110 protein-coding genes, 1 tRNA gene and 1 pseudogene (2 of these 112 cut by a window edge) are annotated in these 111,479 nt (G+C 61.6%); 77 read left to right on the forward strand and 35 right to left on the reverse strand.

What is annotated here, in order from left to right:
• The 11 genes from pdhA to PYR71_RS16175 form a co-directional block, all read left to right on the forward strand.
• Positions 1–794: the 3' portion of a pyruvate dehydrogenase (acetyl-transferring) E1 component subunit alpha gene (pdhA, locus tag PYR71_RS16125; RefSeq protein ID WP_183915771.1), read on the forward strand. It extends 253 nt beyond the left edge of the window; the window shows 794 of its 1,047 coding nt (coding positions 254–1,047); its start codon lies off the left edge, out of view; it ends in the stop codon at positions 792–794.
• 15 nt (positions 795–809) lie between these two features.
• Positions 810–2,207, forward strand: coding sequence for a pyruvate dehydrogenase complex E1 component subunit beta (locus PYR71_RS16130; protein WP_275620053.1), 1,398 nt, complete (start codon positions 810–812; stop codon positions 2,205–2,207).
• 15 nt (positions 2,208–2,222) lie between these two features.
• On the forward strand, positions 2,223–3,566 hold the full coding sequence (locus PYR71_RS16135) for a pyruvate dehydrogenase complex dihydrolipoamide acetyltransferase (RefSeq protein ID WP_275620054.1): 1,344 nt from the start codon (positions 2,223–2,225) through the stop codon (positions 3,564–3,566).
• Positions 3,567–3,585: 19 nt separating this feature from the next.
• The gene (locus PYR71_RS16140) at positions 3,586–4,227 is read left to right on the forward strand and encodes an SGNH/GDSL hydrolase family protein (RefSeq protein ID WP_038688707.1); all 642 of its coding nucleotides are present in this window, start codon (positions 3,586–3,588) and stop codon (positions 4,225–4,227) included.
• A 4-nt stretch (positions 4,228–4,231) separates the two neighbouring features.
• Positions 4,232–4,813: a GNAT family N-acetyltransferase gene (locus tag PYR71_RS16145; protein WP_275620055.1), complete on the forward strand. Its 582-nt coding sequence runs from the start codon at positions 4,232–4,234 to the stop codon at positions 4,811–4,813.
• 18 nt (positions 4,814–4,831) lie between these two features.
• Positions 4,832–6,277 (forward strand): dihydrolipoyl dehydrogenase, encoded by a 1,446-nt coding sequence (gene lpdA / locus PYR71_RS16150; RefSeq protein WP_275620056.1) that lies wholly within the window; start codon positions 4,832–4,834, stop codon positions 6,275–6,277.
• A gap of 96 nt (positions 6,278–6,373) precedes the next feature.
• Entirely contained in the window at positions 6,374–6,628 is a 255-nt protein-coding gene (locus PYR71_RS16155; RefSeq protein WP_011425215.1) for a GlsB/YeaQ/YmgE family stress response membrane protein, read from the forward strand.
• Between the two features lie 14 nt (positions 6,629–6,642).
• On the forward strand, positions 6,643–6,891 hold the full coding sequence (locus PYR71_RS16160; protein WP_275620057.1) for a GlsB/YeaQ/YmgE family stress response membrane protein: 249 nt from the start codon (positions 6,643–6,645) through the stop codon (positions 6,889–6,891).
• Positions 6,892–6,939: 48 nt separating this feature from the next.
• Positions 6,940–7,911: a lipoyl synthase gene (gene lipA / locus PYR71_RS16165; protein WP_183915761.1), complete on the forward strand. Its 972-nt coding sequence runs from the start codon at positions 6,940–6,942 to the stop codon at positions 7,909–7,911.
• 187 nt (positions 7,912–8,098) lie between these two features.
• Positions 8,099–8,677 carry an AAA family ATPase gene (locus tag PYR71_RS16170; protein ID WP_275620058.1) on the forward strand — a complete coding sequence of 193 codons (579 nt, stop codon included), beginning with the start codon at positions 8,099–8,101 and terminating at the stop codon, positions 8,675–8,677.
• Positions 8,678–8,686: 9 nt separating this feature from the next.
• The gene (locus tag PYR71_RS16175) at positions 8,687–9,139 is read left to right on the forward strand and encodes a type II toxin-antitoxin system RatA family toxin (RefSeq protein WP_275620059.1); all 453 of its coding nucleotides are present in this window, start codon (positions 8,687–8,689) and stop codon (positions 9,137–9,139) included.
• 19 nt (positions 9,140–9,158) lie between these two features.
• Here the strand turns inward: PYR71_RS16175 and PYR71_RS16180 are convergent, their stop codons facing one another.
• Positions 9,159–9,659 (reverse strand): CinA family protein, encoded by a 501-nt coding sequence (locus PYR71_RS16180; protein WP_275620060.1) that lies wholly within the window; start codon positions 9,657–9,659, stop codon positions 9,159–9,161.
• Entirely contained in the window at positions 9,659–10,876 is a 1,218-nt protein-coding gene (locus tag PYR71_RS16185) for a bifunctional 2-C-methyl-D-erythritol 4-phosphate cytidylyltransferase/2-C-methyl-D-erythritol 2,4-cyclodiphosphate synthase (RefSeq protein WP_275620061.1), read from the reverse strand. Before PYR71_RS16185 ends, PYR71_RS16180 begins: the two co-directional genes overlap by 1 nt.
• A gap of 143 nt (positions 10,877–11,019) precedes the next feature.
• Here PYR71_RS16185 and dusB point away from each other — a divergent pair, with 143 nt between their 5' ends.
• From dusB to ntrC, 3 genes are read left to right on the forward strand one after another with little or no spacing between them, the layout of a single operon-like run.
• Positions 11,020–12,039, forward strand: coding sequence for a tRNA dihydrouridine synthase DusB (gene dusB, locus PYR71_RS16190; protein WP_275620062.1), 1,020 nt, complete (start codon positions 11,020–11,022; stop codon positions 12,037–12,039).
• Positions 12,036–13,190 (forward strand): two-component system sensor histidine kinase NtrB, encoded by a 1,155-nt coding sequence (locus tag PYR71_RS16195; RefSeq protein ID WP_183915751.1) that lies wholly within the window; start codon positions 12,036–12,038, stop codon positions 13,188–13,190. Before dusB ends, PYR71_RS16195 begins: the two co-directional genes overlap by 4 nt.
• Entirely contained in the window at positions 13,187–14,638 is a 1,452-nt protein-coding gene (gene ntrC, locus PYR71_RS16200; protein WP_275620063.1) for a nitrogen regulation protein NR(I), read from the forward strand. The genes PYR71_RS16195 and ntrC overlap by 4 nt, the downstream gene beginning before the upstream one ends.
• Before the next feature lie 500 nt (positions 14,639–15,138).
• Here the strand turns inward: ntrC and PYR71_RS16205 are convergent, their stop codons facing one another.
• Both PYR71_RS16205 and PYR71_RS16210 read right to left on the reverse strand, forming a co-directional pair.
• On the reverse strand, positions 15,139–15,816 hold the full coding sequence (locus tag PYR71_RS16205; RefSeq protein ID WP_275620064.1) for a cupin domain-containing protein: 678 nt from the start codon (positions 15,814–15,816) through the stop codon (positions 15,139–15,141).
• 351 nt (positions 15,817–16,167) lie between these two features.
• On the reverse strand, positions 16,168–16,359 hold the full coding sequence (locus PYR71_RS16210) for a hypothetical protein (RefSeq protein WP_275620065.1): 192 nt from the start codon (positions 16,357–16,359) through the stop codon (positions 16,168–16,170).
• On the opposite strand from PYR71_RS16210, the gene PYR71_RS31015 reads away from it, so the two are divergent.
• From PYR71_RS31015 to hflX, 7 genes are all read left to right on the forward strand, one after another.
• Positions 16,316–16,519, forward strand: coding sequence for a DsbA family protein (locus PYR71_RS31015; RefSeq protein ID WP_416340298.1), 204 nt, complete (start codon positions 16,316–16,318; stop codon positions 16,517–16,519). The two genes, PYR71_RS16210 and PYR71_RS31015, sit on opposite strands and share 44 nt — an antisense overlap.
• A gap of 157 nt (positions 16,520–16,676) precedes the next feature.
• On the forward strand, positions 16,677–17,666 hold the full coding sequence (locus tag PYR71_RS16215) for a potassium channel beta subunit family protein (RefSeq protein ID WP_275620066.1): 990 nt from the start codon (positions 16,677–16,679) through the stop codon (positions 17,664–17,666).
• 218 nt (positions 17,667–17,884) lie between these two features.
• Positions 17,885–20,155 (forward strand): sensor histidine kinase NtrY-like, encoded by a 2,271-nt coding sequence (locus PYR71_RS16220; protein ID WP_097579202.1) that lies wholly within the window; start codon positions 17,885–17,887, stop codon positions 20,153–20,155.
• The gene (ntrX, locus tag PYR71_RS16225) at positions 20,145–21,509 is read left to right on the forward strand and encodes a nitrogen assimilation response regulator NtrX (RefSeq protein WP_038688769.1); all 1,365 of its coding nucleotides are present in this window, start codon (positions 20,145–20,147) and stop codon (positions 21,507–21,509) included. The genes PYR71_RS16220 and ntrX overlap by 11 nt, the downstream gene beginning before the upstream one ends.
• 119 nt (positions 21,510–21,628) lie before the next feature.
• Positions 21,629–22,492, forward strand: a complete 864-nt coding sequence (locus tag PYR71_RS16230) for a D-amino-acid transaminase (protein ID WP_275620067.1) — start codon at positions 21,629–21,631, stop codon at positions 22,490–22,492.
• A gap of 109 nt (positions 22,493–22,601) precedes the next feature.
• Positions 22,602–22,844, forward strand: a complete 243-nt coding sequence (hfq, locus tag PYR71_RS16235; protein ID WP_003539403.1) for an RNA chaperone Hfq — start codon at positions 22,602–22,604, stop codon at positions 22,842–22,844.
• Positions 22,845–22,921: 77 nt separating this feature from the next.
• Positions 22,922–24,247, forward strand: coding sequence for a GTPase HflX (gene hflX / locus PYR71_RS16240; protein ID WP_275620068.1), 1,326 nt, complete (start codon positions 22,922–22,924; stop codon positions 24,245–24,247).
• Between the two features lie 185 nt (positions 24,248–24,432).
• On the opposite strand, the gene mazG is transcribed toward hflX, so the two are convergent.
• Entirely contained in the window at positions 24,433–25,278 is an 846-nt protein-coding gene (gene mazG / locus PYR71_RS16245; protein WP_275620069.1) for a nucleoside triphosphate pyrophosphohydrolase, read from the reverse strand.
• A gap of 20 nt (positions 25,279–25,298) precedes the next feature.
• Complete coding sequence (locus PYR71_RS16250; protein ID WP_275620070.1) at positions 25,299–25,886, reverse strand: deaminase; 588 nt, start codon at positions 25,884–25,886, stop codon at positions 25,299–25,301.
• A gap of 266 nt (positions 25,887–26,152) precedes the next feature.
• Between PYR71_RS16250 and cysG the strand changes: the two genes are divergently transcribed.
• Genes cysG through PYR71_RS16275 form a run of 5 tightly spaced genes read left to right on the forward strand, consistent with a single transcriptional unit; the run spans position 26,153 to position 31,357 of the window.
• On the forward strand, positions 26,153–27,589 hold the full coding sequence (gene cysG, locus PYR71_RS16255; RefSeq protein ID WP_275620071.1) for a siroheme synthase CysG: 1,437 nt from the start codon (positions 26,153–26,155) through the stop codon (positions 27,587–27,589).
• Between the two features lie 2 nt (positions 27,590–27,591).
• A complete protein-coding gene (locus PYR71_RS16260) occupies positions 27,592–27,906 on the forward strand; it encodes a DUF2849 domain-containing protein (RefSeq protein ID WP_038688777.1) in 315 nt (104 codons plus the stop codon).
• An 8-nt stretch (positions 27,907–27,914) separates the two neighbouring features.
• Positions 27,915–29,585, forward strand: a complete 1,671-nt coding sequence (locus PYR71_RS16265; protein ID WP_275620072.1) for a nitrite/sulfite reductase — start codon at positions 27,915–27,917, stop codon at positions 29,583–29,585.
• A gap of 10 nt (positions 29,586–29,595) precedes the next feature.
• A complete protein-coding gene (locus tag PYR71_RS16270; protein WP_183915727.1) occupies positions 29,596–30,108 on the forward strand; it encodes a DUF934 domain-containing protein in 513 nt (170 codons plus the stop codon).
• A gap of 37 nt (positions 30,109–30,145) precedes the next feature.
• Positions 30,146–31,357, forward strand: a complete 1,212-nt coding sequence (locus PYR71_RS16275; RefSeq protein ID WP_275620073.1) for a UbiH/UbiF family hydroxylase — start codon at positions 30,146–30,148, stop codon at positions 31,355–31,357.
• Here PYR71_RS16275 and PYR71_RS16280 read toward each other — a convergent pair.
• Both PYR71_RS16280 and PYR71_RS16285 read right to left on the reverse strand, forming a co-directional pair.
• Complete coding sequence (locus PYR71_RS16280; RefSeq protein ID WP_275620074.1) at positions 31,325–32,287, reverse strand: AEC family transporter; 963 nt, start codon at positions 32,285–32,287, stop codon at positions 31,325–31,327. The genes PYR71_RS16275 and PYR71_RS16280 overlap by 33 nt on opposite strands.
• 47 nt (positions 32,288–32,334) lie before the next feature.
• On the reverse strand, positions 32,335–33,084 hold the full coding sequence (locus PYR71_RS16285) for a cytochrome c biogenesis CcdA family protein (protein ID WP_183915721.1): 750 nt from the start codon (positions 33,082–33,084) through the stop codon (positions 32,335–32,337).
• 207 nt (positions 33,085–33,291) lie between these two features.
• Between PYR71_RS16285 and PYR71_RS16290 the strand changes: the two genes are divergently transcribed.
• Positions 33,292–33,367, forward strand: a tRNA-Lys gene (locus PYR71_RS16290).
• An 847-nt stretch (positions 33,368–34,214) separates the two neighbouring features.
• On the opposite strand, the gene PYR71_RS16295 is transcribed toward PYR71_RS16290, so the two are convergent.
• Positions 34,215–34,838: an outer membrane protein gene (locus PYR71_RS16295; RefSeq protein WP_183915719.1), complete on the reverse strand. Its 624-nt coding sequence runs from the start codon at positions 34,836–34,838 to the stop codon at positions 34,215–34,217.
• A gap of 264 nt (positions 34,839–35,102) precedes the next feature.
• Between PYR71_RS16295 and PYR71_RS16300 the strand changes: the two genes are divergently transcribed.
• Together PYR71_RS16300 and PYR71_RS16305 are read left to right on the forward strand one after the other, a co-directional pair.
• Positions 35,103–35,273 carry a hypothetical protein gene (locus tag PYR71_RS16300; RefSeq protein ID WP_183915717.1) on the forward strand — a complete coding sequence of 57 codons (171 nt, stop codon included), beginning with the start codon at positions 35,103–35,105 and terminating at the stop codon, positions 35,271–35,273.
• Between the two features lie 346 nt (positions 35,274–35,619).
• Positions 35,620–37,113 (forward strand): FAD-dependent monooxygenase, encoded by a 1,494-nt coding sequence (locus tag PYR71_RS16305; RefSeq protein ID WP_275620075.1) that lies wholly within the window; start codon positions 35,620–35,622, stop codon positions 37,111–37,113.
• Between the two features lie 15 nt (positions 37,114–37,128).
• On the opposite strand, the gene PYR71_RS16310 is transcribed toward PYR71_RS16305, so the two are convergent.
• Positions 37,129–37,866, reverse strand: a complete 738-nt coding sequence (locus PYR71_RS16310) for a hypothetical protein (RefSeq protein ID WP_275620076.1) — start codon at positions 37,864–37,866, stop codon at positions 37,129–37,131.
• Between the two features lie 280 nt (positions 37,867–38,146).
• Here PYR71_RS16310 and PYR71_RS16315 point away from each other — a divergent pair, with 280 nt between their 5' ends.
• From PYR71_RS16315 to PYR71_RS16325, 3 genes are all read left to right on the forward strand, one after another.
• Positions 38,147–39,553, forward strand: a complete 1,407-nt coding sequence (locus PYR71_RS16315; RefSeq protein ID WP_275620077.1) for an adenylate/guanylate cyclase domain-containing protein — start codon at positions 38,147–38,149, stop codon at positions 39,551–39,553.
• Positions 39,554–39,954: 401 nt separating this feature from the next.
• Positions 39,955–40,950 carry an ornithine cyclodeaminase family protein gene (locus tag PYR71_RS16320; RefSeq protein WP_275620078.1) on the forward strand — a complete coding sequence of 332 codons (996 nt, stop codon included), beginning with the start codon at positions 39,955–39,957 and terminating at the stop codon, positions 40,948–40,950.
• 134 nt (positions 40,951–41,084) lie between these two features.
• Complete coding sequence (locus PYR71_RS16325) at positions 41,085–42,059, forward strand: threonine/serine dehydratase family protein (RefSeq protein ID WP_275620079.1); 975 nt, start codon at positions 41,085–41,087, stop codon at positions 42,057–42,059.
• 128 nt (positions 42,060–42,187) lie between these two features.
• On the opposite strand, the gene PYR71_RS16330 is transcribed toward PYR71_RS16325, so the two are convergent.
• Both PYR71_RS16330 and PYR71_RS16335 read right to left on the reverse strand, forming a co-directional pair.
• The gene (locus PYR71_RS16330; RefSeq protein WP_275620080.1) at positions 42,188–43,978 is read right to left on the reverse strand and encodes an ABC transporter ATP-binding protein; all 1,791 of its coding nucleotides are present in this window, start codon (positions 43,976–43,978) and stop codon (positions 42,188–42,190) included.
• Positions 43,979–44,201: 223 nt separating this feature from the next.
• On the reverse strand, positions 44,202–44,411 hold the full coding sequence (locus PYR71_RS16335) for a hypothetical protein (RefSeq protein WP_275620081.1): 210 nt from the start codon (positions 44,409–44,411) through the stop codon (positions 44,202–44,204).
• Positions 44,412–45,088: 677 nt separating this feature from the next.
• Between PYR71_RS16335 and PYR71_RS16340 the strand changes: the two genes are divergently transcribed.
• From PYR71_RS16340 to PYR71_RS16370, 7 genes are all read left to right on the forward strand, one after another.
• Positions 45,089–46,087: a sugar phosphate isomerase/epimerase family protein gene (locus tag PYR71_RS16340; RefSeq protein WP_275620082.1), complete on the forward strand. Its 999-nt coding sequence runs from the start codon at positions 45,089–45,091 to the stop codon at positions 46,085–46,087.
• Between the two features lie 28 nt (positions 46,088–46,115).
• On the forward strand, positions 46,116–47,162 hold the full coding sequence (locus PYR71_RS16345) for a sugar ABC transporter substrate-binding protein (protein ID WP_275620083.1): 1,047 nt from the start codon (positions 46,116–46,118) through the stop codon (positions 47,160–47,162).
• Between the two features lie 64 nt (positions 47,163–47,226).
• A complete protein-coding gene (locus tag PYR71_RS16350) occupies positions 47,227–48,738 on the forward strand; it encodes a sugar ABC transporter ATP-binding protein (RefSeq protein WP_275620084.1) in 1,512 nt (503 codons plus the stop codon).
• Positions 48,739–48,755: 17 nt separating this feature from the next.
• Positions 48,756–49,730, forward strand: coding sequence for an ABC transporter permease (locus tag PYR71_RS16355; RefSeq protein WP_275620085.1), 975 nt, complete (start codon positions 48,756–48,758; stop codon positions 49,728–49,730).
• On the forward strand, positions 49,727–50,599 hold the full coding sequence (locus PYR71_RS16360; protein WP_183915694.1) for a MurR/RpiR family transcriptional regulator: 873 nt from the start codon (positions 49,727–49,729) through the stop codon (positions 50,597–50,599). Before PYR71_RS16355 ends, PYR71_RS16360 begins: the two co-directional genes overlap by 4 nt.
• A complete protein-coding gene (locus PYR71_RS16365; protein WP_275620086.1) occupies positions 50,596–51,480 on the forward strand; it encodes a ribokinase in 885 nt (294 codons plus the stop codon). Before PYR71_RS16360 ends, PYR71_RS16365 begins: the two co-directional genes overlap by 4 nt.
• A gap of 858 nt (positions 51,481–52,338) precedes the next feature.
• Complete coding sequence (locus PYR71_RS16370) at positions 52,339–52,632, forward strand: DUF982 domain-containing protein (RefSeq protein WP_183915690.1); 294 nt, start codon at positions 52,339–52,341, stop codon at positions 52,630–52,632.
• Positions 52,633–52,759: 127 nt separating this feature from the next.
• Here PYR71_RS16370 and PYR71_RS16375 read toward each other — a convergent pair whose 3' ends face one another.
• A complete protein-coding gene (locus PYR71_RS16375) occupies positions 52,760–53,593 on the reverse strand; it encodes a nickel-binding protein (protein ID WP_275620087.1) in 834 nt (277 codons plus the stop codon).
• A 417-nt stretch (positions 53,594–54,010) separates the two neighbouring features.
• Here PYR71_RS16375 and PYR71_RS16380 point away from each other — a divergent pair, with 417 nt between their 5' ends.
• From PYR71_RS16380 to PYR71_RS16390, 3 genes are all read left to right on the forward strand, one after another.
• Positions 54,011–54,268: a DUF982 domain-containing protein gene (locus PYR71_RS16380; RefSeq protein WP_038688810.1), complete on the forward strand. Its 258-nt coding sequence runs from the start codon at positions 54,011–54,013 to the stop codon at positions 54,266–54,268.
• Positions 54,269–54,384: 116 nt separating this feature from the next.
• Complete coding sequence (locus PYR71_RS16385) at positions 54,385–54,555, forward strand: hypothetical protein (RefSeq protein ID WP_164517744.1); 171 nt, start codon at positions 54,385–54,387, stop codon at positions 54,553–54,555.
• Positions 54,555–54,791 carry a hypothetical protein gene (locus PYR71_RS16390; protein ID WP_239792348.1) on the forward strand — a complete coding sequence of 79 codons (237 nt, stop codon included), beginning with the start codon at positions 54,555–54,557 and terminating at the stop codon, positions 54,789–54,791. Before PYR71_RS16385 ends, PYR71_RS16390 begins: the two co-directional genes overlap by 1 nt.
• A gap of 163 nt (positions 54,792–54,954) precedes the next feature.
• Here the strand turns inward: PYR71_RS16390 and PYR71_RS16395 are convergent, their stop codons facing one another.
• The 11 genes from PYR71_RS16395 to PYR71_RS16445 form a co-directional block, all read right to left on the reverse strand.
• The gene (locus PYR71_RS16395) at positions 54,955–55,503 is read right to left on the reverse strand and encodes a nuclear transport factor 2 family protein (protein ID WP_275620088.1); all 549 of its coding nucleotides are present in this window, start codon (positions 55,501–55,503) and stop codon (positions 54,955–54,957) included.
• Between the two features lie 80 nt (positions 55,504–55,583).
• Positions 55,584–56,387: an SDR family oxidoreductase gene (locus PYR71_RS16400; RefSeq protein ID WP_275620089.1), complete on the reverse strand. Its 804-nt coding sequence runs from the start codon at positions 56,385–56,387 to the stop codon at positions 55,584–55,586.
• Between the two features lie 54 nt (positions 56,388–56,441).
• Positions 56,442–56,840, reverse strand: a complete 399-nt coding sequence (locus tag PYR71_RS16405) for a GlcG/HbpS family heme-binding protein (protein WP_275620090.1) — start codon at positions 56,838–56,840, stop codon at positions 56,442–56,444.
• Between the two features lie 171 nt (positions 56,841–57,011).
• Positions 57,012–57,899, reverse strand: a complete 888-nt coding sequence (locus PYR71_RS16410; protein ID WP_275620091.1) for an AraC family transcriptional regulator — start codon at positions 57,897–57,899, stop codon at positions 57,012–57,014.
• Between the two features lie 451 nt (positions 57,900–58,350).
• Complete coding sequence (locus PYR71_RS16415) at positions 58,351–58,740, reverse strand: RidA family protein (RefSeq protein ID WP_183915676.1); 390 nt, start codon at positions 58,738–58,740, stop codon at positions 58,351–58,353.
• Positions 58,741–59,322, reverse strand: coding sequence for an NAD(P)H-dependent oxidoreductase (locus PYR71_RS16420; RefSeq protein WP_183915674.1), 582 nt, complete (start codon positions 59,320–59,322; stop codon positions 58,741–58,743).
• Entirely contained in the window at positions 59,319–60,728 is a 1,410-nt protein-coding gene (locus tag PYR71_RS16425; RefSeq protein WP_275620092.1) for an FAD-binding oxidoreductase, read from the reverse strand. The genes PYR71_RS16420 and PYR71_RS16425 overlap by 4 nt, the downstream gene beginning before the upstream one ends.
• A 1-nt stretch (position 60,729) precedes the next feature.
• Positions 60,730–62,043, reverse strand: coding sequence for a cytosine deaminase (locus PYR71_RS16430; RefSeq protein WP_275620093.1), 1,314 nt, complete (start codon positions 62,041–62,043; stop codon positions 60,730–60,732).
• Positions 62,043–62,876: an ABC transporter permease gene (locus tag PYR71_RS16435; protein WP_275620094.1), complete on the reverse strand. Its 834-nt coding sequence runs from the start codon at positions 62,874–62,876 to the stop codon at positions 62,043–62,045. The genes PYR71_RS16430 and PYR71_RS16435 overlap by 1 nt, the downstream gene beginning before the upstream one ends.
• The gene (locus PYR71_RS16440) at positions 62,876–63,700 is read right to left on the reverse strand and encodes an ABC transporter ATP-binding protein (protein WP_275620095.1); all 825 of its coding nucleotides are present in this window, start codon (positions 63,698–63,700) and stop codon (positions 62,876–62,878) included. The genes PYR71_RS16435 and PYR71_RS16440 overlap by 1 nt, the downstream gene beginning before the upstream one ends.
• Before the next feature lie 40 nt (positions 63,701–63,740).
• Positions 63,741–64,757 (reverse strand): ABC transporter substrate-binding protein, encoded by a 1,017-nt coding sequence (locus PYR71_RS16445; RefSeq protein ID WP_275620096.1) that lies wholly within the window; start codon positions 64,755–64,757, stop codon positions 63,741–63,743.
• 182 nt (positions 64,758–64,939) lie between these two features.
• On the opposite strand from PYR71_RS16445, the gene PYR71_RS16450 reads away from it, so the two are divergent.
• Positions 64,940–65,890 (forward strand): LysR family transcriptional regulator, encoded by a 951-nt coding sequence (locus tag PYR71_RS16450; RefSeq protein WP_275620097.1) that lies wholly within the window; start codon positions 64,940–64,942, stop codon positions 65,888–65,890.
• A gap of 25 nt (positions 65,891–65,915) precedes the next feature.
• On the opposite strand, the gene PYR71_RS16455 is transcribed toward PYR71_RS16450, so the two are convergent.
• The gene (locus tag PYR71_RS16455; protein WP_275620098.1) at positions 65,916–66,713 is read right to left on the reverse strand and encodes a creatininase family protein; all 798 of its coding nucleotides are present in this window, start codon (positions 66,711–66,713) and stop codon (positions 65,916–65,918) included.
• Between the two features lie 237 nt (positions 66,714–66,950).
• Between PYR71_RS16455 and PYR71_RS16460 the strand changes: the two genes are divergently transcribed.
• Positions 66,951–67,430, forward strand: coding sequence for a DUF2938 domain-containing protein (locus tag PYR71_RS16460; protein WP_275620099.1), 480 nt, complete (start codon positions 66,951–66,953; stop codon positions 67,428–67,430).
• 210 nt (positions 67,431–67,640) lie between these two features.
• Here PYR71_RS16460 and PYR71_RS16465 read toward each other — a convergent pair whose 3' ends face one another.
• From PYR71_RS16465 to PYR71_RS16475, 3 genes are read right to left on the reverse strand one after another with little or no spacing between them, the layout of a single operon-like run.
• On the reverse strand, positions 67,641–68,282 hold the full coding sequence (locus tag PYR71_RS16465) for a ThuA domain-containing protein (protein ID WP_275620100.1): 642 nt from the start codon (positions 68,280–68,282) through the stop codon (positions 67,641–67,643).
• Between the two features lie 18 nt (positions 68,283–68,300).
• Positions 68,301–69,401: a Gfo/Idh/MocA family protein gene (locus tag PYR71_RS16470; protein ID WP_275620101.1), complete on the reverse strand. Its 1,101-nt coding sequence runs from the start codon at positions 69,399–69,401 to the stop codon at positions 68,301–68,303.
• Positions 69,402–69,433: 32 nt separating this feature from the next.
• Complete coding sequence (locus PYR71_RS16475) at positions 69,434–70,633, reverse strand: ROK family transcriptional regulator (RefSeq protein WP_275620102.1); 1,200 nt, start codon at positions 70,631–70,633, stop codon at positions 69,434–69,436.
• Positions 70,634–70,832: 199 nt separating this feature from the next.
• Here PYR71_RS16475 and PYR71_RS16480 point away from each other — a divergent pair, with 199 nt between their 5' ends.
• The 5 genes and pseudogenes from PYR71_RS16480 (at position 70,833) to PYR71_RS16500 (ending at position 75,092) form a co-directional block, all read left to right on the forward strand.
• On the forward strand, positions 70,833–72,137 hold the full coding sequence (locus PYR71_RS16480; protein ID WP_275620103.1) for an extracellular solute-binding protein: 1,305 nt from the start codon (positions 70,833–70,835) through the stop codon (positions 72,135–72,137).
• Between the two features lie 79 nt (positions 72,138–72,216).
• Positions 72,217–73,155, forward strand: coding sequence for a carbohydrate ABC transporter permease (locus PYR71_RS16485; RefSeq protein ID WP_275620104.1), 939 nt, complete (start codon positions 72,217–72,219; stop codon positions 73,153–73,155).
• Positions 73,148–73,996, forward strand: coding sequence for a carbohydrate ABC transporter permease (locus tag PYR71_RS16490; protein WP_275620105.1), 849 nt, complete (start codon positions 73,148–73,150; stop codon positions 73,994–73,996). The genes PYR71_RS16485 and PYR71_RS16490 overlap by 8 nt, the downstream gene beginning before the upstream one ends.
• A gap of 113 nt (positions 73,997–74,109) precedes the next feature.
• Positions 74,110–74,736: pseudogene (locus tag PYR71_RS16495) on the forward strand (ABC transporter ATP-binding protein); the annotation flags it as partial.
• A complete protein-coding gene (locus tag PYR71_RS16500; protein ID WP_275620106.1) occupies positions 74,733–75,092 on the forward strand; it encodes a TOBE domain-containing protein in 360 nt (119 codons plus the stop codon). The pseudogene PYR71_RS16495 and the gene PYR71_RS16500, both read left to right, overlap by 4 nt.
• 283 nt (positions 75,093–75,375) lie before the next feature.
• On the opposite strand, the gene kdgD is transcribed toward PYR71_RS16500, so the two are convergent.
• The 3 genes from kdgD to PYR71_RS16515 form a co-directional block, all read right to left on the reverse strand.
• Positions 75,376–76,302, reverse strand: a complete 927-nt coding sequence (gene kdgD, locus PYR71_RS16505; RefSeq protein WP_275620107.1) for a 5-dehydro-4-deoxyglucarate dehydratase — start codon at positions 76,300–76,302, stop codon at positions 75,376–75,378.
• Between the two features lie 36 nt (positions 76,303–76,338).
• Positions 76,339–77,313, reverse strand: a complete 975-nt coding sequence (locus PYR71_RS16510) for a mannonate dehydratase (protein ID WP_275620108.1) — start codon at positions 77,311–77,313, stop codon at positions 76,339–76,341.
• Between the two features lie 65 nt (positions 77,314–77,378).
• Entirely contained in the window at positions 77,379–78,089 is a 711-nt protein-coding gene (locus PYR71_RS16515) for a FadR/GntR family transcriptional regulator (RefSeq protein ID WP_183915637.1), read from the reverse strand.
• A gap of 131 nt (positions 78,090–78,220) precedes the next feature.
• Between PYR71_RS16515 and PYR71_RS16520 the strand changes: the two genes are divergently transcribed.
• From PYR71_RS16520 to PYR71_RS16540, 5 genes are read left to right on the forward strand one after another with little or no spacing between them, the layout of a single operon-like run.
• Positions 78,221–79,816, forward strand: a complete 1,596-nt coding sequence (locus PYR71_RS16520) for an ABC transporter substrate-binding protein (RefSeq protein WP_275620109.1) — start codon at positions 78,221–78,223, stop codon at positions 79,814–79,816.
• Positions 79,817–79,836: 20 nt separating this feature from the next.
• Entirely contained in the window at positions 79,837–80,865 is a 1,029-nt protein-coding gene (locus PYR71_RS16525; protein ID WP_275620110.1) for an ABC transporter permease, read from the forward strand.
• Positions 80,862–81,764 (forward strand): ABC transporter permease, encoded by a 903-nt coding sequence (locus PYR71_RS16530; RefSeq protein WP_275620111.1) that lies wholly within the window; start codon positions 80,862–80,864, stop codon positions 81,762–81,764. The genes PYR71_RS16525 and PYR71_RS16530 overlap by 4 nt, the downstream gene beginning before the upstream one ends.
• On the forward strand, positions 81,751–82,596 hold the full coding sequence (locus tag PYR71_RS16535) for an ABC transporter ATP-binding protein (protein ID WP_183915629.1): 846 nt from the start codon (positions 81,751–81,753) through the stop codon (positions 82,594–82,596). Before PYR71_RS16530 ends, PYR71_RS16535 begins: the two co-directional genes overlap by 14 nt.
• Positions 82,593–83,336 carry an ABC transporter ATP-binding protein gene (locus PYR71_RS16540; RefSeq protein ID WP_275620112.1) on the forward strand — a complete coding sequence of 248 codons (744 nt, stop codon included), beginning with the start codon at positions 82,593–82,595 and terminating at the stop codon, positions 83,334–83,336. The genes PYR71_RS16535 and PYR71_RS16540 overlap by 4 nt, the downstream gene beginning before the upstream one ends.
• On the opposite strand, the gene PYR71_RS16545 is transcribed toward PYR71_RS16540, so the two are convergent.
• Both PYR71_RS16545 and PYR71_RS16550 read right to left on the reverse strand, forming a co-directional pair.
• Positions 83,323–83,862, reverse strand: coding sequence for an NADPH-dependent FMN reductase (locus PYR71_RS16545; protein WP_275620113.1), 540 nt, complete (start codon positions 83,860–83,862; stop codon positions 83,323–83,325). The two genes, PYR71_RS16540 and PYR71_RS16545, sit on opposite strands and share 14 nt — an antisense overlap.
• A complete protein-coding gene (locus PYR71_RS16550) occupies positions 83,859–84,914 on the reverse strand; it encodes a LacI family DNA-binding transcriptional regulator (RefSeq protein ID WP_275620114.1) in 1,056 nt (351 codons plus the stop codon). Before PYR71_RS16550 ends, PYR71_RS16545 begins: the two co-directional genes overlap by 4 nt.
• Before the next feature lie 189 nt (positions 84,915–85,103).
• Between PYR71_RS16550 and PYR71_RS16555 the strand changes: the two genes are divergently transcribed.
• From PYR71_RS16555 to PYR71_RS16575, 5 genes are all read left to right on the forward strand, one after another.
• Positions 85,104–87,626 carry a hypothetical protein gene (locus tag PYR71_RS16555; protein WP_275620115.1) on the forward strand — a complete coding sequence of 841 codons (2,523 nt, stop codon included), beginning with the start codon at positions 85,104–85,106 and terminating at the stop codon, positions 87,624–87,626.
• 169 nt (positions 87,627–87,795) lie between these two features.
• On the forward strand, positions 87,796–89,055 hold the full coding sequence (locus PYR71_RS16560) for an ABC transporter substrate-binding protein (RefSeq protein ID WP_275620116.1): 1,260 nt from the start codon (positions 87,796–87,798) through the stop codon (positions 89,053–89,055).
• An 11-nt stretch (positions 89,056–89,066) separates the two neighbouring features.
• Positions 89,067–90,104, forward strand: coding sequence for a carbohydrate ABC transporter permease (locus PYR71_RS16565; RefSeq protein ID WP_275620117.1), 1,038 nt, complete (start codon positions 89,067–89,069; stop codon positions 90,102–90,104).
• Entirely contained in the window at positions 90,101–91,150 is a 1,050-nt protein-coding gene (locus tag PYR71_RS16570) for a carbohydrate ABC transporter permease (protein ID WP_275620118.1), read from the forward strand. The genes PYR71_RS16565 and PYR71_RS16570 overlap by 4 nt, the downstream gene beginning before the upstream one ends.
• Positions 91,151–91,168: 18 nt before the next feature.
• Positions 91,169–92,248, forward strand: coding sequence for an ABC transporter ATP-binding protein (locus PYR71_RS16575; protein WP_275620119.1), 1,080 nt, complete (start codon positions 91,169–91,171; stop codon positions 92,246–92,248).
• 61 nt (positions 92,249–92,309) lie between these two features.
• Here PYR71_RS16575 and PYR71_RS16580 read toward each other — a convergent pair whose 3' ends face one another.
• The gene (locus tag PYR71_RS16580; RefSeq protein ID WP_004673791.1) at positions 92,310–92,492 is read right to left on the reverse strand and encodes a hypothetical protein; all 183 of its coding nucleotides are present in this window, start codon (positions 92,490–92,492) and stop codon (positions 92,310–92,312) included.
• Between the two features lie 380 nt (positions 92,493–92,872).
• On the opposite strand from PYR71_RS16580, the gene PYR71_RS16585 reads away from it, so the two are divergent.
• The 6 genes from PYR71_RS16585 (at position 92,873) to PYR71_RS16610 (ending at position 97,764) form a co-directional block, all read left to right on the forward strand.
• Positions 92,873–93,079 (forward strand): hypothetical protein, encoded by a 207-nt coding sequence (locus tag PYR71_RS16585; RefSeq protein ID WP_275620120.1) that lies wholly within the window; start codon positions 92,873–92,875, stop codon positions 93,077–93,079.
• Between the two features lie 8 nt (positions 93,080–93,087).
• Positions 93,088–93,462, forward strand: a complete 375-nt coding sequence (locus PYR71_RS16590) for a GFA family protein (RefSeq protein WP_275620121.1) — start codon at positions 93,088–93,090, stop codon at positions 93,460–93,462.
• A 158-nt stretch (positions 93,463–93,620) separates the two neighbouring features.
• Complete coding sequence (locus tag PYR71_RS16595) at positions 93,621–94,913, forward strand: efflux RND transporter periplasmic adaptor subunit (protein ID WP_275620122.1); 1,293 nt, start codon at positions 93,621–93,623, stop codon at positions 94,911–94,913.
• Between the two features lie 12 nt (positions 94,914–94,925).
• Positions 94,926–95,642, forward strand: coding sequence for an ABC transporter ATP-binding protein (locus PYR71_RS16600; protein ID WP_275620123.1), 717 nt, complete (start codon positions 94,926–94,928; stop codon positions 95,640–95,642).
• Entirely contained in the window at positions 95,632–96,834 is a 1,203-nt protein-coding gene (locus tag PYR71_RS16605; protein WP_275620124.1) for an ABC transporter permease, read from the forward strand. Before PYR71_RS16600 ends, PYR71_RS16605 begins: the two co-directional genes overlap by 11 nt.
• Before the next feature lie 315 nt (positions 96,835–97,149).
• Positions 97,150–97,764, forward strand: a complete 615-nt coding sequence (locus PYR71_RS16610; protein WP_275620125.1) for a GntR family transcriptional regulator — start codon at positions 97,150–97,152, stop codon at positions 97,762–97,764.
• A 48-nt stretch (positions 97,765–97,812) separates the two neighbouring features.
• Here the strand turns inward: PYR71_RS16610 and PYR71_RS16615 are convergent, their stop codons facing one another.
• Positions 97,813–98,625, reverse strand: coding sequence for a ferredoxin--NADP reductase (locus PYR71_RS16615; RefSeq protein ID WP_010060954.1), 813 nt, complete (start codon positions 98,623–98,625; stop codon positions 97,813–97,815).
• A 345-nt stretch (positions 98,626–98,970) separates the two neighbouring features.
• Between PYR71_RS16615 and pcsA the strand changes: the two genes are divergently transcribed.
• The 12 genes from pcsA to glmU form a co-directional block, all read left to right on the forward strand.
• Positions 98,971–99,699 carry a phosphatidylcholine synthase gene (gene pcsA / locus PYR71_RS16620; RefSeq protein WP_183915599.1) on the forward strand — a complete coding sequence of 243 codons (729 nt, stop codon included), beginning with the start codon at positions 98,971–98,973 and terminating at the stop codon, positions 99,697–99,699.
• Between the two features lie 10 nt (positions 99,700–99,709).
• Positions 99,710–100,690, forward strand: coding sequence for a quinone oxidoreductase family protein (locus PYR71_RS16625; RefSeq protein ID WP_275620126.1), 981 nt, complete (start codon positions 99,710–99,712; stop codon positions 100,688–100,690).
• A gap of 39 nt (positions 100,691–100,729) precedes the next feature.
• On the forward strand, positions 100,730–102,298 hold the full coding sequence (locus PYR71_RS16630) for an ABC transporter ATP-binding protein (RefSeq protein ID WP_275620127.1): 1,569 nt from the start codon (positions 100,730–100,732) through the stop codon (positions 102,296–102,298).
• Entirely contained in the window at positions 102,288–103,373 is a 1,086-nt protein-coding gene (locus tag PYR71_RS16635) for an ABC transporter permease (RefSeq protein ID WP_275620128.1), read from the forward strand. The genes PYR71_RS16630 and PYR71_RS16635 overlap by 11 nt, the downstream gene beginning before the upstream one ends.
• Positions 103,370–104,290, forward strand: coding sequence for an ABC transporter permease (locus PYR71_RS16640; RefSeq protein WP_183915591.1), 921 nt, complete (start codon positions 103,370–103,372; stop codon positions 104,288–104,290). Before PYR71_RS16635 ends, PYR71_RS16640 begins: the two co-directional genes overlap by 4 nt.
• A gap of 53 nt (positions 104,291–104,343) precedes the next feature.
• Entirely contained in the window at positions 104,344–105,420 is a 1,077-nt protein-coding gene (locus PYR71_RS16645; RefSeq protein WP_275620129.1) for a BMP family ABC transporter substrate-binding protein, read from the forward strand.
• Positions 105,421–105,564: 144 nt separating this feature from the next.
• Complete coding sequence (gene ytfQ / locus PYR71_RS16650; RefSeq protein ID WP_183915587.1) at positions 105,565–106,527, forward strand: galactofuranose ABC transporter, galactofuranose-binding protein YtfQ; 963 nt, start codon at positions 105,565–105,567, stop codon at positions 106,525–106,527.
• A 120-nt stretch (positions 106,528–106,647) separates the two neighbouring features.
• Positions 106,648–108,171 carry a galactofuranose ABC transporter, ATP-binding protein YtfR gene (ytfR, locus tag PYR71_RS16655; protein WP_183915586.1) on the forward strand — a complete coding sequence of 508 codons (1,524 nt, stop codon included), beginning with the start codon at positions 106,648–106,650 and terminating at the stop codon, positions 108,169–108,171.
• A complete protein-coding gene (locus PYR71_RS16660) occupies positions 108,168–109,172 on the forward strand; it encodes an ABC transporter permease (RefSeq protein WP_275620130.1) in 1,005 nt (334 codons plus the stop codon). The genes ytfR and PYR71_RS16660 overlap by 4 nt, the downstream gene beginning before the upstream one ends.
• Positions 109,173–109,177: 5 nt before the next feature.
• On the forward strand, positions 109,178–110,146 hold the full coding sequence (yjfF, locus tag PYR71_RS16665) for a galactofuranose ABC transporter, permease protein YjfF (protein WP_275620131.1): 969 nt from the start codon (positions 109,178–109,180) through the stop codon (positions 110,144–110,146).
• Positions 110,147–110,162: 16 nt separating this feature from the next.
• Positions 110,163–110,948 (forward strand): FadR/GntR family transcriptional regulator, encoded by a 786-nt coding sequence (locus tag PYR71_RS16670; RefSeq protein WP_275620132.1) that lies wholly within the window; start codon positions 110,163–110,165, stop codon positions 110,946–110,948.
• Between the two features lie 165 nt (positions 110,949–111,113).
• Positions 111,114–111,479, forward strand: partial view of a bifunctional UDP-N-acetylglucosamine diphosphorylase/glucosamine-1-phosphate N-acetyltransferase GlmU gene (gene glmU, locus PYR71_RS16675; protein ID WP_183915579.1) — the 5' portion only. The gene runs 996 nt beyond the window's last position; 366 of the gene's 1,362 nt are visible here — the first part of the coding sequence; it begins with the start codon at positions 111,114–111,116; its stop codon lies off the right edge, out of view.

The following is a 111,479-nucleotide window of genomic DNA, read 5'->3' on the forward strand; positions in this document are numbered from 1 at the left end:
AAGGCGACCAGGTCATCACTGCCTACCGCGACCACGGCCATATGCTCGCAACCGGCATGGAAGCGCGCGGCGTCATGGCTGAGCTGACCGGGCGCCGCAGCGGCTATTCCCACGGGAAGGGCGGCTCGATGCACATGTTCTCGAAAGAAAAGCATTTCTACGGCGGCCACGGCATCGTCGGCGCCCAGGTTTCGCTCGGAACCGGCCTTGCCTTTGCCAATAATTACCGCGGCAACGGCAATGTGGCGATCGCCTATTTCGGCGACGGCGCTGCCAACCAGGGCCAGGTCTATGAGAGCTTCAACATGGCCGCTCTCTGGAAGCTGCCGATCGTCTATATCGTCGAGAACAACCGCTACGCCATGGGCACGTCGACCGCCCGCGCCACCGCGCAGTCGAATTACTCGCTGCGCGGCTCCGGCTTCGGCATCCCCGGCATCCAGGTCGACGGCATGGATGTCCGCGCCGTCAAGGCGGCGGCCGACGAGGCGCTTGAACATTGCCGCTCCGGCAAGGGCCCGATCATTCTCGAAATGCTGACCTATCGTTACCGCGGCCACTCCATGTCGGACCCGGCGAAATATCGCTCCAAGGAAGAAGTGCAGAAGATGCGCTCCGAGCAGGATCCGATCGAGCAGGTCAAGGCGCGCCTCATCGAAAAGGGCTGGGCCTCGGAAGACGATCTGAAGGCGATCGACAAGGATGTCCGCGACATCGTCGCCGACAGCGCCGATTTCGCTCAGGCCGATCCGGAGCCGGATGCATCTGAGCTCTACACCGACATTCTGCTCTAATCGGGGAGGGAACCCATGCCTATCGATATCCTCATGCCCGCCCTTTCTCCGACGATGGAAGAAGGCACGCTGTCCAAATGGCTGAAGCAGGAAGGTGACAAGGTCACCTCTGGCGACATCATTGCCGAAATCGAGACCGACAAGGCGACGATGGAGGTCGAAGCCGTCGACGAGGGCGTCATCGGCAAGCTGCTCGTCGATGCCGGCACCGAAGGCGTCAAGGTCAACACCAAGATCGCCGTGCTGCTGCAGGATGGCGAATCGGCCGACGCGATTTCCACCGCTCCTGCTGCTGCGCAACCGGCTCCGGTCGCTGCTCCGCAGGTTGCCCAGGAAGAAAAGCCGACCAATAGCGGTTCTGCTTCCGCACCGCTTCCGGCCGAGCCGAAGGCTGCCGTTCCGAGTGACCCGGAAATCCCTGCCGGCACCGAAATGGTATCGATGACGGTGCGCGAAGCGCTTCGAGACGCCATGGCCGAAGAAATGCGCGCCAGTGACGACGTCTTCGTCATGGGCGAGGAAGTCGCCGAATATCAGGGCGCCTACAAGGTCACCCAAGGCTTGCTGCAGGAATTCGGCCCCCGCCGCGTCATCGATACGCCGATCACCGAACACGGCTTTGCCGGCGTCGGCGTCGGCGCCGCCATGGCCGGCCTTCGCCCGATCGTCGAATTCATGACTTTCAACTTCGCCATGCAGGCGATCGACCACATCATCAACTCGGCCGCCAAAACGCTTTATATGTCCGGCGGCCAGATGGGCGCTCCGATCGTCTTCCGCGGTCCGAATGGTGCGGCTGCCCGCGTCGGAGCCCAGCACAGCCAGGATTATGCCGCCTGGTACAGCGCCATCCCCGGCCTGAAGGTCGTCATGCCCTACACGGCATCCGACGCCAAGGGCCTGCTGAAGGCTTCGATCCGCGACCCGAACCCGGTCATCTTCCTCGAAAATGAAATTCTCTACGGCCAGCACTTCGACGTGCCGAAGCTCGATAATTTCGTTCTGCCGATCGGCAAGGCCCGCATCCATCGTTCGGGCAAGGACGCCACGGTCGTCTCCTTCGGCATCGGCATGACCTATGCGACGAAGGCGGTTGCCGAACTCGAAAAGATCGGCATCGACGTCGAGCTGATCGACCTTCGCACCATCCGGCCGATGGACCTTCCGACGGTCATCGAATCGGTCAAGAAGACCGGCCGCCTGGTCACCGTCGAGGAAGGCTATCCGCAATCCTCAGTGGGCACCGAAATCGCCACCCGCGTCATGCAGCAGGCCTTCGACTATCTCGATGCGCCGATCCTGACGATTGCGGGCAAGGACGTGCCGATGCCTTACGCCGCCAATCTCGAAAAGCTGGCGCTTCCGAACGTCGGCGAAGTCGTCGATGCGGTGAAGGCTGTTTGCTACAAATAAGGGGAGGGTATCTCGATGCCGATCAATATCACGATGCCCGCCCTCTCTCCGACCATGGAAGAAGGCAATCTTTCCAAGTGGCTGGTCAAGGAAGGCGACAAGGTCAAGTCAGGCGATGTGATCGCCGAGATCGAGACCGACAAGGCGACGATGGAAGTCGAAGCTGTCGATGAAGGCACGGTCGCCAAGCTCGTCGTTGCCGCCGGCACCGAAGGTGTCAAGGTCAACGCGCTGATCGCCGTTCTCGCGGCCGATGGCGAGGATGTCGGTGCTGCTGCAAGCGGCGCGGGTTCGCCCGCTCCCGCCAAGGCTGAAGCCGCTCCGGCGCCGAAGGCCGAGGCTGCCCCGGCGAAGGCTGAGCCCGCTCCGCCTGCTGCGCCCGCCGCCGCACCCGCGGCAGTTTCGGCCGGCAGCAACCGCACCTTCTCTTCGCCGCTCGCTCGCAGGCTTGCCAAGGAAGCCGGCATCGATCTTTCGGCGGTCGCAGGCTCCGGCCCGCATGGCCGCGTCGTCAAGAGCGACATCGAAGCCGCCGTTGCCGGCGGTGGCGCCAAACCTGCCGCCGCGCCGGCTGCTGCTGCTCCGCAGGCTGCTGCGCCGGCCGCCGCAGCGCCGAAGGGCGCCTCCGATGACGCCGTGCTCAAGCTCTTCGAGCCGGGCTCCTACGAGCTCGTGCCGCATGACGGCATGCGCAAGACGATCGCCCGGCGCCTGGTCGAATCCAAACAGACGATCCCGCATTTCTACGTCAGCGTCGATTGCGAGCTCGACGCTCTGATGGCGCTGCGCGCCCAGCTGAACGATGCGGCTCCCCGCAAGGACAACGCTCCGGCCTATAAGCTCTCGGTGAACGACATGGTCATCAAGGCCATGGCGCTGGCGTTGCGCGATGTTCCCGACGCCAACGTGTCGTGGACCGACAGCAACATGGTCAAGCACAAGCACGCCGATGTCGGCGTCGCCGTCTCGATCCCCGGCGGCCTGATCACGCCGATCATCCGCAAGGCCGAGCAGAAGACGCTGTCTGTCATCTCCAACGAGATGCGCGATCTCGGCAAGCGGGCCAAGGACCGCAAGCTGAAGCCCGAGGAATATCAGGGCGGCACCAGCTCGGTCTCCAACATGGGCATGATGGGCGTCAAGAACTTCGCCGCCGTCGTCAACCCGCCGCATGCGACGATCCTCGCGGTCGGCGCCGGCGAGCAGCGGGTCGTCGTCAAGAATGGCGAAATGGCGATCGCCACGGTCATGAGCGTCACGCTGTCGACCGACCATCGCTGCGTCGACGGCGCGCTCGGCGCCGAGCTGCTCCAGGCCTTCAAGGGCTACATCGAAAACCCGATGGGCATGCTTGTCTAAGCGCTAAGCGGAGGCGGAAATGACCAAGACCGTTCTTTGTTATGGCGACTCGCTGACCTGGGGTTATGACGCCGAGACTATCGGCCGTCATGAGTACAAGAATCGCTGGCCGAGCGTGCTTCAGGCAGCGCTGGGCAGCGAGGCGCGTATCATTGCCGAAGGCCTGAACGGTCGCACCACCGCCTTCGACGACCATCTCGCCGATTGCGACCGCAACGGTGCGCGCGTCCTGCCGACCATCCTGCAGACGCATGCGCCGCTCGACCTCGTCATTCTCCTGCTCGGCACCAACGACATGAAGCCGGTTGTGGCTGGTTCGGCCTTTGCCGCCTGCCAGGGCATCAGCCGCCTCGTGCGGCTGATCCGCAATCATGCCTGGCCCTTCGAATTCGACGGGCCGGAGATCCTGATCGTGGCGCCGCCGGCAATCTGCGCGACGGGCAATGTGCCCTTCGCCGCATCCTTTCCCGGCGGCATCGAAGAATCGGCCAAGCTCGCGACGCTCTATCGTGACCTTGCCGACGAACTTGGCTGCGGCTTTTTCGACGGCAACTCCGTCGCCAAGACCACGCCGATCGACGGCATTCATCTCGATGCGGAGAACACCCGTGCGCTCGGTCGCGGCCTGGAATCGATCGTGCGGATGATGCTGGGGATCTGAGCATATGACCGCCTTCATCGCCCTGCGGCAGGCCTCACGGCGCGATGCCTCGGAGCTGGCGATCCTGGCAGATATCGCATCGCATGGCTTTGCTTCCTGGCTCTGGTTTGCCGACGTGGCGAATGGTGTGAGCGACACACCTTTGGAGCGAGGGCGGCTGAAGATGAGCGAGGAGGAGGCCGTCGGCGGTTGGCGGGATGCCGTTATCGCCGAGGCTTATGGTGAAGTTGCTGGCGTGGCGATTGGCCATGTGCTGGATGAAGCCATAGAGGATGTCGAGGCGACGATCGCGGCGACCGAGCCGATGCTCGCCTTGCAGAAGACGGTGGTGGGAAGCTGGTTCATCGGCAGTCTCTGCGTCTATCGCCATCTGCGCGGAATCGGGATCGGGCGAAGGTTGCTAGAGGATCAGATCGACAGGGCCGATCGCCGGCCTGTCAGTCTCATTACCGCAAGTGATAACGAGGCGGCTCTGTCGCTTTATGGAAGAAACGGATTCTCGGAGGCTGCGCGCGCTGATGCCGTGCCGCCCTTCGAAAACAGCAAGAGACACGCGTGGGTGTTCATGACCCGCAGCGCAGCGTAAACAAAGGGCAGGACACATATGGCGGAATCCTACGACGTTATCATCATCGGCTCCGGTCCCGGCGGCTATGTCGCCGCCATCCGCGCGGCCCAGCTCGGCCTGAAGACGGCGATCGTCGAGCGCGAGCATATGGGTGGCATCTGCCTGAACTGGGGCTGCATCCCGACCAAGGCGCTGCTGCGCTCGGCCGAAGTGCTGGATCACGCCAACCACTTCAAGGACTTCGGTCTCGTTCTCGAAGGTACCGTCAAACCGGACGCCAAGGCCGTCGTCGGCCGCTCGCGCGCCGTTTCCGCCCGTCTCAACGCCGGCGTCGGCTTCCTGATGAAGAAGAACAAGATCGACATCATCTGGGGCGAGGCCAAGCTGACGAAGCCCGGCGAAATCGTCGTCGGCAAGTCGTCGAAGCCGGTCGTCGAGCCGCAGCATCCGCTGCCGAAAAACGTCAAGGGCGAGGGCACCTATACCGCCAAGCATATCATCATCGCGACCGGCGCCCGCCCGCGCGCGCTGCCGGGTATCGAGCCGGACGGCAAGCTGATCTGGACCTATTTCGAGGCGCTGAAGCCCGACGCGCTGCCGAAGTCGCTGATCGTCATGGGCTCGGGCGCGATCGGCATCGAATTCGCCAGCTTCTACCGCTCGATGGGCGTCGATGTGACGGTTGTTGAAGTCATGCCGACCATCATGCCGGTCGAAGATGCCGAAATCACCGCCATCGCCCGCAAGCAGCTGGAAAAGCGCGGCCTTAAGATCTTCACCAGCGCCAAGGTCACGAAGGTCGAGAAAGGTGCGGGCAGCATCACCGCCCATGTCGAGACGTCAGATGGCAAGGTCCAGCAGATCACTGCCGATCGGATGATCTCCGCCGTCGGCGTTCAGGGCAATATCGAATATCTTGGCCTGGAAGCGCTCGGCATCAAGACCGACCGCGGCTGCGTCGTCGCCGACGGTTACGGCAAGACCAATGTCGCCGGCATCTATGCGATCGGCGACGTCGCCGGCCCGCCGATGCTGGCGCACAAGGCCGAGCATGAAGGTGTGGTCTGCGTCGAGAAGATCGCCGGCCTGCCGAATGTGCATCCGACCGACAAGGGCAAGGTTCCCGGCTGCACCTATTGCAACCCGCAGGTCGCTTCCGTCGGTCTCACCGAAGCCAAGGCCAAGGAGCTGGGCCGCGACATCCGCGTCGGCCGCTTCTCCTTCGCGGCAAACGGCAAGGCGATCGCACTCGGCGAAGATCAGGGCATGGTCAAGGTGATCTTCGACAAGAAGACCGGCGAACTGCTCGGCGCCCATATGGTCGGCGCCGAAGTCACCGAGCTCATCCAGGGCTTCGTCGTCGCGATGAACCTCGAGACGACGGAAGAAGAGCTGATGCACACGATCTTCCCGCATCCGACCGTCTCCGAAACGATGAAGGAAGCGGTGCTGGATGCCTATGGCCGCGTGCTGAACGCTTGATAATTTCCAAGGCCGCCCTCTATCCCGAGGCGACGAAGCTGTCCTCCCGTGATGGCTTAAGCCGCTCCGGGGTAGTAAAAACGAAAGGAAATCCTCATGTCTATGGAGACGCAGGCGTTGCTGGTGTTTTTGCTGATCGGCCTTGTGGCGGGCTTCCTCGCAAGTCTGGTCGTCGGTGGCGGCGGCCTGATCAGATGTCTTCTCAGCGGCATCATCGGCGCCTTCGTCGGCGGCTATCTGTTCAGTGCGCTGGGCATTTCGCTGGGCATTGAAAACGCGCTGGTCGTGCAGATCATCCACGCCACCGTCGGCGCGATCATCGTGGTGCTGGTTGCCAGGGCAGTCGCTTAGGGGGAAGGGCAGGGATGGAGGGCGTGGGCTGGATTTCGGCAATCATCATCGGTGGACTTGCGGGCTGGCTCGCCGGCAAGCTGATGGATGCACGATACGGGATTTTCCTGAACATCGTGCTCGGCATCGTCGGCTCGGTCGTCGCCACCGCCATCCTCGCCCAGTTTCATGTCCAACTTGCCGGTGGACGCCTCGGTTCCTTCGTCACGGGTTTCCTTGGCGCCTGCCTGCTGATATTCCTTGCGCGGCTGGTGCGGCGCTAGATCGAAGAGATGATGCCGCTTTAAGTGCGGCGGAAAGCTGAAACTGCAATGGTGACCATTCTCGATACGATCAATCCCGACGCCAAGCGCGTGCGCCATCCCGAGAAGGCGCATCGGCCGGATACGGAAGTCATGCGCAAGCCGGACTGGATCCGCGTCAAGGCGCCGACCTCCAAGGGCTATGCTGAGACGCGGGCGATCGTGAAGGAGCACAAGCTCGTCACCGTCTGCGAGGAGGCCGGCTGCCCGAATATCGGCGAGTGCTGGGACAAGAAGCACGCCACCTTCATGATCATGGGCGAGATCTGCACCCGCGCCTGCGCCTTCTGCAACGTCGCCACCGGCAAGCCGAATGCGCTCGATATGGCCGAGCCGGAGAATGTCGCCAAAGCCGTCCGGGAAATGGGCCTTAGCCACGTCGTCATCACCTCGGTCGACCGCGACGATCTGGAGGACGGCGGCGCCGAACACTTCGAAAAGGTGATCTGGGCGATCCGTGCAGCTTCACCGGCAACGACGATCGAGATCCTGACGCCCGACTTCCTGAAGAAGCCGGGTGCGCTGGAGCGCGTCGTCGCTGCCAAGCCCGACGTTTTCAATCACAACATGGAAACGGTTGCCGGCAATTATCTGACGGTTCGCCCCGGCGCCCGCTATTTCCATTCCATCCGCCTGCTGCAGCGGGTGAAGGAGCTCGATCCCACCATGTTCACCAAGTCGGGCATCATGGTCGGCCTCGGCGAGGAGCGTAACGAAGTGCTGCAGCTGATGGACGACCTGCGCACCGCCGATGTCGACTTCCTGACGATCGGCCAATACCTGCAGCCGACCCGCAAGCACCACAAGGTCGAAAGCTTCGTCACGCCCGAAGAGTTCAAGTCCTACGAGACGGTCGCCTACAGCAAAGGCTTCCTGATGGTCGCCTCCAGCCCGCTGACCCGCTCGTCACACCATGCTGGAGATGATTTTGCGCGGCTGAAGGCGGCGCGGGAAAAGAAGCTGTTGGTGGCGGCTGAGTAAGGTTTGGGGTCCTGCCAACCTCTCTTTCGTCATGCTCGGGCTTGTCCCGAGCATCTGCAACCGATCGATAGGGCAGCAGATCCTCGGCACAAGGCGCACAAGGCCGAGGATGATGCCGAGTAGGGGGCGCGGCTAGGCAACAAACTGACCGCGGTGATTATTGCCATGGTTTTTCTTTGGGCAGCCAATGAACGTCACTTCCGGTTTGAAATTGGCGCTGGCCGCGGCCGACCGTATCCTGGTGATCGGTTGCCCCGGCAGCGGCAAGAGCACGTTCGCAAAGCGGCTTTCGCAAGTGCTCGACCTCGATTACATCTCCATGGATCGCGACTTCTATTGGCTTCCCGGCTGGAGAAAGAGGCCGCGTGACGAGATCGATCGTCTTATCACCGACGCCGTAGCGGGAAAGCGCTGGATCATGGATGGAACCGGCCTCAATTCCTTCCATCTTCGCCTGCCGCGCGCCCAGGCGGTCATTTGGCTTCGCCCGCCAAGATATGCCTGCCTGTACGGTGCCATCTCAAGAGCATTGCGTCATTTCGGGCGTAACCGCCCCGAACTGCCTGCCGGCTGCCCTGAAAACCTCTCGCTGGATGCGCTTTTCTATATCTGGAATTTCGAGCGCGATGCCGTCCCCTTAATCGAGGCCGCACTTCGGGATCATGCCGCCGGGATCGCCGAGCGCGGCTCTGAAATGCCGATTCTCCAATTAAAATCCCATCGCCAGATGCGCCAGCTTCTTGATCTTCTCGGCCGGCCCGCTTAATTGCCGCCTATGCCGCACTTCGAAACGCACCGTTCCGTCCCGCATACGCCCGACCAGATGTTCGATCTAGTTGCCGATGTCGAACACTATCCCGAGTTTCTGCCGCTTTGCGAGGCGCTGTCGGTCAGAAGCCGCAAGGAGCGTGACGGCAAGATCCTGCTCGTGGCCGACATGACCGTCGGCTACAAGGCGATCCGCGAGACCTTCACGACCCAGGTGCTCTTGAACCGGGCCGAGCGCGTCATCGAGGTCAAATATATCGACGGCCCCTTCAAATATCTCGACAATCGCTGGCATTTCGCCGAGACGCCGGCTGGCGGCTGCACCATCAATTTCTTCATCGATTACGAATTCAAAAGCCGCATTCTCGGCGCCTTGATGGGCTCGATGTTCGACCGCGCCTTCCGCATGTTCACCGAAGCCTTCGAAACGCGCGCAAGCAGGATCTACGCTCCAGCCTGACGGCCGGTTGCAGGCATTCTCAAACCGTGAGCAGCAAACGCACCATCTCCAGCGCCGTCCTGACCGTTGCCAGCCGAACTTCACTGCGGCCGATGTCGCCATAGAGCATTTTGCGGTGGATGAGCGCGCCGGTGCGCGATTTCGCGGCAAGATGCACGAGGCCGACCGGTTTTTCGGCCGAACCGCCGCCGGGGCCGGCAATGCCGGTGACGGCGACGGCGATGTCGGCGCGCGAGCGGAAGAGGGCGCCATGCGCCATCTGCCGGGCGGCCTCCTCGGAGACTGCGCCGAACCGCAGGAGCGTTTGCGCCTGCACCCCGAGCAGCTCGGTCTTGGCGGTATTCGTATAGGTAACGAAGCCGCGATCGACGACGGCGGATGAGCCGGAAATCTCCGTCAGCGCGCCTGAGATCAGCCCGCCGGTGCAGGATTCGGCGGTTGAAATCATCAGCCCTGCCGCGGTGAAGTCACGGATGATCGCCTCTGCCGCCGAAAGGATATCCGGAGGAAAAAGGCCCATCATTTCCTCCCGCGATAGACGACGGTCGCCGTGGCGATCGCCGCGATGCCTTCGCGCCTGCCGACGAAGCCGATCGTCTCGTTGGTCGTCGCCTTGACCGAGCAGCGCTCGAGATCGATGCCGAGATATTCCGATAGATTCGCCCGCATGGCCTCCCGATGGGGGCCGACCCTCGGCGCCTCGGCGATCAGCGAGACATCGGCATTCATGATCGTGCCGCCGCGTTCGCGCACGATCCGCGCGGCATGCTCGATGAAGATCCGCGAAGCCGCTCCCTTCCATTGCGGGTCGGATGGCGGGAAATGATCGCCGATATCCCCCGCACCGCAGGTGGCGAGCAGCGCGTCGGTCAGCGCATGCAGCGCCACATCGGCATCCGAATGGCCTTTCAGCTTCTGGTCGTGCGGAATGAATACGCCGCACAGCGTCACGCCGTCGCCCGCTTCGAGCTGGTGCACGTCATAGCCATTGCCGGTGCGCACGTCGGGAAGCAGCGACGCCGACAGCCGGTCGTCGGCGAGTGCGATATCGCTCTTGACCGTCAGCTTGACATTGTCGGCCGTGCCTTCGACGATCGTCACCGGAATGCCCAGCCATTCGGCGATCGAGGCATCGTCGGTGAAATCGCTGCGCCCGCTCGCCGCCGCCTTCTCATGCGCATCGAGAATCGTTTCGAAGGGGAACGATTGTGGCGTCTGCGCCGCGTAGAGCTGCTCGCGTGAAACCGTCGTCAGCACCGTGCCGGCGCCGTCGGCGCGTTTCAGCGTATCTGTCACCGGCATGGCCGGCAGCACCGCCGCCGCGCCAGTGCCAAGGCTTTCGGCAATGCGGTCGAGAAGCGCGTGGTCGAAGAAGGGCCGCACCGCATCGTGAATCAGCACGTGGCTGACGTGCTTGTCCTTGAGGTACCGGAGGCCGGCCAGCACCGATTGCTGCCGGGTCGGGCCGCCATGCACTGTTTCGATCGGCGTTGCCGAAATGATATGGCGGAAGGCCTTGGCAAACAGCGCCTCGTCATCGGGATGAATGACGACGACGATCGCAGTCGCCGGCTCCCATGTCATGAAGTTTTCAAGCGTATGGACGATAACCGGCTTGCCGCCGATCGGGCGATACTGCTTGGGGCCTTCCTTGGGGGATCCGGCACGCTCGCCGCGGCCGGCGGCAACGATGACAATTCCAGCCGATATCGGTTGCTTGGACGGCATTTGCAGCATAAATCCCCTAAAATATGCGGAATTAACCGGAGTGCTCTAACCTCTTGCTTGGGTCTTTTCCAGCATCTGCCCGAAAAATATCGAATCCGATCCAAGCCCTCTTGGCAAAGCCATGGATCTATGGCTAAAAATAATGCAGTTACATGGTGTGCCTGAAAGATAATCATTTGATTTCCAAGGACCTCGCAGCGCCTTTCCGAATCGGATCCGTATCCGTGCGGAACCGCGTTGTGCTGGCGCCGATGTCCGGCGTCACGGACATGCCCTTCCGCGAGCTGGCGTGGCGTTTCGGCGCCGGCCTCGTCGTCACCGAAATGGTGGCGAGCCGCGAGCTGGTCAACGACACGGCCGAATCCTGGTCGCGGCTCAAGGCCGCAGGTTTCCGGCCGCACATGGTGCAGCTTGCCGGCCGGGAGGCGCACTGGATGGCGGAGGCGGCGAAGATCGCCGCCGATCATGGCGCCGATATCATCGACATCAATATGGGTTGTCCGGCCAAGAAGGTGATCGGCGGTTATTCCGGCTCGGCGCTGATGCGCGATCCCGATCACGCGCTCGGCCTGATCGAGGCGACGGTCGAGGCCGTCGACATTCCGGTGACGCTCAAAATGCGCCTCGGCTGGGACGAGAATTCCATCAACGCGCCCGACATTGCGCGCCGCGCCGAAGCCGCCGGTATTCAGCTCGTCACTATTCATGGGCGCACCCGCATGCAGTTTTACGAAGGCCGCGCCGATTGGGATGCGATCTGTGCCGTCCGCGACGTCATCTCCATCCCGCTGATCGCCAATGGCGACGTCGAAACCGCCGCCGATGCGCAGGAAATATTGCGCCGCTCCGGCGCCGACGCCGTCATGATCGGCAGGGGCTGCCAGGGCAGGCCGTGGCATGCCGGCGTGCTTGCCGGTGCGGCTGAGCCGCGACGTGAAGACATTGCCGATATCGCCGTCGAACATTACCGGATGATGCTCGATTTCTACGGCGAGGCGGTGGCGGTCCGCCATGCCCGCAAGCATCTCGGCTGGTATCTCGAGCGTTTTGCCCCCGCACTTGCCGGCGGCGAGAAGGCTGCGATCATGACCTCGCGCGATCCGAGCGAGGTGGCCGCGCGCCTTTACGAGGCGCTTGACGCAGCTCTTGTCGACAGCCGGGAGGCGGCATGACGAAGGATACCATATCTCCGCCCGACCAGGCCGGCGGAACCGTCGCCATGGCCGTGCTGAACGCCATCCAGAACCCGGTCGTCATGGTCGACGAATCCGGCTTCGTCGCCTTTGCCAATTGGGAGGCGGAGGCCTTTTTTGGCGCCAGCGCCTCGCATCTGGCGCGATACCGGATCTCGACCTTCATTCCCTTCGGCAGTCCGCTGCTTGCCCTGATCGATCAGGTGCGCGAGCGCAAGGCACCGGTCAACGAATATCGCGTCGATCTGAGTTCGCCCCGCCTCGGTCAGGACAAGCTCGTCGACCTCTATGTCGCGCCTGTGCTGAGCGAGCCCGGCGCCGTCGTCATCGTCTTCCAGGAGCGCTCGATGGCCGACAAAATCGACCGGCAGCTGACGCATCGCGCCGCTGCCCGCTCGGTCACCGGTCTCGCTTCGATGCTGGCGCATGAGATCAAGAACCCGCTCTCCGGCATCCGCGGCGCCGCGCAACTGCTCGAACAGTCCGCGATCGACGACGACCGGGCATTGACCCGGCTGATCTGCGACGAAACCGACCGTATCGTCTCGCTGGTCGATCGCATGGAAGTCTTTTCCGACGAACGTCCGGTCGACCGCATGCCGGTCAATATCCATTCCGTGCTCGATCACGTTAAGGCCGTCGCCAAGGCGGGTTTTGCTCGCAACATCCGCGTCACCGAGAGTTATGACCCGTCGCTGCCTGCCGTCTATGCCAATCGCGACCAGCTCGTCCAGGTCTTCCTCAATCTGGTGAAGAACGCCGCCGAAGCAGTCGGTGACCGGCCGGACGGCGAGATAATGCTGACGACGGCCTATCGCCCGGGCATCCGTCTTTCCGTCGCTGGCACCCGTGAAAAGATCTCGCTGCCCTTGGAATTCTGCGTTCACGACAACGGCCCCGGCGTTCCCGCCGATCTGCTGCCGCATCTCTTCGATCCCTTCATCACCACCAAGACGAACGGCAGCGGTCTCGGCCTGGCGCTGGTCGCCAAGATCATCGGTGATCACGGCGGCATCATCGAATGCGACAGCCAGAACAGCCGCACGACTTTCCGCGTTCTCATGCCGGCGTCGAAGGACGTTTCGCTCGAGGATGCTTCTTCCGTAAGCTCGACAGGACATTCTCGATGACAGCCACGATCCTCGTTGCAGATGATGATGCGGCGATCCGCACCGTGCTCAACCAGGCTTTGAGCCGCGCCGGCTATGATGTACGCATCACTTCCAACGCCGCTACCCTCTGGCGCTGGATTTCGGCGGGCGAGGGCGATCTTGTCGTCACCGACGTGGTGATGCCTGACGAAAACGCTTTCGACCTGCTGCCGCGCATCAAGAAGGCGCGTCCCGATCTGCCCGTTCTCGTCATGAGCGCGCAGAACACCTTCATGACCGCCATCAAGGCTTCCGAGAAGGGCGCCTACGACTATCTGCCGAAGCCTTTTGACCTGACCGAGCTGATCGGCATCATCGGCCGCGCGCTCGCCGAGCCGAAACGCAAGCCTGCCAAGCTCGAAGAGGATATGCAGGACGGCATGCCGCTCGTCGGCCGGTCGGCGGCGATGCAGGAAATCTACCGCGTGCTCGCCCGCCTGATGCAGACGGACCTGACGCTGATGATCACCGGCGAATCCGGCACCGGCAAGGAGCTTGTTGCCCGTGCGCTGCATGATTACGGCAAGCGCCGCAACGGCCCGTTCGTCGCGATCAACATGGCGGCCATCCCGCGCGACCTGATCGAATCCGAGCTCTTCGGCCATGAGAAGGGCGCCTTCACCGGCGCGCAGACACGCTCGACCGGCCGTTTCGAGCAGGCCGAAGGCGGCACGCTGTTCCTCGACGAAATCGGCGACATGCCGATGGACGCCCAGACGCGGCTGCTGCGCGTGTTGCAGCAAGGCGAATACACCACCGTCGGCGGCCGCACGCCGATCCGCACCGACGTGCGCATCGTCGCCGCCACCAACAAGGATCTGAAACAGGCGATCAATCAGGGCCTCTTCCGCGAGGACCTCTACTACCGGCTGAATGTCGTGCCGCTGCGCCTGCCGCCGTTGCGCGACCGCGCCGAGGACATTCCCGATCTCGTGCGCCATTTCATCCAGCAGGCCGAAAAGGAAGGTCTCGGCTCCAAGCGCTTCGATCAGGAGGCGCTGGAACTGATGAAGGCCTATGCCTGGCCGGGCAATGTGCGCGAACTGGAAAATCTCATCCGCCGTCTGATGGCGCTCTATCCGCAGGATGTCATCACCCGCGAGATCATCGATGCCGAGCTGCGCTCCGACGTTCCCGACAGCCCGATCGACAAGGGGCCGATCCGCAACGGCTCGATGACGATCTCGCAAGCGGTCGAGGAGAACATGCGCACCTATTTCGCCAGCTTCGGCGAAAACCTGCCGCCGCCCGGTCTCTATGATCGTGTGCTGACCGAAATGGAATATCCGCTGATCCTGGCCGCGCTCACGGCAACGCGCGGCAACCAGATCAAGGCGGCCGATCTTCTCGGCCTCAACCGCAACACCTTGCGCAAGAAGATCAGGGAACTCGGCGTCTCTGTTTATAGAAGCTCCCGCACCGCCTGAAAAAAGGCGGTGAGCCCCTCGCTGGCCCACCGCCTCCTCCTCCCAGTATCCGCCGCCACGGTCGGGAACAAGATTAAATCTATCCTGGCCCCGTCACGGTTTGTATCTGCGCCGGCAAACAAAAGCGCAGTGTCATTTGATGGTCACATAGTATTTGCGAGCTATTGATCGCCGCCGGGCAAATGTCATTGAAGTTGCTACGGTCGCAGCCACCGTGCCTGTGGATAAGCTGTGGATAACAGGTGGATGGCATGGCTGGTCAGCGGACGTTAAGGTTTTCGATTTCGCCCGAATGTTGCTCATCCGTTCCGCGTGTCGCCATCGCCGTTGCGCCCCGAATGAGGTTCGGGGCGGTGAGGGCAGTTCCATCAGATCAGCGTGTGAACGACTGCTGACACCACCCATGTGGCAGCGGCATGGCCCCGACAAGGAAAGCAGATTCAGTCGCGCTCGTCTCGCTGCCCGCCGTCAGTCAAAGACGCCGAGCACTAGGTGACCGGCTACGATGGCAGTTTCAGAACATCGGCATGCTGCAACGGTGCGTCTTTGATCCAGGCATAGGCACCCTGTGGTCCGGCGCTTGCCATCAGATTTTCGCCTTCGGGCAACCGCATCCAGCTCTGGGATCGAAGTCGCTCCGTTCCAACGGACAACTCGCCTTCGAGAACCAGCAGCTCCAATCCACGATGATTCGAAAGTTTGGTCGAGGCGCTGCGACCCCACCTTTGAAGATAGACCTGCTCGTGACCGTCATCGAACAGGATCGTTGCGCTGACGGCATCGTTTTGAAGTCCAGGCTCTCCTTCACCCGGTCTGCGCACGATTTGCGCCTCGTCACCCTCGCGAAACTGCCAGAGCTTGACGAAGATGGTGCACCCATCAGCAGATGCGGGCGCATGCGACGTACCCGGCGGATTGCGGAAGTATGATCCGGCCGGGAAACGACCGTGTTCGTCCTCGAATATCCCATCGAGCACCAATATTTCCTCACCGCCCGTGTGGGTATGAGAGGGAAATACGCTGCCTGCGGCATAGCGGACAATCGATGTCGCCCGGGCCACTTCCTCGCCGACGCGATAAAGCATCCGGCGATCGACCCCGCGAGCCGGACTGGCAACCCAATCCAGTTTCGCGGCATGCACGACTGTCGGCTTGGTGAAATCATCATTCAGACGCATCGTTCTTCTCCATCGTCAGCACCACCCGAAACCTGACGCCGCCGGACTTCTTCTATTCGAAAGGACGACAAGCCGGCCTTGAGCCGCGGTACCCGGCGTGAGTGCCGAAACCACCTGGAGGTCTCCGATGGTGGAAATAACAGCCTTCGCACTACCAAGGCCCTGCGGACATTCTACTGCGTTTTCCCTGGCTATATGGATACAATCATGGGCCGCGAACGAATCTGGCTTCGTCAGCAATCTCGTCGCCCCGTCCAATGGCAATCGCCTTGAAACCAATTGGGACCGAGACCGCCTATGCCGACAGTGGCCACGACGTCGACGGCGTCCGCGCCGCATTTCTTCAGCGCGTTAAAGGTCGCCAGACCCGCACAGGATCGGCGCGGTTTCCTCCTTCGTGAGTTTGTCGGTCATCGCGACAAGCCCGGTATTGCGGGCCATCATCATCTCGGCATAGCCGCAGTCACAGGAGAAGACGATCCGCGATATCGCCGCATCGGTGGTTTCGATAGGCCCGCTTTCGACCTGTTGGTTTCTGATCAATCAAATCCTCGATGGATTGAATAAATTCACGTTTCAGGCCCGTGAAGACTTCAACGTCGAGGGTACGCCGACATTCTTCGTCAATGGCAAGAAGTTTACCGGCGCACAATCGGTCGAGGTAATGAGAGCCACTATCGAGGAGGCATCAAAAGCGCATTGAACGTCTTTCTCGGGGCTGGTTTAAGGCAAGCTTGTTGCGCCGAGGCTCGCATATCGTTGTTCATGCGATAGATTAAGCCGGTCAGTCGTTGATCGATTGTGTGGTGTCGAGGCCGGTCACCGGCCGGCACATGTTCATAAATTGCGGGAGCTACATGATGGAATATCGTCGTTTGGGAAAGTCGGGCTTGCAGGTGAGCGAGTTCTCCTTTGGCTCATGGGTCACTTTCGGCAAGCAGGTAAACGGCGGCGACGCCGTCGACCTCATGCGGCTTGCCTACGATAACGGGGTGAACTTCTTCGACAATGCCGAAGGCTATGAAAGCGGCAAGTCCGAGATCGTCATGGGCGAGGCGCTCAGGTCGCTCGGTTGGAGCCGCGACAGCTTCGTCGTCTCCAGCAAGGTCTTCTGGGGAGGCCAGAAGCCGACGCAGCGCGGGCTGTCGCGCAAGCATGTGACCGACGCCTGCCATGCCGCGCTGAAGCGGCTTCAAGTCGACTATCTCGACCTCTATTTCTGCCATCGCCCTGACATCGACACACCGATCGAGGAAACGGTCCGGGCGATGCACGATCTCGTCGCTCAGGGCAAGGTGCTCTATTGGGGGACATCGGAATGGTCGGCGCAGCAATTGACGGAAGCCTACGCCGTGGCCCGGGACCTGCGCATCACGCCGCCGACGATGGAGCAGCCGCAGTACAACATCTTCGAGCGCCAGAAGGTCGAATCCGATTATCTCCCGCTCTACGACCTAATCGGCCTCGGCACCACCATCTGGTCGCCGCTCGCCTCGGGCGTTCTGACCGGCAAATACAATAACGGCGTCCCGGCCGACAGCCGCATGAACCTGCCGGGCTACGAATGGCTGAAGGAGAAGTGGTCCAGCGACGCCGGCCGCGCCCAGCTCCAACAGGTCGGCCAGCTCGCAAAACTCGCCGATGAGGTCGGCCTGTCGATCACCCATCTCGCCCTTCTGTGGTGCCTCGCCAATCCCAACGTCTCTACTGTCATTCTCGGCGCCTCACGCGCCAGCCAGCTGCAGGACAACCTTGCGGCCCTCTCGCACCGGCACAAGATGACGCCTGAGGTGATGGAGCGGATCGATGCGATTGCCGGAAATAAGCCGGAAGGTCCACGACGTTTCTGACGCATGTAGCGCAAGAGTGTCCGAGGCGGGACTCTGCCGGAGCTTGACAACGTGACGGCGCGCGTTGCATTTTCGCCACAATGCGTTGCTTAAAGGTCACGCAAGGGTTTTGGACATTTCGCTCCCGATCGAGTCGTTCCGGCGCTGGCTTTCTCAAGCCGGCGTTGTCTGGTTTCGATCGAAGGGCAGGGCGGCAGGGCCGTCTGAAGAGAGGCCGAATGACGCAGGATGGGGTAGCGCCGGCGGCGGCGGGCGAGGCGGTGACGACGGTGACCGATCGCCGCGCCCTTTTTGCCGTGCCCGGCCTCGTGCTCGCCGGCGGCGCGCTTCTCTGCGCCACGATCACGCTTTTCATACTTCTCGGCCTGACGCCGATTGCGCCGACCTCGCACGTCGTCATCACCTCGGTGATCGTCAACTCCTTCTTCGTGCTGACGCTGCTGGCGCTGATCGGCCGCGAGGTGGCAAGGCTGCTTAAAGCCCGCACCAGGGGCAGAGCGGCCGCGCGGCTGCACATCCGCATCGTCGTGCTCTTCTCCATCGTTGCGATCACGCCGGCGATCCTTGTCGCCATCTTTGCCAGCATCACGCTGAATGCCGGCCTCGACCGCTGGTTTGCCCTGCGCACCCAGTCGATCGTCAGCTCGTCGCGCAATATCGGCCAGGCCTATATGATGGAGAACGCCAGCTACCTGCAGGGGCAGACGGTTTCCATGGCCAACGACCTGGAGCGCAACCGCGCCCTCTACAGTCTGGACCGGACGGGGTTCGCCGAGTTGATGACGCGCCAGGCGAGAGGGCGCGGCCTGCTCGGCGCCTTCCTTGTCGAAAGCGACGGTTCAGTGGTCGTCCAAGCCGATATCACCACGGAAAAACCGTTGCCGGCCATTCCACAGGACGCGCTGCAAAAGGCCGCGGCCGGCCAGCCGACGCTGATCCCGCCCGGTGTCACCAACCTCGTCGGCGCCATCATCAAGCTCGATGCCATCCAAGGCACCTTCCTCTACACGGTGCGCGCCGTCGATCCCAAGGTCATGGGCGCCATGCGCATGATGGAGGAGAACGCCACCGAATACCGCTCGATGGAGGCCAACCGTTTCTCGCTGCAGATCGCCTTTGCAGTGCTTTACATCGGCTTTGCGCTGATCGTGCTCTTGGCAGCGATCTGGACGGCGATCGCCGTTGCCGACCGCATCGTCCGGCCGATCCGGCTGCTGATCACCGCAGCCGACAGCGTCGCCTCGGGCAATATGGATATCGTGGTGCCCGTGCATGCCGTTGACGGCGACGTCGCCAATCTGTCGCGCACCTTCAACAAGATGATCTCGGAAATCCGCACCCAACGCGACGAGATCCTTGAGGCCAAGGACGAGGTGGACGACCGGCGGCGCTTCATCGAGGCGGTGCTATCAGGTGTCACCGCCGCCGTCATCGGCGTCGAGCAGGACCGACGCATCGCCATCGTCAACAGTTCGGCCGAGACGCTGATGTCATTGTCGGCCGACGCGATGCTCGGCAAGCAGCTGGCAGACATTGCGCCGGAGGTCGATCAGGTGCTGACCGAGGCGGCGGTGCGCCATCGCGGCGATTTCCGCAAGCAGATCGCGCTGGTGCGCGGCGGCACGGTCAGGACGCTGAGCGTCCAGGTCACTCGTGAGGAAGTACGTGACATGAGCGAATCCTACGTGATTACGCTCGACGACATCACCGACCTCGTCATCGCTCAGCGCTCGACCGCCTGGGGCGATGTAGCACGGCGCATCGCCCATGAGATCAAGAACCCGCTGACGCCGATCCAACTTTCGGCCGAGCGCATCCAGCGCCGCTACGGAAAGCAGATCGACCAGGACGACCGCACGGTGTTCGACCAGTGCACCGATACGATCATCCGCCAGGTCGGCGATATCGGCCGCATGGTCGACGAATTCTCCGCCTTCGCCCGCATGCCGAAGCCGACCAAGGAGCCGAGCGACCTGCGCGATATCCTGCGCGACGCGATCTTCTTGCGCGAGATGGGCAACCAGCATGTCGCCTTCCAGCAGGATTTCGGGGACCAGCCGCTGGAGGGCCTGTTCGACAGCCGCATGCTCGGCCAGGCCTTCGGAAATCTCATCAAGAATGCCGTAGAGGCGATCGAGGCGGTTCCGAGCGACGAACGTGACGAGCGCAAGATTCTCGTCCGCGCCGCTCTCGATGCCGCCCGCGACCGCTTCACTGTCGACGTGATCGACAACGGCCGCGGCCTTCCGGTCGAGAACCGTCACAGCATTCTGGAGCCCTATATGACGATGCGCGAGAAGGGCACCGGCCTTGGCCTCGCCATCGTCAAGAAGATCATCGAGGAACATGGCGGGCAGCTTGAGTTGCACGATGCGCCCGCCGATTTTGACCGGGGAAGAGGGGCCATGATCCGCGTGCATCTGCCACGCCTGGATCCGACGCCTGCCGCTCCCGCAGCCAATGACAAGGAAAGCGTTTATGGCCTCTGATATTCTCGTCGTCGATGACGAGCATGATATTCGCGAGATCGTTTCCGGCATTCTCTCGGACGAGGGACACGAGACCCGCACGGCCCATGACAGCGACAGCGCGCTGGCGGCGATCTCCGACCGCGTGCCGCGGCTGATCTTCCTCGATATCTGGATGCAGGGCAGCAAGCTCGACGGCCTGTCGCTGCTCGACGAGATCAAGACCCGCCATCCCGATCTGCCGGTGGTGATGATCTCGGGCCATGGCAACATCGAGACCGCCGTCTCGGCGATCAAGCGCGGCGCCTTCGATTTCATCGAGAAGCCGTTCAAGGCCGACCGGCTGATCCTGATTGCCGAACGGGCGCTCGAAAATTCCAAGCTCAAGCGCGAGGTTTCCGAGCTGAAGCGCCGCACCGGCGATGCCCTGGAGCTGATCGGCACCTCGGTCGCCGTTTCGCAGTTGCGCCAGACGATCGAGAAGGTCTCGCCGACCAACAGCCGCATCATGATTCTTGGGGCCTCCGGCTCCGGCAAGGAGCTGGTGGCGCGGATGATCCACAAGAAGTCGGCCCGAGCCAACGGCCCCTTCGTGGCGATCAACGCTGCCAACATCACGCCCGATCGTATGGAAGTGGCGCTGTTCGGAACCGAGGGCACGCCCGGCCAGGCCCGCAAGATCGGCGCGCTCGAGGAAGCCCATCGCGGCATCCTCTATCTCGACGAGGTCGGCGAGATGCCGCGCGAGACGCAGAACAAGATCCTGCGCGTGCTGGTCGACCAGCAGTTCGAACGCGTCGGCGGTTCCAAGCGCGTCAAGGTCGATGTCCGCATCATTTCCTCCACCGCCTATAATCTCGAGAGCCGCATCGCCGAAGGCTGGTTCCGCGAGGATCTCTATCATCGCCTCGCCGTCGTCCCGGTGCGTGTGCCGGCGTTGGCCGAGCGGCGCGAGGACATTCCCTTCCTCGTCGATCAGCTGATGCGGCAGATTTCCGAACAGGCCGGCATTCGTCCGCGCCGCATCGGCGACGACGCCATGGCCGTGCTGCAGGCGCATGACTGGCCGGGCAATATCCGCCAACTGCGCAATAATATCGAGCGGCTGATGATCCTTGCCCGCACCGACGGGCCGGACGCGCCGATCACCGCCGACATGTTGCCGACCGATCTCGGCGACATGCTGCCGAAGGTTTCGGCCAAGAACGACTATCACATCATGACGCTGCCGCTGCGCGAAGCCCGCGAGATGTTCGAGAAGGATTATCTGATCGCCCAGATCAACCGCTTCGGCGGCAATATTTCGCGCACCGCCGAATTCGTTGGCATGGAGCGCTCGGCACTGCACCGCAAGCTGAAGTCGCTCGGCGTCTAAAGCATGATGCCGAAAAGTGTGAGCGGTTTTCGGACAACATCATGCTCCACTTTTTGATCTAACAGGCGCGGCCGCCGCCGCGCCACCCCCTATATTGCCCCCGGAAGATCAGGTTTCCCATGCCGAGAATTGCCTATGTGAACGGCCGTTACGTCAAGCATTCCGATGCCACCGTGCATATCGAGGATCGAGGCTACCAGTTCGCCGACGGCGTCTATGAGGTTTGCGAGGTCCGACACGGCTATATCGTCGACCTCACGCGTCATCTGAACCGTCTCGACCGGTCGCTCGGTGAGCTCCGCATCGCCTGGCCGATGGGCCGGGCGGCGCTGACGCAGGTCATTCGCGAGACTTTGCGCCGCAACCATGTCCGCAACGGGCTTTTCTACCTGCAGGTGACGCGCGGTGTCGCCCGCCGCGATCATGTCTTCCCGGCCGAGGGCACGCCGCCGTCGCTTGTCATCACCGCCAAGAGCACCGACCCGAAGATCATAGCCGCCAAGAACACTAACGGCATCAAGGCGATCACCGTTGCCGACAACCGCTGGGACCGCGTCGACATCAAGTCCGTCGGCCTGCTGCCGAACGCCATGGCCCGCCAGCAGGCCAAGGAAGTCGGCGCCCAGGAGGCGATCTATGTCGACGCCGACGGCATGGTGAAGGAAGGGGCGGCGACCAATGTCTGGATCGTTGACCGGGACGGAACGCTGGTGACGCGGCCCGCCGAACACGGCATTCTGCGCGGCATTACCCGTACCACCTTGATGGATGTCGCAACGAAGTTGAGCCTGAAGGTCGCCGAGCGGAATTTCTCCGTTTCAGAGATGCTCGCGGCCCGCGAGGTTTTCCTGACGGCAGCCACAAGTATCTGTTTTCCGGTGGTTTCCGTCGATGGCCAGGCCATTGCCAACGGTCATCCCGGCAGCGTCTCGCAGAAAGTCCGCGAAGCCTTTTTCGACGTTGCGGAAAAGATTGCGATTTGATACCAAGATTTGCTGGACCGGTGGAATGAGGGTGCTTCCGGTCTTGCATGGTGAGGTGATTGATATTCTACCGGCCAATCAGGTCGGCAATAAAGAAAGAAGCGGCGCGATGGCGGAACGTTCTCAGAATTTGCAGGACTTATTTCTCAATACTGTTCGCAAGCAAAAGATTTCCCTGACAATCTTTTTGATCAACGGCGTGAAACTCACGGGCGTTGTTACCTCTTTCGACAATTTCTGTGTTCTTCTTCGTCGTGACGGCCACTCGCAGCTGGTGTATAAGCATGCGATTTCGACGATCATGCCGGGTCAGCCGATGCAGATGTTCGAGAGTGAAGAAGCCGCGTCCTAACAGGATCAGCCGTTATTTCGACACGCGATACCAAGAACGATTCGATCATCCCTGAGGCAGCGAAGCACAGGGATGACATGCGCGCGACCGTCGTCGTGCCGGTTTTGAAATCACGCAGCCGCGGCGGCCAGACCGAATCGGCCTCGACCCGCACGCCGGAAAGCCGGCTGGAAGAGGCGACGGGCCTTGCCCAGGCGATCGACCTCGATGTCGTCAACGGCCAGGTCGTGCCGGTCAATGATCCGCGACCGGCGACACTGCTCGGCACCGGCAAGATTGAGGAGATCAAGGCGCTACTCGACGAGCGCGATTCCGGTCTGGTCATCGTCGATCATCCGCTGACGCCGGTGCAGCAGCGCAATCTCGAAAAGGAATGGAACGCCAAGGTCATCGACCGCACCGGCCTCATCCTCGAAATCTTCGGCCGCCGCGCCTCCACCAAGGAGGGCACGCTGCAGGTCGATCTGGCGCATCTGAATTATCAGAAGGGCCGGCTGGTTCGCAGCTGGACCCACCTTGAACGCCAGCGCGGTGGCGGCGGCTTCATGGGCGGCCCCGGCGAAACCCAGATCGAAGCCGACCGGCGGCTGCTGCAGGACCGCATCATCAAGCTCGAACGTGAGCTGGAGCAGGTCGTGCGCACCCGCCAGCTGCATAGGGCCAAGCGACGCAAGGTGCCGCACCCGATCGTGGCGCTCGTCGGTTATACCAATGCCGGCAAGTCGACGCTGTTCAACCGCATCACCGGCGCCGGCGTGCTGGCCGAAGACATGCTCTTTGCCACGCTCGACCCGACGCTTCGCCGCATGAAGCTGCCGCATGGCCGCACCGTCATCCTGTCCGACACTGTCGGCTTCATCTCCGACCTGCCGACCCATCTCGTCGCCGCCTTCCGGGCGACGCTGGAAGAGGTGCTCGAAGCCGATCTCATCCTGCATGTCCGCGATATGTCGGATGACGACAACCAAGTGCAGAGCTCCGATGTGATGCGCATCCTCGGCGATCTCGGAATCGATGAGGCTGAAGCGGAGAAGCGGCTGATCGAGGTCTGGAACAAGATCGACCGGCTGGAGCCCGAGGTGCATGGCGCCATGGTGCAGAGGGCTGCCGGCGCCAGCAACGTCGTCGCCGTCTCCGCCGTCAGCGGCGAGGGCGTCGACACGCTGATGGACGAGATCAGCCGCAGGCTCTCCGGCGTCATGACCGAAACGACGATCCGCCTTCCGGTCGACAAGCTGGCGCTGCTGCCCTGGCTCTACGGCCACGCAATCGTCGATGCCCGCGAGGACAACGAGGACGGCTCGATCACCCTCGACCTGCGCCTGTCCGAAACCGAAGCCGCCGAACTCGAACGCCGCATCGGCAATGGGCCGAAGCCGCCGCGCGAGGATTGGGAGCGGTGACGCATTCCCTTCTCCCCAGCGGGGAGAAGGTGGCCCGAAGGGTCGGATGAGGGGGCCACACGGTACGCCCTTCATGCTCCCTTCGCTTGCGCTTCGTGCATTCGCTCCTGCCGTCGCTCACCCCCTCATCTGCCTGCCGGCATCTTCTCCCCGCTAGGGAGAAGGGAGATGTGGCTACGTTGTGCTCACTCAACCTCAGCCACGAGCGCTCTTTCAATCGCCTTCGCCGACTGCCAGATCTCCTCCATCCGCTCCAGGCTGGCCGCTTCCAGCGTCTCGCCTTCCGCTTCAAGAACATTCTCGATGTGATTGAATCGACGTCTGAATTTCATATTCGTTCCCCGAAGCGCCTGCTCCGGATCGGTCTTCACATGCCGGCCGATATTGACGACGGCGAAGATCAAGTCGCCGAGCTCGTCGCTGACCTTGGCCCGGTCGCCGTCGCGCAGCGCCACCCGCAATTCGCCGATCTCCTCCTCGATCTTGTCGAGGATCGGCTCCGGCGCCGACCAGTCGAAGCCGACTTTGGCGGCGCGTTCCTGCAGCTTCAGCGCTTCCGTCAAAGCCGGGAAGCTGCGCTGCACCGAGCCGAGGAAGCCGCCCTTGAAATCCTCGGTAATCCCCCGCCTTGCCCGGCGCTCGGCGCGCTCGCGTTTTTCCGCCTGCTTGATCTCGTCCCACTGGATCTTCACCGCGTCGGGTGTATCCGCCTCTGAGCGGGCAAAGACATGCGGATGGCGGCGGATCATCTTGGTGGTGATGGCGTTGACCACGTCTCCGAAGGAGAATTCGCCGGCCTCCTCGGCCATGCGGGCATGGAAGACCACCTGCAGCAGCAGGTCGCCGAGCTCGTCGCAGAGATCGTCCATATCGCCGCGCTCGATTGCGTCCGAAACCTCATAGGCCTCTTCGATCGTATAGGACTTGATCGTGTGAAAATTCTGTTCGATGTCCCAGGGGCAGCCAGTCTCGGGATGGCGCAATGCCGCCATGATTTCGATCAGTCGCGAAATGTCTTTTGAAGGTTCCATGGTGCCTCGGTTCAGCATCCTCAGTTGAGGGGAATATCGTTGGCGCTCTTTGACGACTGGTAGCTGGCCGACAATGCGTCGTAGCGCGCCTTGATCCGGGCGGTCTGCGCCTTGAGCGCCGTCTTCAGCGAAGGCTCTTCGGTCTCGACGAGATCGGCGACCGCAAAGCTGTTCCAGAAGGTGTTCTGCCTGCGATAGCCGCCGGGTTCAAGCCCGAAGACTTCCTTGAGGATCTTCAGGTCGTGCGGAATGGCGAAGGCATCGCGAGAATCCTCATGACTGAAGAAATAGTAGAAATTGTCGAAGCCCGCCCAGGTGATCGCCGACATGCACATGGTGCAAGGTTCGTGAGTCGACAGGAAGATCAAATCCTTGGTCGCCGGCTTGTCGCCAAGTTCGTAGAAGCGCTTCAGCGTATGCACCTCGCCGTGCCAGAGCGGGTTCTCCAACTCGTTGTTGGTCTCGGCGACGACGAGCGACAGATCGGATTTGCGCAGGATCGCCGCGCCGAACACCTTGTTGCCAAGCGAAACGCCTCGTTCGGTGAGCGGCAGGATATCGTCCTCGATCACCGAAAGCAGGCGGGCGGCGATGGTCTTGTCAGGCATTGGCGTCTCCGGTTTTTCCCAGTCTATCGCCTTGGAGGCACGAACGAAATGCGCCATACGCCGGTGGACGCCGTTTACCACAGGCTTTATACTGCACCGCAACAAAGAGAGTGGGAACAGGTAGTTTTCATCAGCACGGTTGACTTTTCTCAAATCGCCGATGGTGCGAGCAAAACAATACGCGCTTGCTGGGGCTTTGGAATTTCTGTTCCTTCAATCACTTGCCGATCACGGGCATATTCTGGCAACTTCGAAGTGGATTGATGATGTCTCCCAAGACTGAGCAGCTTTCGGTATTTCCAGCCTTCTTTCGCGTGGAGGGCCAGAAAACGGCTGTCTTTGGCAATGGCGACGAAGCCTTCGCCAAGGTGCGGCTGCTGCTCAATACGCGCGCGCGGATCGTCGCCTATGCCGAGAAGCCAGAAGCCGATTATCATGCCTTCCTGATCGCCAATCGCATCGAGACCGTGCGTGCGGGCTTTTCCGCCGAGCAGGTCAAGGGTTCGGCGCTCGTCTTCGCCGCCACCGGCGATGAAGCTGATGACCGCGAGATCGTCGATGCGGCCCGCGCCGCCAGCATCCCGGCCAATGCCGTCGATCAGCCCGATTACTGCGATTTCTTCACCCCGGCGCTGGTCAATCGCGCCCCGGTCGCGGTTGCGATCGGCACGGAAGGGGCGGGACCGGTTCTGGCGCAGATGATCCGTGCGCAGATCGATCAGCTTCTTTCTCCATCGCTTGGGCGTCTGGCTGCGCTGGCGACGAGCTACCGCAAGGCCGTCGAACAGCTCGTGCCCCGCGGCGTTTCCCGCCGTGTCTTCTGGCGCCGCTTCTTTTCCGGCGCCGTTGCCGATGCAGTTGCCAACGGCAACCTGCCGCAAGCCCGCCAAGCCGCCGACCGGCTGCTGGGGTCTATGGACAGGGTCGCGGGCCATGTCTGGCTGGTCGGCGCCGGTCCGGGGGCTGAGGATCTGCTGACGCTACGCGCACATCGCGTAATGATGGAAGCCGACGTCATCGTTTTTGACGCGCTCGTGCCGCAGGCGATCGTCGATATGGGCCGCCGTGACGCCGAGCGCCTTTCGGTCGGCAAGCGCAAGGGCTGCCATTCGAAATCGCAGGAGGAGATCAACGAGCTGCTGGTCGAGCTCGGCCGTCAGGGGAAACGTGTCGTTCGGCTCAAGTCCGGCGACCCGCTGGTCTATGGCCGGGCAGGGGAAGAGATGGCGGCGCTGCGCGCTGCCGGCATCACCTATGAGGTCGTGCCCGGCATCACTTCGGCCTTCGCCGCCGCTGCCGATTTCGAGTTGCCGCTGACGCTGCGCGGAGTCGCTTCGTCACTGGTCTTCACCACGGGCCATGATCTCACCGGCGATGTGCTGCCCGATTGGGCGAGCCTTGCCGTCTCCGGCGCGACGATCGCGGTCTATATGGGCCGCACGGTTGCCGCCTCCGTCGCCGAGCGGCTGATGCAGGCGGGCATTCCCGCCGAAACGACAGTCGCCGTCATCGAAAACGCCAGCCGCGCGGAGCGCCGCCTGCTGCATGGCACGCTTGCCGATCTGCCGGATCTGCAGCACCGCGACGAGTTGACCGGCCCTGTCATGGTCATTATCGGCGATGCGGTCGCCGGCGCCAATTTCGAACTGTCCGAGCCGCTGGTGCGTGCGAACGCCCGGCTCGAGGAACTTGCAAGGAGCTGAATATGGTAGACAAGGTTCTGACGGCCAACCGGCTGACGGACGGCATCGCCGTCTGGCTGGATGCGAACGGAAAATGGTCCACCTCGCTGCAGGAGGCGCTTGTCGCTCGTCACAACGAAGCCGTCGAAGCGCTGGAGGCGATCGGCAAGAAATCCTATGCCGACAACGAAGTCGTTGACGTCGCCGTCGTCGACGTTCAGGAAACCAATGGCATTCTCTGGCCGCTGCGGCTTCGTGAGCGCATCCGCGCGCAGGGGCCGACCATGGAATACGCACCGGGCTACGCTCCTGCCGATCCCGAATTCATTGCAGTCTGAGGAAGACGATGTACCGTTACGACGAATTTGACCATGCCTTTGTCAGCGAGCGTGTCGAGCAGTTCCGCGATCAGGTTCAGCGCCGCCTTTCCGGCGAGCTTGCCGAGGACGCTTTCAAGCCGCTGCGCCTGATGAACGGCGTATACCTGCAGCTTCATGCCTATATGCTGCGCATTGCCATTCCCTACGGCACGCTGAGCGCGCGCCAGATGCGCATGCTCGCCCATATCGCCCGCACCTATGACCGCGGCTATGGCCACTTCACCACGCGCCAGAATCTGCAGTTCAACTGGCCTAAGCTGTCGGAAATCCCCGATGCGCTCGCCGACCTCGCCAGCGTCGAGATGCATGCGCTGCAGACCTCGGGCAACTGCATCAGAAACGTGACGGCCGATCACTTCGCCGGTGCTGCCGCCGACGAGGTCGCCGATCCGCGTCCTTATGCCGAAATCCTGCGCCAATGGTCTTCGGTCCACCCGGAATTCTCCTTCCTGCCGCGCAAATTCAAGATCGCCGTCACCGGCGCCGAGCGCGACCGCGCCGCCATTCAGGTCCATGATATCGGCCTGCACCTGAAGAAGAACGACAAGGGCGAGATCGGTTTTGCCGTCTATGTCGGCGGTGGCCAGGGCCGCACGCCGATGATCGCCAAGCTGATCCGCGACTTCCTGCCCGAGGAGGATCTGCTCTCCTACACCACGGCGATCGTGCGTGTGTACAATCTGCACGGCCGCCGCGACAACAAGTACAAGGCCCGCATCAAGATCCTGGTGCACGAAACCGGCACCGAGGAGCTGACGCGCCAGGTGGAAGCCGAATTCGCGGCGCTCAAGAATAGCGAACTGAAGCTGCCCGAACAGGATGTCGAGGCGATCGCCGCCTATTTCGCGCTGCCTGATCTGCCTGAGCGCGCCGAAGGCTGGGAAAACCTCGCCCGCTGGAAGAAGGCCGATCCGGCTTTCGCCCGCTGGGTCCAGCAGAATGTGCAGCCGCACAAGAACCCTGATTACGGCATGGTGACGATTTCGCTGAAACCGATCGGCGGCATTCCGGGCGACGCCACCGACGCGCAGATGGATGCAATCGCCGATCTCGCCGAGGAATATGCATTCGACGAAATCCGCGTCAGCCACGAACAGAACCTGATCCTGCCGCATGTGGCGCTGGCCGATCTCGAAGCCATCTATCGCGGCCTCGTCGCCATCGATCTCGCCGAAGCCAATGCCGGCCTGATCACCGATATTATTGCCTGTCCGGGGCTGGACTATTGCGCGCTCGCCAATGCGCGCTCCATTCCGGTGGCGCAGGAAATCTCCCGCCGCTTCGGCAATCCCGAACGCCAGGCTGAGATCGGCGAGCTGAAGATCAAGATCTCCGGCTGCATCAATGCCTGCGGCCACCACCATGTCGGCCATATCGGCCTGCTTGGTGTGGAGAAGAAGGGCGCCGAACTCTATCAGATCACGCTCGGCGGCTCCGGCGACGAACATACCTCGATCGGCGAAATCATCGGCCGCGGCTTCGAGCCGGACCGGGTGACGGATGCGATCGAGACGATCGTCGACACCTATCTCGGCTTGCGCCTCGATCCGTCCGAGACCTTCCTCGCCGCCTACCGCCGTGTCGGTCCGCAGCCCTTCAAGACTGCGCTCTACGGCTCGGCTGCCGAAGCGGCATAAGGAGGGGATGATGACGAAGATCTGGAAAGAAACCGGTTTTGTCGAGAACGATCCTTGGGTGATCGAGACCGACGAAGTGAAGGCGAGTGGCGAGCAGAAGCCGCTGCTCGGCCTCGACGAGCTGATCGCCAAGGCCGACGAAAGCAACGATATCGGCCTTGGCGTGCTGATCAAGCCGGCTGACGACGTGCGCCGGCTGGAGCCCTATCTCTCTCGCCTTGACATCATCGCCGTCGCCTTCCCGGCCTTCAACGACGGCCGTGCCTTCAGCCATGCCTCGCTGCTGCGCCAGCGCTTGGGCTACACCAACGAGCTGCGCGCCGTCGGCGACGTGCTGATCGACCAGGTGCCGCTGATGCTGCGCGTCGGCATCGACAGTTTCTCGGTCAGCAACGCCACAGCACTGAAGCGGCTTTCCGAAAACCGTCTTCCCGCCATTCCCCATCATTATCAGCCGGCGGTGCGTGACGCCGAAGCCGGCAAGGGCTATAGTTGGCGCCGTCAGGCGAAGCCGGCCGCATAAGCGGCCGGTCCGCCTCTTGCGATGGCGGAACAATAGCATGAAGACATTTGAAATCGCGGTGATCGGTGGCGGTCTCGCCGGCATGATCGCGGCAATCGCGCTGGCGCGCGGCGGCCGCAGCGTGGCGCTGGTTGCATCGGTTGCCGCTAAGGAGGACCGGCGCACGACGGCGCTGATGGATCAATCCATCCGCTTCCTCGATCGGCTGACGCTCTGGGACAAGCTGCGCCCGGCGGCAGCACCTCTGACCAGCATGCGCATCATCGACGGCACCGACCGGCTGCTGCGCGCGCCGACGACGACATTCCGCGCCGCCGAAGTCGGCCTCGATGCCTTCGGATATAATTTCCCCAACAAAGCGCTGACCGACATCCTCGAACAGGCCACGGCCGGCGAGGGCAATATCAGCCGCTTCACCGATATGGCCGAATCGATCGAGATCTCGGCCGAGAGCGTGTCGATCACGGTTGCCGGCGGTGATACCTTCGCGGCCGATTTTGCCGTCGGTGCCGACGGCCGCGGTTCGAAGCTGCGCGAGACATCCGGGATCGGCGTGCGCAACTGGTCCTATCCGCAATCGGCCATGGTGATGAATTTCGCCCATTCCCTGCCGCACCAGAACATCTCGAGCGAATTCCACACCAAACACGGCCCCTTCACCCAGGTGCCGCTGCCGGGAAGCCGCTCCAGCCTCGTCTGGGTGCAGGATCCCGCTGAGGCGGCCGCCCGCATCGAATTGCCGCTGGCCGAACTCGGCCGCCTTGTCGAGGCGCAGATGCAGTCCATGCTCGGCAAGGTCGATGTGGAGGAGGGCGTCCAGCTCTGGCCGCTGTCGGGCATGATGGCGCATTGCTTCGGCAAGGGGCGTATCGCGCTGATCGGCGAGGCCGCCCACGTTTTCCCCCCGATCGGGGCGCAAGGGCTGAACCTTAGCCTCCGCGATATCATGGCGCTTGTCGACATCCTCTGCGACAGGGCGGAATTGCCGGTGCCGGCCGATGCCGGCGACAGCTTCGACCGCAAACGCCGCGGCGACATCATGACGCGCACCGCCAGTGTCGATCTTCTCAACCGCTCGCTGCTTTCGGATTTCCTGCCGGTGCAGATGCTGCGGGCTGCCAGCCTGCATATCCTCTCGGCCATTCCGCCGCTGCGCAACCTCGTCATGCGCGAGGGCATCGAGCCCGGCCGGGGCTTCCGTGACATTCCCGATTCCTTAAAGGAAAAGCTGAAGCGGAAGAAGGCCTGAGCGGATCGCGATCAGCCAGAGCGAAACGCTTGCCACCGAAAGCACCGTCGTGATCAGGATCGTCGCCGAGGCGCGCTCCTGCCACACCCCATATTGCTGCCCGATGACGAAGACGTTGGTCGCCGTCGGCAATGAGGCGAGCAGGACCGCGGCCTGGATCCAGACCGGCTCAAAACCGCCGACGGCCGTCAGCGCCAGGAAAACCGCGATGGGATGCAGGACCAGTTTGGCCGGCACGATGTAGCCGATCTCCGCGGGAACCCGTTTCAGCGGCCGCAGCGCCAGGGTCACGCCCATGGCAAACAGCGCGCAGGGCGCCGCTGCCTGGGCGAGGTAATCCACCAGGCGCTGAAACGCCGGCGGCTGGTCGAGATGCAGGGCAGCCACCGAAAAGCCTGCCGCTGTCGACAGGATGAAGGGATGCAGCGCCACCTTGCGGGCAATATCGGCGGCAAGCCGGCCCGCTGAACGCTTGTCGTCGCCGGCCGCCGCCATCAACGCCGGCGCGACGATGAAATGCAGCGCGTTCTCGAAACAGATGATCAGCGCCACCGGCACGGCGGCACCTTCGCCGAGCGCCAGCAGCGCCAGGCCCGGCCCCATATAGCCGATATTGCCATAGGCGCCGGCAAAGGACTGGATGGTGCAATCATCAAGCGGATTGCCGCGGACGAAACGGCCGATGGCAAAGAGCAGGACGAACACCGCATAGGTCGCGGCAATATCGGTGACGATGAAGTCGACCCGCGTCAGCTCTTCGATCGGCGTGCGCGAAACGAGCTTGAAGAACAAAGCGGGCAGGGCGGCATAGATGATGAAGGTATTCAGCCAGCCGAGCGCCTCGGCCGGCTGCTTCGTCGCCTTGGCGGCGATGTAACCGATCAGGATCAGGCCGAAGAACGGCAGGAGCAGGCTGACGATATCGGCCAAAGGTCTTCCAGTACGCGAGGATGAGCGGCGGGGTAGGGAGAACCGGTTTAGCCGATTTGCATCAGGATCGGAAAGGTCTGCTGGAACCAGATCGCCACATCGCTGACCCAGCCGAACAGGAAGGCGAGGCCGGTGAGGATGAGGAAGACGCCCATCACCTTTTCCACCGTGCCGAGATGGCGGCGGAAGCGCGACAGGAAGCGCATGAAGGCGCCGGAAAAGCCGGCGGCGATCCAGAAGGGAATTGCGAGACCGAGCGAATAGACGGCGAGCAACCCGGCGCCGGAGCCGACCGTCTCGCGCGAGGCGGCGACACCGAGGATCGCGCCGAGCACCGGGCCGATGCAGGGCGTCCAGCCAAAGGCGAAGGCCAGGCCCATGACATAGGCGCCCGTCAGTGTCGCCGGCTTGCCACCGCTCTGGAAGCGCGCCTCGCGGGCGAGCAGCCCGATTCGGAAGAGACCGAGGAAATTCAACCCCATGACGATGATGATCAGCCCGCCGATCTTGGAGAGCAGGTCGAGATGCTGGCGCAGGGCCATGCCGATGCTGGACGCCCCGGCGCCGAGCGTCACGAAGACGGTGGCAAAGCCGAGCGTGAAGAGCAGCGCCGAGAACAGCACGCCGCGCCTGATATCGGGCGCCACCGCAACCGCCGAGCCGCCGCGGAACTGCTCGACGGATATTCCCGCCATATAGCAGAGATAGGGCGGGACGAGGGGAAGCACGCAGGGCGAAAGAAAGGAAAGCGCCCCGGCTATCAACGCGCTCCACAGGGAAATATCGGCAATCGACACGCATTCTCTCCGGCTGCAATCTGCGCCCTGTTCCTAGCTTTGCGAGGCCGCGATTGCCAATCACCTTTTTGCGCTTGGCACCGATGTGTCGCGCATGCGCAAGAAATGTGCCGATCACTGGAAAAAGCAGAATTTTTCGGTTGACCGCAATGGGTCGCCTGCCTATGTTCCGCCCACTTCCAGCCGGGGTGCTTACCTGCGGAAAGGGAGAGCGTAGCTCAGCCGGTAGAGCAACTGACTTTTAATCAGTAGGTCTCGGGTTCGAACCCCGACGCTCTCACCATAAATCAAAGACTTACAAGAAAATATGTAACTTTTGCGACCCTCGTAGGGTCACAGGCGTCACACGCCTAATCCGTCGTACGCTTCTGCATCGTCGCATTCATCGGCGCGATGATTGACCCATCATTTGATGACGAGGGATGGCGGGAGCCCTATCTAGCCAGGTTTGGACGCGTAGGCCTGCGGAGAAAACGAGTAACTGCATTCTTGGCCGAGATCTGAATCGGGGGTGTAATCACGCCTGTTCCAAGGTACTGTCGCTCTTTATTCGTCAGGGAGAGTGTTTCGGTGAAGCCAAAGCCGCCGCCATTAGTCTCCCTTGTGATCAAACCAAGCAACTCCGCCTCTGTATCACAGGGAGAATATTGATCTTCCAAGACCTCGACACTGCCACCTTTGTCAGCGATCTCGCCAAGGTCTTGATATCCACGCGAAGCCCTTACCCAAATAGCCGACAGCCAAACGTGAGAGCATTACCCCATCGCGTCTAAGAGTGAATATTACAATTTCTCGGTATGAAAATTTTCACTTGTATCAAGCCGCCCTCGCAACAAGAGCAGGACCGATGATGCCCCGCGATCTCAGGCGAGACATGTGGCAAAGACAGCCACCGAGAATCGATGCCCGAGAAATCCGGCGAAATCGGATCTGCAAAGTGGCGCCGAGCGGGACAGTCGCCTCAGGGCAGCGGGAGGTGAGAGTAATCACTTCTTTTCGATCGGCGCGCGGCTCACCGTTAAACGGTCTGGCCCCATATGGCGCGCGTGAACCGCGACGTGACTCGGAGGAATAAAAAAGCCCCGCCGAAAACGGCGAGGCTCTGATGCTACCGATCCGAGGAAGTCTTATTAGAACTTCACACCGATACCGAACTTCAGTTCGTGCTGATCGAGGTCGACATCAACGCCCAGGATGTCTTTTTCGCCGTAGTCGTTGAAGCGATATTCGCCGCGGGCGAAGATGTTGTTGGTGATGGCAAAGTCGACGCCGGCACCGACGGTGTAACCGTTGAACGTCTCGGTTTCCTTGTCGAGACCGGGCGCATCGACGTAACCGCGGGTGGCGGCCCAGCCGGCTGCGCCGTAAATCAGAGCCCTATCAAAGGCGTAGCCAACACGACCGCGAACGGCTCCAGCCCAATCCGTCCCGATTTCTGCGCCGAGCGCGTCCTCTTCATTCCAATTGTATTCGAGGTTTCCTTCGATGCCCACGACAAAGTTATCGAACTGGAAGTTGTAACCTGCGAACCCGCCGAAGACGCCGCCGTTAAAATCCTCAGAGGCAGAGGCACCGCCGGCGCTGAAATCACCGTTCAACCAAGCGGCGCCGCCATCGATACCGAAATACGGACCCGACCAGGTGAAAACAGGTGCTGCCGCAACCGGGGCGGTCGGGGCCTCCTGAACGACATCGGCCGCGAACGCAGTGGTAGCGACAAGTGCGAGAAAGGTAGTGGCGATAGTTAACTTCATTTTCGTACCCCATGGAGCTAAATTAGCACCATAAGATATAGCAGCCGTTCAACAGAAGGCTGTAGCGGTAATGACACACTCGCCAAATTGTGCGCTATCGCACGAGTTATTTTATCGCCGAGAGAGAGCGGGCCGAAGCCGGCGTCGTCAGAAATTGTCCTGATGCGGGCACACGGATCGTCGATTTCCTTTCCGAAACATCCAACCCCGGAACCAAACGCGCTCGCATTCGCTTTGACGATTGAGCAATTTTGGAGATCCCACATGGAAAAGACACCCAAAACCGCAATCCGCGGAATGATGTTATACGTGCTCGCTCTCATCGTCTTGGGCGTTCTGGCGGGCGCTGTCTACACGATCTATGGCCATCCCGCAGATCCCTCGGAGCGGCCGGCGGCTGAGACCATTCCGCAAAAGGCCACAGCTCCACAGTGAGCGGCACACCATGCCAGCGTCCTTGGTCGCCCTTCGAGAAGGAATGGTGAAACGGAAGGCGTTTTGCCAAAGCCGGCGCTGACCCGGTCTGGTCGTGTAGAAGCGCCTGGGTTCTGCGACGGGAAGCCGCAAAAGCGGCAACGAAAAGGGCTTTGGAAGGCAAGGCGGAAATCCTGACGCAAGTCCTTCCCACCAGTAGGAAGCTTATATTTATAGGGGGAACAACCTGCGACAGGGGAATTCGGCACCTTGGCAGACCCGATCAAACTGCAGGAACACCCACCCGGGCAGCTCGACCCGGAACGCCGAGACGTTATCTAGACAGTCGCAGCAGAGGAGTTTGCGGATGAGGGAACATGCGGTCGTGATTGCTGGAGGCGGGCCGACGGGGCTGATGCTGGCCGGCGAACTGGCCTTGGCGGGCATCGATGTCGCCATTGTCGAGCGTCGCTTGAACCAGGAGGTCGTCGGTTCGCGTGCTGGCGGCCTGAGTGCGCGCACGCTCGAGGTTTTGGATCAGCGGGGCATCGTCGAGCGGTTTCTGGCGGAAGGGCAGATCGCCCAGGTCACCGGTTTCGCGGTCACGCGGCTGGATATCAGCGATTTTCCAACGCGGCACAATTACGGGCTGGCGCTGCGGCAGAAGCATATCGAGCGCATTCTCGCCGGCTGGGTCGACGAGCTGCCGGTTGTGATCTATCGCGGTTGCGAACTGACGGGCTTCGTGCAGGACGCTTCCGGTCTGACCATCGAACTCTCCGACGCTTCGGAAATCCGGGCAAGCTATCTCGTCGGCTGCGATGGCGGCCGCAGCCTGGTTCGCAAGATGGCCGGCATTGATTTTCCCGGATGGGACGCGACGACCAGCAATATTCTCGCCGAGGCCGAGATGGAGGAGGAGCCGCCGCTCGGCGTCCATCGCACGGCGCTCGGCATGCATGCCTTCGGCCGCGAGGATTATGAAATTCGCGACGGCAAGGTCGTGTTTGCCAGCGAAGGCCCGATCAATGTCATGGTGACGGAAAAGAATGCCGGCGCGGCAGGCGAGCCGACGCTCGGCGATCTCAGGCAAGCGCTGATCGCCGCCTGCGGAACGGATTATGGAATCCATGGTCTCAAGTGGATTTCCAGGTTCACCGACATGTCGCGGCAGGCGGCAGCCTATCGCAAGGGCCGGGTTTTCCTGGCGGGTGACGCCGCGCATGTGCATTCGCCGGTGGGCGGGCAGGGGCTCAACACCGGCGTGCAGGACGCCGTCAATCTCGGCTGGAAGCTTGCCCAGGTGGTGAAGGGACTATCGCCTGAGTCCCTGCTCGATACTTATCATGCCGAGCGACATCCGGTCGCCGCCCGCGTGTTGCGCACGACAATGGCCCAGGTCGCCCTGCAGCGCACTGATGACCGCACCGAAGCCCTCAGAGATATCGTGCTGGAGCTGCTTGGGCTGGAGGAGGCCCGCAAGACGATCGCCGGCGAAATGTCCGGACTTGCCCTCCGCTACGATCTCGGCGAAGGGCACCCGCTGCTCGGCCGCCGCATGCCCGACTTCGACCTCGCCACGCCTGACGGGTCCATCCGTGTCTTTGCGCTGCTTAGAGACGCGCGGCCGGTGCTGTTGAATCTCGGCGCAGCCGGCGGCCTCGACATCGCGCCATGGTCAGGCCGCGTTCGACTGGTTCAGGCGAGCTACGGCGGTCCGTGGGAGCTGCCGGTGCTCGGGGCGGTCTCGGCGCCGAGCGCGGTGCTGATCCGACCCGACGGATATGTGGCATGGGTCGGCCAGGGGACGCAGGATGGTCTTCACGACGCGATGATCGCCTGGTTCGGACTACCCGGCTGAGATGCTCAGAGCCGGTCAAGCGGCGAGCTGGACCGAGCCGCCGTCCAGTATCGCCTCGCGTTCCGGCATCGGCCGCCCGCGGCGCTCCCACGTCCGGCGGCTGATGCCGAAGGCCTCCCAGGGGCGGGACTGGCTCAGCGAGTTGGCGAGATAGTCGGCCCTGGCAACGGCGCCGGCGGCGCGGCGTTGCTTCTCTTTCCGGCTCTGCTCGCGCTGGCGCCGCTTTGCCTTTTGCAGTTTTGCCCTTTTCGCCTTCGGCACGTCGAAGGCGCCGATGGTGCGGATATCGAGCGCGCAGCGTTCGGCGTAGCTCAGATGCAGGGCATGGCCGAGCGCGTCGGCGGAAAGCGGGGAAAAGCGCACCTTCGTCCGCTCATAGATGATTTCCTCGATCGCGGTCTTCCCGGCCCAGGGGACCCACCGGGCCGCCCAGCCGAGCACCACCTCGACAAACTCTTCCTTGAACTCGACGAAAGCGAGGCTTCCGATCACCTCGACATAGATCAGGGCGTCATCCGCCTCCGGCACGATCTCTCCATGGCGGTGCCGAACCAATTTCTCGATCTCGCGTATGCGGCCGCGGAAATAGTTCCAGCGACCGCCCCGCATCCGGCGCTGCACGGCCTTGTAGCCCAGCAGACAGTCGCCGATTTTGATCGCCGTGATATCCCGTGCAACTGCGTCCGCACGGCCGGATTTTTCGGCCCGCTGCGCCAATGGAGCCCCTTCATCCGCGCCGACGAGACGATCCATCGTTTCTCCTTTGTGAACCGCCCCACGGGGGCGAAACGACTGATTGTAGCGGAAGTCGAGGGGGTGACGTTCACCTTTTGTGCACTATTCACATCAATTTTCACAGCCGTGATGTAATCGAGTAACGGCTGATCCTTTGGCCGGATTTCACGGTGGCGACGGCCTGGTCGGCCGGAAAACAAGCGGCATCCGGGGCTGTTGATTTCTATTGGGAGGCTCCCGTGTTATGATGCCGGAACCGGCCTCGTTCGCCGATGTTGTCTGCACAGAGACTTGTCTAATGAGCGAAGTGGACGTGCTTTTTGCCACCCTGCGACAGGCGGCTGACCCGCAGACGGTCGAGTGCATCGAAAAGGTTGTCAGGCATGGCGCCGATCGCGATCTCAATCGCATCAACGCCCTTGCTTTCGCCGAAAAACACCATCTCAACGAAGAGAAAACCATCGCCGCCTTTCTCCACGCCGCCCGTATAGGCGCGTTCGAAATGACCTGGAATGTGCTCTGCCCGGGATGCGGCGGCGTCCTTGACAGCGGCGCGACCCTGAAAGGCGTCGTCCAGGACACCTATCATTGCGCGCTCTGTGCCGCCGGATATGAACCGACCCTCGACGAGATGGTCGAGGTCACCTTCACGGTCAGTCCACGGGTGCGCAGGATTGCCGCCCACGAGCCAGACCGGCTGCCGCCGCTCGAATATTATCGCCAGATCTTCTTCAGCTCCGGCGTCGACCTGCCGGAGGATCTGGAAGCCAAGTTCGCAAGCATCCTTCTGGAGATGATCGAGCTGGCGCCCGGCGAGAAAGCATTCGTGTCGCTGCAGCTGCCGTCGCAATTCGTCATCATCTTCGATGCCGTGACACATTCGGCGCAGTTCATTGATGTGCAGGGCGAACCCACCAACGAACGCCAGAACCTCTCGATGGTCATCAGCCGCGGGCATGCGCTGAACGAGACCGTCACGATGCGTCCCGGCCTGCTGCGGCTGACCCTTGAGAACCATACCGATCGCAGGGTGGTGCCGAACGTCTGTGTTGCCGGAGATGATCTACATGATCTGCTGGGCCGCCGCCGGGCCTTTCTGACGGCCAAGCGCCTGCTGACGAACCAGAGCTTTCGCGACATTTACCGGACCGATACGCTCGACGTCGACCAGCGTCTGAAGATCACCAGTCTGACGTTCCTCTTCACCGATCTCAGGGGCTCGACCGCGCTTTACGAGCGCGTCGGAGATCTTGCCGCTTTTGACCTTGTGCGGGCGCATTTCCGCGTGCTTCACGAGATCGTCGCCACCGAGGCCGGTGCGGTCGTCAAGACGATCGGCGATGCAGTCATGGCGACCTTCCCGAGCCCGGATCGCGCGGTGGCGGCCGCACTCAGAATGCGCGAGGCGATGCGCCGGTTGAATGCCGAACACGGCAGCGAAGACCTGCTCCTGAAAATCGGCATCCACGAAGGACCCTGCCTTGCCGTCAACCTGAACGACCGGCAGGACTATTTCGGCCAGACCGTCAATATCGCCTCCCGCGTCCAGGGCCTTGCCGATCCCAACGTAATTATGACGACGGAAGCCATCGTTGAAAATGCCCATGTCTCGGAGATCCTGCGTGACAGCGGCGTAACATCAGCTTCCCGGATGGCGGAACTTCAAGGCATCGGCAGAGAGGTCAGGATCTTCGCCTTGTCGTGAGCGTCGTTCCGCTGACGCAGGTATAGAGGCGCAAGCGCGTGCGACCTGAACGCGGCGCATCGGCGTCACCTCGTCTGGTTTGCTGATCACGGCCGCGAAATGACGACGATCATTCTAACAGAGGCGCCACCAGCGAGTGTTTTTGCAGGTGGAGGCAGACGCGGCCGGAATATCTGAACTTCCCCAAAATCCCACATCTTATGCCGTCTTGTCGATGCAATGATGATCGCACGCAGATCCCGGCAATAGATTCCGGAGGAGTGCATGAACAAGAGCATCCATAGCCGGCCTTCTCGCCTGAATATGCTCGGTGCGACGTTCGAACGAGCGGCGCCGTGGATCCTGTCTGGCGGGTGTGGGGACGCGCCTGTGCCTGAAACTTGAGAACAGGGAGGCAATGGATGCAAACGCTGCTGCTTAATAAGGAGGACGTAGGAAGGCTGATCTGCATGCGCGACGTCATCGCTGCAGTGGAAGAAGCCTACAAAGCCTACAACAGCGATCAGGTGGTGCAGCCCGATTATATAGGGATACATCTCCCGTCACCTCGTGGGGAAGTGGATTTCAAGCTTGGCTACAACAAAGCCAATGAAGTGATTTCCATGAAGGCATCGTCCGGAGGTTTTATCGATAACCCGGCGGCGCATGGGGTGCCGAGCGGCATGGGCACGATCCTTCTCTTCGATGCGAGAAGCTGCGCCCTGACCTGCGTCATGGACGGAAGCCTGATCACCGGCCTCAGAACCGGAGCCGCCGGAGCTGTCTCGGTGAAAGCACTGGCGCGGAAAGATGCCAGGAAAGTCGCTTCGATCGGGACGGGAAACCAAGCGAGAATGCAGATCCGCGCGATCAACGAGATCATGACGATCGAAGAGATCCATGCCTGGGACAGCCATCCGGAGACGCTTGCGAGGTACAAGGCGGATATCGAGAGCGAGTTCGGCATTTCCGTCGTCACGGCGAATTCCAAACGGGTAGCCGTTGAGCAGGCCGACATCCTGGTTACGACCACCTGTGGGAAGGGGTCGGTTGTGGAAGCGGATTGGGTCAAGGCCGGCACGCACATCGTTGCCATCGGCACCGATCAGAGGGGCAAACAGGAACTGGATCCTGAGATATTCAGGAACGCCAAGGTGGTGGTGGATTCAATGGCGCAGTGTGTCGAGAAGGGTGAGACCTGGCATCCGTTGGACAGAAATATCATCGCCAGAGACGATATTCATGGAGAGATCGGCGAGATTTTGCTGGGTCGAAAGCCGGGCAGAGAAAATGATGACGAGGTCACCATTTTCGACTCCACGGGAATGGCTATCCAAGACAATGTCACAGCGAACAGAATTTACCGCAACGCAATAGACGGGGGCGCCGGAACGTTCTTTGAATTCTTCAAATCCTGACGGAGGCCGTGCGCTCTTCCGACCGGCTTGCGAGAAAATCCAAGGCTTGGCCCTCAAATCAAAACAACCGTCGATGAGCGCTCTGCGCCAATATTCGCAAGAATGTCGGCCGGAAGCGGAAGGCGAGGAGCATCATGCGCAACTACCCGACTATTCAGGACATACGCGAAGCCCGAGAAAGGCTTAAGCCCCATATCAGGCACACGCCGCTGCTACGTGCGGAAAAAATAGAGAAAGACGTTGGCTGCCAGCTCTATCTCAAGCCTGAGACGCTGCAGATCACCGGCGCATTCAAAATCCGCGGCGCTCTCAACAAGGCGCTTTCGCTTCCGCGACAGGAGCTTGCAAACGGCGTCATCGCCAGTTCGTCGGGCAACCACGCCCAGGGGCTTTCTTACGCGGCGAGGATGCTCGGCATAAAAGTGATCCTGGTGCTCCCGGTTACCACGCCGGCAATCAAAATCGCCAACACGCGGGCTCTCGGCGCCGAAGTCATTCTGTTCGACGGTGATACTGCTGCCAGATGGAAAAAGGTCTATGAAATCGCCGAGCAAAACAACTACGCGACCATTCACGGGTTCGAGGATCCCGTTGTCATGGCAGGGCAGGGCACGATCGGATGTGAGATACTGGATGATTTGGACGATGTGGATACGGTCATCGTGCCCGTCGGTGGCGGAGGGCTTATCTCAGGCATTGCCACTGCCATCAAGGAAACAAAACCCTCGGTGCGGGTCATAGGCGCTGAGCCCGCTTTGACGCCGAAGTATTTTCACAGCCGAATCAATAAGGAACGCACCTCGTTTCCGCTGAAGAACACCATCGCGGACGGCTTGAGGATAAGCGTTCCGGGGCAGAACCCGTATCCGATCATCGAAAAATATGTCGACGAGATCGTCCTTGTTGATGATGAACATATCATCGCAGGCATGCGTAGCCTTGCGAGGGATGCGAAGCTGATCGCTGAACCGGCCGCATCGATCGGTATCGGAGCTCTGCTCGCCGGCTCGATAGAAGTCAGGCCGGATGAAAAGGTCTGTGCGGTTTTGACTGGCGGTAACTGGGATTTGTGCGACCTGGCCGAGATATACCGGGCTGCCGAGAAGTAGGGCGCAGGGTTGCCGTGGGAGAACGAAATCGCGCCAGCCGACGCCCACCGCGGCCTCCGCCTGGAGAAGCTCGACTGCAGCGCCATTGTCGTTATCAAAAGCCGGGGCTTCAGCCCCGGCATTCCAGTTTAGGCCACCAAGCCCTTGGTGAGTTCCAGCGCCTGCCGTTCGAACAGCCGGCGGTAAATGCCGCCATTGAGCCGGATCAAGGCCTGGTGGTCGCCTTCTTCGACGATCTTGCCCTTGTCGAAGACCAGCAGCCGGTCGAGCGCCCGCACCGTCGACAGGCGGTGGGCGATGACAAGGGTCGTGCGGCCGTCCATCAGCCGTTCCATGGCCTGCTGGATCTGCACTTCGCTTTCGCTGTCGAGGCTCGACGTCGCCTCGTCCAGGATGAGGATTGGTGCGTCAGCCAGGAAGGCGCGAGCGATGGCCACGCGCTGCCGTTCGCCGCCCGACAGCTTGACTCCGCGTTCACCGACCATCGTTTCATAGCCCTTGGGAAGGCCTATGATGAAGCTGTGCGCATTGGCCTGTTTCGCCGCCTGCTCGATCTCGCGCCGCGAGGCGTTCGGCCGGCCGTAGGCGATGTTTTCCGCCAGCGTGCGATGGAACAGGATCGGCTCCTGCTGCACGATGGCGATCTGGCCGCGCAGGTCCGATTGCCGGACGTCGGCGATATCCTGTCCGTCAATGCGGATGGCGCCCGAATTCACGTCATAGAGGCGCTGGATGAGCTTGACGAAGGTCGTTTTGCCCGAGCCCGAATGCCCAACCAGGCCGACACGCTCGCCCGCTTTGATGGTGACGGAAAAGTCCTGATAAAGCGGATCGGGATGAGCACCATACTGGAAGGTGACGCGATCGAAGACGATCTCGCCCGTGTCGATGGCGATCGGCCTGGCGTCCGGCTTGTCCTCGACACCAAGCGGCATCTGGTCGAGCAGCACCAGCTCTTCCATGTCGTTGACGGCGCGCTGCAGGTTGCGGATGTCCTGGCCGACATTGCGCAGATAGCCCTGCAGAACGAAGAACATGGCGAGCACGAAGGTGATGTCCCCGGGCGTCGCCAGCCCACGCTGCCACATGACCAGGCCCGTTCCCAGGATGCCGGCCTGCATGGAAACCATCATGAAGCCCTGGATCGTGCCGCTCAACGTGCCGCGTTTCCAAGTTCGCCGGGTTCGCCTGTCCCATTTGGCAAGCACGTGGCGCAGGCGCGCCTCCTCACGGCTTTCAGCGCCAAAGGCCTTGACCACCGAGTTGCAGCTGATGGCATCGGCCAGCGCGCCGCCAAGCTTGGTGTCCCAGGCATTGGCAAGCCTTGCCGCCGGCGACACGAAACCCATCGAAAGCGCCACTGTCGCGCCGATATAGATCAGCGATCCTGTTGCGACGAACAGGCCCATGACCGGCCAGTAGCTGCCGAGCACAAGACTGGCTCCAATGAGCATGACGATGGAGGGCAACAGCGCGACCAGCAACAGGTCGTTGAGGGAATCTAGCGCCCACATGCCGCGGGTGATCTTGCGCACCGTCGAACCGGCAAAGCTGTTTGCGTGCCAGTCGGTCGAGAACCGCTGCACCTTGTGGAAGCCGCTATTGACCACATCAGCCATGATGCGCAGCGTCAGTCGGATGATCCCGTTGAAGATGAACCAGCGCAATGCGACGCTGGTGAGGCCAAGAACCACCACGACGGCAAAGGCGCTGAGCGCGCCATTGGCCGCATTGCCGCCGGCAATGGCATCGACGATCCGGCCGGAAAACACCGGCACCATGACCTCGGCCAGCGTGCTTGATATGACCAGCACGATGATGGCGCCGACCAGAGCGCGCTGATGGCTCCAGTGACGAAAAACAAAGCCAAGCACCTGGCGATAGGCGTCGGCGCGGAAATCGAGCTTCTTGCGCGTCATTTTAATCTGCCCGGCCCGTATTCCGGCAACCGGCCTCAAATCGAGAGTTGAATGACACAGCCCGGGCGGGAGACGAAATGATCCCGTCAGATCAATCGGGCCATGAAAAATGAAAAACCGCATGTCGGGCGCGCTCGGGGCGGGCCGCGAATGGCAATGACCTACTGTCGTCGCATGCCATGCGGGAAGCTGTCGATGAATGCTGCTGTCATGCAACGCCTCCCTATGTTCGATCTGAAGCGGTAAGCGCTTTGTAGCGAAGCTCTTCGCCATTGCCAAGTGGGAAATTACAACCCTGCGGAAAGTGATGCGAAAACCACACAATCCAGAGGCTGGGAAAGCTCGTGGTGGTGCTGAGGATAGCAAGTTCGGCCGCCTGCTCGCGGCCATTGAACACAGCAACGGCTGACTGACAGTCGCCCTTCTTGATCAAACACGCTGCCTCCGCAATTCGCCAAGGACCCGTCAACTGCCTCTTCCAGCGTCAGATTTGACGTATCGAGAATTTCGCATCCAAATGCGGCCGCTTCATCCCGCAGAAAGCCGGCCCAGTTCATTATCTCCGGGTTTGCCAAATCCGGCTGACCTCGGTCGATCGAAAGTCGACTGGTCCTGGTCTCGTCGCAATCGAGGAGGATGCAAGCGTAGGACTTGATTCCTGCATGTCCCGCAGGTTCGGTTAGGAAGGAAAGGCGCGACTGACCCACGAACAGGATACTTCGTCCTTCCGTCAGGAGTGGAGATAGTCCGAGTCATCCATTCGAAGGTGGCTGCTTTCTGCCATTCGTCGACAGAGCCGAATTCATGGATCATATCTTGGATTGTCGGTACGCCGATGCTGTCCTTGTGAAACACGTCTCTCTCTTGGCCGTGCTGGCGGCCAATCCCGGCGGCGATCGTTGTCTTCCCGGCGCCAGATGCGCCCGTGAGAATGACGAGTCGCATGACTTCCCTTAATGGCAACCGAGAAGCCTGGCGCAGACCTATATCGCAGGCCGTCATTTCGCCAACTGCTTTTGTGGGACACTGCATTAATGCTGCGCTGCAGCATAGCTTTCGCTTTACAAAAACAAAATAAACTGTGAAGTAGTGTGCAACTTCACAGATGGGATGAATGCCTTGAGCCAGACGCGTTTTGCCACACGACTGAATTCCTTCGCCTCCGGCGCACACCTCGTTTGGCCGGGACAATCTGGCAAGCCGTCCGTCATGCAGATGGCGGAGCGTGCGGCCCGCGTCCAAGGATTGACCGACCTCGATCTCAACTACCCCGATCACGTGAACGACAATCCGGCTGAACTGTCGCGCATGCTTGGCAATCTAGGCCTGCAGATCAATGGCTTCGCCATGCGGTACTACACGAATCCGGATTTCAAGCTCGGCGCGTTCACCCATCCCGAAGAAGCAGTTCGCCGCGAGGCGATCGAGCTGACGAAGAAAGGCATCGATGCCGCGCGCGAGGCCGGCGCAAATCTGATGACCATCTGGCTCGGTCAGGATGGCTTCGATTACGCTTTCCAGGCCGATTATGCGAGGTTGTGGCAACACGAAATCGACGGAATCCGTGAAGTTTGTCAGCACGATCCGGATTGCCTGATCTCCATCGAATACAAGCCGAACGAGCCGCGCTCCTACAGCCTGCTGCCTGATGCAGCGACAACGCTGCTCGCCATCAAGCAGGTCGGCGCCGAGAATCTCGGGGTAACGCTTGATTTCGCCCATGTCCTCTATGCCGACGAGCAGCCCGCCTTCGCGGCGGCCCTGATCGCACGTCACAGCCGGGTTCTCGGCGTCCATCTGAACGATGGCTACGCCAAGCGCGACGACGGGTTGATGGTCGGCGCTGTTCACACGCTGCAGACCGTCGAACTGCTCCGCCAGGTTCGCCGGGACGGCTATGACGGTGCGATCTACTTCGACACGTTCCCCGATATGACCGGTCTCGACCCGGTCCGCGAATGCGAGGTCAACATCAAGACGGTCCAACGGATGTTGAGGGTGGTCGACCGCCTCGAGCAGGACAATCGCCTTTCGAGCGCGATTGACCGACAGGACGCCGTTTCCACGCAGGCCATCGTACAGGAGTTGATGCTCGGCGCGGACCACTGAACCGACTTAACCCTCCGGGAGGAATTCCATGAACAGATTTTTTGCCGCGGCTCTCGCCGCCACCCTTTGTGCTGGCATCGCGACAGCGCAGGACCTGAAGCCGCTCAACTCGGACTCCGAGCCGGACCGCATGGACTGGGCCGATCTTGACGCCAAGCTCGGCCCGCTGCCGAAACTGCCGGATGGTCTCAAGGTCGGCGGTGTCTCCAAGACGCTGACCAATGAATACTGGCGCTCCCTCGGCGAGGGCTATCAGAAGTTCGCGGACAAGCTCGGTGTAACCGTCGCCTATCAGGCAGCTCAGAGCGAAGGTGACCAGTTGGGTCAGCTGACGATCGCCGAAGGCATGGTCACGCAGGGCTACAATGTTCTGCTCGTCTCGCCGCAGACCGATGCCAATCTTCAGCCGGTCATGGAACAGGCCAAGGCGGCCAATGTGCCGGTCGTGAACGTCAACGACGCGGTGATCCCGCAGGCAGAGCATTATGTCGGCAATGTCCAGCGCGACAATGGCGTCCGCGTCGCCAAGTGGTTCGTCGAGAACCGCCCGAACGGCGGCAAGGTCGCGATCATCGAAGGTCAGGCGGGCGTCTACGCTGCCGTGCAGCGCACCAGCGGCTTCAAGAGCACGATCGAGGAAGGCGGCAAGTTCACCGTTGTCGCAAGCGTTCCCGGCAACTGGGATCGGCAGATGTCCTACGACGCGGCGACCACCATCCTGCAGCAGCATCCGGATCTCGTCGGCTTCTACTGCAACAATGACGGCATGGCTCTTGGCGTCGTCGAAGCCGTGAAGGCGGCGGGCCTGCAGGACAAGGTCGTGGTCTTCGGCACCGACGGTATCTCGGACGCCTACAAGTCGATCGAAGCCGGTGAGCTCACGGGCACCGTCGACAGCTTCCCCGTTCTGACGGGCGAGGTCGCGATGGAAGTCGCTCTTCGCCTCGTCGCGGGCCAGAAGCTGCCGCGCGTTGTGGCGACGCCACAGGCGCTGATTACCAAGGACAACGTCAAGGACTTCCAGGGCAAGGGTGTCGACATACGCACGGTGCTGATGAAGGCCGCAGGCAAGTAAGCCTCCCAAGGCGGGACGGCCGTCGCTCGGCCGGTCGTCCTCACTCTCAAAAGGGTTCAGTTCCGTGGCTCCTTCCAGACTGGCATTCGAAGACATTTCCAAGGTCTTTCCCGGCGTCAAGGCGCTCTCGGAAGTCTCCTTCGAGGTCGCGCCAGGTGAAATTCACGCGCTTCTCGGTGAGAATGGGGCGGGAAAATCGACGCTCCTGCGCATCCTCTCCGGCGTCTTTCGGCCGACGCAGGGCGAGGTGAAGGTCGATGGCACGGTCCATCATTTCCGCAAGCCGGAGAGCGCCCGCCAGGCGGGGATCGCCATGATCCATCAGGAACTGCAGCAGGTTCCCCATCTCACCGTCGCCCAGAACATGTTTCTCGGTCATTCCCTCACCAGGCTCGGCGGCCTCATCGTTGACCGCCGCGAGCAGGAGCGCCGGGCGGCTGAAGCCCTGGCGATGATCGACCCGTCGATCGACCCCTCGGCGCCGATTTCCTCGTTGAAGGTGGCCCAACGGCAGGTCGTCGAGATCGCCCGCGCCCTCCTCGACAGAGCCAGGATCGTTGCCATGGACGAGCCGACGTCGAGCCTGACGCCCAGTGAGTTCGACCGGCTGGCCGGGATCATCGAACGGCTTGCCGCCGGCGGCGTGTCGATCATCTATGTGTCCCACAAGATGGACGAGGTCTTCCGGGTTTGCCGCAGGGCGACGGTGATGCGTGACGGAAAGGTCGTCCGCACAGGCATCGATCTCAGGGCGAGCGCGCCGGACGAAGTCATCGGCATGATGGTCGGCCGCGAACTGCTGGCCGAAGCGCACCATTCGCACGCGACCCGCACCGTGAGTGTCGAAGTCCGCAATCTTTCAACGCACCGTATCCGCGACGTTTCGTTCGACCTCCACAAGGGCGAGGTTCTAGGCGTGGCCGGTCTGGTTGGCTCAGGCCGGACGGAGCTTCTGCGCGCAATATCCGGCGCCGACAGGTTGGCTGCAGGCACGGTCAAAGTCGATGGGACGACCCTGGCGCTATCCAATCCTCGCGCGGCGATTGCCGCCGGCATCGGTCTGCTCCCTGAGGAGCGTAAGCGGGAAGGGATCATTCCCGGACGGTCGGTCACCTCGAACATGGCGCTGCCTTCGATGGCGCGTTTCTCCAAGGCAGGCATCATCAATCACCGCAAGCTCAAGCGGACCGCCGAAGACCTTCTCAGGCGCGTAAAACTGCGGCCATTTCAGCTCGACCGCCAAATCAAGCTTTTCAGCGGCGGCAATCAGCAGAAGGCCATCATTGCGCGGTGGCTGGCGGCCGGCTCGCGCATCCTGCTTTTCGATGAGCCGACCCGAGGCATCGACGTCGGCGCGAAATCAGAAATCTACCGTCTGATCGAAGACCTCGCCGCCGGGGGGCACGGCGTGATCGTCGTGTCCTCCGAGCTCCCGGAGGTGCTGAGGGTGTCCGATCGTGTGCTCGTGATGCGCGACGGTGCTGTCGCGGCTGAACTCGGCCGCGATCAGATGAGTGAAGAAACCATCGTCTCCCATGCCGTCGGCACGACCGCAAGCCGCATCGGCACGGCGTGACCAACAGGGAAAAAGCCATGTCTGACACCATCGAGAATACCGCAGCGCCAGCAACCAGATTTGTCGGATCCTTATCGGTCCGCGATGCCGGCACGCTGATCGGCCTCGTCGCCATTGTGATCATCTTCGGCCTTTTGGCTCCCGACTTTCTCTCGCAGAGAAATCTCTTGAACATTCTCCAACAGTCCAGCATCAACGCCTGCCTGGCGCTCGGCATGACCCTGGTGATCATCTCCGGCGGCATCGACCTCTCCGTCGGTCCGACGGCGGCGATTGCTGCCGTCATCTCGGCAACGCTGCTTGTGGCCGGTATTCCGGTTCCTCTCGCCATCCTTGCCGGACTCGGCATCGGCGTCCTCTGTGGCCTCGTCAATGGCGTGCTTGTTGCCTATGCCGGGCTGCAGCCCTTCATTGTGACGCTCGGCACGCTCAGCACCTATCGAGCCATTGCGCTCATCTATACCGGCGGCAACCCTGTGCTCGGTGTCCCGCAAGGCTTCCGGACGCTGTTCAACGGCAGCATCGCCGGCATTCCGAATTCTGTCGTGATGGTTGCTGTCGTCGCCCTCTTGGCTTGGGTGCTTCTCAAGAAGACTCCCCTGGGTGAATACCTGCTTGCGGTCGGCGGCAATGAGGAAGCGGCTTACGTCGCCGGTGTCCCGATCGCCATGACCAAGATCACGGCCTATGTGATCTCCGGCGTCCTGGCGGCGCTCGCCTCGATGATCCTCATCGGCCGGCTTGGTGCCGCCGAGCCGATCCTCGGCAATCTGTGGGAGCTAGATGCGATCGCCGCAGCGGCAATCGGCGGGGCGTCGTTGATGGGCGGCAAGGGCAGCGTCATCGGCACGTTGCTCGGGGCGATCATTCTGGGCGCGATGCGCAACGGATTGACGTTGATGAACGTGCAGGCCTTCTACCAACTTCTTGCCACTGGCCTTATTATCCTTGTCGCGATGATGATAGATCGCGTCACAAGGGGACGGGGATGAATTCTGCAAATGATCTCAAGGCGGTGGGCCCGCGCATCCGGATGATGATGCCTCAGCTCACCCCCTTGGAGGCGCGTGTTGTCGAGACGGTTTTCGGACTGAGGGACTTCTCTGAAGACACCGCGCTCAAGGACTTGGCAGCCGAGGCGGGGGTTTCCGAGGCGATGGTCGTGAAGATCGCCAAGAAACTGGGATTTAGCGGCTTTCGTGACTTTCGCACCGCCGTCTCGAACTACAACAAGCTGCCGACAGCGGAGATGCATCAGGAACTTTCCGCGGAAGACAGTTCCGCCGAAATTATCCAGAAGGTCTTCCGTACATCGATCAACGCGCTGGAGGAAACCCTGGCGATCCTTGATGTCGATGCCTTCGATCGCGCCGCCGACTTATTGGCGAAACCGGGACAGCGCGATTTTTATGGTGTCGGAGGTTCGGCGCAAATCGCCCGCGATGTCGCTCACAAATTCCTGAGGATCGGTGTTCGCTGCAGCGTCCAGGACGACTCGCACATGATGCTGATGTCGGCTTCCCTGCTGGGGGCTGACGACGTGGCTATAGGATTTTCCCATTCGGGCAACACCACGGCAGTAATCGAAGCGATACAGCTCGCGCGGAAGTCCGGCGCCCGGACGATCGCCATCACCAATTACGGCGGATCGGCTTTGGCTCAGATCGCCGATATCGTTCTGTGTTCGACGGCGCAAGGATCGCCCCTGATGGGCGAGAACGCGGCGGCGCGGATTGCCCAACTCAACATTCTCGACGCACTTTTCATGGCCGTCGCCAAGAGAAACTATCAGGCGGCGGAGAGAAATCTCGAACGAACGATGTCCGCCGTGACATCCAAACGCAAGGACAAGCTTCCATGACCACTGCTTCGCCCTCGGTCGTCGTCTTCGGCAGCCTGCACTACGACATCATGGTGTACGGCCCGGCGCGTCCGCGGAAGGGTGAAACGGTCACGGGAAGCAGCTGGCATCCCAAATGCGGCGGCAAGGGCGGCAATCAGGCGCTGTCGGCTGCCAGAGCCGGCGTGTCGTCTCATATGATCGGCGCTGTCGCCGACGATGATTTCGGACGCGCTTTGATCGACAACCTTGGGCTTGGCAACGTGGATAACCGCTTCGTCAAGACGGTGGCCGGCGTCGGCAGCGGCATGAGCGTCGCAATCTTCGATGGGCAGGGCGATTACGGCGCAGTGATCGTATCGGGCAGCAACCTTGCGCTCGGCCAGTCGGATGTCGACGCCGCCAAGGAGGTGTTTGCTGGCGGCGGCATTCTGGTGTTGCAGAACGAGGTTCCCGATCTTGCCAACGTCGCGGCGGCACGAGCGATGAAGGAGGCCGGCGGGCAGGTGGTGCTCAATGCGGCGCCGGCGCGGCCCTTGTCAGACGACCTCGCGCAGCTTGTCGATATTGTCGTCGTGAATGCGATCGAGGCGGAGCAGTTGGCGCAGGGTTCGGTCGTCGACAGCTTGGCCGGGGCGCTGGATGCGGCAACGCGACTGGCTGAACGTTTTGCCGTTGTTGTGGTCACGGCGGGTGGGGAAGGGGTAGCCTGCGCGACGAAGAACGGCGAAGCCTTCTCGATTGCGGCGGTCAAGGTTGAACTGGTGAGCACGCACGGCGCCGGTGACGAGTTCACGGGGGTGCTCGCTGCCGAACTCGCCCGCGGGCGTGAAATCCGCGCGGCGGTGGATTCGGCGAACCGCGCCGCCGCTGTGCTGGTTAGCACGCGCCGCACCAGGTAGAGCATTTCCTGGTTAGCTTGAATCATTCTGTTGGCTTAAACGGAGTCGGATGATCGACCGGCCGACGCTTCTCATAGCCAAGCTCTACGGCGAAATCCGGCCGGTCGAGCAGCCGGCCCGTTTCAGCCAACCTTCCCGCAGATCGCCAGGCAAATCCGCAAGTCTTGAGTATCGCCGGACGCACCGATCGCTTCGCCATGGCGGAGGGGTGCGGCTGGTGGGCCGGGCATCTCTAGCCAAGATCAGAGGCAACCGGCCCGGACGTACCTTGTGGTATGCCTGTCGCCAACCGCCTCTGCGCTGACGAAAACCTGCTCCGGCAGAATGCTTCAATCTAATCAGGAGATGCTCTAGGCGCCGCGCGCTTCGAGCAGTGCCCCCTGGCGAAGTTGGTGCTCGGGAAATTCCCGATGCATTTTAGTAGCTGCACGAGCGAGCGTTGCCGGGTCTGAATCCACCTGCGCAAGCCGGGTTCCTCGATGTATCCAGCTGATACTGATAATCCTCCCTGTCGTGTTTCGCAGGTGAGGTGCAGGCGGACGCCAGGGCGGAAAGGCCGATCAGGACGCCGGCTACGGCCAATCTCACAATCCGGTTCATCTGCATCTCCTTCCGCTCGATCCTGGCCTGCAATCTATCATGGCAGGGTATGGATTCGCGAGCAGGGATGGACGTGATGACATGCGCGGCAACGGCTGTAATTGCACATTTTATGTCCAGCTGATCCGCTGGTTATTCTGTCGTTATGGAAGTAGTTACAATGTCTTTATCGACAGAACATAGTCGTTTTATGTTGAAATATTCGAGCTTTTTCCTTAATATAAAACCATAAAAAAGTAATATAAATGGGAGGATACTATGCCAGAAGCTCGGTTCGAGCCGGTTTTTCTTCGCCGTCAGCATTTCGTCGCAGAGATCACGAGTCTCGACGAAATTATGGATTTTCTGGACGAATGGCCGCAGGACAAGCGAGGTTTGGCATATGAAACGCTGTTAAAGGCGTGCAGGGATACGGCGAACGGCCGTTTCCCGCTGAACGCGGCGCGGGAGAATTTCCGGCGGTTTCTGAAGATGTCGGGCGTGCTGGCGAAGGCCGAGGGCGCGGCGAAATTCGAGCAGCTGATGAGCGATCATCCAATCGGCAATGCCTGATCACAAGCGCACGGCCGCGGCCGAAACGAGGCGGGTTCGGCCGCCGCGAGAAAATCGGCGGTGCGCTAATGCGTGTCGCCCGGAAATGTGCAGCGGTTCCGGGCGACACGCATAAAAATAAAGGGCTTTAGCTCAGTTGCCGGCTGGCGTTGGTCCAGTCGCATTGGAAAACCAGCATCGGCTTGGAAAATCCCTTGAGCCGCCGGCGCGTCGCGTGGGCGAAGACATCGGTCGCGCCATATTCCCGGAAAATATTCTCCGACACCAGGATCTGGTCGCTGGCGGCTGCCGCGCAGAGGCGGGCCGCCAGTTGCACGGTCGAGCCGAAGAGGTCGTTGCTGTCCTCGACCGGCTCGCCGCAATCGAGCCCGATGCGGATATGGAGCGGCTGGGAATTGTTGCCGCCGTTGTAATGTTGGAATTCCTGCTGGATCGCCATGGCGCATTCAACGGCTGCCGTTGTCGCCGCGAAGGCCGCCATGATGCCGTCGCCGGTGTGCTTGACTTCGCGGCCTGAATTTTTGCCGAGGCATCGGCGCACGATTGCGTCATGGGCCCGGACCAACTCTGTTCCCATGCGGTCGCCGAGGCGCGCCGTCATCTCGGTCGAGCCGACGATATCGGTAAAGAGGATCGCCCGGTGGCCTGGATCCATTTGCGGCGACTGGCCGGGCGCTGGATCAGGGTCATTGATGCGGCCGAGAAAGGCCTCGACCGCCGAGAGAGCCACCTCGACGATCTCGTTGGCGACAAAGCCGTGCGCCTCGCGATGAACGCATTGGACGGCTGCCATATCGGGCGCATCCACTAGGCAGAAGGCCGTCCCGCGCCGCTCGTCGAACCAGTAAGTGAGAAACTTGACGCCGTATCGATCCTGAATGTCGATATCCATGCGATGTGCCTGGGCGACCTCGGCGGCCGAAGTTCCTTCGAGATAGTGCCGGTCCATGAAGATGGGCATCGCGCGTTCTCCCAGATCCGCCGCATGCAAGAAACGGCATTGTACGATCTGGATGCCTCCCCGTCCACCTTCGGGACAATCAACGATGCATCGTCGCGCTGCATTGCTTCCGGAAAAGGAACGCGTTGCTGCATCTTCGATAGAATATGTAAGAAAATAGCCAGTTTTAACGAGTAGGCTCGGTGCGCTAAGTCTGATATTTACCATAATCTGTCATTTAATGACTGATTGCAGGGTTTCCGGACCCCCTCGAGAGGCTTCAGGCGTATCCCGTTCTCAGGCCTCGCCCGCCGGATCCTGGTTGGAGAGACATGTCTGTCGCGGCTATGATTGGCCAAGATCGAAAAGCCGCCGCCAACGGCACGCAAATTGCATTTCATCGATTAGCTCGCCGAAATCAGGAAAAGCTGTAACAAAGTGAGACAGAGGGCACATTTTCGACCGGTCGGCCTGGCCTCGATGGGGCTCGGGCACTATGCCGTTATCAACTCGGTGTGGGATGCCGCGCGCACGCTCCTCCATGACTGGCCGGTGGATGACGGCGAAGAATATTTCGAAGCCGTCAAAGCCTGCCTGGATGCGATCATCGGCGATCTTCCGCCGGATCATGTCCGGGCCGCCTTCGTCAGGGCTGCGCAGGAGGCGGGTATCGCCGTCATAGAAGCCGCCGACTGAACAGCGGCCGCATTTCGATCTCCGTTTTCTCCCGTTTCCAGGTGAAGGTCCCGCGGTGCTTGACTTCTGCGGGCAAGGGTCTAAATTGGAACAAAACAGGAACACAGGAGATGGTCATGACACATACGGAACAGGTGATCGCCAACGCCCTGGCCCTCGTCGAAGCCTCCCGCGCGGCCCGCGAACGGGATCAGCAGCGTCGCGCGGCCTGGCAGAAAAAGGTCGAACTCAGCCGGCCGCTGCCGCCCTTGCCGCGGCCGGTCCAATTGCCGCTGGCGTTGAACTGATGCAGCCGGCAAAGACGTTCAGACCCGATCCGGTTTGCTCCACCCCGGCTTGGCCTGATCGCGCATGGGAGGTGGAGGCCGTGCTCGCCTGGCATGACGACGATGCCAAGGCGGCGATCCGCACGCTGCTCGACGACTGCAGACATCTGCGCCGGCAACTGGCGCTGGCGGAAAGCGTGATGAGCCGCGGAATGGCCCGCGGCTGGACACCGCGATACGAGCGCGACGCACTCTGAAACAGGCCTGCCCGAGATACCAGTGACGTATCGATAGTGGCGCCGAGAAACCGCAGGAAGAGGGCGGCTGATCGATCGCGCAGAGGCGGGCATCCGAGTGATGTGGTGCAGAATGTCCGCCGCGCCATCTGGGAACGGCAAGTTTGGTTCGACCTGGAAGACTCTAGTCGACCGGCGTCACACGGGTCCACAAGGCGTTGAACACGATCGAATCAAAGAAGGCCGAGGCACGGACGATACGGCCGTCGCGCATGTCGAGAAACCAGGCATAGGTGTTCGCGTAGGGCTCTCCGTCGCGGGCGATGCCGCGGGCGTCGAAAAAGACGATCACAGTGTCGCCGTCGACATACAAGTTGCGGATCGCCGGCTTCAGCGGTGCCTTCATTCGAGCATTAAACGGGCGGATCACCTCACGCAGGAATGCCTCGCGGCTTGGATAGGTCTTCGATGCCAGCGAATAGCCCTCGATTGTCCAGCGGGCGTCGTCGGCGAGGAGATCATAAGGACTGCCTGTGCCGGCCGCCCAGGCTTCGAAGCCAGCCTCGATGGCTGCCTTGTTGCGGCGTTCGGTTTCAGTGAGAGACTGCGCTGTGGCGTGCGCTTCGAGCCCGCCCAGAGCAAGGATGGCGGCAGCGATGCCGAGGGTCGCGTTGAAGATGCGCCTGGCCCGGGATTGCGGGCGGCAGACGGCTGCCGTTGCAGTGTAGGACATGGTTTTCTCCGGAGGGTAAACGAGTGGGGCGACACCCGCTGGTCGGGTGCCGCTTGCGGCGCTCGCCGCCAGAAATCTGCTTAGATCTGGTTTTCCCAGGCTCTCAGCTGATGCTCCTTCAGCATGTCCTCGATGACCTTCGGAACGACGTTGCGGAACCTGCCGGTGTCGGCCGGAACGACTTCGATCATCCGGTCGATCATTTCCTTCGGGTCCATCTTACCTTCGGGCGTTGCGAAGAAATCGTCGAAGCCCTTTCGCAGATCTGCGCGCTTCGTGAAGTTCTTGCTGTCATCCAGCCAGCGGAACGGATTGTCCGCCATCGTCTCGTTGTAGCCGGTGTAGTAGGCGCCGGGGTTGATTGTCTGGATCTTGATGCCGTAAGGGGCGAGTTCCTGCTGCAGCGCTTCGGCGATCGATTCCAACGCGTGCTTGGTGGAGACATAGGTGCCCCAGTTGGCCGGAGTGAAGAGGCCGCCCATCGAGGACGTGAAGACCACTTTGCCTTTCTTGCCTTCGCGCACCCATCTCTGGACGACGCCCTGAGTCAGCACCAGCGGCAGGAAGACGTTGACTTCATAATTCTTGCGAACAAGTTCGATCGGGATTTCCCAAACCGGGCCGGCTTCGCCCATACCGGCATTGTTCCAAAGAACGTCGATATCCCATCCCTGCGCCTGCTTGATGTCGTAGGGATCGGTGAGGTCGAGTCGCTCGACACGGACGTTCTTGAGGCCGAGGGCGGCGACCTCCTCACGCAGCGGCGTAACCTGCGAGGAAACCTGCGTCGTCGCGATGATGCTGTGGCCGTTCTTGGCCATGCCGATGGCGGCACCCTTGCCGAAGCCGGAGCCTGCGCCAGTGATCAAAATGGTCTTTGTCATGAGACATTCCTTTCGATGGTTTCGGGTTGGTCGAAATCAAATGTTGGCATAGCGTCATGCGACGGCCGCAGCCGCTGCCTGCGCGATTTCGAGATCCTGTGCAACCGCTCCGCCGGAAACGCCAACGGCCCCGATCACCGTGCCGTCGCCGGCAAAGAGCGAGATGCCGCCGGCAAAGGGAGTTAGGCCGCCATTGGATAGTTCAAGGGCATGGGCGGGAGCGCCTGGCTTGCAATATTCCCAGACGGCCTCGCTTGTCGTTTGAAACAATACGGCCGTCCGGGCTTTGCCCATAGCGAGGTCGATCGAGCCGAGCACTGCGCCGTCCATTCGGCCAAACGCCTTGAGATGCGCTCCGGCGTCCAAGACTGCGATATTGACCGGCACACCGATCTCATTAGCCCGCGCCTCACCTGCGGCGATGACCCTGCGAGCTTCGTCAATGGAAATCATCTCCTGTCTCCTCTTTTCAGTTCGGGGGCTAGCGCTCCCCGCTCGATGAGACAGGTGTACAGGCGGAACCGGTCGGCAGTATTTTCAGTTCTTGCTACGCTATGCGCAAATCTTGCGCTCCGGCGTGCCGGCATGCGCGAACCGAGAACTATCTCCGATAGGCGGAAGCCGCTAACCGGTGAAGAGCGCGCGGTATTGGCCGGGCGTCAAACCGGTCATGTTCCGGAAGACCCGGGTGAAATTCGCCTGCGAGCCGAAGCCGGTATCGAGCGCGATCTCCACGAGCGAGGACCGTGCGAGCCGGAGCTTTTCCTTGGCCGCCTCGATCCGTCGCTCGGTGACGTAGCGATGCGGCGTCAGCCCGGTAGCCTTGCGAAACATGCGGGCAAAATGAAAGGCGCTGAGGCAAGCCTCCGCGGCAAGGTCATCCAGCGAGATTTCGGCTGCGATGCGGGCTTCAATGAAATCGAAGACGCGTTGCAGCCTTCTTGGGTCGACAGTCGGCGCCCGTGCGGCAGGTTGCCAGCGAACAGACGAATAGGTGCCGAGCAGGTGCGCCGCCAGCGCCGTCTGGATGCCGTCCAGATAGAGGCGATCAGTCGGTTCAAGGCTTCTGTTCAACAAACCTCGAAAGAGTTGACCGATCTGCAGCACCATGGGATGGGGGACGCCTCCCGCATAGGCGAGCTGCACCTTGGCCGGATCGATGTCGAAGTTTGAAAGTGCGCTCTCACCGACGAGCGACGGCGGCAGGAAGATGTGGAGGGACTCGGGCATGGTACCCATGATTTCTACACCGCTCTCATGGACACCCGCTGGACATATCCAAGCGACACCGGGGCGGGCAATCGCATCCCGCCTGTGGCCGTCACCCGTCCACCTGATCTTCGACTGCCCCGAGAGCAGGACGGCTATTTCCGTGCATTCGAGTGTAAGGTCGACCTGCCAGCCCGGATCGAAATGTCTGAGCTCGACCTGCAGCGATGAGCAATCAACGAGCCCACCCACTCGCTCACTGGTCCGATACTTTCTGTCACCTTGCGATTCCACGAAAGACATGACGCATCCATGCCGCCAATGTTACAAATTCGTATTGTTCAGTCTCGGTAAGGCAGATTGCCGCCGCCACGCTATGTGATCTGCGCTCAACTTTGATTTATTGAATGAAAACGTCCAGCGATGCCGGATTGCTGTCAGAGCACAAGCATTACGATCAGTATTTTTGGCTAAATTGCAGAGGAGCGCAAGACCTTGGTGCCAATCGATACCGCACCCCTCTTGCGGTTTCCGCCGCCAGCATGTCAGGCGTTGCGGTCGGATGTTCGTTCCCTTGCCGATGCCCCGTAAGACCAGCAAGTCTAGTAGATCGTCGCGTCTTTCGATGACCCGACCGCATCGACGCCGCACGCGAAAAGAGGGGCCGTACCATCTCGAAAGCTTGGATGAGCGGCGATACGAAGCTGGGGAAGGGGGCAACTGACGGGTGGATGTTCCGAGGCGTCTCGCTTCATCAGAACACTTTGGCGGCCGTAACTTCGACTTCCACAACGAATTCCGGGCGGGTGAAACCGGCGACGACGATCAGCGTCGAGGTCGGTTTCGGATCGAGCGTATATCGATCCCGGACCTGCATATAGTCGGCGAAGTGCTCGCGCTTCGTCACAAAACCCGAGATGCGGATGACGTCGGCGAAATTCATCTCCGCCTCTGCAAGAATCGCCTTGATCGCCTCGAAGCAAAGTTCTGCCTGCGCGCCGACATCCTCCGGCACCTCCTCGTCGAGACCAACACCGAGTTGCCCGGAGGTCACGAGCAACGAGGCGCCCGGCGGCACCAGCAATCCATGATTGTAATTTCCGAAGGGACGACGAACGGAAGAGGGATTGAAGATCTTCTTCATCTAGAACCGCTCCATCGCTGTCTTCACCTTCTCCAGAAACCGCGCCCGTGTTTCCGGTGTGCAATTGTTCATGTCGTAATGCGCAAGAAAGGTAACCGGCCTTAGCGGATTGATCTGCGCTCTCAGCACACGTTTGACGATTTTCTTCGGCGGGTTGCCGGCGGCGAAGGCGCGAAACGGCGTGGCGCCGTATGTCAGAACGGCCGCGAGCTTTCTGATATGGCGCAGCCGCGATTCCACCTTGCCGTCGACGAGGTCGAAGGAAACGCCGGGAAGCCAGACGCGGTCGAAATAGCCCTTGAGGATCGCCGGGAATCCGAAGTTCCAGATCGGCGTCACCAGCACCAGCCCTTCGGCCTGCTTCAGCCGCTCGACATAGGGTTTCACCAGGTCGGTGTTGGCAGGGTAATCGTGATAGGTGAGCCTGTCCTGGCGGGAGAGCACGGGATCGAATTCCTCGGCGTAGAGATCACACCCATCCACGGCATGGCCGGCTTTCTCAAGGCTTTCCAGCGCCTGTTTGTAAAGCGACTTGCCATAGCTTTCCTCCACAGGATGCGAATGTAGCACCAGAACCCTCATGAGGCCTCCATGACGCTCGCAAGCCCTGGAAACAGATAGTTCTTGCCGGCATTGAAGTCGAAATCCGGATTCTCCCAGGCAATCATCTTGCCGGGATTCAGCAGCCCGCGGGGATCGGTTTCATGTTTGAAGGCGAGCTGCACCTTGTCGGTGCGCTTCATGCCGCCTTCCTCCAGCGTGTAACGGTGCGGATTGAAGATCGGGCAGCCGTGGTCCTGGTGGATCTTGATGATCTCTTCGAGCCGTTCCTCCGTGGTGTAGCGCACCAGCGGCAGGCCGGAGCATTGGATCTGCCCGTCGAACTTGATGAATTCGAGATGGCCCGGCACTTCATCACCGAAAATCTCCACCATCTTGGCGACCTTGGCCACATGATCCGGTCCAGGATACTGAACCTGCAGGTAGGTGAAGCCAGGATCGACCTTCAGCGCACGCAGCGTCGTGTGGTTCCAGGCAAGCTCATAGGCATGCGGAATGCCTTTCATGCTTTCGACCCTGTCGGAGCGGAACATGATCTCGCCCTTGTGAGCCGCGGCAAAGGCGAGGAAAGCATCCATGGAATGCGGCGCGATCATCAGCACAACGACCGACTGGCCCTTGCGGATATAGGGTTTATGCCGGGTGAAATAATCGTGCGGTATCGGTGCGGCGATCGGCGCGATCTCCTTGACCAGGATGCCGTTGCATTTGGCGAGCGCATCCGAGAAGCGCACGGCAGCCATGAAATCATCGTAACCGACGAGTACGTCGACCCAGTCATAGGCTGACGCCAGCGGCATCTCGATCTCGGTGATGATGCCGTTGGTGCCATAGGCGTGGCTGACCTTCTGCAGGTCCCAGCCGGTAAGGTCGAGCACGCGTGGCTCGGCCTCCATGGTGACCACGCGCAGGCGCAAAATATTGCCGAGATCGCGCAAGCCGCCCCAGGTGATCGAGCCGACGCCGCCAGAGCCCCCGGCGATAAAGCCGCCCACTGTTGCCGTCTGGGCCGTCGAAGGATGGAAGCGTAACTCCTGGCCGGAATGGGCCTTGGTCTGCTTGTCGAGCTGAGCAAGAACGATGCCCGGTTCGCAGATCACCCGGCCCGGATGGATTTCCTTGATCTCATTCATGGCCGCAAGGTTCAGCACGATACCGCCTGAAAGCGGCATGGCCTGGCCGTAATTGCCGGTGCCGGCGCCGCGCGGGGTCACCGGTACGCCATGGGCAAAGGCGACCTTCAAGGTCCGGATCACCTCCTCCTCGTTCTTCGGGGTGACGACGAGATCGGCCGTCACATTGTCAAGCTGCGCCTTCAGGATCGGCGAATACCAGTAGAAATCACGGCTCTTCTGGCGCACCAGCGCCGGATTGTCCTCGAGGGCGATACCCTCGAGTTCTGTTTTAATCCTTTGATAATCCGGCATGTCAGGCTCCAACGAGGTTGTCGAGTTCACGGTAGTCCGGCAGGCTGCGGTCGATCACCTTGCCGCGGCGAAGTACCACGCGGTCGGACTGCGGACGGGAAAGAAATTCGCTCCAGCATCGGGCGCTGAAGAGCACGAGATCGGCTGAGGCGCCGGCGGCGATGCGCCCGTTATCGGGCCGGCCGAGAATATCGGCGGGCGAGGTGGTGACGACCCGCGCGGCTGTATCCAGCGGATGGTCGAGATGCAGGATGCGGACCGCCTCGCGGAAGACCTCCACCGGGTCGAGATCGCCATAGGCATAGAATGGGTCGCGGGTATTGTCGGAGGCGACCGCCGTTGCGACGCCCGCCGCAGCCAATTCCTTGAACAGGGTAACGCCCCGCCAGCGAGGCGTGCGGCTGGGGTAGCGGTCCTGCAGATACATGTTGCACATCGGCAGCGAGACGACGGCGACACCGGCCTCTGCGACAAGTGCGACCGTGCGCTTTGCCGTCTCTTCGTCGTGACGGGCGAGCGAGCAGCAATGGCCGGCCGTCACCTTGCCCTCGAAACGGTTGCGCAACACGGCCTCAGCGATTGCCTTCAAGCTTTCAGCGCCCGGATCGTCGGTCTCGTCGACATGCAGATCGACGTCGAGACCGTTATCGGCCGCCGCTCTGAACAGCGTGTCGAGCTGGCTTCCGAGATCAGAGCTCATCCGGGTGACGCCGCCGATCAGGCCGCCCTTGTCGCGAACGACGGCGACCAGGTCGGCGAAATAGGCAGCATCCGCCATGTTTTCCATCGGAAAGAGCGCCACCGCCTGCAAAGCGATCCGATCCTTCCAAGCCTCGCGCATCTCGGCAAAGACCTCGAAGGAAATGCGATGCTGCGGCGCCAGGGAGTCGAGATGGGTGCGGATCAAGCTGGTGCCGTGCGCATAGGCCGAGCGCAGGGAGAATTCCATGCGCTTCTTCACGTCGCCGGCCGACCAGTTCGCTTCGCGGTCGGCGCGCACTGCCTCCAAAGCTCCCGGAAATGTGCCATCCGGATTGGCGCTGCGCGGCCAGATATGACCCTTGTCAAGATGGGTGTGCATGTCGGTGAAGCAGGGCCAGACCATGCTTTCCCTAAGATCCGATTTGGCCAGTTCGGCAGGCGCTCCGCCGGGCGGCAGCACCGCGGCGATCATGCCGTCGGTGATGACGATGTCGGCTTTGACGAGCCCCTCGGCGGCGGGGGCGTCGTAACCGGTGACCGCAGCGGCAGGCAGCGTTGCGTTGCTCAGCACGAAGCGGCCGGCATTGGGTGGGGAGATGAAGGAATGGGTCATCAGTTTTCCCGTTTCAGGCTGCTCTCGTGCCAACGGTGCAGGGCAAGCCAGGAAATGAAGGAGGTGACGGCAAAGATCGCCACGCCGAGCAGGGAGAGCATCAGCAGCGCCGCAAACAGGCGCGGAATGTTCAGCCGATATTGGGCTTCGAGAAGCCGGAAGGCGAGGCCGGAACCAGCGCCCGCCGAGCCCGCGGCAAATTCCGCGACGACGGCGGCGATCAGCGCCAGTCCGCCGCCGATCCTGAGGCCTGTCATGAAGTAGGGCTGGGCGGCAGGCAGCTTGAGAAAGAACAATGTCTGCCAGCGGGATGCGCCATAGAGTTCGAAGAGATTGATGAGGTTGTGATCGACGCTTTTCAGCCCCTGGACCATGTTCGAAAGGATCGGGAAAAAGGCGACGAGGAAGGCGCAGATCAGCAGCGCCACCTGCGTCGACGGCGCATAGATCAGGATCAGCGGCGAGATTGCCACGATCGGTGTCACTTGCAGGATGACGGCCAGCGGATAGAAGGCGAGTTCGATCCAGCGCGACTGCACCAGGAAGATTGCAAAGCCGACACCGCCGACAAGCGCCAGCATCAGAGACATCAGCGTGATCTTGGTTGTGACCCAGAGGGCAGGGGCAAGCGTACCCCAGTCGGTCACGAAGGCGTTCGCCACCGCCGCCGGACCGGGCAGGATGTAAGGCGGTATGCCGGAGAGCTTCACGTAGGCGGACCAGATCAGGATCAGCGACACGATGACAAGCAAGGGGGTGCAGATGCGCAACGCCAGGTCCCGGCGTCTTGCGCCAGCGGCAGGGAATGGCGGTGCATCGCTCTCACTGCGCATCAATGGTTCTCCGTCGCGTTGATCGCTCCGATCAGCGAATGCGAAACCGTCTCGCATGCTTTGCGGTATTCTTCCGAAGTGCGGTAATGCGCATCCCGTTCAACACTGGTCGTCAGCGGAAGGTCGGCATGAACGCGCCCGGGCCGCGCCTTCATCACGACGATCCGGTTCGACAGGTAGGCTGATTCGAACACCGAATGCGTAACGAAGATGACGGTGATGCCTGTCGTCTTCCAAAGCCGCAGAACGTCGTCATTCAATTTCTGGCGCGTTATCTCGTCGAGGGCGGCGAAGGGCTCGTCCATCAGCAGGAGCTTGGGCTTCGTCACCAGCGCACGGGCGATCGATACGCGCATCTTCATTCCACCGGAAAGTTCGCGCGGATAGGCGCCGGCAAAATCCTGGAGCCCGACGGTGCTCAGCACATCCAGGATCCGATCATGTGCAGCTGTCTTCGAGACATGTCTGAGTTTCAACGGCAGATGGACGTTGTCGAACACAGTCTTCCAGGGCATCAGCGTCGGCTCCTGGAAGACGAAGCCGATGTCCCCCTCAGGAAGGCCCTTCGAATTGACGCGCGAACTCGGCCAGTCGATGTCGCCCGACGTGACGTCGCCAAGACCGGCAATAATGCGCAGTGCCGTGGACTTGCCGCAGCCGGAAGGGCCAAGCAGGCTGATGAACTCCCCGCTTTCCACGGAAAGCGTCATATTCGAAAGGGCAACGGTTCCGCTGGAGAAGGTTTTCGAGACAGAGCGCATGACGACCAGCGGCCGCTTGCGCGTCTCTTGCGGGGGTAGGGTCTGAGCTTCAGCTGTCGGCATTGCCGGTCTCGTTCACGAAAGGGAGGGCATTGGCCGGATGCTATTTCTTCATCGCCATGCCGGTGCTCTTGCAGACGAATTTTGTGGTGAAAGCCTTGGTGTAGTCGGTCTCCGGCTTGAACACCTTGATCGCGACCATCTCGTCGAAGAAGGCCTTATAGTGCGCGTCGGTCATGCAGCCGATGCCTTTGTCGAGGCTGTCGCCGGATTCGATGATGCCGTATTCCTTCATCTTGGCGATGGAGTAGGCGATCTGGCCATCCGTCATCTCAGGATTATCCTTCTTGATCAGTTCGTTCGCCTTGCTGTTGTCGCCGTAGAGGTAGTTGTACCAGCCCTCGATCGAGGCATCGACGAAGCGTTGGACGACGTCCGGTTTGCTGTCGATCATCGTCTGCGTGGTGGTGATCATCGTCGAATAGGGCGAATAACCGTTATCGGCGAGCAGGAAGACTTTCGGCTCGAAACCGGCCTGCTTCTGAATCTCATAGGGTTCCGAGGTCAGGTAACCTTGCTGGGCGGAATCCTTGTCTGCGAGGAACGGAGCCGGGCTGAAATTATAAGGCTTGTACTGCTCGTCCCGGAAGCCTTTGAAGTTCGCCTTCATCCATTCGAAATAGGTGAGATAGCCGTCCTTGCCGAGAAACAGTGTCTTGAGCTTGGCGAGATCTTCGAACTTGTCGATGCCGGCATCGGGGTGCGCGATCAGCACCTGCGGATCCTTCTGGAAGATCGCCGCGACGTCGACCAGCGGAATGCCCTGTTCGACGGCGGAGATCTCGCCCTGCGGGCCACCCATGTAAAAGTCGATCTTGCCCGAAATCAAAAGCGCGCTGTTCGCCGCATTCGGGCCGCCCTGGACGATGGTCACGTCAAGGCCATGTTTCGCATAGGTGCCATCGGCGACCGCCTGATAGAACCCGCCATGCTCGGCCTGCGCCAGCCAGTTCGTGCCATAGCTGACTTTGTCGGCCGCTTGCACGGGTGCGATCGAGGCAAGAATTCCGCCGAAGCCGGCAAGTGCGGAAAAGACGGTGTTCTGCAGTATATTGGACATGATCGACGTTCCCCTCGTGAGTCCGCAACGTCTCTGGCGACGTCCGGTTTTCTTCATAGGAGCGATTGCTTTGCTCTTTGAAAAGCATCAAATTTCGTGCGCAATGATGCCTTTTCGGCATCTCACCGAAAGCCTGTGCCTAATTTACGCTATGCGCTTGTTTTTTGTGCAACGAGGTCATGATGCTGCATTCGAGAAAGCTTCTCTATATCAACGAGATCGCGCGCTCGGGCTCGATCCGCAAAGCGGCCGCGCGCTTGAACGTGGCGTCATCAGCGATCAACCGACAGATTTTGGCGCTGGAAGAGGAAATGGGCGCGCCGCTCTTCGAGCGCCTGCCGCGCGGCCTGCGCCTGACCGCAGCCGGCGAGCTCTGCATTGAACATATTCGCGAGGTCCTGAAGAATTATGAGCGGCTGGAGGGCCGCATCCGCAGCCTGAAGATGCAGCAGGCCGGCAAGGTGCGCCTGGTGACCACTGTCGGTTTCGCGGCGGGACCGCTGCCTGACATCATTGCGCGGTTCCAATCGGAGCATCCGCGTGTCTTCATGCAGTTGCGCAATGACGCCGGTACGATGACGGTCAACCCGGTGCTGTCAGGGGAAGTCGATATCGGCCTCGGCTTCAATATTCCTGCTACCCCCGGCATCCGCACGCTTGGCAATTTCGACATTCCGATCGGCGTCGTCTTCCCGCCGGGCCATCATCTCATTGGTCCTGGTCCGATCAACCTGGCCGATATCGTCCAGGAACGCCTGGTGCTGGCCCAGCAGGGAACCAGCCTGCGCGACGTGATCAATCTCGCCCTGGCGCGCCTTGACGTGCATGTCGAGCCGGTTCTTGAAACCAACGCGTCGGAGATGCTGAAGAAGCTGGTCAAGTCCGGAGCAGGGCTGACGATCCTGAACCCGCTCGACGTCATCACCGAATGCCGCCAGGGCGAACTCGTCTTCCGGCGGATCGCCGAGCCGCATGCGCGCCATCAGCCAATGAAGCTTTTTGCCCGCGCCCGCGCCCCGCTCGATTCCGCCACCAGCCTCTTCGTCGAATATCTCCTGGCCGAACTTGCCGGACTGGTGGAGGAACTGCAGGCGAAGGGCCACATTGCGGTGGAAAAATCCGCGGCGATATGAGCCGCACCTCGGGTACCAACAGACGTTATTTCAAATAGAGATTGGACAGCGGGTAGCGCTTCAGATCGTGGAGCAGCTCGATAAATCCCTTCACCTGGTGGCGGCAGATCGCTTCGCCCTTTCCGGCTGTCCCGAGCGCGGCATTGCCGACCACACCATTTGGATTGAGATCGTGGGCGATCCAGGCAAGGGAATGGGGCGGCAGAGGCTGGATATATTTCGATTGCTGGAGCATCGATTCCGCCTGCGAGGTGAAATTCTGCGCCTTGTTCATCCGCACCAGATCGGGGCGGAAATGCAGCATCAGCGAGGTTTCTACCTCGCCGCCGTGGATGCCGTATTTCAGCTCGTGTTCGCCGATCATCCCTTCGGGATGGCCGAAGCGGCCCCATTGCGTCGAGACCACGGCCATCTGACAGCGCACCCGCAACTCACGCGCGACGATGCTCATGATGTCGACATTGCCGCCATGCGAATTGACGATCACCATCTTGCGGATGCCGGCTTCGGCGACCTTGGCCCCGATCGCCGTCCAGACGGGGATGAGCAAATCCGCACCAAGCGACAAGGTTCCAGGGCCGTGGATATGCTCGTTTGCCTTGCCGATCTCCTGCGTCGGCAGGACGAGAAAATCGAGGTCACCGGGCTTTTGCCTTCGCAGTTCGGCCAGCATGCCGTTGGCGATCACCACGTCGGTTGCGACCGGAAGGTGCGGGCCGTGCTGTTCGGTTGAGGCGATGGGTAGGATGGCGATCGTCGTATCCGGCGAAAGTCCGGCGAAATCATAGGTGTTCAACTCGTTCCAGTAGAATGGCAGTGCCATCGCCGCGCCTCTCATTGCCCTTCCGATCGTGAGTAAGAAAAATCGTTGCACGCGAAAAGCATCAATTTGCGCCTGCACCGATGCCTTTTTGCGGATGATAGAGGGGTGACGGCCGTGCAAACTGCGTGGTGCGCCGTATCAAACCGGAATTCTGGGGAAGGAATTGATCAGTTGCGCCAGCGTGGCCGCAATGATCTTCTAGCGCCTCCTCCCATCAACGCTTTCCGGTGATTCCCGATGTTCGATATTCTGTGGCGCGGCTTGGCGATCGGCGCCGGCGCAACCATCCTCATGGATCTCTGGGCGATCCTGCTCGCCAAGGTCTTCGGCCAGCCGCCGGCCAATTGGGCGCCGGTCGGTCGCTGGTTCTGGCATCTCGGCCGCGGCAAGGTCTTTCATGACAACATCGCCGATGCCGAACCTTATGCCGGGGAATTGGCGCTCGGCTGGATCAGCCACTACGCCGTCGGCATTCTCTATGGCGTGATCTTCGCGATCATCATGGGGCAGGGCTGGCTCGCCGCACCGACATTCCTCCCCGCCTGGATATTCGGCATCGTCACAGTCGGGGCGGGGTGGTTCCTGCTGCAGCCCGGTCTCGGCCTCGGTTGGGCAGCTTCCAAACATCCGAAGCCGATGAAGGTTCGGTGCTTCAATCTGCTCGCGCATACGGTTTTCGCGCTGGGGCTATTTGGGACGGCGTTGATCATTCGCTGAGATTGCCGAAAACCCCTCGCCAACCCCTCCCCACAAGGGGGAGGGACTAAGCTGTGGCATCCGGCAGCGACCAAAAGCAGAGGTCTTGCTGGCTGCCACCGTTCGACGAATTGATAAGATAGAGTCTATGTGAAGCGGTGCGGCATTCTTAGTCCCTCTTGTGGGGAGGGGTTGGAGAGGGGTCTTTGGGTCCCCGCAAGCCGAACAGCCCTATCGCGCCGCCCAATTCGCGCCGCGGCGGAAGATTGTCTTCATCTCGGGAACGTCGAATTCCTTGGCCTGGTGGCCGAGCGAGGAATAGAAGACGCGGCCCTTGCCGTATCTGCGCTTCCAGACCACAGGCATGACGACGCCGTCGATCCAGTAGGCGTGCTCGCCGGTGAACCTCGTCGTTGCCAGAACCTCGTTCGAGGGGTCGACATGCATGTAATATTGCTCAGAGGTGTAGGGAAAATCGGCGATCCCCTCCATCAGCGGATCGTCCGGCCGGGTGATGTTGACGGTATAGTCGATGACGTTGCCGGGATGGGCCACCCACTGGCCGCCGATGATGAACTGATAATCGACGGAATCGCGAAAGGCATCGCCGGCGCCACCGTGATAGCCAGCAATGCCGACGCCGCTTTCGATCGCGGCCGCGAGGTTCTTGACTTCCTCCTTCTCGATCTTCGACATCGTCATGATCGGCACGACGAGGCTGAGATCATGGACGGAAGGGTCGGCGAGCGCCTCCGTGCCGTGTTCGAGATAAACCTTGAAACCGTCTTCCTCGAGCATGGTCTTGATGATTTCGGCGCATTCCTGCGGCTCGTGCCCGCTCCAGCCACCCCAGACGATCAGTGCTTCACGCATTCTCTTTCCTCCTGAAACTTATTTCGCCAGCCGTCCGTCGACGATGGATTGGGACAAGGGGGCGGGGCGTTCCACCGCCGTTGATATCGTCACCGTTCGGCCGGTTTCGGACGCGGTATGGAAGGCTTCCATAACTTCGAGCACGTGCAGCGCCAGATCGCCATTGGCGCGGTGCGGCCGGTTCGAGCGGATTGCATGCGCCATGTCGGCGACGCCGAGCGAGCGGAAATTGCCTTCGGCATAGGGCGCGGTGACCGGCTGGTCCTCGAAGGCGCCGCCCTTCTTCAGATACTCGACAGGACCGGCAAACTTGTTGGGATCCGGGACGATCAGCGTGCCCTCGGTTCCGTAGACTTCGAGCGGCACATGCTTGTGGCCGGCGACATCGAAGCTCATGGCAATCTGCACGACCGCGCCATTGGCAAAAGCCATCATGCCGGCGACATGGGTCGGCACATGCACGGGAATACGCTCGCCATTACGCGGCTCGCTGGTAATAAGCCGTTCGGCTCGTGGCGTCGTCGCAAAGCCCGCGACCTGCGATACCGGCCCGAGCAGATTGACGAGATCGGTAATGTAATAGGGACCCATATCGAGCATCGGCCCGCCGCCGACCTCGTAATAGAAGGCTGGGTTCGGATGCCAACGCTCATGGCCCGGGCACATGAAGCTTGCCGAGCCGCCGACCGGTTGGCCGATGACGCCCTGGTCGATCAGGGCACGGGCCGTCTGGTGGCCGCCGCCGAGGAAGGTGTCGGGCGCCGCGCCGATGCGCAGATTTCGCCCGCGCGCCGCCTCGGCCAATTTTTTCCCTTCCGCGAAATTAATCCCAAGCGGCTTTTCCGAATAGGTATGCTTGCCGGCCTCAAGCGCCTGCAGCGCCACGGCGACATGGGCTTTCGGGATGGTAAGATTGACGATGATTTCGACTTTGGGATCGGCGAAGAGTTCTTCGACTGATTTGGCGGGAACGTTGAATTCGCGCGCCTTGGCCTCTGCGAGCTCCCGGTTGAGATCGGCGACACCGCGGATATCGAGAATGGGAAAGGAGGCCATCGCTGTGAGATAGGCGCCCGAAATATTGCCGCATCCGATGATGCCGACACCGACTTTGTCCATGAATTCCTCCATTGATCTTGAGTGTGCGCTCCTCAGAGCGCCGGCCCGGTAGTGCTCCAGGGCGATTCGTAGAGTTCGTAGAGCGCTACTGCGGCCGCGCCCTGCGCCCAGAAATCATCGCTCGAATCATCGAAGACGAGTTCACTCACGCCGCGTAGCGACGGCGGAATGGCGAGCGCATAGGCATCGCGCAGGCTGTTCAAAAAGGGTTCGCCGAGCGCCAGGCTGGAGCCGACAAGGATGACGCGGGGCGGCGCAAACAGCGTGACAATGTTGGCGATGGTCAATCCCACGGCTTCGCCGGCGCGGATGGCAGCGCCAATCAACCGGTCGTCGTCGGCCTTGATGAGAGCCTGGGCATGGGTCATGCCGCGCCCGAGGCGGATCGCTTCGGCAAAACGCCCGTCGGCCTGCTGTTCGCCGAGGATCGCGCTTTCGCCGGCCTGGCTGAAAAGCCGCACGATGCCGTTCGGTCCCATGCCAAGCACGAGATCGCCGAGATTGTGGCTGAGGCCGCCGGCGCCACGGAACAGGCGGTTGCCGTGCAACACGCCGAGTCCCAGCGTCTGTTCCAGCGAAATCAACACCATATCCTCGAGATCCCTGGCTCTTCCGAACCAGTGATGGCCGAGCGTGATGGCATGGGCGTCGCTTTCGACGATGGTCGGCGTCGATAGCCGCGTCGACATTTCGGCGGCAAAATCGACATTGGTGTCGCGAAAGATAGGGCTGCTTCTGATGTAGCCGGTGCGATGCTCGACGACGCCGGGAAAGCCGAGGCAGATACTGTCGACATCTTCCAGCGACAGTCCGGCGTCGACGACGCAGCGCCTGACCCCGTCCTCGACCAGATCGGCGATGACGCCGATCGGCTGCCGGTCGATACGGATCGGCAGAGCGAGCTTCGACAGGACGTCACCACGGAAATTGGTGACGACGAACACCATCCGGTTGGGGGCGATCTTGCCGCCGACGACGCGGGCAGCGTCCGGATTGAGCTCCAGCGCCACGCGCGGCCTGCCACGCACAGTCTCATTGCGGATATCGCCTTCATGACGTGGCAGGATCAGCCCATCGTCGAGCAGCGAGGCAGTGATGGCGGAGACGGTAGTCGTCGAGAGTTCAGTCCGTTCGCTGATCTCGATGCGCGAGATCGGACCATGTCGCCGGATGGTATCGAGCACGTTCAAGCGATTGATCGCGCGCATCAATTCTGGATCTGCGGTCTTCATGAAAAACTAGCCGGCATCGTTCGTTTGGGCGGAAGCCAATATTTTTAACGGGTTACGAAATAAATAGCAGGCAATTCCGCGGACCTGTCAAGCGCATTTGCTAAAAATAGCGGCGATCGGGTTGACATCCGATGAAACCTCCGTTGAATTAATCCGCATTGGGGAAAAATTGTGAGGATAGGTCCCCAGGGAGGAAATCATGAATTTCACGCTGAAGAACGCCGGTTTCCGCGGCAGGCGCATCGTATCTATGGCCGCGGCAGCCGGCATGTTGCTGGCCGGAGCAGGAGCCGCCTCGGCGACGACGGTTGTCAAATGGCTGCATCTCGAGCTCGATCCGAAAAATGTCGCGGCCTGGGAGGATATCGTCAAGAAATACGAAGCCCAGCATCCCGATGTCGACATCCAGATGCAGTTCCTCGAAAACGAGGCCTTCAAGGCCAAGCTTCCGACATTGCTGCAGTCCGACGACGTGCCGGATTTCTTTTTCAGTTGGGGCGGCGGCGTGTTGAAGCAGCAGTCCGAGACCGGCGCTCTTCAGGATGTGACGGCAGCCCTCGACGCCGATGGCGGCAAGCTGCGCAAGGCCTATACCCCGGCATCGGTCGATGGCTTAACTTTTGAGGGTAAGACCTGGGCCATTCCCTACAAGGTCGGTCTCGTCAGCTTTTTCTATAACAAGGCGCTGTTCGCCAAGGCTGGCGTCAAGGCCGAGGACATCAAGACCTGGACTGATTTCCTCGCTGCGGTGAAGAAGATCAAGGCAGCCGGCATCGTGCCGATCGCCGGCGGCGGCGGCGAGAAATGGCCGATCCATTTCTACTGGAGCTATCTCGTCATGCGCGAGGGCGGCCAGAAGGTCTTCGACGCGGCCAAGAACGGCGAAGGCGAAGGTTTCCTCGATCCGGCGATCATCAAGGCCGGTGACGACCTCGCCGAACTGGGCAAGCTCGAACCTTTCCAGCCCGGCTATCTCGGCGCCACCTGGCCGCAGACGCTCGGCGTTTTCGGTGACGGCAAGGCGGCGATGATCCTCGGTTTTGAAGCGACCGAGGCCAACCAGCGCAAGAATGCCGGCGACGGCAAGGGCCTGGCCCCCGACAATATCGGTCGTTTCGTCTTCCCGACGGTCGAGGGCGGCGCCGGCAAGCCGACGGACACGCTTGGCGGCCTGAACGGCTGGGCCGTCACCAAGAAAGCTTCCAAGGAAGCAATCGATTTCCTCGCTTTCCTGACGAATGCGGAGAATGAGCGGGCGATGGCCAAATCAGGCATGTTGCTTCCCGTTGCCGTCGGCGCCGATGACGGCGTCGTCAACCCGCTGCTTGCCGAATCCGCTAAACAGCTGGCGGGTTCAACCTGGCATCAGAACTTCTTCGATCAGGATCTCGGTGCGGCCGTCGGCCGTGTCGTCAACGACGTCTCGGTGGAAATCGTCTCCGGACAGATGAACTCCAGGGACGGCGCCCAGATGATCCAGGATGCTTTCGACCTGGAACAATAACCGGCGCCCGCAGAACCTTCCCGGCGCTCCCGATCAAGCGGAGCGCCGGCATTGCTGCCGACGAATGAAAGCAGGATCCATGGCCAATATTTCAGTCCCCTCGATGACATCGGCCGCGAGGCCGGCAAGACGAGCCGCAAACCGGAAAAGCTCGGTCGCCCACGACCGGTTGACGGTGCTGTTGCTCTTCCTGCCGCCGGCACTGCTGCTGTTCACGCTCTTCGTCATCATGCCGATGGGCGAGGCGGCCTGGTACAGCCTCTACAAATGGAACGGCTATGGCACGCCGACCGAGTTCATCGGCTTGCGCAATTTCCAGGTCCTGTTCCGCAATGCCGCCTTCACCCAGGCGCTGGTCAATAACGGCCTGATCATCGTTATCTCGATCTGCATCCAGGTGCCGCTCGCCATCTGGCTGGCTACCATGCTGGCCCATCGCATTCCCGGCGTCGTCGGCTACCGGCTGATCTTCTTCCTGCCCTATGTGCTAGCGGATGTTGCCGCAGGCCTGATCTGGCGTTTCGTCTATGATGGCGATTACGGCCTGTTTGCCGCTATTTCCAACTTCTTCGGCTTCGCCAACCCTTACGTGCTCGCTGACAAGGACGTGGCGATCTATGCCGTGCTTGGGGTCATCGTCTGGAAATATTTCGGCTTCCACATGATGCTGTTCATCGCCGGCCTGCAATCGGTCGATAAGAGCGTGCTGGAAGCGGCCGAAATCGACGGCGTCACCGGCTGGCAGAAATTCCGTTACGTCACGTTGCCGCTGCTCGGCTCGACCTTGCGCCTGTCGATCTTCTTTGCCGTCGTCGGCTCGCTGCAGCTCTTCGACATGATCATGCCGCTGACCGGCGGCGGACCATCGAACTCCACCCAGACGATGGTCACCTTTCTCTACACCTATGGCGTCATGCGCATGCAGGTGGGCTTGGGCAGCGCCGTCGGCGTCGTGCTCTTCATCATCTGCGTGACGCTCGCCTTCGGTTACAAAAGGATCTTCATGCGCCATGACTGATATGAGCTCCTCCATCCGCATGCGCGCCTCGACCCGCATCTATCTCTACGCGTCGCTGACCCTGATTGCCGCCATCGTGCTGATCCCGCTGCTGACGACGGCGCTTGGCGGCTTCAAGACACTGGGCGACCTGCGCACCAATCCCTTCGGCCTGCCGACCGAGTGGCAGTGGGCGAACTACACCGACATCCTCTTCGGCGGGCGTTACTGGCTGCAGATCGGCAATTCGCTGATCATCGCAGCGCTGACCGTGCTGCTGACGCTGATCGTCTCGTCCATGGCGGCCTTCGCCTTCGCCCATGTCCGCTTCTTCGGTTCGTCCTTCCTGCTCAATTATTTCCTGCTCGGCCTGATGTTTCCGGCAGCGACCGCGATCCTGCCGCTCTTCATCCGCATTCGCGATCTTGGGCTGTTGAATACCTACTGGGGCGTGGTGCTGCCGCAGGTCGCCTTCGGCCTCGGCATGAGCATCCTTTTGTTCAGGAACTATTTCCGCAACCTTCCGGAAGAATTGTTCCAGGCGGCCTTTGTTGATGGCTGCGGTTATCTCAGGTTCTTCTGGCACGTCTCGCTGCCGCTCTCCCGGCCGATCGTCGCCACCGTCAGCATCATCTCCTTTGTCGGCAGCTGGAACAGCTACATCCTGCCACTGATCATGCTGAACTCGGAATCGAAATACCCATGGCCGCTCGGCATCATGGTCTATCGCGGCGAATACGGCACGGAATGGCAACTGGTGCTCGCCTTCATCACGCTCACCATCCTTCCCACAATCATCGTCTTTTTCGTCGCCCAGCGGCACATCATCGCCGGCCTGACCGCCGGCGCTGTCAAGTCCTGAGCCGAACTATTGGAGCTGCAATCATGGCATCCGTTTCACTGCACGATGTAAGCAAGGCCTATGGCGCCGTCGACGTTATCCACGGCATTTCCCTTCATATCGACGATGGCGAATTCGTTGCCCTCGTCGGACCGTCCGGCTGCGGAAAATCGACGCTGCTGCGGATGATCGCCGGTCTGGAAGAGATCACCGACGGCGAGATCGCGATTGGCGGCAATGTCGTCAACGCATGACGCCGCGCGAGCGCAACATCGCCATGGTCTTCCAGTCCTACGCGCTTCTATCCGCATATGACTGTGGCGGAAAATATGGGTTTCAACCTGAAGCTTGCCGGCGTCCAAAAGCCTGAGATCGAGGCCCGCGTTGCTGAAGCCGCCCGCATGCTCGATCTCGCAAAGCTGCTCGACCGCAAGCCGGCGCAGCTTTCCGGCGGCCAGCGCCAGCGTGTCGCCATGGGCCGGGCCATCGTGCGCAACCCCGCCGTCTTCCTGTTCGACGAACCGCTTTCCAGCCTCGATGCTAAACTCCGCGTGCAGATGCGTTCGGAGATCAAGACGCTGCACCAGAAGGTGAAGACGACCTCGATCTATGTCACCCACGACCAGATCGAGGCGATGACGCTCGCTGACCGCATCGTCGTGCTCAATCACGGCAGGGTTGAGCAGTCGGTACGCCGCTCGAACTCTATAAAAAACCCGCCAATCTCTTCGTCGCCGCCTTCATCGGGTCGCCGGCGATGAACATGCTCGAAGGCACGGTCACCGGAGAAAACGGCGAACCCACCGCCCGCCTCGACGATGGCACAGCGATCCGTATCGCGCCCGACCGCAAGGTCAGACCCGGCCAGGCCGTCACCATCGGCCTGCGCCCCGAACATCTCATCCCCGGCATATCGGTCGGCACGCCGCTTGGCGGCCGTACCATGCTGGTGGAACCCACAGGCGCCCAGACCCATATCGTCTTCGATCTCGCCGGCCAGCAGGTGACGGCGGTCGTCGACGGCGAATACCCCGCCCGCTACGGCGCCGTCTTCGAGGCGAGTATCGCCAGCGACCAGGTGCATGTCTTCGACCGTGGCAGCGGGATGGCGTTGTAGGCGAAGTTCTGGGGAATGGCGAGGGTGCGGCGCATCGTCTTCTCCCCTCGGGGAGAAGGTGCCGGCAGGCGGATGAGGGGGGCGGAACGGCACCCCCTCACGTAAATTCTATTCCGGCACGCGGGCGGAAATGCCGTGCGCAGCATCCCGCACATAGTCGAGATGAGCCGGAGGAGAAGACCGGCATCGTCGGCCCCCTCATCCGCCCTACGGGCACCTTCTCCCCGAGGGGGAGAAGAGGGAATCGAGAGGGCGCGGCAGATACTCCTGCCGTCCTCGGCGATTATTCCGCCGCAATCCGCGAGACGCCGTTGGCCTGCACGATTTTCTCCAGCAGCGCCAATTCTTCCTGGGTGAGATCCGTCAAAGGCGGGCGCACCGGGCCGGGGTTCTGGCCGAGCACTCGCAGGCCGGCCTTGATGATCGAGACGGCATAGCCTTTCTTGCGGTTGCGCAAGGCGACGAAGGGGAAGAAGAAGCCCTTCAGGATTTCGTCGACGGTCGCCTGGTCGCCGGTGCGCAAGGCGCCGTAAAAGCGCTGGGCCAGCGCCGGGACGAAATTGAAAACGGCCGAGGAATACGTTGTAACGCCGGCGGCGAAATAGGCTTGCGCATAAACTTCATGGGTCGGCATGCCGCCGACATAGACCAGCCGGTCGCCGAGCAGCGTGGTGATCTCGATGACCTTGTCGACATCGCCGACGCCGTCCTTGAAGCCGATCAGATTCGGGCATTCCTCGGCAAGGCGCGCGATGCTTTCGGCTGTCAGGATGGCGTTGTCGCGGTTATAGACGATGACGCCGATGCCGACCGATTGGCAGACCGCCTTGACATGGGCGATCAGGCCTGCCTGTTCGGCAAACATCAGATAGGGCGGGAGCAGCAGCAATCCGTCGGCGCCTGCCTTTTCGGCCGCCCGTGCGATTTCGATGGCAAGCGACGTGCCGTAGCCGGTTCCGGAGATGATCGGCGTATTGCCCGCCGACGCCTTGGCGGCTCGGACGACCTGCGGAATCTCGCTCGGATTGAGCGAGAAGAATTCCCCGGTGCCGCCGGCGGCAAACAGTGCGGCGGCGTCGTAACCGGCAAGCCACTCCACATGGCGGCGGTACTTCGCCTCGTCGAATTTCAGCTGGTCGTCGAAATGCGTGACCGGAAACGAGAGCAGACCACTGCCGACGGCCTTCTTCAATTCAATCGGGTTCATCATCAAGTCCTATTCCTTACGTGTTGAAATTGGGCGGCGTCAGGCGCTCTCGAGCATTTGCAGAAGCGCTGCGATATAGCCGTAGCAGAAGGCGAATGCCGTGGCGGACGGATCCTTGCCGCTGACGGTCGGCACATGATCGGGCATCAGCATGTATTTGAAGCCGACTTCCTTATAGATCCGGGCAGAGCGGACCATGTCCATGTCGCCCTCGTCGGGGAAGGTCTCCATGAAGGACAGCTTGCCGCCGCGGATGTTGCGGAAGTGGACGTTGAAGATCTTGCCGCGCTCTCCGAACCAGCGAATGATGTCGTCGATCTCTTCGCGGGGATTTTCAAGCATTTCGCCGACCGAACCCTGGCAGAAATTGAGGCCGTGATACGGGTTCTCGCGCATCTGCACGAACTTCTTCAGGCCTTCCACCGTGCCGAGCACACGCGTGACGCCGCGATAGCCGGGCGGTGTGTAGGGATCGTGCGGATGGCAGGCGAGGCGGACGCGGTTACTTTCGGCGACCGGCACGACGCGTTCGAGGAAATAGTCGATCCGCTCCCAGTTTTCGTCTTCGGAAAGCACGCCGGCAAGACCGGGTGCTGCCTGCTGATCGGTCTTCTCCCAGCGGAAGCTCGCATTCATCGAGCCGCCGCGCCCCGGCTCATCCGGCGTGCGCGGAATGCCGATCAGGTTGAGATTGTATTTCACCGCCGGAATGCCCGCCTTCGCGACATTCTCGATCATTGTGCAGACGGCATCGATCTGCCGGTCGCGCTCGGGGCCGGCAAGTAGGATATCGGGATAGGACGCCTTCTCGATCGGCTGCGAGGGCAGGGGCAGCTGGATCATGTCGAGGATCAGGCCGAAGCTCTCGACCTTGTCGCGGTGACGCTCGATATCGGCAAGCGTCCAGCTGCTCGGCTTGCCCGGTGGGTCGGCGCTGATATGTTTGACGCCCAATTGCGCGAAAATGCGATAATCGTCGTCATCGCGCGCCGCCACCTGTGTTCCCAGATACATCGGAGACCCTCTTAAAGTTCATCAATGTCATATGACATAATACGAATTTCTGAGAGTGTCGAGCCCTATTGCTGTTCGGCGAGCATGCGGTAGCGACGCTGGCTGGCCATCAGATGGGCGCGCATCGCCTGACGGGCGCGCTCCGCGTCCTGATCGGCGATCGCCGAAAGAATCTCGACATGTTCGGCATAGACCTTTTGCAGATATTCGCGGTCATTGGCTTCAGGCAGCGTCGGAAACTGGCCGCGCGGAATGGCGCGTGGGCCGAAATGGCGCAGGACGTCCACGTAAAACCGGTTGTTGGTGGCGGCGGCGACCGCCATGTGAAAGGCGTAGTCCGCTTCCACGGTCTGCTGTCCGGTCTCGATCATGCCCGCCATTTTCCGATTGGCCTCGCGAATCGCCGCTTCCTGCTCGGCGGTGCGGCGATAGGCGGCAATGGCTGCCGCCTCACCCTCGGTCGCCATGCGAAACTCCAGCAATTCCAGCGTTTCCGGAATACTCTTGATCTCGACCGGCGTCAGCGACATGACGGAATTTACCTTCGGGTCCGCGACGAAGACGCCTTTGCCCTGGATCGGCCGGACGAAACCCGCCGCCCGCAAATCGGCGATGGCCTCGCGCACGACGGTGCGGCTGACGCCGAAGGTCGATTCGAGCTGGGGTTCGGTCGGCAACTGATCGCCGACGCGCAATTTCCCGGTTTCGATTTGCGCCCGCAGCTGATCAATGACCTGCTGCGCCAGTCTTTGCCGACCACGGCCGAGTGCTGTCATTCTTCGTTCCCCAGTTCCTTGGCTCACGTCTCCCGCTCGGCACTTGCAAATCGAATTCGACTTCGATAAATCATAATACGACATACGGGCGACATAATATGTCTCTTATAGTAATCTAGGGAGGAGTTGCAATGAAGCATTTTTCTAAGAGCCTGTTCGTCGGCGCCGTCTTCGGTGCTCTGACGATCGCTGCGCCGCTCTCGTACGCCGCCACGCCGAAGGACCAACTCGTGATCGGAACATCATTGGCGCAGGTCCTGTCGCTCGATCCGCATCAGGCGACCGAGGGCAAGGCGGTCGAAATCATGTCGAACCTCTACGACCGCCTGGTCAACAGCACGCCGGATGGCAAGATCGTGCCGCAGCTGGCCGAAAGCTGGAAGGTCGATGACAAGGGCATCACCTTTACGCTGCGTCAGGCCAATTTCGCCTCCGGCAATCCGGTGACATCAAAGGACGTCGTCTATTCGATCGGGCGGCTTCTGAAGCTCGACCAGGCTGCTGCGGCGAACCTCAAGCGCGTCGGCTATGACAAGGACAATGTCGACAAGCTCGTCACCGCAGTCGACGACAAGACGGTTCGCATCGATTTTTCCGGCCAGGTGACCGCCGAGATGTTGCTCTATCGGCTCGCGGCATCGACCACCAGCATTGTCGACAGCGTCGAAGTGCAGAAGCATGTCGCCGACAATGACTGGGGAAATGCCTGGATGCGCACGCACTCGGCCGGCTCCGGTCCGTTCACCCTGAACCGCTGGTCCCCCAACGAGCTTGTCATCCTCGACGCCAACAAGGATTATGTCACCGGCGCTCCGAAGATGAAGCGCGTCATCGTCCGCCATGTTCCGGAAAGCCAGGTCGAGCGGCTGATGCTCGATCGCGGTGACATCGATATCGCCAGCGCCCTGACTGCCGCCGATCTCGCCACCTTCAAGGACAAGCAGGGTTTTACCATCCAGCGTATCCCGACGGGCGGCTTTTACGTGCTGTCGATGAATGCCGGCAACCAGTACCTGTCCAACCCGAAGGTGCGTGAGGCCATTGCCTATGGCATCGACTACAAGGGCATCGAGAAGACGATCATGGGACCCTACGGGCGGGCGAGAAACGTTCCGGTTCCGGAGAATTTCGGATCTGCGATCCCGAATCCCGACTGGCATCTCGACGTCGAAAAGTCGAAGCAGCTGTTGGCCGAAGCAGGGTTCAAGGAGGGCTTCTCGCTGACGCTGAAGACGATCGCGCAGACGCCGCGCATCGATCTTGCCACGGCCATCCAGGCGTCGCTCGCCCAGGTCGGCATCAAGGTCGATATCCAGCAGGGCAACGGCTCGGAAATCATCGCCGCCCATCGCGCCAGGGATTTCGATCTGCTGATCCCGCAGACCAGCGCCTACATGCCGAACGTGCTCGGCTCGATGGAGCAGTTCTCCTCCAATCCCGACAACTCGAAGGAAGCCAATAACGCCGGCAACTTCGTCTGGCGCTCGGCCTGGGACATTCCCGAACTCACGGCGCTGACGGCGAAGGCGTCGATGGAGCCGGACGCCAAGAAGCGCGGCGAGCTCTATGTCGAGATGCAGAAGATGTTCGTCGAGCAGAAGCCGGCGGTGCTGCCGATGTTCGAGCGGTTCGAGCCGATCGTCCTGTCGAGCAAGGTTGAAGGATATGTCGGTCATCCGACCCAGCTGACGCGGCTTGAGAGCGTCACGAAGTCTGAAGCCCAGTAATACTCCCGAGGCAGCCGATCATGAAGGAACTCTCTGTAGCCGAATTTGGCCGACGCCTGGCGCATCTGCTCGTCAGCCTGTTCATCCTCCTCTGTGTGACCTTCGTGATCGGCCGCGTCCTGCCCATGGATCCCGTCGGCGCCATCGTCGGCGAGCTTGCCGATCCCGCCGCCTATGCGGCGATGCGAACGCGTCTGGGGCTCGATCTGCCGATCTATCAGCAGTTCTTCCTCTATCTGAACGGGCTCGCCCATGGTGATTTCGGTACGGCCGTGCTCACGGGCAATCCCGTCTCTTCGGACCTCGCTCAGGCGTTTCCGGCAACGTTCGAACTTGCGACGCTGGCGGTGATCATTTCGACTTTTGTCGGCGTTCCGCTCGGCCTGGTCGCGGCATTGTTTCGCGACAGCCTGATCGACAAGGTCGCCCGCGTCGTCGCCCTCGTTGGACACTCGATCCCGGTCTTCTGGTTTGGCATCGTCGGGCTCGTGATCTTTTACGCCGGCCTGAATTGGGTCGGCGGGCCGGGCAGGGTCGATGTGTTTTACGAGGGTCTCGTCACCCCGCAGACCGGGCTGTTGCTGGTCGATAGTCTCCTCCAGGGCGAGACGGAGATCTTCTGGAATGCGCTCGGCCATATCATCCTTCCGGCCATTATCCTCGCCTATGCCGCGATGGCCTACATCACCCGCATGACCCGCAGCTTCACGCTGGAGCAGTTGAGCCAGGATTACGTCATTGCGGCCCGCGCCAAGGGTGTGAGCCCCTTCGGCACGATCTGGCGCCACGTCCTGCCGAACATAGCCGTGCAGCTGATCACCATCCTGGCCATTTCCTATGGCGGATTGCTCGAAGGCGCCGTCGTGACCGAGATCGTCTTTTCCTGGCCGGGCATCGGCCAATACATGACGAATGCGCTGATGATCGGCGACATGAACGCCATCGTGGCCGGCACCATCATTGTGGGATTCATTTTCATGCTGTTGAACTTCCTCGCCGACATCGCCTACGCGACATTTGATCCGCGCATGCGGGAGACGGCCCGATGAGCGATGTTATCCGCAGCGACATCCGGATTCGCCCTCCGAGCGTGCCAATCCGCATGGCGGCGTCGTTTGCGCGGGCCGGCCGCAAACTGGCTGCCGAGCCGCTTGGCCTTGCCGGTTTTGTCATCCTCGGTCTGCTTTGCCTGATCGCGATCTTCGCGCCGCTGCTGGCGCCTTACGATCCGGTCATCCAATCGCTCGGGGACGCCCTGCAGCCCCCGAGCCTGGCGCATCCGGCCGGCACGGACGAGTTCGGTCGCGATATTCTGAGCCGCCTCATCTTCGGCACGCGCATCACCATCCAGACCGTGCTATCGATTTCGCTGATCGTCGGGCCGATCGGTCTTTTGATCGGGGTAGTCGCGGGCTTCTTCGGCGGACGCATCGATGCGCTGCTGATGCGCGCCACCGATATCGTTCTTTCTTTCCCGTCGCTGATCCTGGCGCTTGCTTTTGCTGCGGCGCTCGGCGCCGGCTTGACCACCGCGATCATCGCGATCTCACTCACCGCCTGGCCACCGATCGCCCGGCTGGCGCGTGCCGAGGCTCTGGTCGTCAGAAACGCCGACTATGTTGTGGCCGCCCGTCTCTACGGCGCCTCGCCGATCCGCATTCTTCTCGTTTATATCGCCCCCATGTGCATTCCCTCGGTCATCGTACGCCTGACCCTCAACATGGCCGGCATCATTCTGACGGCGGCTTCGCTCGGATTTCTCGGGCTTGGCGCCCAGCCGCCTGCGCCGGAATGGGGCGCGATGATCTCCAACGGCCGCAAGTTCATGCTCGACTATTGGTGGGTCGCGGTCATGCCGGGTATCGCCATCCTGCTGACGAGCCTTGCCTTCAACATCGCCGGAGATGCTCTGCGCGACATTCTGGATCCCCGCCATGCAAGATCGTGATCTCCAGCCCGTTCTTTCCGTCAAGGCGCTGAATGTCCGGTTCGGCCGAGGCGCCGTGCCCGCCGTCTCCAACGTCAGCTTCGATGTCGGCCGCGAACGTGTCGGGATCGTCGGAGAATCCGGTTCTGGCAAATCGACGACGGGCCGGGCGATCATGCGCCTTTTGCCGCCGGCGGCGATCGTTTCTGCCGAGCGCATGGATCTCGCCGGCAGTCCGCTTTTGGCAAAGAGCGAGCGCCAGATGGGCGCACTGCGCGGCAAGGACATTGCACTGATCATGCAGGACCCTCGCTATTCGCTGAATCCGGTGCTGTCGATCGGCAAGCAGATCGCCGAGGCTGCCCGCCTTCATCTCGGCCTGCGCGGCAGCCAGGCGCAGGATGCTGCCCGCGCCATGCTGGAGCGCGTGCGCATCAGCGATCCTGACCGGGTCATGGCGCTCTATCCCCACCAGATATCCGGCGGCATGGGGCAGCGTGTGATGATCGCCATGATGCTCTTGGCGCGGCCGAAGCTCGTCATCGCTGACGAACCGACCTCGGCGCTCGATGTCAGCGTGCGGAAGGACGTGCTGCTGCTGCTCGACGAACTGGTGCGGGAAAACAATTCGGGCCTGCTTCTGATCAGCCACGACATCCGCATGGTCGCGGCCTTCTGCGAACGCATCATCGTCATGTATGCCGGCCGGATCGTCGAAACCCTGACCCGTCTCGAAGAGGCCCGCCATCCCTATACCCGCGGCCTGATAGCGGCGCTGCCCGACCCGAAGAGCCCGGTGCGCCGGCTCGCGGTTCTCGACCGGGCGAAACTCGATCTGGAGGCGGTGCAATGATCAATGTGCGTGACCTCGATGTCGTCTTCGGATCGGGTAAATCGACAAACCATGTCGTCAGGAGCATCAGTTTTCAGGTCAAGCCCGGCGAGACGCTCGGCATCGTCGGCGAATCCGGCTGCGGCAAGTCGACGGTGCTGCGCTGCCTTGCCGGGATGGAGGCCGGCTGGACCGGCCAGATCGAGCTCGGCGGAAAGCCGATCGGCAAGAAACGCTCCCGCGAGGAACTGACGCTTGCCCAGATGGTCTTTCAGGATCCTTATGGATCCCTGCATCCCCGCCATCGCATCGGCACCGCGCTCGCCGAGCCGCTGCGCGCCATGCGCCATTCCGAGATCTGGGCGAAGGTCGAAAACGCATTGATCCAGGTGGGCCTGCCGGCAAGCTTCGCCAATCGGTTTCCGCACGAGCTTTCCGGCGGACAAAGGCAGCGCGTAGCGATTGCCCGGGCGCTGATCCTGTCGCCGCCCATCCTGCTTCTCGACGAGCCGACATCGGCGCTCGACGTCTCTGTCCAGGCCGAAATCCTCAACCTGCTCGCCGATCAGCGTGAGGAGAAGGGGCTGACCTATCTGCTCGTCAGCCACGATCTCGCGGTCATCGCCCATATGTGCGACCGGGTGCTGATCATGAAGAATGGCGGCTTCGTCGACGAACTCACCAGGGCGGATCTGCAGGCGGGCACCACGCATGATGCCTATGCGCGCGAGTTGTTCGAGGCGAGCTTCATGGAAGCCTGACGGCTGGCGCGCAGTAATTTGCGAAATCGTCGAGGAAACGGCGCATTTCCTCCTGATGCCGAGGGGCGGAAAGATGTGCGGCAACCTCATCAGGGGAAAGCTTCATCAGAGGAATCCGCAGGAAAAGGTCCTCGTTGAAACGATCGCTCAGCGTGGCGAGAATGATGCGAAGCTGGTGGAGCATGTCGTTGCCGCGATGCGACGCATGTGCAAGCACGATCGGTTTGCCGATCACCTCGTTGCGGGAGACGAGCCAGTCGATGGCGTTCTTCAGCCCGCCTGGAATCGATCGGATATATTCGGGGCTCGCCAGGATCAGCCCATCTGCCTCGGCAATCGCCTTGGCAAGCGCCGACACGGCAAGCGGCGGGTCCAGTTCAAGATCGGGCGAAAAGACCGGAAGCTCTCCCAGACGATCATAGACCGAAATCTCAAGCATCGAGCCGGCAACTGACTGCAGAGCGTAAAGCATGGCGGTGTTGGTGGAAGCCCGGCGGGCGCTTCCTGAAATGGCCAGGAATTTCATGATTGCGGCGCAAGCTCCTGCGGATGGCTGACGGTTGCGACGCTGCCCCTTTCGACGAGATGGCAGGCGAGCTCGACGCGCCGGCGCGGGGCGGCAAGCCCGAGCATCATGTCGCGCAACAGATCGAGCGCGGTGGCGCCAAGTTCGCGCATCGGAATGTGCACAGTCGACAGCGGCGGATTGAGAAAGGCCGATTGCGGTAGGTCGTCGATGCCCATGACCGAGACGTCCTGCGGCACGGCATATCCCATCGCCTGCAATCCGTGCACGGCGCCATTTGCAAGGCTGTCGCCCGCCGTCAGGATTGCGGTGAAGGACAGGCCCTTGTCGCGCACGAGGCGGGTAACTGCCTCGGCGCCCAATTCCGGCAGCCAGTCGTCGACCTCGAGTACCAGCTCGGCGTCGGCTTGCAGCCCGTGATGCAACAGAGCGTCGCGCCAGCCCTCCAGGCGCCGCTCGATCGTCCGCCGTCCCGGCCGCAGCATGAACAGGATGCGTTCGTGGCCGGCCTTGATCAGCCGCTCGGCGGCAATGAAGGCCGCCGAGCGGTTGCAGGGCGTCACGCTCGAAAGCCGCATATAGGGATCGTCGGTATTGACGAGCACGACCGGTTTTCCCAAGCCGGCGGCCGCCGCCAGCATATCCTCCTCATCGACGGTCAGGATCAGCATGCCGCCGAAGCTCGCATCGTCGCGCATCTCGGCGATGACGCGGGCTTCGTCCGTCTTGTCGGCAACGGGGCGCATCGCCATCTCGATGCCGAGCGCGGCGGCACGCGCATTCAGGCCTTCGAGCACGTAGAGGGTGAATTGGTTGCGGACGTAGTCGATCATCGCCGCGCCGGAGGCGACGAGCATGACCTTCTTGCCGGCAACACTGGCCGGCAGGGCATAGCTAACGGCGCTGGCCGTCTCCAGCACCAGCTTGCGGATCTCGGGCCTGACGCCTTTTTCACCGGCGAGCGCCCGGGAGACCGTGCTGATCGACACGCCGCATCTTGCGGCGATGTCGTCGAGGCGCGTGCGCCTGCCCTTTTTCTGCTCCGCGGCCATGACATCTCCTCGCTCCCGCTCCTTTATGCAAAAATCTTTCACGTTGCGCAAATGCAATGCCTATGCACAATTGCCCCCGAGGAGTCCGCGATATGCGGCAGAGCAGGGAGGCTTTGAAGATGCGGCTTGACCGCCATCCATGCGTCGGGGTTTTCTCGAAAATCCCAAGGCAGCCGGAGCAGGTTTCAGATGGCCGCTGAGCAGCTCTCCCATCTCCGCCGCGAAACCGCCAGGAATAGCCCGATCGTCTATTGGCAGCTCGGCCCTCTGTCGCAGGCGCGCTACGATGTCGCCAACCGGCCGATGGAAGGCAGCATGGATCCGTTTTTCTTCGTCACCAAGACGAAGAACTTCATCCCGCATGAATATCCCTGCCGCACCGAATTCAAGACATCCTTCTCCGGCCAAAGGCCGCAACCTTTTGGCGAATTCGAGGACATCCGCTGGTGGCTTCCCTTTGCCTCGCCGCGTGTCGATCTCTCCGGCTTCTGGTTCCGCCCGACACGCATCGGGTGCTGGGCGCGCACCTTCCTTGATGCCGGCACGGCCGGGTCAGCCAGGCTCCGCCTGTCGACCTGCGGCGGCGCCATCCTCTTCGTCAACGGCCGCGAGCAGGGCTTCATGGCGCCCTACGAGCGCAATCTGGAAGCCCAGCAGATCTTCGAGGTTGAGCTCGCCGCCGGCCTCAATGAGATCCGAATCTATTTCGACGATCTCGCCGAGCGCGACGCCCGCTTCTATTTCCAGCTGGATTATCTCGACGGCCCGGCAGTCGAAACATCACTTCCCGTTCCAATCGCCGCCGATGAGGCGGACGGGCTGGAGGCGATCCTCGAAGGCATGCGCTTCGATCGCACCGCCTATCTCGGCGAGGACGTGACGATCCTGTTTCCCGCACCGCTGCCGCTGGCGCTGGGCTGCCATGTCGAGATCGAAGGCGACTTCATGTCGACCGAGCGCTTCGACTATGATTTCGCGCTGGAAAAAGGCGCGACCAAGCTGGCGCTCGGAAGCTCGGCTGATATGCCAGCCGATTTCCGCCATTTCCGCATCACCCTCCAAACCGGTGCACTGTCCGTCGCCCGCACCCTCGGTGTCGAGATCTGTCATCCCGCGCGTCAAGGGCCGGCGCCGGCTGCGCTGGAAGATCGCATCGCCGAGGCGCTTGCCGAGGTCGCCGCCCATTCCGAGCCCGATACGGTCTGCGCTTTCGCCCGACTGGCGCTAGGGCAGGGCGGCGAGGAGACCGAGGCGATGATCTCGGCCATGCTGCCCGTCATCGAGGATTGCCACGACTGCGCCGATTTCGTGCTGGTGCCGCTGCTGTTTGCCTATACGCGCTGGAGCGATCTTCTGTCACCGGAACTGCGCGCCAGGATCGAGCAGGCCGTCCTCAACTACCGCTATTGGATGGACGAGCCCGGCAACGACGTTCAGTGGTATTTTTCGGAAAACCACGCGCTGCTCTTCCACACCGCCGCCTATCTCGGCGGTCAGCTTTTCCCCGATGCCGTCTTCATTCGCTCCGGCCGCACCGGCGCGGAGCAGATGAAGGTCGGCGAAGAGCGGGTTCGTGCCTGGCTCGATCATTTCGAGCGCTGGGAAATGGCCGAATGGAATTCCGTTCCTTATTTCCCGATCGACCTCAAGGGCCTGACGGCGCTCGCCGCCTGCGCGCCTGACGAGACGATCCGCGCCCGCGCCAATGCCAGCATCGTCCGCCTGATGTTGATCGTCGCCCGCTCGGCCCATCATGGCATGCTGACCGGCAGCCAGGGCCGCTCCTACGAACATACGCTTCGCCCCGGCCGCTCGGTCGAACTATCAGGCATCGCCCGACTGCTCTGGGGCCGCGGCTGGTACGGCCGGCGCGTCCACGCGCTGCCGCAGCTTGCCGTCTGCATCCGCGATCACGGCCTGCGTTTTCCAGAGGCGCTGGCCGAAATCGCCTCGCACCGGTCTGATGAGGCGCAGGAATGGACCTTCTCGCAGGGCGAAAACCGGTTCGCTGCCCTCTATCATTACAAGACGCGCGACACCGCGCTCGGCACCATCGCCCATTATCGCCCCGGCGCCTGGGGCTATCAGGAGACGGTGCTTCACCTGCGCCTGAGCGACCGGCCGGAAGCGCAGATCTGGATCAACCATCCCGGCGAAACCATCCAGTTCGGTTACGGCCGACCGAGCTACTGGGGCGGCTGCGGAACGCTGCCGCGCGTGCATCAGTATCGCGATCTGGCGGTTCTCGATTTCTCCATCCATCAGGGTCAGCCGGAATTCACCCATGCCTGGTTCCCGCTTGAAGCTTTCGACGAGACGACGCTCGACGGCAATGTGGCGCTTGCCCGCTCTGGTGGCGGCCTCGCAATGCTGATCGGCAACGGGCCGCTGGAGCCGGTGAAGCACGGCCCGACCACGGACATGGAACTGCGCCTGGCCGGCCGCAGCGGCCGCTGGATCGTCCGTCTCTCCGATCTCGGTCGCGAAAGCGGTCTCGACGGCATGCGGGCTCGTTTCGCCGCGCACTCGGTCCGGCGCGACGGCGAGGGTGCCTTGGTCATCGTCGATCCGGATTATGGCGAGGTCATCTTCGAGGAGGACGGCACGGTGCGCGCCGAAGGCCGCATTCTTCGGCCCTCGGACTGGTCGGTGAGGGGAGACGCGGTACATCTCACGATACCGGGCAGGCAGCTTCGGCGGGCGGCCTCGTAGAAGACGCGCCGGGCAGGTGGAGGACCCGGCCGGACCTGCTGCATAATTCCTTAAATCGGAATCGATTTAAGGATAAAATTATGCAGCAATTCAGAGTGTTACAGCGTCCTTTGCGCGTCTGAAAAGAGGCGCGGCGCTGTAGGAATTCATCGGTCAGGAGGAGGAGAAAATGACCAGAATGAAATCGATCGGCGCGGCTTTCGCTGCCATTCTCTTGAGCTCGGTCGCCGCCCACGCCGGCGACGTGCGCATCATGTGGTATTCCGACGGCGGCGAAGGCGCTGTCATCAAGGATCTGCTGGCGCGCTTCTCCAAGGCCAATCCCGATGTCAACGTCATCCTCGACGAGGTCTCTTATGACGTCGTCAAGGAGCAGCTGCCGGTACAGCTCGAAGCCGGCAAAGGGCCGGATATCGCCCGCGTCACCAATCTGAAGGCGCAGGCGCAGCACTGGCTCGATCTTCGCCCGCTCCTTGCCGATGCGAAATATTGGGACGACAATTTCGGCGCCCAGGCTGATTGGATGCGCCCAGACGGCTCGAACGCCATCACCGGCTTCATGACCCAGCTGACGCTGACCGGCGGCTTCGTCAACAAGACGCTGTTCGAACAGGCCGGCGTCGAAATTCCCGGCCCGAAAGCGACCTGGGATGACTGGGCGGCCGCCGCCAAGAAGGTCGCCGACAGTCAGAAGGTGTTCGCCATGGCGATCGACCGCTCCGGCCACCGCGTCTCCGGCCCGAACATTTCCTACGGCGCCAACTACATCGCTGCCGACGGCAAGCCGGCGCCGATCGATCAGGGATCCAAGGAATTCCTCAGCCGCTTCGTCAAGTGGAACGAGGAGGGGATCGTCAACAAGGATGTCTGGGTCAGCGCCGCCGGCACCACCTATCGTGCCGCGGCTGAGGACTTCATCAATGGCGGCCTTGCCTATTATTACTCGGGAAGCTGGCAGCTCTCCGGATTCGCCCAGAAGATCGGCGACAGCTTCGATTGGGTGATGGCTGGAAGCCCCTGCGGCACGGTCGCCTGCACCGGTATGCAGGGTGGCGCTGGCCTCGTCGCGGTCAAATACACCAAGAACCCGAAAGACGTCGCCAAGGTCATGGATTATCTGGCGGGCGCCGATGTCCAGAAGGAGTTTGCTGAGCGCAGCCTGTTCATTCCGGCGCATAAAGGTGTCGCTGCCGGCCAGATGGACTTCAAGACCGACAACCCGCATGTAAAGGCGGCGCTGAAAGCCTTTGTCGAATCGGCGGCGCAGACGGCCGCGCCCGCCATGAAGCTGCCCGGCTGGAAATGGTCGGACGCCTATTACAGCGCGATCGTTGCCCGCATCAGCCAGGTGATCGCCGGCGAGATGAAGCTCGACGACGCCTATGCCCGCATCGACGAGGACATCAAGGCCAAGGTCGGTGCCAACTGACGGAAAAATGGATGGCGGACGCAACGGTTTCTTCCAAAGCGCCGGCAAAGGCCGGTGTTCGGCAGGCGCTTCTGGCGCCTGTCCGTCTTGTTATGGGGATCGTCGATGTTCCCATGCGCGGCTGGCAAAAATTGACCGGCCTGAACGGCATGGCGGGTATCTTCCTAGCGCCTAACATGCTGATCTTCAGCGTCTTCGTGCTCCTGCCGCTTGTCATCAACTTTATCTATTCGACGACGAGCGGCAGCGGCATCTTTCTGCAGAACAGGACCTATGTCGGCGCCGAGCAGTACCGAATCCTCTTCGACTGCGGCTCCTATCTCGATCCCGCGACGTGTGCGGCCGACACCTTCTGGGCGGCGGTGCGCAACACCGCCGTCTTCGTCGTCTTCCAGGTGAGCGCGATGCTGATCGCGGCGCTGGCGACGGCTTTGATCCTCAATCGCGAGCTTTCCAATCGCGGCTTCTGGCGCGCGGTGTTCTTCTTTCCGGTGCTGCTGTCGCCCGTCGTCGTGGGTCTGATCTGGAAGTGGATCCTGCAGCGCGAGGGGCTGTTGAACTATGCGTTGAGCCCCTTCGGCTTCGAGCCCTTCTCTTGGCTGAGCGACCGTTTCTGGGCCTTCTTCTTCGCCGTCTTCATCTCTGTCTGGGCCCATATGGGCTTCTATGCGTTGATCCTGCTCGCCGGCCTGCAGGCGATTCCGAAAGATCTCTATGAGGCCGCCGCAATGGACAAGGCGAGCCCCACCCGCATCTTCCGGCGCATCACCCTGCCGCTTTTGATGCCGAACCTCATCGTCGTCCTGGTCCTGGCGCTGATCCGCGCCGTGCAGATCTTCGATGAGGTCTTCGTGCTCACAGGCGGGGGCCCCGGCACCAGCACCATGTACATTACCCAGTATATTTACGAGACCGGCTTTGCGAGTTCGTTGCGCAATCCGGGGCTCGCATCGGCCGCTTCGATCCTGATGGGCATCGTGCTCGTCATCCTGACGCTGGTCCAGCTCGCCGCCAGCGGCCGCAACGAGAAGAAGGGGAAACGCCAATGAGCGCCGTCACCACCTTCCTGCTCCGCCGCCGCGGCCGCGGCTGGCACTGGACCGACGTCGTCACCTGGATCTGGCTGATCTCAGGCGTCTTCCTGATGTTCGGCCCGGCCGTCTGGCTCGTCTTCTCCTCCTTCAAGACGCCGGCGGCGCTCGCCGAGTTCCCGCCCTCATTGCTGCCCTATGTCACCGAGCAGGCCGTGGTGCCGGGCTACGACAAACCGCTGCCGCTCTATAACGTGACCATGCCGGATGGCAGCAAACGCGTGCTCGCCGAAGTCCGCCGCATCGGCATCATGGGCCAGATGATCGATCCGAAACAGCCAGGCGAAATCATCAAGGTCAACATCAAGGATCGCACGCCGGTGCGTAAGGTGGAATTTGCCGCCGGCAACTACACCGAGCCTTTCCAGCGCTTCGACTTCTTCCTGTTCCTGCGCAATTCCGTCTTCGTGACGGTCGTGGCGACGGCAATCACGCTGCTCGTCAATTCGATGGCCGCCTTCGCGCTGTCGAAGTATCAGTTCCCCGGCCGCACTGCCGTCATGTTGATGATCCTGGCGACGCTGATGGTGCCGCTCTCGGTCATCGTCGTGCCGCTCTATTCCGTCATCGGCAGTTTGAACCTCTTCGACAGCCTCTGGGGCGTTATCCTGCCGACGGTCGCCACCCCGACGGGCGTCTTCCTGCTGCGGCAATATATGCTGACCATCCCCGACGAGCTGATCGACGCCGCGCGCATGGACAAGGCCAGTGAATGGCAGATCTACTGGCGTATTATCCTACCGCTGTCGGCCCCGGCGCTGGCGGTGCTGGCGATCTTCTCGGTCGTCTGGCGCTGGAACGATTTCCTCTGGCCGCTGATCGTGCTGTCGCGCAAGGAACTCTACACGCTGCAGGTCGGGCTCAACGTCTATGCCGGCGAGCTCAATGTGCAGTGGCATTATATTCTTGCCATGACCGTTGTCTCGATGATCCCTGTCGTGCTGATCTTCGTCTTCCTGCAGCGCTTCATCACCACTGGTATCGCCGGCTCCGGACTGAAATAATATGACAGGGGAGAGTGCATGAGCGGGCTCGAGCTCAGGAACATCGTCAAGAATTTCGGCGCCGTCGAGGTCATCCGCGATGTCTCGCTTTCGGTCAACGACGGCGAATTCATCGCCTTCGTCGGCCCGTCCGGCTGCGGGAAATCGACGCTCCTGCGCCTGATCGCCGGCCTCGACAAGCCCACAGGCGGCAGCATCGCCATCGACGGCAAGGATGTCACCGAGATCGGCGCGGCCGACCGCGGCCTTGCCATGGTCTTCCAGTCCTATGCGCTCTATCCGCATATGAGCGTCAGGGAAAACCTGGCCTTCGGCCTCGAAAATACCAAGGTGCCCAAGGCCGAGATCGAAGCCCGCATCGCTGACGCTGCCCGCATGCTGGAGATAGAGCCCTTCCTGCAGCGCCGCCCGGGCCAGCTCTCCGGCGGCCAGCGCCAGCGCGTCGCGATCGGCCGCGCCATCGTCCGCCGCCCGGATGCCTTCCTGCTCGACGAACCGCTGTCGAACCTCGATGCCGAACTGCGTGTCACGATGCGCGCCGAGCTCGCGGCCCTTCATGCCCGGCTGCAGGCGACGATGATCTACGTCACCCACGATCAGGTCGAGGCGATGACCCTTGCCGACCGCATCGTCGTGCTGAGAAGCGGCCGGATTGAACAGATCGGAACGCCGCTGGAACTCTATAACAAGCCGGCCAACCGCTTCGTCGCGGGCTTCATCGGCGCACCGCACATGAATTTCCTGGAAGGCTCAATCATCGGGCACGAGAACGGTTTTGCCGAGGTAGAAACCGTCGGCGGCCATCGCCTTTCGGTCACTGCCCGGGAGACGTGCCCGGCGGGCGAGAGAATCAGCATCGGCATCCGGCCGCAGCACATCACCCTGGCCGATGGAGCCGCCGCAGGCCGGCTGGACACAAGGGTCGTCCTTGTCGAGGAACTGGGGTCCGAAACTGTCGTCCACACCGAGGTATCAGGCAAGAAACTGATCGCGGTCTTCGCCGGCCAGCAGCAGATGAAATCCGGCGACAGCCTGCCACTCCATCTCGATCCCGCCGTGCTGCACCTCTTCGGCGAAGATGGCCAGCGCTTGTCCTGAGAGCCGAAAAGGCCCGCACCGGAATGGAGGCGCGGGCCAGAATTTTCACATCACGACAGCTTTAGTGGCTGTTCTTGTGGCTTTGTTGACCAGCCTTTACATGCTGCTCATGGCTGCCGCCGCGGGTTCCGCTGGACTGCGCGTCGCGGCCGCCTGAAGAGGCGCTGCGGGTATTGGAGTCGTTCTTGTGACTCTGCTGCCCAGCCTTGACGTGCTGTTCGTGCGTTCCACCTTGGTTTGCCATTTGGTTTCTCCTTGGTTTTATCAACTGAGGCCACGTCGACCTCGGGTGAACAACCTCGCTCCGGCACGTGCGTTCCGCATTTTAATATTTCGTGATCTCATGCCGAAACGAGAGGGGAGGAAGCGGACCGGGCGGATAGGGAGCTCGCCTGCCGTTTCGTTGGCCACCGGGAGAAAGCGGAAAAATCCCGATGTTCTCCAGCACCGCTGCGTCCGCTTGGCGCGGCCCGCAACCTCGCTTCGAAAACCGGGTATCGGCGAAAAGGTTCCAGGAAAATCAGCCGCATCCATCCCGCCTCACGGTCCACAAGCGTCCGCTCGACTCTTTCCTATTCGATCTGCCGCTCTAACTTAAAAGGCACCAGATAAAAGGAGGAAACCATGACCGACGCACCGAAAATGGCCCCGGCGCGAAGAGTTCTGCGTGGCCGCCCCTACAGCTTCAGCGAATTCGCCAGGAAATACCGGTTGGACGACAAGGAGGCCAAGCGTCTCTATGAGAAGTTCGGGCCCTCCGCCACCGAACTCGATCTGCTGATGGCGGCAAAGCGCCGTCCTCCGGGGCTGCCCACCAGTCTCGATTCTTGACGGCCGCGATGCGAAGGCGAACCGGAAGCTGCCTTTGCGGCGCGGTCGCCTACAGTGTAGAAGGCGAGCCGCTCCGCGTGGGCCTCTGCCATTGCGCCGATTGCCGCAAATCGAGCGGTTCCGCCTTCGTCTTATTCGCGGTCTGGCCGCGACAGGACTTTTCCCACACCGGCGAAATCGCCACCTTCGCCGGTCGCAGCTTTTGCCCTGTCTGCGGCGGCAGGCTCTTCTGCCTGCAGGAGAAGACGGTGGAAATCCGGCTCGGCTCGCTCGACAGTCCTCCGACCGACCTCGAACCTACCGAAGAACTCTGGATCAAGCGGCGCGAAGCTTGGCTGCGTGAGTTGCCGGGCGCGGGGCAATATGCCGAGGATACGGGCTGAGAGCGCTTGCGCGCTAAAACCTGACTTTTCTTACCAATATTTCATTTCGCCCGTCCGCAAATCCGTGCCAGTTCGGCGGCAACGCTAATTCCCGGTTCATCTGCGGTGTGATTAGTTCATTGCAGGGCCGAGGCGGCCACTGACTGATCGAGGATGACATGAATAAAATTGTGAGCGGCAACGAAACCGGAGCAAAGGCGGGCCCGACGCCCGACCTCGCAGCGGTTCTTGCCGCATCGGGAAAGCGGGACAGGCGCAGCCGCTGGCGCGGACGCCTGCTCATCCTGTTGATCCTCGCCGCTGCCGCCGCGGCTGCCGCTTATGTCTATGCCGGCAGCGGGCAAAGCGAAGTGAGCTACACGACTCAGCCGGCAAAACGCGGCGACCTGACGGTGCTTGTCACCGCCACCGGCTCGGTGCAGCCGACCGAGCAGGTGGATATATCGAGCGAACTTTCCGGCACCGTCCGCGACGTCAACGTCGATTACAACAGCACGATCAAGGCGGGCGATGTGTTGGCGCAGCTCGACACCAACAAGCTCGAGGCGGATGTGAAGAGTTCGCGCGCCAAGGTCAATTCGGCCAAGGCGAATGTCGCCAAGGCCAACGCCGATCTCGAATCGGCAAGCACCTCGCTCGAGCGGTTGAAGAGTCTGGTGAGGAGCAATGTCTCCACCCAGCAGAGCCTCGACGATGCCACCTACAAATATGATTCCGCTGTCGCCGCCAAACAGATCAACGAAGCAGAGGTGCTCGCCTCGGAAGCCGACCTGCAGCTTGCCGAGGTCAATCTCGCCAAGGCTAAGATCATTTCGCCGATCGATGGTGTCATCCTCACTCGCTCGGTCAATCCCGGCGCCACCGTCGCAGCCTCGCTTTCGGCGCCGATCCTCTTCACCATCGCCGGCGATCTGAAGAAGATGGAGCTGCAGGTCGATGTCGACGAGGCCGATGTCGGCAAGATCGCCGTCGGCCAGAAGGCGAAATTTACCGTCGACGCCTATCCCGACCGGTCCTTCCCCGCGGAGATCGAGCAGATCCGCTTCGCGTCCGAAGTGGTCAACAACGTCGTGACCTACAAGGCTGTCCTCTCCGTCGACAATGCCGATCTGCTGCTGCGCCCCGGCATGACGGCGACCGCCGATATCACCGTCGAGGCCGTCAAGGATACGCTGATGGTGCCCAATGCGGCGCTCCGTTATGCCCCGCCGCAGGTCGAACGCCGCGGTCGCGGCATTATGGGAATCTTCGGCCCGCCACGCCGGCGCGGCGGCAATGCAGCACAGGCGCTGACGGGCGCGGAACGCCGTGTATGGGTGCTGCGCGACGGCCGCCCCACGCCTGTCGTCATCCAGGTCGGGTCGTCCGACGGGCAGTTCACCCAGGTCGTTTCCGGCGAAATCAAGGAAAACGATGCACTGGTGACCGACGCTGCGGTGCGGACGAATTAGGCGGAGAGACGGATGACAAGCCCGCCGCTCATCGAATTCAGGCAGGTCTCGAAAATCTACGGCGAGGGCGAGGCGGCGATCCGCGCCCTCGACCATGTCGACCTGGCGATCGCCGCCCATGAATTCGTCGCGATCATGGGGCCATCCGGCTCCGGCAAGTCGACGGCGATGAACATCCTCGGCTGCCTCGACGTGCCGACATCGGGCGAATACGTCTTCCAAGGTATTGCGACCAGCGACTTCGACCGCAGCCATCTGACGTTCTTGCGCCGCCACATGCTGGGCTTCGTCTTCCAGGGCTTCAACCTGCTGTCGCGCACCTCGGCGGTCGAGAATGTCGAATTGCCGTTGATCTATCGCGGCATGGCGGTGCGCGAGCGGCGCGAACGGGCGCGCGAGGCCCTGGCGCTGGTGGGCCTCACCGGGCGCGAGCACCACAAGACGCAGGAACTGTCGGGCGGTCAGCAGCAGCGCGTCGCCATCGCCCGCGCCATCGTCACCGAACCGGCGCTGCTGCTTGCCGACGAACCGACGGGCAACCTCGACACCAGGACCAGCGTCGAGATCATGGATCTGCTGACGCGGCTGAACCGCGAGCAGGGCATCACCATCGTCATGGTCACGCATGAGCCAGATATCGCCGCCTATGCTGAGCGGCTGCTGCGCTTTGTCGACGGCAAGCTCGAGACCGAGGTGGAGCACCGGAGGAGGGCGGATCATGTTCTTTGAGACGCTCAAACTCGCGCTACGCGCCATCAGCCGCAACATGCTCCGATCCTTCCTCACCGTGCTCGGCGTCGTCATCGGCGTTGCCGCCGTGATCGCTTTGGTGACGATCGGCAACGGCACGACCGCGCAGGTTTCGACCGAACTGTCGCGGCTCGGCACCAATATGCTGTTCGTCCGCCCCGGCCAATTCGGCCCCGGACGCGCGAGTTCCGAGGCCAAGCGTTTCAGCGTCAAGGACGTCGCCGCCATCCGCGACCAGATTGGCGGCTTAAGGGCCGTGGCGCCGCTCAACCAGTCGACCGCGACCGTGATTTTCGGCGGCCAGAACCATTCGACCAGCGTCTCGGGCACCACCAACGATTATTTCATCGCGCAGGACTGGAACCTGGCGCTTGGCCGCATCTTCACGCCCGCCGAGGAACGCGGCCAGTCCCGCTGCATCATCGGCGAAACGGTTCGCTCGCAGCTCTTCGGCGCCGCCGATCCAGTCGGCCAGCAGATCCGCGTCGGCAAGGTCTCGTGTCCTGTGATCGGCGTGCTCGCCAAGCGCGGCCAGTCCGGCATGGGCACTGACCAGGACGATGTCGTCATCATGCCGGTAAAGGTGTTCCAGCGGCGCATCAGCGGCAACAGCAACGTGCCGCAGATCATCATCTCGGCGCGCGACGGCGTCTCCACGGCCAAGGTGCAGGCTGACGTCGAAAACCTTCTGCGCGAGCGCCGCAAGATCATTCCCGGCCGCCAGGACGATTTCAACGTCAACGACATGACGCAGATCGCAGAGGCGATGACCGGCACGACGACGCTTCTGACCGGCCTGCTCGGCGCGGTCGCCGCGATCAGCCTGCTCGTGGGCGGCATCGGCATCATGAACATCATGCTGGTCTCCGTCACCGAACGAACCCGCGAAATCGGCATTCGCCTGGCGATCGGCGCGCTCGAAAACCAGGTGCTCACCCAGTTCCTGGTCGAAGCCGTGGCGCTCTCGCTCTTAGGCGGCATCACCGGCATCGTGCTGGGCTTGAGCCTTGGTCTGGTGGCGGTGACCCTCCTGAAAGTCCCCTTCGTCTTCAGCCCGATGATGGTCGCCGTCGCCTTCCTCTTCTCCGCCGCAATCGGGATGATCTTCGGCTATTTCCCGGCGAGGCGAGCAGCCCAGCTGAATCCCATCGAGGCGCTGCGGCATGAGTGACGCGCCGTGGCAAAACGCGTGATATACCTCCCGGTGAGTTGGGAGGAACGTCAACCCTACTCTCCGTCATCCTCGGCCTTTGAGCCGAGGATCAAGTTGGCGCTGGTGGATGCGGTGTGGATGCTCGGCTCAAGGCCGAGGAAGGCGGAGGGTGAGACGGCGAAATGAGTCCTTTCGTGGCGTAGACGCCCTGAGTCTCCGAAACTCACGCCGCTGTTATCTATTTGTCTCTGTTTGATATTTCAATGCCGACTTGTCTTCGGTTTTCGACCGTGCCACTATGTGATATATCAGATTAGGCGGCGGATTTTCAGCATGCAGACGTCACAAAGCCATCGTGCCTATCTTGCGCTGGAGCATCTGATCGTCACGCTGGCGCTGAAGCCGGGCGCCCTCGTCACTGAGAAGCAGCTGATCGATCTGGCGGGCCATGGGCGTACGCCCGTGCGCGAGGCGATCCAGAAGCTGGCTTGGCAGGGGCTGATCCTGGTGAAGCCGCGCGTCGGGCTGCAGGTGGCCGAAATCGCGGCGGAGGATCACGGCAATGTCATGCAGGTGCGCCGCGAGCTGGAGCCGATCGCGGCTTCATTGGCGGCCGAACATGCGACCGACGAACAGCGCGTCCGCCTCATCGACTGCGCCCGAGCGATGGACGATTGCGCCGTGACCGGCGATCTCGCCGGCTTCTTCGCCGCCGACAAGGCCTTTGACGAAATTCTCGAGGATGCCTGCCCGAACGGTTTTATCGTGGCAGCACTCGCCCCGGTGCAGACGCATTCGCGCCGTCTCTGGTATTCCACCGCAAACCCCGAGCGCATGGATCTCGCCATCGCGCTGCATGTTGCCGTCATTCGCGCCATTCAGCAGGGCAGGCCGAAGGAGGCGCGCGCCGCCATGACGGTGCTGATCGACTATCTCGCCGCCAAATAGAAACGGCCCCGTTTCCGGAGCCGTTATCAGATATGCATGTCGGAGCTATCAGCCGACGAAAGCGCGTTCGATGACGAACTCAGCGGGCTTGCTGTTGGCGCCTTCATTGAGGCCGGCCTTCTCGAGCAATTCCTTGGTGTCCTTCAGCATGGCCGAGGAGCCGCAGATCATGCCCCGGTCGATTGCCGGATCGAGCGGCGGCACGCCGAGATCGGTAAACAGCTTGCCTGACGAGATCAGGTCGGTGATGCGGCCGCGATATTCGAAATCCTCGCGGGTGACGGTCGCATAATGGCGCAGCTTGTCGCCGACGACTTCTTTCAGTAGCTCGTCATTCTGGATCTCATGAACCAGGTCGAAGCCGTATTTCAGCTCTGCGACATCGCGCGTTGTATGGGTGAGGATGACTTCCTCGAACTTTTCATAGGTCTCGGGATCGCGGATCAGGCTGGCGAAGGGCGCAACGCCGGTTCCCGTCGAGAACATGTAGAGGCGACGGCCAGGCGTCAGCGCGTCGAGCACCAGCGTGCCCGTCGGCTTCTTGCGCATCAGCACCTGGTCGCCCGGCTTGATCGCCTGCAGATGCGAGGTCAGCGGACCGTCCGGCACCTTGATCGAGAAGAACTCGAGCTCCTCGGCCCAAGCGGGGCTGGCGATCGAATAGGCGCGGAAGACCGGCTTGCCCTCGACCATCAGGCCGATCATCGCGAATTCGCCGGAACGGAAACGGAAGCCCTGCGGCCGGGTCATCGTGAAACGGAAGAGCCGGTCGGTGTAATGCGTCACGGCAAGCACCGTCTCGGCGTAAACGCCGGCGGGGATGGACGAGGCGAAGTCTTCGGTCTTTGCAGGCGCGTTCATTGCGGTAGAGGATCCCGTTTCGTCGGATGAACCATCAGATGCGAGGCAGATATTACATATCCGGCCGGAATTAAAGGCATTCCATTCCATGCAGCGCTCATGAAAGGAAATATGCATGTCCCTGTCAGGATTCAATGGCTGGCGGGGAATGTCTCATTTCCCGCTGGCGAAGCCCGGCAAAGGATGCATATTAGAGCGGCGCGCCGCAAACGCCTGCGAATATCATGCAAAAACGGTGCGACAACAAAGACCTACGACGCCGAACCCGATTGAGCAAAGAGGGTCCGGTGATAGTGGCGAAAAAGAACGCTTGCCGGGGCGAGCGCGATAGGGCGGTCGGGGAATATGAAGATTTTCAACTACAAGCGCGTTCCTTACGCGGAGATGCGCGCCTTTTCCGTCCATATATTGACGGCCTCCGGTTCCTTCCTGGCCTTTCTCGGCGTCGTCGCCGCCGCCGAGCACCGCTTCATCGACATGTTCTGGTGGCTGGGTCTTGCCCTCCTCGTCGACGGCATCGATGGCCCGATCGCCCGCAAGGTGCGCGTCAAGGAAGTGCTGCCGAACTGGTCGGGAGACACGCTCGACAACATCATCGATTACGTCACCTATGTGTTGCTGCCGGCCTTCGCGCTCTATCAGAGCGGCATGATCGGCGAGCCCTGGTCCTTCGTCGCAGCCGGCATGATCGTCGTCTCCAGCGCTATCTATTATGCCGATATGGGCATGAAGACGGAGGAATATTTCTTCTCCGGCTTTCCCGTCGTCTGGAACATGATCGTCTTCACCCTGTTCGTCATCGATGCCAGCGCGACGACCGCGCTTGCCGTCGTCATCGTTTCGGTGGTGCTGACCTTCCTGCCGATCAATTTCCTGCATCCGGTCCGCGTCCAAAGGCTGCGCCCGCTCAATCTCGGCGTCTTTTTCCTCTGGTCGGCGCTCGGCATCTATTCGCTGCTGAAAAATTTCCAGACGCCTGAATGGGCGCTCGTTCTCTTCATTGTGAGCGGGATCTATCTTTACGTCATCGGCGCGGTGCTGCAATTCTTCCCGGCCCTCGGACGGAAATCTTAAGGACGGCAATATGACGAAGACCCAGGCAGTTTCATTCTCGAAGACCGGCGGACCTGATGTTTTCGAGTACGTCGACATCGATCTTGCACCACCCGCGGCAGGTGAAGTGCAGATCCGCCAGGCAGCAATCGGCCTCAACTTTATTGATGTCTATTTCCGCAACGGCTCCTACAAGGTGCCGCATCTTCCTTTCGTCACTGGTAAGGAGGGGGCTGGCGCTGTGACAGCAGTCGGCCCTGACGTTACCGATTTCAAGGTCGGCGATCGTGTCGCCTATGCGAGCGCCGACGGCGCCTATAGCGCTGAACGCAATATTGGAGCGCGCCATCTGGTGCATGTGCCCGATAGCATAACGCTCGAAACGGCGGCGGCCATGATGCTGAAAGGCATGACCGCCGAATATCTCCTGAACCGCACCTTCAAGGTCGGCCCTGAGACGGTGCTGCTGTTTCATGCCGCCGCCGGCGGCGTTGGACTGATCGCCGGCCAATGGGCAAAGGCGCTCGGCGCCACCGTCATCGGCACGGCAGGATCGGAAGACAAGGTCGCGCTGGCGCTAGAACACGGCTACGACCATGTGATCAATTACAAGAGCGGAGACTTCGTCGGTCGGGTCCGCGACATAACCGGCGGCAAGGGCGTCGACGTCGTCTATGATTCGATCGGCCGCGATACTTTTCCACAGTCGCTCGACTGCCTGAAACCGCGCGGTCTGTTCGCCTCCTTCGGCCAGTCCTCCGGCCCGATCGAGAATTTCACCCTTTCCCAGCTGGCGCAGAGGGGCTCACTCTTTGCGACGCGGCCGACACTCTTCACCTATATCGCCGCGCGACAGGAACTGATCGACAGTGCGAAAGCGCTATTTGATATTGTGCGAAGCAACAAAGTGCGTATCAATGTCAATCAAACCTATCCGCTGCGTGAGGTTGGGCGGGCTCACGCCGATCTGGAATCAAGAAAAACAACAGGAACGACGCTGCTGATTCCATGAGATCCGAACGGACCGATTGGCAGAAGAAATGAGGGGAACGTGTCGCCATTGAATGTGCCGGATTCCGGTGCGTTACTATCCGTCCAGAAGCTGACGAAGTTTTTCGGTGGCTTTGCCGCCTGCAATGAAATCGATCTCGATATCGCGCCGGGTGAAATTCATGCGCTCCTCGGCGAAAATGGCGCAGGCAAATCCACGCTGGTCAAGATGCTGTTCGGCGTTCTGGAGCCGACCCATGGTCAAATCCTCTGGGACGGCACGCCGGTCACCGTCGCTTCGCCCGGTGAGGCCCGCAGGCTCGGCATCGGCATGGTCTTCCAGCATTTTTCCCTGTTCGAAGCGCTGACGGTCGCCGAGAACATCGCGCTGTCGCTCGATGACACCATTCCAATCGACAGGATCGCCGAAGAGGCGAGGGCGCTCTCGGTCGCCTACGGCCTGCCGCTCGACCCGCATGCTCATGTCGCCGATCTCTCCGTCGGCGAACGCCAGCGCATTGAGATCGTCCGGGCGCTGCTGCAGAACCCGAAGCTCATCATTCTCGATGAGCCGACCTCGGTGCTGACGCCGCAGGAAGCCGACAGGATGTTCGAAACCCTGTTCAAGCTGCGCGCCGAGGGCCGCTCTGTTCTCTATATCAGTCACCGCCTGGAAGAGGTGCAGCGTATCTGCGATCGCGCCACTGTGCTGCGCCATGGCCGCGTGACCGGCGCCTGCGATCCGAAGCAGGAGACGCCCGCCTCGCTTGCCCGCATGATGGTCGGCAGCGAGGTGGCGACCGTCACCCATCCCGAGCGCTCGGACAAGGGCGAGGTGCAGCTTGCTGTGACGAACCTGTCGGTTGCCGCGCGCACGCCCTTCGCCATGCCGCTACGCGATGTCTCGATGACCGTTCGGGCCGGCGAGATCCTGGCGATTGCCGGGGTCGCCGGCAATGGGCAAAGCGAATTGTTCGACGCACTCTCCGGCGAATATCCGGTCGTTTCGGCCGAAGCGATCGTTATCCGGAAGAAGCCCGTGGGTACCGAGGGGATAACGGCCCGCCGCCTGCTCGGCGCCGGGTTCGTGCCGGAAGAGCGCCATGGCCATGCCGCCGTTTCAGCCATGAAGCTGTCGGACAATCTGGTGCTCGCCCGCAGTCAGTCGGATCGCAAGGCCTTTCTTGGCGTGCTCGGCATCATTCGCCATGGCGCGGTGAAATCGGCCGCACGGCGCATCTCCGAGGCAATGGATGTCCGCAAGAGCGGGGACGACCCAGCCGCGGCCTCCCTTTCCGGCGGCAATCTGCAGAAATTCATCGTCGGCCGCGAACTCGACCGCCAGCCGGCCCTCCTCGTTGTCAACCAGCCGACCTGGGGCGTCGATGCGGGAGCCGCAAGCCGCATCCGCCAGGCGCTCGTCGATCTTGCAAAAGCCGGCTCCGCCGTCGTCGTCATCAGCCAGGATCTCGACGAGATCTTCGAGGTCGCGACCGATATCGCCGTCATCTCCGAGGGACGCCTTTCCCACCCCTATCCGGCCGGCGAGCTGACGCGCGAAAAGATCGGCCTGCTGATGGGCGGCCTGCATGACGCCAAGCCTGCCGCGGAGGCTGCCCATGCGCATTGAACTCGAGAAACGCGCCGAGGTTTCGAAGCTCTTTGCCTTCGTCTCGCCGCTGCTGGCGCTTGTGCTGACGCTCGCCTTCGGCGCCATCATGTTCGCCATGCTCGGCAAGGACCCGGTCGAGTCGCTGGACGCTTTTTTCGTCGAGCCGCTGCTCGAGGTCTGGTCGCTGCACGAACTGGCGATCAAGGCCGCGCCGCTGATCCTGATCGCCGTCGGCCTTGCCGTGTGCTATCGCTCGAACAACTGGAATATCGGTGCCGAGGGCCAGTTCACCATCGGCGCCATCACCGGCTCCTATCTGCCGATCGTCTTCTACGACTGGCACTCGCCGTTCGTCCTGCCGTTGATGCTGATCCTGGGAGCCCTCGGCGGCGCGCTCTTTGCCGCCATTCCGGCCCTTTTGAAGGCCCATTTCAACACCAATGAGATTCTGACGTCGCTGATGCTGGTCTATATCGCCCAGCTCTTCCTCGATTGGCTGGTGCGCGGCGCCTGGCGCGATCCGCAGGGATTCAACTTTCCGGTCTCGCGCGATTTCGCACCCGAAGCCGTGCTGCCGGCGATCTGGGAGGAATCCGGCCGGGCCCACTGGGCCTTTATTTTCGCCATCATCGCGGCATTCGGCGTCTGGTTCATGCTGCGTTATACGCTGAAAGGCTTCGAGATCATCGTGCTCGGCCAGTCTGAGCGGGCAGGGCGCTTTGCCGGCTTTTCGTCGAAGAAGATGATCTGGTTCAGCTTTCTCTTCTCAGGGGCTCTTGCTGGTCTTGCCGGTATCTCGGAGGTTTCCGGCTCGATCGGCCATCTGCAGCCGGCGATCTCGCCAGGCTACGGCTTCACCGCCATCATCGTCGCCTTCCTCGGCCGGCTCAATCCGCTCGGCATCATCGCGTCCGGCCTGGTGCTGGCGCTGACCTACCTCGGCGGCGAGGCCGCACAGCTGTCGCTCGGCGTCTCGGACAAGGTCACCCGCGTCTTCCAGGGCCTGCTGCTCTTTTTCGTGCTCTCCTGCGATACACTGATCTACTACAAAATCCGCATCGTCTGGTCGCGGTTGAGGAGCGGCGCGGTATGAGCATTTTCGAAGCCATTCTGCTGACGGTTATCACCGCCTCGACGCCGCTTGTCATCGCCGCGCTCGGCGAACTGGTGACGGAGCGATCCGGCGTTCTCAATCTCGGCGTCGAAGGCATGATGATCATGGGCGCGGTTGCCGCTTTTGCCGGAGCGCAGACGTCGGGCTCGCCCTATGCCGGGATCATCTGCGGGATAGCGGCGGGTGCGCTGTTCTCGCTGCTGTTCGCCTTCCTGACGCTGACGCTGGTGGCCAATCAGGTGGCGACGGGACTGGCGCTTACGCTTCTCGGCCTCGGCGCATCCGGCATGCTCGGGGAGCCCTATGTCAGCGTTCCCGGCATTCGCCTCGAAGAGATCGTCGTTCCGATCCTGTCGGATATTCCCGTCATCGGCCATGTTCTGTTCAGGCAGGATCTGATCTTCTACCTGTCGATTGCGCTTGTGATCGGCGTCAGCTGGTTCCTGTTCCGCAGCCGGGCCGGGCTGAAGCTGAGAGCAATCGGTGACAGTCATACGTCGGCGCATGCGCTCGGCATCGGTGTCATCCGCACGCGCTACCTGGCGGTGATGTTCGGCGGCGCCTGCGCCGGCCTTGCCGGAGCGCAGCTCTCGCTCGTCTATACGCCGCAATGGGCGGAAAACATGTCGGCCGGCCGCGGCTGGATCACCCTGGCGCTTGTCGTTTTCGCTTCCTGGCGGCCGTGGCGGGTTTTTGCCGGCGGGTATCTCTTCGGCGCGGTCACCATCCTGCAGCTGCACGCTCAGGCCTTCGGCCTCGGCATTCCCTCTCAGTTTCTGTCGATGCTGCCCTATGCCGCGACTATTGTGGTTCTCATCATCATTTCTCATAATCGGCGCACGACGATGATCAACACGCCGGCATCGCTTGGAAAAGCTTTCGTGCCGGAGCGATAAACCAACAACAACAGACGGGTTTCCGGAATAACTTCAAACCAACAGGGGTCACCATGAAGAAGTTCGCACTCACACTTGCCGCTTCGGCAGCCGCCATTATCGGCGTCTCCTCAGCCGCTCAGGCCGCCGAGAAGACGAAGGTCTGCTTCGTCTATGTCGGTTCGCACACCGACGGCGGCTATTCGCAGGCCCACGATCTCGGCCGCCAGCAGGTACAGGCCGAATTCGGCGACAAGATCGAAACGCCTTATCTCGAAAACGTGCCGGAAGGCCCGGATGCCGAGCGCGCCATCGAGCGCCTCGCTCGTTCCGGCTGCAAGCTCATCTTCACCACCTCCTTCGGCTTCATGGATGCAACCGTGAAGGTTGCCGCCAAGTTCCCGAAGGTCAAATTCGAGCACGGCACCGGCTACAAGACCGGCCCCAATCTCGCCACCTACAATTCGCGCTTCTATGAGGGCCGCTACATCCTTGGCCAGATCGCCGCCAAGACCTCGAAGAATCACGGCGCCGCCTACATCGCCTCGTTCCCGATTCCGGAAGTGGTGATGGGCATCAACTCATTCGAACAGGGCGCCAGGTCGATCGATCCGAGCTTCAAGCTCAAGGTCATCTGGGTCAACACCTGGTTCGACCCGGGCAAGGAAGCCGATGCCGCCAAGGCGATGGTCGATCAGGGCGTCGACGTTCTGACGCAGCATACCGATACGACGGCGCCGATGCAGGTCGCCGAAGAGCGCGGCATCCATGCCTTCGGCCAGGCGTCCGACATGATCGCAGCCGGCCCGAAGGCGCAGCTGACGGCAATCGTCGATACCTGGGGCACCTATTACTCCAAGCGCGTGCACGCGCTTCTCGACGGCACCTGGAAGTCCGAGCAGAGCTGGGACGGCCTGAAGGACGGCATCCTGAAGATGGCGCCGTACACCAACATGCCTGACGACGTGAAGAAGATGGCCGAGGAAACCGAAGCCAAGATCAAGTCGGGCGAGCTGCATCCCTTCACCGGCCCGATCAACAAGCAGGACGGAACGCCCTGGCTGAAGGCCGGCGAGAAGGCCGATGACGGTACGCTGCTCGGCATGAACTTCTACGTCGAAGGCGTCGACGACAAGCTGCCGGCGCAATAATCGGTTTATCGATTTTGCGGATGCGAAGGGCGCTCCTGGGGGCGCCCTTTTTTCTTCTGAACCGTTAAAAAAAGCGATTTACAAAAGTAATACTATATGATTTTTTGACCCTGCGCCGCGAAGGAGCGGCATTGGGAGGATATCATGACATTGAAGACTGCACTTTTGAGTGCCACGATTTTGGCTGCCTGCATGTTCGGTTCGGCTTCGGCCGCCGGCTTGACCGTCGGCTTCTCGCAGATCGGTTCGGAATCGGGCTGGCGTGCGGCTGAAACGACCGTGACCAAGGAGCAGGCCAAGAAGCGCGGCATCGATCTGAAGTTTGCCGATGCGCAGCAGAAGCAGGAAAATCAGATCAAGGCTTTGCGCTCCTTCATCGCTCAGGGCGTCGATGCCATTTTGATCGCTCCGGTCGTCGAAACCGGCTGGGACGACGTTCTGAAGGAAGCCAAGGAAGCCAAGATCCCGGTCATTCTTCTCGACCGCACCATCAAGGCTCCCGACGATCTGTACCTGACGGCTGTTACGTCTGACCTCGTTCATGAAGGCAAGGTCGCAGGCGACTTCCTGGTGAAGACCGTCGGCGATAAGAAGTGCAACGTCGTCGAACTGCAGGGCACGACCGGTTCGTCGCCGGCCATCGCCCGCAAGAAGGGTTTCGAAGAGGCTCTCGCCGGCCACGATAACCTCAAGATCGTTCGCAGCCAGACGGGCGACTTCACCCGCACCAAGGGCAAGGAAGTCATGGAAAGCTTCCTGAAGGCCGAGAACGGCGGCAAGGATATCTGCGCGCTTTATGCCCATAATGACGACATGGCCGTCGGCGCCATCCAGGCAATCAAGGAAGCCGGCCTGAAGCCGGGCAAGGATATCCTCGTCGTCTCGATCGACGCCGTACCCGATATCTTCAAGGCAATGTCCGAAGGCGAGTCCAATGCCACGGTCGAGCTGACGCCGAACATGGCCGGTCCGGCCTTCGACGCGCTCGATGCATATCTGAAGGACAAGAAGGCTCCGCCGAAGTGGATCCAGACCGAGTCCAAGCTCTACACGCCTTCCGACGACCCGATGAAGGTCTACGAAGAGAAGAAGGGTCAGGGCTACTGATTTGAACCTGGAACCGCACTGGCCCATAATGGGCCGGTGCGGAACTGCCGGTGCCGATCGGGCGTCATGCCCGGTCTCGGCGCGGGCGCACGGCGCAATATCAGGACACAGCAGCCCCTCATGGTTCACAATAACGAGACAATTCTCGCAGCCTCGGCCATATCCAAGTTTTTCCCCGGCGCCGTCGCCTTGGACAAGGTTGATTTCACGCTGCGCCGCGGTGAGGTTCATGCGCTTCTCGGCGAAAACGGCGCCGGAAAATCGACGCTGATCAAGTGCATCACCGGCGCCTATCATCGCGACGGCGGGAGCCTGACGCTCGATGGCCAGGAAATCAATCCAGCCAATACGCTCGCCGCCCAGAATCTCGGCATCGGCACCGTCTATCAGGAGGTCAACCTCCTCTCTAATCTGAGCGTCGCCGAAAATCTCTTTCTCGGACGCCAGCCGAGGCGTTTCGGCATGACCGACGTGCGCGCGATGAACCGCAAGGCGCGCGAACTGCTCGCCGGTTACGGCATCGATATCGACGTCACCGCCGAACTCAGTCGCTTCTCTGTCGCCGTCCAGCAGGTGGTGGCGATCGCCCGCGCAGTCGATCTCTCGGGCAAGGTGCTGATATTGGATGAACCGACGGCAAGCCTCGACAACCAGGAAGTGGCGCTGCTGTTCCGCATCATCGAGGACCTGAAAAAGCGCGGTCTCGGCATCGTCTTCATTACCCATTTCCTCGAGCAGGTCTATGCGATCAGCGATCGCATCACCGTGCTGCGCAACGGCAAGCTCGTCGGCACCCGCGAGGCCGCCGATCTGCCGCGCCAGGGCCTGATCGCCATGATGCTCGGCCGCGAGCTCGCCCAGGCCGAAGAAACGGTCAGGAAGCACAGCATTGCGGCGGGCGAGGTTCGCTACCGGTTTGCCGGCTACGGCAAACGCGGCAAGGTCAAGCCGTTTGATCTCGATGTGCGCGCAGGCGAGGTGGTCGGCATCGCCGGCTTGCTCGGCTCCGGACGCACCGAAACAGCCGAACTGCTGTTCGGCGTCGAGCATGCCGATAGCGGCAGCGTTACGATCGACGGCCAGCCTGCAACGCTTTCCAGCCCGCGCGCTGCGATCGAGAAGGGCTTCGGCTTCTGTCCCGAGGACCGCAAGACCGATGGCATCGTCGGCGACCTGTCGATCCGCGAAAATATCGCGCTTGCGCTGCAGGCCCGCCGCGGCTGGACCCGGCCGCTGTCGCGCGCCGAGCAGAACGCGCTCGCCGACCGGTACATCAAGGCGCTCGATATCCGCACGACCGACCGTGAGAAGCCGATCCGGCTGCTCTCGGGCGGCAACCAGCAGAAGGCGATCCTTGCCCGCTGGCTGGCGACCAATCCTAAGTTTCTCATCCTCGACGAGCCGACCCGCGGCATCGATGTCGGCGCCCATGCCGAGATCATCAGGCTCATCGAACAACTCTGCGCCGAAGGCATGTCATTGATCGTAATTTCCTCGGAACTTGAAGAGCTTGTCGCCTATAGTTCACGTGTTATCGTACTTCGCGACAGGCAGCATATCGCCGAATTGACCGGCGAGCGCATCACCGCTGCCGGTATCGTCGATGCCATTGCCGCCGCCGAACACAAGACGGAGGACGCATGAAATCCTCCAGGAATGCGCTGGCCTATCGCCTGGCGCCGCAAGTGATCGCCCTCGCTGTCATTCTTCTGTTAAATTTCATAACGTCACCGCAGTTTTTTAACGTGGTGGTTCAGAACGGGCGCCTTTATGGCAGCCTGATCGACGTGCTGAATCGCGGCGCGCCGGTGGCGCTCTTGGCGATCGGCATGACGCTGGTGATTGCCACCAAAGGCATTGACCTGTCCGTCGGCGCGATCATCGCCATCTGCGGCGCCGTTGCCGCATCATCGATCGTGTCTGGAAATTCAGTTGCCTACACCATTCTGTTAACGCTGGCGATCGGGCTTGCCTGCGGCGTCTGGAACGGGTTCCTGGTGGCGATCCTCAACATCCAACCGATCATTGCCACGCTGGTGCTGATGGTCGCCGGCCGCGGCATCGCGCAGCTCATCACCGAGGGTGCCATCCTGACCTTCAACGATGACGGTCTGATCTTCTTCGGCAGCGGTTCCATGGCTCTCCTGCCGATGCCTGTGGTCATCTGGCTCCTCGTCGGCTTGCTGGTCATCCTGCTCGTCCGCCGCACCGCGCTCGGCATGCTGCTCGAGGCCATTGGCATCAATCGCCGTGCCAGCACGCTCTCCGGCATTCAGACGCCGGTGCTGCTGATGGCGGTCTATATGCTGAGCGGTCTCTGCGCCTCGATCGCCGGCATCATCGTCGCCGCCGACATCAAGGGCGCCGACGCCAACAATGCCGGCCTCTGGCTCGAACTCGACGCCATCCTCGCCGTCGTCGTCGGCGGCAATTCGCTGCTCGGCGGAAGATTCAGCATCGTCGGATCGCTGATTGGCGCGATGATCATCCAGGCGGTCAACACCGGCATCCTCTCCTCCGGCTTCCCGCCCGAATTCAACTTGATCATCAAGGCGGTCATCATCATCGTGATCCTCGTCATCCAGTCGCCGGCGGTACAGTCGCTCGCCATCTTCGCCAGCCGCCGGCAGAGCGGAAGGGAGTAGCCGAAATGAACTCCAAATACCTGCCTCTGCTTGCGACCATCGTCATCTTCGTCCTCGCCTATGCCGGCTGCACCCTGCAATATCCCAACATGCTGTCGACGCGCGTCATCGGCAATCTGCTGACGGACAACGCCTTTCTCGGCATTGCCGCCGTCGGCATGACCTTCGTCATCATCTCCGGCGGCATCGATCTATCGATCGGTTCGGTCATCGCCTTCACCGGCGTCTTCCTCGCCGTCGTCCTGCAGAACAGCTCGATCCATCCGCTGCTCGCCTTCGCCCTCGTCCTCGTCATCACCACCGCCTTCGGTGCCGTCATGGGCGCGATCATCCATTATCTCGAAATGCCGGCCTTCATCGTCACGCTTGCCGGCATGTTTCTGGCGCGCGGTATCGCCTTCGTGCTCTCGATCGACAGCATTCCGATCAACCACGACTATTATTCGACGCTGACGAGCCTCTATTGGCGACTGCCCGGAGGCGGGCGGCTGACGCTGATCGGCGCCATCATGCTTCTGGTCTTTGCCGCCGGCATCTTCATCGCCCACCGCACCCGCTTCGGCACCAATGTCTATGCGCTCGGCGGCGGTCCGCAGACGGCGCGGCTGATGGGCGTGCCGGTCGGCCGCACGACGATCCAGATCTATGCGCTGTCGGGTTTTCTCGCCGGCCTATCCGGAATCGTTTTTTCGCTGTACACCTCTGCTGGATATTCTCTTGCGGCGGTCGGCGTCGAACTCGACGCGATCGCGGCAGTCGTCATCGGAGGGACGCTGCTGACCGGAGGAGCGGGATTCGTGGCGGGAACCTTGATCGGTATCCTGATCCAGGGGCTCATTCAGACCTACATCACCTTCGACGGCACGCTGTCGAGCTGGTGGACGAAGATCCTGATCGGCCTGCTGCTGTTTGCATTCATCCTGATGCAGAAGGCGATCCTGTTCCTTTCCAGTCTGAACAAGAGGTATGCCTGAGGAGGAGACGGATCGCTTGCGCAACAAATTGATCGAGACACGAAAGACGGGGCGCCGGAACCGGACGAGCCACGCGCAGGTGGTGGACGAGCTCGGCAAGGCGATCGTCGCAGGTACCTATCCCGTTGGCTCGATCCTGCCGGGCGATACGGAACTGGCGCAACGCTTCAAGGTGTCGCGCACGGTCTTGCGCGAGACGATGAAGACGCTCGCCGCCAAGGGCATGGTCGTCGCCAAGGCCCGGGTCGGCACACGTGTGACCGAGAAGAATCTCTGGAACATGTTCGATAGCGAGATTATCGCCTGGCACTTCGACAGCGGTGTGACGGAAGAATTCCTGTTGCAGCTTTACGATATCCGTCTTGCCGTCGAGCCCTTCGCCGCCGGCCTCGTCGCAGAGCGGGCCAATGCCGAGGAAATCGAGACGCTGCGCGGGCTGGCGGAGGAGATGGCGGCGAGCGGCCATACGGCCGACAGCCTGGCGCTCGCCGACCTGCACTTTCACCTGGCGCTCGCCGAAGCCTCGCACAATCCCTTCATGCGCACGCTCGGCAGTCTCATCGAGGCGGCTCTCGTCGGCATGTTCCGCATCAGCACGCCGCCCTCCGAAAACGGGTTTGCCAACATTGCCGACACCCATATGCGGATCGTCGATGCCATCGCTGCCGGTGACAGCGCCGCCGCGCGTCGGGCGATGGAAGTCGTCATCCTGGACGGCCGCGATCATGTGCACGAAGCCTTTGCGACCCGCGGCGATCCTGCTGCCATGGAGCCGCTTTCGCCCGCAATTTCACCGAAGTAAGGGCATTGACCGTGCTATGGCGTTGCCCTTCTTAGGAGACGCCCGAGGGGCGCCGTCGCACTTTTCATCCTTCCATCGCGGCTTTCGAAAATCGATTCCGATTTGAGGAATTATGCAGTATGAGGCAGGAAAGCCGCCTTATCGCGCGGATTCGCGGAGCAGATCATGGAACGTACTTGCCTTGCCGTCATCCTTGCCGCCGGTGACAGCACGCGGATGAAATCCTCGAAATCGAAGGTGCTGCATCCGGTCGCCGGGCGGCCGATGATCGCCCATGTGGTCGAGGCGGTCGCCTCCGCCGGCATTTCCGCCGTCGCCCTTGTCGTGGGCCGCGACGCCGAGGAGGTGGCAAAGGCTGCCAGCATCAACGGTGTCGGCGTCGAATCCTATCTGCAGCAGCAGCGCCTCGGCACCGGCCACGCAGTGCTGGCGGCGCGCGAAGCGATCGCCAGGGGGTATGACGACATCCTCGTCACCTATGGCGACGTGCCGCTGCAGACCGGCGAGCCGCTGAAGGCTGCCCGCCAGGAG

It is taken from the genome of Rhizobium mulingense, from assembly GCF_029194105.1.
Lineage (GTDB): Bacteria > Pseudomonadota > Alphaproteobacteria > Rhizobiales > Rhizobiaceae > Rhizobium > Rhizobium mulingense.

Excerpts from the sequence above, each read along its gene's own strand:
- PYR71_RS16570 (WP_275620118.1), top strand. The coding sequence starts at position 90,101 with ATGAGCGCCGTCACCACCTTCCTGCTCCGCCGCCGCGGCCGCGGCTGG.
- PYR71_RS16635 (WP_275620128.1), top strand. The coding sequence starts at position 102,288 with ATGCGCATTGAACTCGAGAAACGCGCCGAGGTTTCGAAGCTCTTTGCC.
- hfq (WP_003539403.1), top strand. The coding sequence starts at position 22,602 with ATGGCGGAACGTTCTCAGAATTTGCAGGACTTATTTCTCAATACTGTT.
- PYR71_RS16660 (WP_275620130.1), top strand. The coding sequence starts at position 108,168 with ATGAAATCCTCCAGGAATGCGCTGGCCTATCGCCTGGCGCCGCAAGTG.
- PYR71_RS16550 (WP_275620114.1), bottom strand. The coding sequence starts at position 84,914 with ATGGCCGCGGAGCAGAAAAAGGGCAGGCGCACGCGCCTCGACGACATC.
- PYR71_RS16500 (WP_275620106.1), top strand. The coding sequence starts at position 74,733 with ATGAACATGCTCGAAGGCACGGTCACCGGAGAAAACGGCGAACCCACC.
- PYR71_RS16460 (WP_275620099.1), top strand. The coding sequence starts at position 66,951 with ATGTTCGATATTCTGTGGCGCGGCTTGGCGATCGGCGCCGGCGCAACC.
- PYR71_RS16585 (WP_275620120.1), top strand. The coding sequence starts at position 92,873 with ATGACCGACGCACCGAAAATGGCCCCGGCGCGAAGAGTTCTGCGTGGC.
- ntrX (WP_038688769.1), top strand. The coding sequence starts at position 20,145 with ATGGCCTCTGATATTCTCGTCGTCGATGACGAGCATGATATTCGCGAG.
- PYR71_RS16270 (WP_183915727.1), top strand. The coding sequence starts at position 29,596 with ATGACGAAGATCTGGAAAGAAACCGGTTTTGTCGAGAACGATCCTTGG.
- PYR71_RS16330 (WP_275620080.1), bottom strand. The coding sequence starts at position 43,978 with ATGACGCGCAAGAAGCTCGATTTCCGCGCCGACGCCTATCGCCAGGTG.
- PYR71_RS16605 (WP_275620124.1), top strand. The coding sequence starts at position 95,632 with ATGTTCTTTGAGACGCTCAAACTCGCGCTACGCGCCATCAGCCGCAAC.
- PYR71_RS16220 (WP_097579202.1), top strand. The coding sequence starts at position 17,885 with ATGACGCAGGATGGGGTAGCGCCGGCGGCGGCGGGCGAGGCGGTGACG.
- ytfQ (WP_183915587.1), top strand. The coding sequence starts at position 105,565 with ATGACATTGAAGACTGCACTTTTGAGTGCCACGATTTTGGCTGCCTGC.
- PYR71_RS16340 (WP_275620082.1), top strand. The coding sequence starts at position 45,089 with ATGAATGCCTTGAGCCAGACGCGTTTTGCCACACGACTGAATTCCTTC.
- PYR71_RS16580 (WP_004673791.1), bottom strand. The coding sequence starts at position 92,492 with ATGGCAAACCAAGGTGGAACGCACGAACAGCACGTCAAGGCTGGGCAG.
- PYR71_RS16445 (WP_275620096.1), bottom strand. The coding sequence starts at position 64,757 with ATGTCCAATATACTGCAGAACACCGTCTTTTCCGCACTTGCCGGCTTC.
- PYR71_RS16140 (WP_038688707.1), top strand. The coding sequence starts at position 3,586 with ATGACCAAGACCGTTCTTTGTTATGGCGACTCGCTGACCTGGGGTTAT.
- PYR71_RS16195 (WP_183915751.1), top strand. The coding sequence starts at position 12,036 with ATGACGAAGGATACCATATCTCCGCCCGACCAGGCCGGCGGAACCGTC.
- PYR71_RS16535 (WP_183915629.1), top strand. The coding sequence starts at position 81,751 with ATGCAAGATCGTGATCTCCAGCCCGTTCTTTCCGTCAAGGCGCTGAAT.
- PYR71_RS16480 (WP_275620103.1), top strand. The coding sequence starts at position 70,833 with ATGAATTTCACGCTGAAGAACGCCGGTTTCCGCGGCAGGCGCATCGTA.
- PYR71_RS16345 (WP_275620083.1), top strand. The coding sequence starts at position 46,116 with ATGAACAGATTTTTTGCCGCGGCTCTCGCCGCCACCCTTTGTGCTGGC.
- PYR71_RS16170 (WP_275620058.1), top strand. The coding sequence starts at position 8,099 with ATGAACGTCACTTCCGGTTTGAAATTGGCGCTGGCCGCGGCCGACCGT.
- PYR71_RS16640 (WP_183915591.1), top strand. The coding sequence starts at position 103,370 with ATGAGCATTTTCGAAGCCATTCTGCTGACGGTTATCACCGCCTCGACG.
- PYR71_RS16415 (WP_183915676.1), bottom strand. The coding sequence starts at position 58,740 with ATGAAGAAGATCTTCAATCCCTCTTCCGTTCGTCGTCCCTTCGGAAAT.
- PYR71_RS16600 (WP_275620123.1), top strand. The coding sequence starts at position 94,926 with ATGACAAGCCCGCCGCTCATCGAATTCAGGCAGGTCTCGAAAATCTAC.
- PYR71_RS16555 (WP_275620115.1), top strand. The coding sequence starts at position 85,104 with ATGGCCGCTGAGCAGCTCTCCCATCTCCGCCGCGAAACCGCCAGGAAT.
- PYR71_RS16230 (WP_275620067.1), top strand. The coding sequence starts at position 21,629 with ATGCCGAGAATTGCCTATGTGAACGGCCGTTACGTCAAGCATTCCGAT.
- PYR71_RS16185 (WP_275620061.1), bottom strand. The coding sequence starts at position 10,876 with ATGCTGCAAATGCCGTCCAAGCAACCGATATCGGCTGGAATTGTCATC.
- PYR71_RS16305 (WP_275620075.1), top strand. The coding sequence starts at position 35,620 with ATGAGGGAACATGCGGTCGTGATTGCTGGAGGCGGGCCGACGGGGCTG.
- PYR71_RS16365 (WP_275620086.1), top strand. The coding sequence starts at position 50,596 with ATGACCACTGCTTCGCCCTCGGTCGTCGTCTTCGGCAGCCTGCACTAC.
- kdgD (WP_275620107.1), bottom strand. The coding sequence starts at position 76,302 with ATGATGAACCCGATTGAATTGAAGAAGGCCGTCGGCAGTGGTCTGCTC.
- PYR71_RS16470 (WP_275620101.1), bottom strand. The coding sequence starts at position 69,401 with ATGGACAAAGTCGGTGTCGGCATCATCGGATGCGGCAATATTTCGGGC.
- PYR71_RS16515 (WP_183915637.1), bottom strand. The coding sequence starts at position 78,089 with ATGACAGCACTCGGCCGTGGTCGGCAAAGACTGGCGCAGCAGGTCATT.
- PYR71_RS16325 (WP_275620079.1), top strand. The coding sequence starts at position 41,085 with ATGCGCAACTACCCGACTATTCAGGACATACGCGAAGCCCGAGAAAGG.
- PYR71_RS16440 (WP_275620095.1), bottom strand. The coding sequence starts at position 63,700 with ATGCCGACAGCTGAAGCTCAGACCCTACCCCCGCAAGAGACGCGCAAG.
- PYR71_RS16475 (WP_275620102.1), bottom strand. The coding sequence starts at position 70,633 with ATGAAGACCGCAGATCCAGAATTGATGCGCGCGATCAATCGCTTGAAC.
- PYR71_RS16645 (WP_275620129.1), top strand. The coding sequence starts at position 104,344 with ATGAAGAAGTTCGCACTCACACTTGCCGCTTCGGCAGCCGCCATTATC.
- PYR71_RS16260 (WP_038688777.1), top strand. The coding sequence starts at position 27,592 with ATGGTAGACAAGGTTCTGACGGCCAACCGGCTGACGGACGGCATCGCC.
- PYR71_RS16520 (WP_275620109.1), top strand. The coding sequence starts at position 78,221 with ATGAAGCATTTTTCTAAGAGCCTGTTCGTCGGCGCCGTCTTCGGTGCT.
- PYR71_RS16450 (WP_275620097.1), top strand. The coding sequence starts at position 64,940 with ATGCTGCATTCGAGAAAGCTTCTCTATATCAACGAGATCGCGCGCTCG.
- PYR71_RS16310 (WP_275620076.1), bottom strand. The coding sequence starts at position 37,866 with ATGGATCGTCTCGTCGGCGCGGATGAAGGGGCTCCATTGGCGCAGCGG.
- cysG (WP_275620071.1), top strand. The coding sequence starts at position 26,153 with ATGTCTCCCAAGACTGAGCAGCTTTCGGTATTTCCAGCCTTCTTTCGC.
- PYR71_RS16180 (WP_275620060.1), bottom strand. The coding sequence starts at position 9,659 with ATGGGCCTTTTTCCTCCGGATATCCTTTCGGCGGCAGAGGCGATCATC.
- PYR71_RS16530 (WP_275620111.1), top strand. The coding sequence starts at position 80,862 with ATGAGCGATGTTATCCGCAGCGACATCCGGATTCGCCCTCCGAGCGTG.
- PYR71_RS16275 (WP_275620073.1), top strand. The coding sequence starts at position 30,146 with ATGAAGACATTTGAAATCGCGGTGATCGGTGGCGGTCTCGCCGGCATG.
- PYR71_RS16540 (WP_275620112.1), top strand. The coding sequence starts at position 82,593 with ATGATCAATGTGCGTGACCTCGATGTCGTCTTCGGATCGGGTAAATCG.
- pcsA (WP_183915599.1), top strand. The coding sequence starts at position 98,971 with ATGAAGATTTTCAACTACAAGCGCGTTCCTTACGCGGAGATGCGCGCC.
- PYR71_RS16160 (WP_275620057.1), top strand. The coding sequence starts at position 6,643 with ATGGAGGGCGTGGGCTGGATTTCGGCAATCATCATCGGTGGACTTGCG.
- PYR71_RS16510 (WP_275620108.1), bottom strand. The coding sequence starts at position 77,313 with ATGTATCTGGGAACACAGGTGGCGGCGCGCGATGACGACGATTATCGC.
- PYR71_RS16215 (WP_275620066.1), top strand. The coding sequence starts at position 16,677 with ATGGAATATCGTCGTTTGGGAAAGTCGGGCTTGCAGGTGAGCGAGTTC.
- PYR71_RS16490 (WP_275620105.1), top strand. The coding sequence starts at position 73,148 with ATGACTGATATGAGCTCCTCCATCCGCATGCGCGCCTCGACCCGCATC.
- PYR71_RS16465 (WP_275620100.1), bottom strand. The coding sequence starts at position 68,282 with ATGCGTGAAGCACTGATCGTCTGGGGTGGCTGGAGCGGGCACGAGCCG.
- lpdA (WP_275620056.1), top strand. The coding sequence starts at position 4,832 with ATGGCGGAATCCTACGACGTTATCATCATCGGCTCCGGTCCCGGCGGC.
- ytfR (WP_183915586.1), top strand. The coding sequence starts at position 106,648 with ATGGTTCACAATAACGAGACAATTCTCGCAGCCTCGGCCATATCCAAG.
- PYR71_RS16375 (WP_275620087.1), bottom strand. The coding sequence starts at position 53,593 with ATGCCCATCTTCATGGACCGGCACTATCTCGAAGGAACTTCGGCCGCC.
- PYR71_RS16320 (WP_275620078.1), top strand. The coding sequence starts at position 39,955 with ATGCAAACGCTGCTGCTTAATAAGGAGGACGTAGGAAGGCTGATCTGC.
- PYR71_RS16205 (WP_275620064.1), bottom strand. The coding sequence starts at position 15,816 with ATGCGTCTGAATGATGATTTCACCAAGCCGACAGTCGTGCATGCCGCG.
- PYR71_RS16565 (WP_275620117.1), top strand. The coding sequence starts at position 89,067 with ATGGCGGACGCAACGGTTTCTTCCAAAGCGCCGGCAAAGGCCGGTGTT.
- PYR71_RS16390 (WP_239792348.1), top strand. The coding sequence starts at position 54,555 with ATGCAGCCGGCAAAGACGTTCAGACCCGATCCGGTTTGCTCCACCCCG.
- PYR71_RS16355 (WP_275620085.1), top strand. The coding sequence starts at position 48,756 with ATGTCTGACACCATCGAGAATACCGCAGCGCCAGCAACCAGATTTGTC.
- PYR71_RS16175 (WP_275620059.1), top strand. The coding sequence starts at position 8,687 with ATGCCGCACTTCGAAACGCACCGTTCCGTCCCGCATACGCCCGACCAG.
- PYR71_RS16395 (WP_275620088.1), bottom strand. The coding sequence starts at position 55,503 with ATGTCCTACACTGCAACGGCAGCCGTCTGCCGCCCGCAATCCCGGGCC.
- PYR71_RS16420 (WP_183915674.1), bottom strand. The coding sequence starts at position 59,322 with ATGAGGGTTCTGGTGCTACATTCGCATCCTGTGGAGGAAAGCTATGGC.
- PYR71_RS16370 (WP_183915690.1), top strand. The coding sequence starts at position 52,339 with ATGCCAGAAGCTCGGTTCGAGCCGGTTTTTCTTCGCCGTCAGCATTTC.
- PYR71_RS16265 (WP_275620072.1), top strand. The coding sequence starts at position 27,915 with ATGTACCGTTACGACGAATTTGACCATGCCTTTGTCAGCGAGCGTGTC.
- PYR71_RS16360 (WP_183915694.1), top strand. The coding sequence starts at position 49,727 with ATGAATTCTGCAAATGATCTCAAGGCGGTGGGCCCGCGCATCCGGATG.
- PYR71_RS16145 (WP_275620055.1), top strand. The coding sequence starts at position 4,232 with ATGACCGCCTTCATCGCCCTGCGGCAGGCCTCACGGCGCGATGCCTCG.
- yjfF (WP_275620131.1), top strand. The coding sequence starts at position 109,178 with ATGAACTCCAAATACCTGCCTCTGCTTGCGACCATCGTCATCTTCGTC.
- PYR71_RS16300 (WP_183915717.1), top strand. The coding sequence starts at position 35,103 with ATGGAAAAGACACCCAAAACCGCAATCCGCGGAATGATGTTATACGTG.
- lipA (WP_183915761.1), top strand. The coding sequence starts at position 6,940 with ATGGTGACCATTCTCGATACGATCAATCCCGACGCCAAGCGCGTGCGC.
- PYR71_RS16590 (WP_275620121.1), top strand. The coding sequence starts at position 93,088 with ATGCGAAGGCGAACCGGAAGCTGCCTTTGCGGCGCGGTCGCCTACAGT.
- PYR71_RS16250 (WP_275620070.1), bottom strand. The coding sequence starts at position 25,886 with ATGCCTGACAAGACCATCGCCGCCCGCCTGCTTTCGGTGATCGAGGAC.
- dusB (WP_275620062.1), top strand. The coding sequence starts at position 11,020 with ATGGTGTGCCTGAAAGATAATCATTTGATTTCCAAGGACCTCGCAGCG.
- PYR71_RS16130 (WP_275620053.1), top strand. The coding sequence starts at position 810 with ATGCCTATCGATATCCTCATGCCCGCCCTTTCTCCGACGATGGAAGAA.
- PYR71_RS16560 (WP_275620116.1), top strand. The coding sequence starts at position 87,796 with ATGACCAGAATGAAATCGATCGGCGCGGCTTTCGCTGCCATTCTCTTG.
- PYR71_RS16425 (WP_275620092.1), bottom strand. The coding sequence starts at position 60,728 with ATGCCGGATTATCAAAGGATTAAAACAGAACTCGAGGGTATCGCCCTC.
- PYR71_RS16435 (WP_275620094.1), bottom strand. The coding sequence starts at position 62,876 with ATGCGCAGTGAGAGCGATGCACCGCCATTCCCTGCCGCTGGCGCAAGA.
- PYR71_RS16400 (WP_275620089.1), bottom strand. The coding sequence starts at position 56,387 with ATGACAAAGACCATTTTGATCACTGGCGCAGGCTCCGGCTTCGGCAAG.
- PYR71_RS16545 (WP_275620113.1), bottom strand. The coding sequence starts at position 83,862 with ATGAAATTCCTGGCCATTTCAGGAAGCGCCCGCCGGGCTTCCACCAAC.
- hflX (WP_275620068.1), top strand. The coding sequence starts at position 22,922 with ATGCGCGCGACCGTCGTCGTGCCGGTTTTGAAATCACGCAGCCGCGGC.
- PYR71_RS16155 (WP_011425215.1), top strand. The coding sequence starts at position 6,374 with ATGTCTATGGAGACGCAGGCGTTGCTGGTGTTTTTGCTGATCGGCCTT.
- PYR71_RS16610 (WP_275620125.1), top strand. The coding sequence starts at position 97,150 with ATGCAGACGTCACAAAGCCATCGTGCCTATCTTGCGCTGGAGCATCTG.
- PYR71_RS16575 (WP_275620119.1), top strand. The coding sequence starts at position 91,169 with ATGAGCGGGCTCGAGCTCAGGAACATCGTCAAGAATTTCGGCGCCGTC.
- PYR71_RS16485 (WP_275620104.1), top strand. The coding sequence starts at position 72,217 with ATGGCCAATATTTCAGTCCCCTCGATGACATCGGCCGCGAGGCCGGCA.
- PYR71_RS16385 (WP_164517744.1), top strand. The coding sequence starts at position 54,385 with ATGACACATACGGAACAGGTGATCGCCAACGCCCTGGCCCTCGTCGAA.
- PYR71_RS16625 (WP_275620126.1), top strand. The coding sequence starts at position 99,710 with ATGACGAAGACCCAGGCAGTTTCATTCTCGAAGACCGGCGGACCTGAT.
- PYR71_RS16410 (WP_275620091.1), bottom strand. The coding sequence starts at position 57,899 with ATGTCTTTCGTGGAATCGCAAGGTGACAGAAAGTATCGGACCAGTGAG.
- PYR71_RS16315 (WP_275620077.1), top strand. The coding sequence starts at position 38,147 with ATGAGCGAAGTGGACGTGCTTTTTGCCACCCTGCGACAGGCGGCTGAC.
- ntrC (WP_275620063.1), top strand. The coding sequence starts at position 13,187 with ATGACAGCCACGATCCTCGTTGCAGATGATGATGCGGCGATCCGCACC.
- mazG (WP_275620069.1), bottom strand. The coding sequence starts at position 25,278 with ATGGAACCTTCAAAAGACATTTCGCGACTGATCGAAATCATGGCGGCA.
- PYR71_RS16430 (WP_275620093.1), bottom strand. The coding sequence starts at position 62,043 with ATGACCCATTCCTTCATCTCCCCACCCAATGCCGGCCGCTTCGTGCTG.
- PYR71_RS16455 (WP_275620098.1), bottom strand. The coding sequence starts at position 66,713 with ATGGCACTGCCATTCTACTGGAACGAGTTGAACACCTATGATTTCGCC.
- PYR71_RS16525 (WP_275620110.1), top strand. The coding sequence starts at position 79,837 with ATGAAGGAACTCTCTGTAGCCGAATTTGGCCGACGCCTGGCGCATCTG.
- PYR71_RS16405 (WP_275620090.1), bottom strand. The coding sequence starts at position 56,840 with ATGATTTCCATTGACGAAGCTCGCAGGGTCATCGCCGCAGGTGAGGCG.
- PYR71_RS16135 (WP_275620054.1), top strand. The coding sequence starts at position 2,223 with ATGCCGATCAATATCACGATGCCCGCCCTCTCTCCGACCATGGAAGAA.
- PYR71_RS16595 (WP_275620122.1), top strand. The coding sequence starts at position 93,621 with ATGAATAAAATTGTGAGCGGCAACGAAACCGGAGCAAAGGCGGGCCCG.
- PYR71_RS16615 (WP_010060954.1), bottom strand. The coding sequence starts at position 98,625 with ATGAACGCGCCTGCAAAGACCGAAGACTTCGCCTCGTCCATCCCCGCC.
- PYR71_RS16295 (WP_183915719.1), bottom strand. The coding sequence starts at position 34,838 with ATGAAGTTAACTATCGCCACTACCTTTCTCGCACTTGTCGCTACCACT.